This is a genomic window from Streptosporangium sp. OZ121, assembly GCF_051918885.1.
In the GTDB taxonomy this organism is placed as follows: Bacteria; Actinomycetota; Actinomycetes; order Streptosporangiales; family Streptosporangiaceae; genus Streptosporangium.
In genome coordinates, this window is sequence record NZ_JBPXMC010000025.1 from 55,284 (window position 1) to 136,319 (window position 81,036).

Consider the following 81,036-nt stretch of genomic DNA (forward strand, 5'->3'; position numbering starts at 1 on the left):
GACGCGGACAGCGGCACCAGGTAGGGCCGGTAGCCGAAGGGGAAGGACATGTCGAAGGAGTGCGCGTCGTAGACCGGGTCGAAGCCGCGTCGCGACAGGAACGCCAGATAGTCCCCCGCGAACGCGGGTGAGATGTCCACGAACCGGCCGTCGGTGACGTCGGTCACGCTGCGGTCCGCCACCCTGGCCAGCCTGATCCTGCGCAGCTGCGGGCCGTCCGGGTGCGACCAGGCCAGCCAGGCCGAGTCGGACGACCAGGTGAGGCCGTTGATCTCCCCGTCTGCCCTGGACAGCTCCACGGCCTCGCCCGAGGCCACGTCGACCAAGAGCAGCCGCCCGTTCCTGCTGGTCACCGCGATCGTGTTCCCGTCGGGCGCGACGGCGAGGTCCCCGACCTCGCCCAGCGCGCCCACGGCGATCCTGCGGCTCTCCCCGCCCCCCGCCGGGGCGATCTCCAGTCCCTGCGTCTCGCCGTCGTCGAAGACCCACACCACGCGGTCGTCACCGAGGATGCGGGGCCGCCCCGCCGACAGACCGTCGCTGAGCTGCCGCGCCGGGCCGTCCCGGTGGGTCACCCAGTGCACCGATCCCTGGACCTCCACCGCGCTGGCCCGCCCGGTCGCGTCCACGGCCAGGTCGTGCAGCCGCCTGCTCGCGTTGACCTGGTACGGTTGCCGCCCGCGCAGCGGGGAGCCCAGGGTGACGTCGAGCTTGCGGGCCTCGGCGTCGAGACCTTCCAGGAGATAGAGGTCTCCGGCGTTCTGGTAGACGATCCGGGTCCCGTCGGTGGTGGCGTGCCGGGCGTAGAAGACGTCGTGGTCGGTGTGGCGGCGCAGGCCGCCGCCGTCCGGCTCGCAGGAGTAGAGGTTGCCGACGCCCTCGTGGTCGGAGACGAAGACGAGCCGCCCCCCGACGAGCATCGGGTTGGCGAGGTGGCCGTTGAGGTCGGCCAGGATCCGGGTGAAGTCACCGTCACCGCGCCGCACCCACAGCCGGCCCGCCGTACCGCCCCGGTAGCGCTTCCAGGTCGCCGGATCGCGGGGAAGCCCCCCGGTGAGCAGCGCCACTGCGTCTTCCGGGTCCCCCGCGACCGACAGGTCGTTGACCGGGCCGTACGGCAACCGCTCGACGCGTCCCTCCCCGAGCACGTAGGCCCAGGTCTGCGAGACGAACGGCCGGCCGGTCGCGCTGATCGCGAGAATCCCGCCGTCCGGCGTCCAGCCGCGGGTACGGGTCCGCGCGTCTCCCCAGTAGGTCAGCCGCTCCGCCGAACCGGATTCCAGATCCGCCAGGTGAATCTCGGGAGCGCCGTCGCGGACGCTGGTCCAGGCGACCTTGGTGCCGTCGGGTGAGAGGCGGGGATGACCCGCGGGAGCCCGGTCCGAGGAGAGGCGCCACGCCCGGCCGCCGTCCGCCGGGGCCGCCCAGACGTCGTCGTCGGCGACGAAGGTCAGCGTCTCGTGGGAGATGTGAGGGAATCGCAGGTAGAAACCAGAAACCATCGACAAATCATATTGTCCACTATCGGGTTGATCGGGATAGTTTTTTGGCCGATACGCTGAGCCACATGACGCGAGCTGACAGAGACAAACCGGTGGTGCTCTCGAAGATCTACACCCGTACCGGGGACGACGGCACGACCGCGCTCGGCGACATGAGCCGCACCCGCAAGACCGATCCGCGCCTGGCCGCCTACGCGGACGTCGAGGAGGCCAACGCGGCGATCGGCGTGGCCCTCGCCGCGGGGACCCTGGAGGCGGACGTCACCGCCGTCCTCAGCCGGATCCAGAACGAGCTGTTCGACGTCGGGGCCGACCTGTGCGCCCCGCTCGTGGAGAACCCCGAGTTCCCGCCGCTGCGGGTCGAGCCCTCCTACGTCGACTGGCTGGAGGCCCGGTGCGACGAGTTCAACGAGCGCCTCACGCCGCTGCGCAGCTTCATCCTGCCCGGCGGCACCCCGGCCGTGGCCGCGCTCCACGTCGCCAGGACCGTGGTCCGGCGGGCCGAGCGGACCGTCTGGTCGGCGCTGGAGGCCCACGACGACGTCAACCCGCTGACCGCGAGGTATCTCAACCGGCTGAGCGACCTGATGTTCATCCTCTGCCGGGTGGCCGCGGACGGCGACGAGATCCTCTGGAAGCCCGGCGGCACCCGCTGAGGACGAGACTCCGAGGCCCGGCGGCACCCGCCGAGGACACGCTCCGGAACCGCGGCGGCACCCGCTGAGAGCCCCCGTGGAAGCCCGGCGGCACCCGCTGAGGAAAATCCCCAAGGCCCTGTGCGCCCGCCGGGAAGGTGAGGAGGGCTCAGGCGACGTCGAGGTAGGCGCTGGGCGGGGCGGACTCCAGCCAGGCGACGAAACCGGTCAGGGCGCGGTATCCCATGGCGAGCTCGAAGGCGTCCTGCCCGTTGCGGCACTCGATCGCCGTCACACCCTCGATGAACCCGAAGAACTCACCGGACCCGACCCTGCGACGCCCGGAAACGACAAGGCCGCGCCTCACGATGACGTGGCGCGGCCTTGGAAGCAGACCTATGAGCGGGATCCAGTTGAGGTGGCCGTCGGCGTAGCGGGCCACCCCTACCCGCCAGCCTCGCTCCTTCGACAGGGAGCGCAGGCAACAGAGCACCGATCCCCGGGAGCGGGTCAGTATCAGAACCCGGAGTCCCAGGAGGGCGACGAGCAGCCCCAGCACGATGAGAACATCCACCACCATGTCTGCTCGCCCCCCAAAAGCGCGTACAGCCTAAGAAGCAGAATTTATCCGACTTCTTCCCCGGCCGCGCGCAACCGGGCCCTGGCACGCTTGGCCTCCGCGACCGCGTCCGCGTTCTCCTGGTCGGACTCGACCGAGGCCTGAGCCCGCTCCAGCGCGTTCTTCGCGCGGGCGACGTCGACCTCGGAGCCCAGCTCGGCCAGCTCGGCCAGGATCGACACCTCGTCGTCGGCCACCGAGAGGAATCCTCCGTGGACGGCGGCGACGAGGTCGGCTTCGCCGTCGCCTCGCTTGATCGTCAGCAGGCCGCCCTCGACGAGAACGCCGAGCACGGGCGCATGCTTAGGCATGATACCGATCTCGCCGTCGACGGTCTTGGCAATCACCATGTCGGCCTCACCGGACCAGATCTCACGCTCCGGGGAGACGACGCCTACTCGCAGCTTCGCCACTTTCTCTCCAGTTCCTTATCGAACCAGGCGCCGGTACGGCCGCGTGACCGTACCGGCGCCGAAGGCGACTAGCGGGCGAGTTCCTTGGCCTTGGCCACGGCCTGGTCGATGCCGCCGACCATGAAGAACGCCTGCTCGGGCAGGTGGTCGTAGTCGCCGGCGCACAGGCCCTTGAACGAGGCGATGGTCTCGTCCAGCGGGACGTTCTCACCGGGCTGGCCGGTGAACGCCTCGGCGGCGTACATCGGGTGCGACAGGAAGCGCTCGATGCGACGGGCCCGGTTGACGGTGACCTTGTCCTCTTCCGAGAGCTCGTCGATACCGAGGATCGCGATGATGTCCTGCAGCTCCTTGTACTTCTGCAGGATCCGCTTGGTCTCCTGGGCCACGCGGTAGTGCTCCTCGCCCACGATCAGCGGGTCGAGGATCCGCGAGGTGGAGTCGAGCGGGTCCACCGCGGGGTAGATGCCCTTCTCCGAGATCGGCCGCGACAGAACGGTCTGCGCGTCGAGGTGCGCGAACGCGTTGTGCGGGGCCGGGTCGGTGATGTCGTCCGCGGGGACGTAGATCGCCTGCATGGAGGTGATCGAGTGACCGCGGGTCGAGGTGATGCGCTCCTGGAGGACACCCATCTCGTCGGCCAGGGTCGGCTGGTAACCCACCGCGGACGGCATGCGGCCGAGCAGGGTGGACACCTCGGAACCGGCCTGGGTGAACCGGAAGATGTTGTCGATGAACAGCAGCACGTCCTGCTTCTGGACGTCACGGAAGTACTCCGCCATGGTCAGGGCGGAGAGCGCGACGCGCAGACGGGTGCCCGGGGGCTCGTCCATCTGGCCGAAGACGAGGGCGGTGTCCTTGAGGACGTTCGCCTCCTCCATCTCCAGCCAGAGGTCGTTGCCCTCACGGGTGCGCTCGCCGACGCCGGCGAACACCGAGGTGCCACCGAAGTTGCGGGCGACCCGGCGGATCATCTCCTGGATCAGAACGGTCTTGCCCACGCCCGCGCCGCCGAACAGGCCGATCTTGCCACCCTGCACGTACGGGGTGAGCAGGTCGATGACCTTGATGCCGGTGGTCAGCATCTCGGTGCGCGACTCGAGGGTGTCGAAGGCGGGCGAAGGGCGGTGGATGCCCCAGCGCTCGGTGATCTGGAGCGAGGAGGTCTCGACGTCCAGCGACTCGCCGAGGGTGCTCCACACGTGGCCCTTGACGACGTCGCCGACGGGGACCGAGATGGCCGCGCCGGTGTCGGTCACCGGGGCGCCACGGGTGAGGCCGTCGGTGGGCTGCATGGAGATCGCGCGGACGAGGTTGTCACCCAGGTGCTGGGCGACCTCCAGGGTGAGGACCTTGGCCTCGCCCTGCAGCTCGACGTCCACCTTGAGGGCGTTGTAGATCTCGGGCATCGCCTCGACGGGGAACTCCACGTCGACGACGGGACCGGTGACCCGCGCGACGCGGCCCACGCCGGTCTCAACAGTCTGTGCAGTCATTTCACTCTTTCCCCGCTGCGGAGTCGGCCAGCGCGTTCGCGCCACCGACGATCTCGCTGATTTCCTGGGTGATCTCGGCCTGGCGGACCTGGTTCATCTGCTGGGTGAACACGCGGATGAGCTCGTTGGCGTTGTCGGTGGCCGACTTCATGGCCCGGCGGCGCGAGGCCTCCTCCGAGGCCGCCGACTGGAGCAGCGCGGTGAAGATGCGCGACTCCACGTAACGCGGCAGCAGCGTGTCGAGGACCTCGCCCGCGGTGGGCTCGAACTCGAAGTACGGCAGCGGCGTGTCGGACGGGTCCTCGGCGGTCTCCTCGACCTCCAGCGGAAGGATCCGCTTGACCACGACCTCCTGCGTCAGCATCGAGACGAACTCGGTGGAGACGATGTGGATCTCGTCCACCCCGTTGTCGGCCGAGAAGGCCTCGATCAGCGTGCCGGCGACCTCCTTGGCATCGGAGTAGGCGGGCTTACGGGAGAATCCCGTCCACTGCCCGCCCATCTCACGGTTGCGGAAGGTGTGCCAGGCGACGCCCTTGCGACCCGTCACGAAGGGCACGGGCTCGACGCCCCTGTCTCGCAGCAGGTTGCCGAGCGCCTCCGCCTCGCGAAGGATGTTGGCGTTGAAGCCGCCGCAGAAACCGCTGTCGCTGGTGACGATCAGGACGGCGGCCTTGACGGGCTGCTCCTTGGCCACCGTCAGCGGGTGGTCGGTGCTGGAGGTGTTGCTGACCACGCCCGTGACGGCGCGGGTGATCTCGCGCTCGTACGGCACGGCGGCCTGCATCCGCTGCTGAGCCTTGACGATGCGGGACGAGGCGATGAGCTCCTGGGCGCGGGTGATCTTCGCCGTGGACTTGACCGACTTGATCCGCCGCCGCAGCAGTCTTAGCTGGGCACCCATCGGCTACTTCTTCTCTGCCGTGCGGACTCGCTTCGTGATCTTCTCCTGGCCGACCTCGCCCTCGCCGAGCGCGGCGACCGGCTCGTCGTTGACCAGGTACTCACCGGAGGAGGTCTCGAAGCTCTTCTTGAACTCGGTGATGGCGTCCTTGAGGGCGGTCATCGTGTCGTCGGGCAGGTCGCGGGTCTCGCGGATGCCGTCGAAGATGCCCTTGTTCTCGCGGCCCAGGTAGTCGAGGAACTCCGTCTCGAAGCGGCGGATGTCCTCGACCGGGACGTCGTCGAGCTCGCCGGTCGTGCCGGCCCAGACCGAGACGACCTGCTTCTCGACCGGGAACGGGCTGTACTGGGCCTGCTTGAGCAGCTCGACCAGGCGCTGGCCACGCTCCAGCTGGGCGCGGGAGGCCGCGTCCAGGTCGGAGGCGAAGGAGGCGAACGCCTCCAGGTCACGGAACTGCGACAGCGACAGGCGCAGCGTGCCGGCGACCTTCTTCATCGCCTTGATCTGCGCGGAGCCGCCGACTCGGGAGACGGAGACACCGACGTTGATGGCCGGACGCACACCCGCGTTGAACAGGTCGGTCTCGAGGAAGCACTGGCCGTCGGTGATGGAGATGACGTTGGTGGGGATGAACGCCGAGACGTCGTTGCCCTTCGTCTCGATGATCGGCAGACCGGTCATCGAGCCGGAACCCATGTCCTTGGACAGCTTCGCGCAACGCTCAAGGAGGCGGGAGTGCAAGTAGAAGACGTCGCCGGGGAACGCCTCGCGGCCCGGCGGGCGGCGCAGCAGCAGGGAGACGGCGCGGTAGGCGTCGGCCTGCTTGGTCAGGTCGTCGAAGACGATGAGGACGTGCTTGCCCTGGTACATCCAGTGCTGGCCGATGGCCGAACCGGTGTAGGGCGCGAGGTACTTGTAACCGGCCGGGTCGGACGCCGGAGCGGCGACGATGGTGGTGTACTCCATCGCGCCCGCCTCCTCGAGGCGGCCCTTGACCTGGGCGATCGTGGAGCCCTTCTGGCCGACCGCGACGTAGACGCAGAGAACCTGCTTGTCGGGGTCGCCGGAGAGCCAGTTCTCCCGCTGGTTGAGGATGGTGTCCACGGCGACGGCGGTCTTGCCCGTGCCACGGTCACCGATGATCAGCTGGCGCTGGCCGCGGCCGATCGGCGTCATGGCGTCGACCGCCTTGAGACCGGTCTGCAGCGGCTCCTTCACCGGCTGGCGCTGGACCACCGAGGGGGCCTGGAGTTCGAGGGCGCGCAGGCTCTCGGACTCGATGGGGCCCTTGCCGTCCAGGGGGACGCCCAGCGGGTCGACCACTCGGCCGAGGAAGCCGTCGCCGACCGGCACGGACAGGACCTCGCCCGTCCGGCGGACCGACTGGCCCTCCTCGATCTTGCTGAAGTCGCCCAGAACAACGACACCGATCTCCCGGACGTCCAGGTTCAGTGCCAGGCCACGCGTGCCGTCCTCGAACTCAAGCAGCTCGTTCGCCATCGCCGAGGGAAGGCCGGAGACATGGGCGATACCGTCGCCGCAGTCGACGACGGTCCCGATCTCCTCGCGCGCGGCACCTTCCGGCTCGTACGCCTGGACGAAGCGCTCAAGTGCGTCCCGGATCTCGTCCGGCCGGATCGTAAGCTCCGCCATCTCTCTTCAGTCTCCCTATTCGCCTAGCCGGCCAACCGGCGGCGGACTTCTTCGATTCGTCCCGCGATGGTGGTGTCGATGAGGTCGTCCCCGATGTGAACCGAGAACCCTCCCAGCACCCGCGGATCCACCTCGACGTTCAGATGAACGTCGCGGCCGTACGAGGTGCGCAGCCACGTGGCGAGACGCTGCTTCTGCCCCTCTGAAAGCACGACGGCGCTGCGCACCACCGCGACGAGGCGCTGCCGCTGGGCGGCGACCAGCTTGCCGAACTCCTCAAGCCCACCATCCAGGCTACGTCCTCTCGGATGCAGCACGAGCTGGGTGACCAGCCGCAGGGTGGTGGGGGCGACCTTCGCGGCCAGGAGGGAGCCCAGGAGCTCCCGCTTGGCGGACTCGGGGGCCGCCGGCGCCGTCAGGGTCCGGTGAAGCTCCAGGTTCGAGGCGGCGATGCGCCCGAACCGGAACAGCTCGTCCTCGACGTCGTCGAGCCTGCCCTGCGCCTCCGCCTCGGCCGAGGCCGCGATGACGCCGAGCCGCTCCAGGGAGTCGGCCAGGTCACCCGAGCGCGCCCATCTGGCGGACACGGCCGCGGCGACCGTCTCCAGGGCGGCGTCGCTGATCTTGCCCTCCAGCAGCACCCGGACGATCTGCGCCTTCTGGGCCGCGGGACTGGCCGGGTCGGAGAGGTTGCGGCGGAGCCCGTGTTCGCGGTCGAACAGGGCGGCGACCGAGAAAAGCTCGTCGGCCAGCGTGCCGAGGTCCGCGCTTCCCGCGACGGCGTTGAAGCGCTCTTCGACCTCGGCCAGCGAGGCCCTGCTGAGGCCCCTCATCAGCCGCTCACCGACACTCGCGCGTCACGCCTGGTTCGCCGTGTCATCAGCGGACCGCCGCGTTGCTCGACTCGAGCTCCTCGAGGAACCTGTCGACGGTACGGCGCTGGCGCGCCTCGTCCTCCAGGGACTCCCCGACGATACGACCGGCCAGCTCGATCGACAGGCGGCCGAGCTCCGTACGGAGCTGGGCGAACGCCTGCTGGCGGTCGGCCTCGATCTGCAGATGGGCGGCCTCGACCAGGCGGCGGGCCTCGGCCTGAGCCTCCTCGCGGAGCTCGGCCTTGATCTGCGCACCCTGCTCACGGGCCTCCTCACGCAGCCGCGAGGCTTCGTGACGGGCTTCGGAGAGCTGGTCCTTGTACTGCTTGAGCAGCGCCTGGGCCTCGGCCTGCGCGTCCTCGGCTCGCTTGATGCCGCCTTCGATCGCATCGGTCCGCTCGACCAGGGTCTTCTGGATGCGCGGGGTGAGGATCTTGCCGACGACGAAGAGGACGACGAAGAAGGCGAAGCCGCCGACGACAAGCTCGTAGGTGTGCGGGAGAAGGGGGTTAGCCCCCTCCTCCGCCGCCAGGAGCGAAGCTGCCTGAATCATTTGTGCAGCCTTCCGTCAGAGGTTTTCCTGCGTCTTACTGACCGAACATGAACGGCGCGACAAGGCCGATGAGGGCCAGCGCCTCGGTAAGGACGAAGCCGAGCAGCATGTTCTGGCGGATCAGGCCGTAGGCCTCGGGCTGGCGGGCGATGGCCTGCACACCCTGACCGAAGATGATGCCGACGCCGATGCCGGGGCCGATGGCGGCGAGGCCGTAGCCGATGGAACCGAGGGAGCCGGTGACCTCAGCGAGGATTCCCATTGCCATGGTGTTGTGTTTCCTTTACAGGTCGGCCGGTGAAGGCTCACCGGTCTGGATATTCGAGGGAGGTCTGTGCGTCTAGTGGTCGGCGTGGAGCGAGTTGCCGATGTACATCGCGGCGAGCATCGCGAAGAGGAACGCCTGCAGGAACTGGATGAACATCTCGAAGCCCGTCATCGCGATCGTCATGATCACGCCGACCACGCCGAGCGGTGCGCCCAGCGGGCTGAGCTTCTCGAAGAGGAACCAGAAGCCGACGAGGCTGAAGAAGGCCAGGATGATGTGGCCGGCGAACATGTTGGCGAACAGTCGCACCGCGTGCGTGAAGGGCGCGATGATCATGTTGGACAGGAGCTCGATCGGGGCCAGCAGCACGTAGATCGGCTTGGGCAACCCCGGGGGGAACATCATGTTCTTGAAGTAGCCGATCGCGCCCTGGTGCTTGACACCCAGGTAGATCTTCAAGATGTAGACGCTGAGGGCGAGCACGATCGGGAAGGCGATGTGCGAGGCGACCGGGAACTGCAGGAACGGGATGACGCCCATCAGGTTCCAGATCCAGACCAGGAAGAACATGCTGAGCAGCAGGCCCATCCACCGGTCGGCGTCCTTGCCGAGGAACGGCCGGGCGACCTGGTCGCGGACGAACATGTAGCCCATCTCGCCGATGTTCTGCACGCCCCGCGGCACCAGCTTCGGGTTGCCGAAGGCCGACCAGCAGAAGCCGATGACGATGATCGAGCTCAGCAGGGCCAGCAGCACCGGCTTCGTGAACCAGGCGACGCCCGAGACGAGCGGGGCGGCGTCGAAGAGTTCGAGTCCCGGAGGCGTGAACTCGTCCCCGGGAGCGAGGAGCGTCAGCGTGCTCACGCGGCGTTCCCTTCAGCGTGGTAGTTGATCGAAATGGCTTCGTCAGCGAAGCGACCGCCGCCGAAGGCTAGCGACCGTACTTCCGGTAGACCAGGTAGACGGATAGAGCGACCCCGAGAATCAATCCGATCGGGGTGAAGGCGACCACGCCAGTCCACTTGGACAGCAACCAGCCCGCACCGCCGTACAGGATCATCCCGGAGAGGAGATAGCTGGGGATCGACCAGGCGGCGTTGGCGAAGTCGCGGCCGTCGTCTTCGGGCCGGATTTTCTTTTCGCTCATCGCGGGCATGACGATAGCAGTCGCGGTGAGGACTAGTCATATCGGGCAGGGTCCAGTCCGCCAGCGAGATGATACGCCTCATCGCGGATCGCCCTGACCTGGAACCCGGCCATCGGGGTCGACATAGAGCATCTTGAGCTTCATGAAGCCGCGCATCTCGCCGACCGTCCAGGCGATCGTGCACGCGATGGCCGCCCAGCCGAAGGCCTTGGGCTCGAACGCGGTGGCGTCCTCGAAGGTCTTGAGCAGAGCCATGATCACGAGAATCTTCACCGCGTAGCTCAGCACCGCGGCGGTCATCATCATCATGGGCGACACGCGGCTCGCGTACGAGACCGCCATGATGCCGAGGGTGAAGAAGACGCCGACGACCACGGTCCCGATCGCGGCGCCGAGCGCTCCCTTGGCTCCGGCCAGCAACGCCGCGACGAGGATCACGACCAGCCCCACCAGCACCGTGGGTATCGCAGCCCCCTTCAGAAGGCGCACGTCGTTGGCCAGCATCGGCACTCCAAGTGACTGTTATCAAGCGAGCGATTGCTACCTTGCAGGTCTGGGCAGGTTCACCATCTGCTAGTGAAAGCTATCACAAGCTCATGGAAGAGCGCCTTTACCTGCCGTTTCAAGTGAACGATCAAGGAGCCGGGGAAAGCGGCTCAAAGCGGCGTCTCAGGGTTTGAGAAACCGTGCCGGGGAGCGCTGAGTGACAGGTCGGGCCGCACCGGCAGGGTGGCCGTGTCGTCGCCGGCGGCGGCCGGACGGTGCCCCGGCGCCTCCGTGGGATACGGATGGGGCCTGACCCGGCCCGGCTGCTGCTCACCGGGGTGCGCGTGCCGCCCGGACCCCTCCGCGGGACCGCCGGGACCCGCGGGACCGGCGGGATCGAGCGGGCCGCGCCCGTCGCCGCGCCCGTCGCCGCGCCCGTCGCCGCGTCCATCGCCCTGACCCTCGGCCCCGCCGAGGTCACGGCGGGCGCGCAGGCGGGGCAGCGCCATCATCACCAGCACGCCGATGGCGAGCAGCACGGTCAGCGGGAACAGGATGAGCGGGACGCCCTCGATGGACAGCGCCACGACCGCGAAGGCGAACAGGAAGGTCCATGCGTACATGATCATGACGCTGCGGCGGTGCGAGTGGCCGATGTCCAACAGCCGGTGGTGCAGGTGCCCCCGGTCGGGCGAGAACGGCGACAGGCCGTTGGACGTGCGCCGGATCACCGCCATGATCAGGTCCAGCAGCGGGAGCACCAGGATCGCGACCGGCACCAGGAGCGGGAGGATGACGGGGAAACGGTTGATGCTGCTGGAGTCGAGCGGTGTGACCAGAATCATCGTGGAGGCGAGGACCAGGCCGATCAGCATCGCCCCCGTGTCGCCCATGAAGATCTTCGCCGGGTGGAAGTTGTGCGGCAGGAAGCCCAGGCAGACCCCGATCAGCACCGAGGCGATGACCGCCGTCGCGTTGATGCTGGTGTCGCCGTAGTCTTTCGACAGGGCCACCGAGTACGTCCACGTGGCCATCGCGGCGATGCCGACGATCCCCGCGGCCAGCCCGTCGAGCCCGTCGACGAAGTTGACGGCGTTGATCATGACGACCACGATCAGGATCGTGATCAGCGGGCTCAGCGTCGAATCGAGGATGGTCTGCCCGCCCAGCGCGGTCGGCAGCGGGAGCCACGGCAGGCTGACACCGAAGGTGACGAGCACCCCCGCGGCGCCGATCTGCCCGGCGAGCTTGACGAGGGCGTCCATCCCCAGCCAGTCGTCCAGGAAGCCGGTCAGCGTGATCAGGCCGCCCGCGGCGATCAGCGCGATCACGATCTTTCCCTGGCCCTCGGCCAGCTTGCCTCCGGCGTAGGGAAGCTCGGCGGCGATCAGCAGGCCGGCGACGAGACCGCCGTACATGGCCAGACCACCCAGCCTGGGCGTCGGCGTGGTGTGCACGTCACGATCGCGGACCTCGGGCATGGCGCCGATGCGGACGGCGAAAACGCGGATCAGCGGAACCAGCAGATACGTCACCGCGGCCGCGACGAGCGCCATGAGTAGATATTCGCGCACGGAACCAGTTTCGCGGATAGTCCGGCCACCTGTGACCGGAAAACGACACAGAACAGCTCATAGTTCGCTGGGATATATCCGGTGGGTCCTCGTCAGCACCGCGACGCGCTCCCGTATCTCACCCGTCGCGTCGGGGTTGCGGATGACCTGCGCCACCATGGAGGCCACCTCCTTCATCTCCTCGGGCCCCATCCCCTGGGTCGTGACGCAGGGGGTGCCGACCCGGATCCCGGACGTCACCGTGGGCGGCTCGGGATCATAGGGGATCGCGTTGCGGTTCAGCGTGATCCCGGCCGCTTGACACCGCTGCTCGGCCACCGCGCCGGAGATACCGACGTCGCGCAGGTCGATCAGCGCCAGGTGGCTGTCGGTGCCCCCGGAGACGGGGCGCATGCCCTCGGCGGCCAGCGCGTCGGCCAGCACCTGGGCGTTGGCCACCACCCGCCGCGCGTACTCCGCGAACTCCGGCCGCAGCGCCTCGCCGAACGCCACCGCCTTGGCCGCCACCGCGTGCATGAGCGGGCCGCCCTGCACGAAAGGGAAGACCGCCCGGTCGATCCTGGGGCCCAGCTCCCGCGTGCACATGATCCCGCCGCCCCTCGGACCGCGCAGCGCCTTGTGCGTGGTGAAGGTCACCACGTCCGCGTACGGCACGGCGGAGGGCAGCGCCCGCCCGGCCATCAGGCCGACGGTGTGCGCGACGTCGGCGAGCAGCCAGGCGCCCACCTCGTCCGCGATCCCCCGGAAGGCGGCGAAGTCGATCTCGCGGGGGTAGGCGGTGGCACCACAAATGATCATCTTGGGCTGGTGCCGCAGCGCCAGCTCCCTGACCTCGTCGTAGTCGATCAGCTCGGTGTCCCTGCGCACGCCGTACGCCACGACGTCGAACCAGCGTCCCGAGAAGTTGACCTTGGAACCGTGCGTGAGGTGGCCGCCGTGCGACAGCTCCATCGCCAGCATGGTGTCGCCCGGCTGGAGCAGGGCCGCGTAGGCCGCCAGGTTCGCCGAGGCGCCGGAATGGGGCTGCACGTTGACGTGCTCGGCGCCGAACAGCCGCTTGGCCCGGTCGATCGCGAGCCGCTCGGCCCGGTCGACGACCTCGCACCCGGCGTAGTAACGCCTGCCGGGGTAGCCCTCGGCGTACTTGTTGGTGAGCGTCGAGCCGAGCGCGGCGAGCACGGCGGGCGAGGTGAAGTTCTCACTCGCGATCAGCTGGACGCCCCCGCGGAGCCGGTCGAGCTCGTCGAGCAGCACGCTCGCGATCTCCGGGTCCTCGCGCTGCAGGAGACCGAAATCCGGCCCGTAGTACGGTTCTGCGCCCATGGCTCACACCCCGAAGACGACGACTCACCCCCACTGTAAGCCCGCCGTCCCCGGTTATCCCACGTCAGGGACGCGCCGCCCCGGGACAGCGTGTCGCGGAGGACCGCCGCCGCCGGGAGGCCGCCTCACGAGAACGCGTGCGGAGCTCCGGCCTTGACCGGCACCCATCTCGGCGTGTCGGCCGCCTGGTCGCTGATCGACGTCAGGATCGCCTGCCGGTAGAGGCTCAGGCGGGTGCGCCACTCCGTCATGTCCTCGACGTAGCGGCCGGAGACGGGGGCGTCCCAGACGTCCCTGCTCCTGGCGAGCTGGTAGGCCTTGTCCAGGCTGGCGGTCAGCGTGTCGAGCACGGGGAGCACCTGCCTCCACATCATGACCAGCCGCTGGTAGTCGGGGTTGAACTCCCACGACGTGACGGCGTCCGGGGACGGCAGCCCGTTGTTGGCCGAGGCCGGCGGGGTCTCCCCCGGCTGCAGCGGCTGCGGTGCGGGTGGATCCACGAACATCACAGGCTCCTCACCCTCGCTGACACGCTCCCTGCCTCCTGCTCACTCACCGCTACCCGGTGTCTCGTGCTCATCCGCCCGCCGCTTCGCGCTCACGGCGCTCACGGCGCTCACGACCTCGCGCCCGCGTTCCGGCGATCACCGGCCGCCGCCCGGAGGCGGGATCGGCCGCAGCGGGTCTCCCGGTTCCACGTCGCCGGCCGGGCCGTCGGGCCGGATGTCCATGGGCGCCCAGGCCCCCTCACCCCAGGTCTCCCCGTCGGGCACGCTCACGCCCGGCATCTCCAGCGGTTCGATCTCGCGGGCGTTGTCCGCGAGCGTCCTGAGCGCGTCGAGATCGAGCGGGCCCGCCTCGGCGGTGACGACGTCGCTGCCGTCGTTCGCCCACCGGGCGGCCGAACCCTCGCCCGGCTGCGCGGCCACCCCGCCGGGCGCCGCCCCCGCCGCCTGCCCGGACGTGCCCTCGGCACCGCGCGCCTCACCGGAGACCGCGTCGCCGATGGACGGCGCCGGTCCTCCGGCGGGCCGGGTGGCCGCCTCGCCCGAGGTCGTGCCCGCCGTCTGGATCGCGGGCTCACCCGAGGCCGTACCGGCGGGCCGGGGCGCGGCGTCACCGGTGGACGTCGAGTCTCCCGCGGGCCGGGGCGCGGCGGGCTCACCGGAGGTCGTACCGGTGGACTGGGGGCCCTGGGAAATGGTGTCGCCGCCGGTGCCCGGCGGCTGGACGGTCTGGTCCGTGGCCGGCCCCGCGGTGTCGAGGAGCGGGTACGCGGGCTTGGCGGAATCGAGCGGGCCGTGCGGCTCGACCCAGCCGGGCTGCCCGGTGGTGCCGGAGACATTGTCGATCGTGGGCATCTCCAGCGGCGGGATGTCCTCGATGTTCTTCAGCAGCTCGTCGACCTCGGCCGCCGTGGGCGCGTCGAGCGGGATCTGGAGCACCTTCACCCCGTCGACCTCCACGACCTTCGCCTTGGAGTCGCTCTGGTCGATGTCGTCGGGGTGGTCCTTCCTGGGGGTGTCGAGGACGGTGTCGCCGGAGGAGCCGCCCTCCTGCCTCGGCGAGCGCTCGTCGCCCTTGGAACCGGCGTCGCCCTTGGCGTCGGGATCGTTCGCGGGCGCGTCGCCGGTGGAGTCCCCGCGCGGGGTCGTCTCGTCGCCCTTCGAGCCCGTGTCGCCCTTGGCGTCGGAGTCGTTCGCGGGCGCGTCTCCGGTCGGATCCTGCCCGCGCGGCGTCGTGTCGTCCGCGTTGACGATCTCCGGCCGGGTGCCGTCGGCCCTGGGCGGCTCCGGCGCGGGCGTGGACTCTCCCTGCGGCGTCCCGGGCCCAGGGTTCTGGGTGGCGGTCTCGGGCGTACGCGGGACGTCGGGCGCCTCGCGCGGCGCGGCGTCGACCGGCTGCCCCCCGCCCTGCGGGTTCTCCCCCGGTCCGGGGACCGCGGGCTTGAGGTCCTCGACCCTCGGCGTCTCCGGCCGCGCGTCGTCGGCCCTCGGGGCGTCCGGCGCGGGCGCGGAATCCTGCCTGGGCGCCTCCGGCGCGGGCGCGCCCTCGGCGTTCGGTGTCCCCGGCACGGGCGCGCCCTGGGCGTTCGGCACCTCAGGGACGCGATCCGGCGCGGGCGCCTCGGGCCGGGTGTCCTCGGCCCTCGGCGCGTCCGGCAGGGACGGGGAATCCGGGGTGCGGGCCTCCGGCGGGGGCGCGGAATCGCCTTCCGGGACCTCCGGTACGGGATCCGGGGCAGGAGGCTCGGGACGGGGCTCCTCGGCTCTCGGGGGCTCCGGCGCGGGATCGGGCTTGGGAGGCTCGGGACGGGGCTCCTCGGCTCTCGGGGGCTCCGGCGCGGGATCGGGCTTGGGAGGCTCGGGACGGGGCTCCTCGGCTCTCGGGGGCTCCGGCGCGGGATCGGGCTTGGGAGGCTCGGGACGGGGCTCCTCGGCCCTCGGGGGCTCCGGCGCGGGATCGGGCTTGGGAACCTCGCGCGGCGCGCTGTCCGTCGGCTTGCCGCTCTCCTTGGACGTCTCCCCCTCCCGCGGGGAGGTCTCGTCGGCTTTCGACCCCGTTTCCGGCTTCCGGTCGTCGGCTCCGGACGCCTCGGGTTTCGGCGTCTCCTTCCGATCGTCGCGATCGTCGCGCGGGGAGGTCTCGTCACCCTTCGAACCCGCCTCGGGCTTGGCCTCGTCGCCCTTCGGGGCGTCGGCCTTCGGGGTGTCGGGCTTGGTGTCCGGCTCGGTGTCGGGCTTGGAGGAGTCCTTCGGATCGTCACGCTGGGTGCTCTCGGCCGACTGGTCGCCGACGCGGGGCCTGTCGTCCGACCCGACGGCCGGCTTGAGGTCCTCGGCCTTCGGGGTGTCGGGCTTGGCACCGTTCTGGGAACCGGTCTCCGGCTTGGCGCCGTTCTGGGAGTCCGTCTGCGGCTTCGCCCCCTCACCCTGGGAGCCCGTCTCGGGCTTCGGGTCCCCGGCCTTCGGCTCGGTGGGGGGCGCCGTCGCGTTCTGGCTGACCTTCTTCTCCAGTAACGTCACGCGGGCGGAGACGTCGCGGACCATCACATCGCACGCGTCGGCGATCTGGACGGGTCGGTGGGTCGACTGCGAGGACAGGCCGGCCCCGCTCATCATCTGCGAGACCTTGCCCTCGACGTTCCGCATCTGCTCGGCGGCCCGCTGCACCTCGGACAACAGGTCGCGGACCAGCTTGGGGTCCATTCCTTCGAACTTGCCCATGGACGTCTCCCAGGAAGTGTCGGCCCACTTCAAGGTACCGGGGAGACAGCCCGGCGTCACGGTGATAATCAGATGGCATGGAACACGGCATATGCCGTGGATGCGCTGGTCAGTTGTCGGGCTCCGGGCCCGTGTCCGTCGCGACGTAGCCGATCACACCGCGCAGCTTCTCCACGCTGATCGCCCCGCGCCGCAGCAGCCTGGGCACCGCGGTGGTCAGGTCGAGGATCGTCGAGGGGATGTCGCTCTCGCACGGCCCCGCGTCGAGATAGACCGACACCGAGTCGCCGAGCTGCTTCTCCGCGTCGGCGGCGGTGGTGGCGGCCGGGGCACCGGAGCGGTTGGCGCTGGAGACGGCCAGCGGGCCGGTCTCCTTGAGCAGGTCGAGGGCGACCGCGTGCAGCGGCATCCGGATGGCGACGGTGCCCTTGGCGTCACCGAGATCCCACGACAGCGACCGGTTCGCGCGGCAGATCAACGTGAGCGGGCCCGGCCAGAAGGCGTCGACGAGATCCTGGCCGTACGGGCCGAGGTTCTCCACCAGGGCGTTGGCGGCCCGGACGGTCCCAACCAGCACGGGCACCGGCATGTCACGGCCGCGCCCCTTGGCCGCCAGCAGGGCGGTGACCGCGGCGGGCGTGAAGGCGTCGGCGCCGACACCGTAGACGGTGTCGGTCGGGAGCACCACGAGCTCCCCCCGCTGGAAGGCGGAGGCGGCCTCGAGCAGGCCGGTGGCTCGCTGCTCGGCATCCATACAGTCATAACGTCGGCTCACGGCGTGCATCCTATTCCTGGCCGAATCGAGCGGTGACGAAGCGGTCCCTGCGCGTCAGATCCTGGCGGCTGCGCACGTCGCGCCAGCCGTTCTCCTCGGAGAAGATCAGATATACCGGAGTGCCCTGCTGGTCGGCGTGCTCCACGGCGACGAACCCGCCGGGACGGAGCAGCCTCCTGGCGGTCCGCTCGACCGCCCTGACCTCGTCGAGGCCGTCGCTGCCCGATCCGTACAGCGCGCGGTGCGGGTCGTAGTCGCGGACCTCGGGGTCGCGGGGGATCGCGCCCGGCGGGATGTAGGGCGGGTTGGAGATCACCAGGTCGACCTGGCCGTCCAGCTCGGAGAGGGCGTCGGCCAGATCCTCCGGGTGCAGGTGGACGCGGCCCTGGCCGTACTCGATGATGTTGCGCTTGGCCCAGGTGTAGGCGCCCGGGTCGACCTCGACCGCGTGCACGGTGGCCAGCGCGACCTCCTGGGCGATCGACAGCGCGATGGCGGCCGAGCCCGTCCCGAGATCCACGACCACCGGCGAGGCGACGTCCATCTCCCGCAGCCGGTCGATCGCCCAGCCCGCCACGACCTCGGTCTCCGGGCGCGGTACGAACACGCCGGGCCCGACCTCCAGGGACAGGTAGCGGAAGTAGGCCCGCCCGGTGATGTGCTGGAGCGGCTCGCGGGACTCCCTGCGGGCGACGCCCTCCCAGAACAGGGCGTCGAAGTCGGAGTCCTTCACCATGTGCAGCTCGCTGCGGCGCACGCCGTGCACACACGCGGCGATCTCCTCGGCGTCGGTGCGCGGCGACGGCACACCTGCCTCGGCGAGCCGGGCGGTGGCGAGGGCGATCTCGTCCAGCAGAAAGGTCATGGGCGCGTTCTATGAATGGGCGAGCTACGAATGGGCGGCGAGCTTCTCCGCCATCTCGGCGTCGAGCAGGGACTGGATGACGGCCGAGAGGTCTCCGTCGAGCACCTGGTCGAGGTTGTAGGCCTTGAAGCCGACGCGGTGATCGGAGATGCGGTTCTCGGGGAAGTTGTAGGTGCGGATGCGCTCGGAGCGGTCGACCGTGCGGATCTGGGACTTGCGCTCGGCCATGGCGGCGGCGTTGGCCTCCTCCTCGGCGATCGCCTGCAGGCGGGCCCGCAGGATGCGCATCGCCGACTCCTTGTTCTGGAGCTGGCTCTTCTCGTTCTGGCAGGAGGCGACGACGCCCGTCGGGACGTGCGTGATCCGCACGGCCGAGTCGGTGGTGTTGACGCTCTGGCCGCCGGGGCCGCTGGAGCGGTAGACGTCGATGCGCAGGTCGTTCGGGTCGATCTGGACGTCGACATCCTCGGCCTCCGGGTAGACGAGCACCCCGGCGGCACTGGTGTGGATGCGCCCCTGCGACTCGGTGACCGGGACCCGCTGGACGCGGTGCACGCCGCCCTCGAACTTGAGCCTCGACCAGACGCCCTCGTCGCCCCTGGCCTTCAGGGCGATCGTGACGTCCTTGTAACCGCCGAGGTCGGAGTGGGTGGCGTCGATCAGCTCGGTCTTCCAGCCGATCCGCTCCGCGTAGCGCAGATACATCCGCAGGAGGTCCCCGGCGAACAGGGCGGACTCCTCGCCGCCCTCGCCCGCCTTGATCTCCATGATGATGTCCTTGTCATCGTTGGGATCGCGCGGGACGAGCAGATGCCTGAGCTTCTCCTCCAGCTCGGGAATCCGGGCCTCCAGCTCCTTGGCCTCCTCGGCGAACCCCTCGTCCTCCGAGGCCAGCTCCCGCGCCGTGCCGAGGTCGGACTGGACGCCCTCGAGCTCGCGGTAGGTGGCGATGATCGGGGTCAGCTCGGCGTAGCGCCTGCCGAAGGTGCGCGCCTGCTTCTGGTCGGCGTGCACGGAGGGGTCGGCGAGCTTGAGTTCCAGCTCGGCGTACTCACTGAGCAGCTCGTCGAGATTCACCGTGCGTCCTTCCTTGAAAGCCCTGGTCAGCCTGCCTCATCACCACGAACGCCGACCCGGGCCCCCACGAGGGGGGTTCTCCGAGCCGGCGCCGGGATGAGAGCTACTGGCCCGCGGGCTTCTTGCCGAAGCGCTTCTCGAAGCGCGCCACCCGGCCGCCGGTGTCCAGGATCTTCTGCTTGCCCGTGTAGAAGGGGTGGCAGGCGGAGCACACGTCGGCGTGGATCACGCCGTTCTTGGCGGTGCTGCGGGTGGTGAAGGAGTTACCACAGGTGCAGGTCACCTGGGTCTCGTTGTACTCCGGGTGAATGTCGGGCTTCATATCGCCTTTTCCTCTCCAAAACGCGGTCGCCGGGTCGCCACTGTCTCTCGCCTGTGGGGCTTGCGCGCTGAGCACACCGAGGTGCGCGCGGGCGGGAACCGGAACCGCTACGGTTCGGCTACCAGTGTGCCAGATCCTCCAACCATCCCAGGCCACAAGACATTCCCCCGCCCCGTGACCCGCGGCCCCGGAACGGGCACGGCGTGCTCACGGCCCCCCGGCGAGCGCGATATCCGTGAGGGAACCGGAACCCCGGACCCCGCGGGGAAACCAGGGGCTCCAGGCCCTCACCTTCCCAGGTACGCGAGCACGGCGAGGACCCGGCGATGATCGTCGGCGGCGGGCTCCAGCCCGAGCTTGCCGAAGATGCTGGAGATGTGCTTCTCGACGGCACCCTCGGTGACGAGCATCCGCCCGGCGACCGCGGTGTTGGAGCGCCCCTCCGCCATCAGGGCCAGGACCTCGCTCTCCCTGGCGGTCAGGGACTCCAGGGGGTCGCCCTTGCGCTGTCGGCTCAGGAGCTGTCCGATCACCTCGGGGTCGATGACCGTCCCCCCGGCCGCCACCCGGCGTACGGCGTCGAGGAACTCGGCCACGTCCGCTATCCGCTCCTTGAGCAGGTAGCCGACCGCCGCGGCGCCGCCGCCGATGAGCTCCGTGGCGTACTGTTCCTCGACGTACTGCGACAGGACGAGGATCGGCAGCCCCGGCCGCCGGGACCTGGCCTCCAGAGCGGCGCGCAGCCCCTCGTCGGTGTGGGTCGGCGGCATCCGCACGTCGACGACGGCCAGGTCCGGATCGTGCTCGTCGACCACCGTCACCAGGCCGGGGCCGTCTCCCGCCACCCCGACGGTCTCGATGCCCCCGTCGGCCAGCAGTCTGGCCAGTCCCTCGCGCAACAGCACCGAGTCCTCGGCGATCACCACCCGCATGGGTCTCACGTTCTCACCATTCGCAGGGCAACTCCGCCCTGATCATCGTGGGGCCGCCCAGCGGGCTGTCGACGGTCAGGGTACCGTCGATGGTCGCGGCCCGGTCGGCCAGTCCGGCGAGGCCGCTGCCCGGCCGCGGCACGGCGGCGCCGACCCCGTTGTCGTAGACCTCGACGATCACCCGCTGCTCCTGGCGGCTCACCCGGATGAACGCCTCGGTGGCCTCGGAGTGCTTGGCGAGGTTGCTCAGGCACTCGGCCACCACGAAGTACGCGATGCTCTCCACCGCGGGCGGCGGCCGGTGGGAGACCTCCACCGACAGGTCCACCCGTACAGGCGCGCGGGCGGCGAGCGACGACAGGGCCGCGCTCAGCCCCCTGTCGGTGAGGATCGCCGGGTAGATGCCCCTGGCGAGGTCGCGCAACTCGGCGATGGCGGCCTTGGTACCCCGGTGTGCCTGAGCCAGGAGCTCCCTGGCCGCGTCGGGGTCGGAGTCCAGCTTGGCCTGGGCCCGGCCCAGGTCCATGGCCACGGACAGCAGCCGCTGCTGGGCGCCGTCGTGCAGGTCCCGCTCGATCCGGCGCCGCTCGGCCTCGGCCGCGTCCACCCCGCGGGCCCGGCTGGCCCGCAGGTGGGCGGCACGGGCGGCCAGCCGGTTCTTCTCGCTCGTACCCAGCAGGGCGACGCCGAGCAGACCGTGCAGCCAGGCCATGCCCCGGGTCGCGTAGAGGGCCGCGAGCAGGAAGCCGACCCCGATCAGCGTGCACAGCAGCGCCCTCGGCAGGCTGTCGATCGGCAGCTCGTCGATGGGCGTCATCGGCTGCCCGGCCAGCAGCAGGGGCAGTGGCGCGACCGTCAGGCCCAGTCCGAGGATCCACAGGACCGCCGTGACGGTGAACTCCGCGATCCCGATCGGCAGCAGCAGCAGGAGATAGAGCAGGTCCTTCCAGGTCGCGGGGTCGACGAACATGTCCTTCCAGCGCAGGAACAGGTTGTCGCCCTCGGAGGGCCGGTACGGGCTGGGGATGTCGACGCCGAAGGCCAGCCGCAGGAACCGGCGCTCCAGTATCGCGGCGCCCCGCCAGGCCAGCATGGTCAGGGCGAGCAGCGGCAGCCCGACCCACACGAGCACCATCACCAGGGAGGCCGGGATCACGGACGCGAGGAACGCGAAGCAGGCGAGGCCGTAGAACATGCTGACCAGCAGGTAGGGGACGGCCCGCCAGGTCATCGGGTCGACGAGCATGCCCAGGGGACCGTTGGGACCGAGCGGCACGCGCCGCCTGAGCGGCGTCCTGACCGCGGTCGTGCTCGCCAGCGTCTCGGCCGTCATGCGCCTCCCCTGTCCCCGGTCAGCCCGTCGTACGCCGTCCTTGTCGCGTCCCGCCGTCCCTCGCGCGTCGGGCGTCTCCTCGCACCGCCCGCCTTCGCGCGACCGCCCCTCCCCCTCCTCGCGTGCCGTCCACACGCCGCGATCATCGCGGGCGCGGACCCGGGAGCCGCGCGGGAAAAAGCGTCCTGAAGTAGGGATATCCCGAAGTACGGGGTCACACAAGGGCTTTGGAAAACGCGAACGCCCCGGCCGGAGGGGCCGGGGCGTTCGACGTACGGCGGATGATCAGTCGCGCTCGGAGCTGACCGTCGTCTTCTGCACCTGGAGCAGGAACTCCGCGTTGGACTTGGTCTCCCTCATCTTCTCCAGGAGAAGCTCGAGGGCCTGCTGCATGTCCAGGGCGTGCAGCACGCGGCGGAGCTTCCAGGTGATCTGGAGCTCGTCCTTGCCCATGAGGATCTCTTCCTTACGGGTGCCGGACGCGTCGACGTCCACCGCGGGGAAGATCCGCTTGTCGGCGAGCTGCCGGTTGAGCTTGAGCTCCAGGTTGCCCGTGCCCTTGAACTCCTCGAAGATGACCTCGTCCATCTTGGAGCCGGTCTCGACCAGCGCGGTGGCGAGGATCGTCAGCGAGCCGCCGTTCTCGATGTTGCGGGCGGCGCCGAAGAAACGCTTCGGCGGGTAGAGCGCGGTGGAGTCGACACCACCGGACAGGATGCGGCCGGAGGCCGGGGCCGCCAGGTTGTAGGCGCGGCCCAGACGGGTGATCGAGTCGAGTAGCACGACCACGTCGTGGCCGAGCTCCACCAGACGCTTGGCGCGCTCGATGGCGAGCTCGGCGACCGTGGTGTGGTCCTCGGCCGGGCGGTCGAAGGTCGAGTGGATGACCTCGCCCTTCACCGACCGCTGCATGTCGGTGACCTCTTCCGGACGCTCGTCCACCAGGACGACCATCAGGTGGCACTCGGGGTTGTTGCGGGTGATCGCGTTGGCGATCGACTGGAGGACCATCGTCTTGCCCGCCTTGGGCGGGGAGACGATGAGACCGCGCTGGCCCTTGCCGATCGGCGCCACCATGTCGATGATCCTGGTGGTCAGGATGTTCGGCTCGGTCTCCAGGCGCAGGCGCTCCTGCGGGTAGAGGGGGACGAGCTTGTTGAAGTCGGGCCGCTGCCGCGCCTGCTCCGGGTCCATGCCGTTGACCGTGTCGAGGCGGACGAGCGCGTTGAACTTCTCGCGGCGCTCACCGTCGCGGGGCTGGCGGACGGCGCCGGTGACGACGTCACCCTTGCGCAGGCCGTTGCGGCGGATCTGGGCCAGCGAGACGTAGACGTCGTTGGAGCCCGGCAGGTAACCGCTGGTCCTGACGAACGCGTAGTTGTCGAGGATGTCCAGGATTCCGGCGATCGGGATCAGGACGTCGTCGTCGCCCACCACGGGCTCGTTGCTGTCGAAGCGCTCGCGGCCACGGCGGTTGCGCTCGCGGAACCGGCCGCGACGGCCACGGCGGTCGTCGTCGTCGCCCACGCCGTGCTGGTCGTTGCGGTCCTGCGGGCCCCGGTTCTGCGGGCCGCGGTCGCCGCGCTCGCCCCTGTCACCGCGGTCGCCGCGGTCGTTGAGACGATCGCCGCGCTCGCCGCGGTCGTTGGACCGCTCGCCGCGCTCACCGCGGTCGTTGAGCCGGTCGCCGCGGTCGTTGAGCCGCTCCCCGCGGTTCTGGCCGGCGTCGGCGGCGCGCTGGTCGGCGCGGCCGTCATTGCGGTTGTCGTTGCGGTTGTCGGGACGGTTGTCGCCGCGCTCACGACGATCGTTGCCCCGCTCGCCGCGCTCGCTGTTGCGGCCACGGCGCTCGCCGCGCTCGCGACGGCTCTCGCCACGCTCGCCACGGCCCTCGGCCGGGGCCGTGTCGATGGTCTGCTGCTCCACGACGGGCTCGGGCGCGACGACGGCGGCCACGGGCTCGGGGGCGGGGGGCGCCTGCTCCACGACGGGCTCGGCGGCCACGACGGGGCGGGAACGTTCCCTGCGGGTGCGCGCCGGACGCTCGGCGACCGGCTCGGCCACGACGGCCGAGGCGGCCACGGCAGGAGTCTCCTTGACGGCGGCGGGAGCCTGGGCGCTCTCGGTGGAGACGCCCTGCTTCTCCTGGATGGCCGCGATCAGCTGGCTCTTGCGCATCCGCCCGGTCCCGCTGATGCCGAGGCCGGAAGCCATGGCCTGCAGCTCAGGCAGCACCATGGCGGAAAGGCCTGTGCCGGAGCGACGGCGCGGCTTGGCCGCGGGGCGGGTGGGGGTGTCGCCGGACGCCGGCGCCGTGCCGGTGACGTCGGAGAGGAGTTCGGTGGTGTCGCTCACTAATGGGTCCTTCCCAGGGGTCGGGCGTGGCCATGATCAGCCAATCGTCCCGGTGGTGCGATCGACCCGGTGGGACAGACCGGGTCGGGTTGCACGTCGCGATCCCCGGCGGCCCATGGAGAGCCGCCGCCACTGTCGGAGAAGGGCGGATCCAGGCCGTCACCATCGAGAATCGCCGACGGTGGGACTTGGAGGACACCCCCCCGGATTGCTACCGGCAACCAGATGTCGAGGTAGATCGAACGCGCATGTCCCCTAAAACGCCGCTTCTCGTTGCCCCAACCGAAATCTGGAGCATTCGGAGGCGACGGATTCGGGGAGGCCACTGCGGCGCTCATGTCTCACCAGGTGAGACATGATGCAGCGATGTGTGGCTGACAAGCACGCACCCAACGCGGGGCACCTGGTGCGGCTATCAGCCTAACATCACCAGCGCACACAGCTATTCCCTGAAGGTCGAAGAGTCGTCAGCGTGTCTCAAGAGAAACAACGCGGGCGCCCCTGGTTTCGACTTCCAGTGGCTGGATGTGCCAGTCATTACCCACTTCCGGTGCGATCAAATCCTGCGTATTCATCGTTGACAACGCAAGAACCGTGGGCCCCGCACCCGAGACGACCGCGGCCACTCCCGCCCTCCGCAGCCGTCGTACCAGGTCGGCGGTGTGCGGCATCGCGGGCGCGCGGTATTCCTGGTGGAGGCGGTCCTCCGTGGCGGCCAGCAGCAGGCCGGGCTCGGGCCTGGCGGTCAGCGCCGCGACCAGCAGCGCGGCCCGGCCGGCGTTCGCGGCGGCGTCGGCGTGCGGGACCTCCTTGGGCAGCAGCCCGCGGGCGGTCTCGGTCGACAGCCGGTGCGCGGGGACGAGGACCACGGGCCTGACGGCCTCGTGCGGGAGGAGCCGCACCAGGTGCGGCACGCCCCCGGCGTCCGTCCACGCGACGGTGAGCCCGCCCGCCAGGCACGGCGCCACGTTGTCGGGATGGCCCTCGATCTCGGTGGCCAGCGCGAGGACGCCGTCGTCGGTCAGCCCGGGCGGATGATCCCGGCCGGGCTGGGAGCCGTGCTCGGACGAGGGCGCGTACGGGGTCGTGGCCAGCGCCCGGGCGGCGAGGATCCCGGCGCAGATCGCCGCGGAGGAGGACCCGAGGCCTCGGGCGTGCGGGATCCGGTTGAGACAGCGCAGCCGGATGCCGCGCGGCTGCGGGAGACCCATCCTATCGAAGGTCGCGCGCATCGTGGTGACGATGAGGTGCCCCTCGCCCAGGTCGAGCTCTCCGGCCCCCTCGCCCTCGACCGCGATGTCGATGCCGGGGGACTCGAGGATCTCGGCCTCGATCTCGTCGTGCAGGCCGAGGGCGAGCCCCAGCGTGTCGAACCCGGGGCCGAGGTTGGCCGACGTCGCGGGGACCCGGACGGTCGCCTTCGCCCCGCCGGTCATCGGGGTCCCGTGGGGACCGTGGGAACCGTGGGGGCCATGGGGGGCACGTCGCTTCTCCTGAGGTCCACTAGGCGAGTTCGAGGGCGGTGGCCGCGGCGTGCGCGTCGATCGGGATCGTCACCGGGGTGGGCGCGCCCGAGATGGCCCAGTCGGGGTCCTTGAGACCGTTTCCGGTCACCGTGCACACGATGCGCTGCCCGGGCTCGACCAGCCCCTGCGCGTGGGCCTGCAGGAGGCCCGCCACGCCGGCGGCGGAGGCGAGCTCGACGAACACGCCCTCCTCCTGGGCGAGCAGCTTGTACGCGGCGGCGATCTGGCGGTCGGTGACGGACTGGATGACACCGCCGGACTCGTCGCGGGCGGCCTCGGCGAGCTGCCACGAGGCCGGGTTGCCGATGCGGATCGCGGTGGCGATCGTGTGCGGGTGGGTCACCGGCGCGCCGTTGACGATCGGCGCGGCGCCGCTGGCCTGGAAGCCGAACATGCGCGGCGTCCTCGTCGCGACGCCGTCCCGGGCGTACTCGGTGTAGCCCATCCAGTACGCCGAGATGTTGCCCGCGTTGCCGACCGGGATGCAGTGGATGTCGGGGGCGTCCCCGAGCGTGTCGACGATCTCGAAGGCGGCGGTCTTCTGGCCCTGGAGCCGGAACGGGTTCACCGAGTTGACCAGCGCGATCGGGTAGTTCTCCGACAGCTTCCTGGTCATCTCCAGGCAGTCGTCGAAGGACCCCTCGACCTGGAGCAGCCTGGCCCCGTGGACCAGCGCCTGGGCCAGCTTGCCCATCGCGATCTTGCCCCGGGGCACCAGCACGGCGCAGGTCAGGCCCGCGCGGACCGCGTAGGCGGCGGCGGAGGCGCTGGTGTTGCCGGTCGAGGCGCAGATGACGGCCTTCGCCCCGTCCTCGACGGCCTTGCTGATGGCCATGGTCATGCCACGGTCCTTGAAGCTTCCGGTCGGGTTGAGGCCCTCGACCTTCAGGTAGACCTCGCAGCCGGTCAGCGCCGACACCCGGTTCGCCGGGACGAGCGGGGTGCCGCCCTCCAGGAGCGTGACGACGGGCGTCGCCGTGGTCACCGGCAGTCGGTCACGGTACTCCTCGATGAGGCCACGCCACGCCCTGGTCATGATTGCTCCTCACCGCGCGCGGCCGGTCCGCGCGCGTGCTACCTGCGGTATTGGGAAACGAGTCTACGGGCAACACGTTCGGCTCTGGGATGCGTTGTCCACCAAATGGACAAGCCGGGCGTCCTGTCTCCAGGGAACTCTAAGGATCGGCCGGTATGGTCTGCGGGGCTTGACAGAGCTTGACAGACGGGGAACACGACAAGGGGTGTCACATCATGACGGGCGGCACGGCGGCGGACCTGCCACCGATCCGGCACAACGACTACTCGCCCCTGGACCCGCCCGTGCTCGGCGAGTGGGATCCGGAGCTTCCGGTGAGCGTGATCATTCCGGCCCACGGCGGGCAGCACAGGCTCGACCTCACCCTCGCCGCACTGGCCGCGCAGACCTACCCGGACCACCTCATGGAGGTGATCGTGGTCGACGACGGCAGCGAACCGCCGCTGCGGCTGCCGGAGATCGCCCCGGGTGGCGCCAGGATCGTGACCGCCGGCTCCTCCGGCTGGGGCATCGCCCACGCGGTGAACACCGGCGCCGCCCTCGCCGAGGGGCGGATCATCCAGCGTCTCGACGCCGACATGGTCGTCTGCCGCGAGCACATCGAGGCGCTGGCCCGATGGCACCACCTGGCCGGGTACCTGGTCACGATCGGCGCGAAGAAGTTCGTCGAGGAGCCGTCGCTGACGGCCGCGCAGGTGCACGAGGGCGTGCGGGCGGGGTCGCTGGGCTCCCTCTTCGACCTGTCGGGCGCCCTGCCCAGCTCCACCGAGCAGACGATCTCCCGCACCGACGGCCTGCGGGCGAGCCGCAACCCCTACCACGTGTGCACGGGGCCGACGGTGTCGATGCGGCGCGAGATCTTCCACGCCGTGGGCGGGGTGGATCCCCGGGTGCTGCGGGGCGAGGACACCGAGTTCGCCTACCGGCTGGCCGCGCACGGCGTGGTCTTCGTCCCCGACATGGCCGCCCAGGCCGTCCATCTGGGGCTTCCCGCCCAGCGCCGCGACCCGCAGCGGGCGGTGCGCGTCGTCGCCCCCTACCTGGCCCACCGGGTGCCGCTCCGCCGTGACCTGCGCAGGGACCGGGGACGCCACTGGCTGGTTCCGTACGTGGAGGTGGTGCTCCACGTCGACGGGCCCGAGGAGCGGGTACGCGAGGCGGTGGGCGCCGCGCTCGACGGGTCGTTCGGCGACGTGATCGTCACCCTGGTCGCCCCGTGGTCGAAGCTGTCAGGGGACCGCCGGCCGGTGCTGGACGACCCCCTGTTCGACCTGCGGCTGCTGCGCGAGCACTTCGCCCACGACGAGCGGGTGCGGTTCGCCGACGAGGTCTCCGCCACCCCCGCCCCGATCCCGTTCCGCTACACGGGCCCGGTCTCGGTCCCGCTGGGACGCGACACGCTGGAACGGATGATCCGCGTGATGCAGGACGACCGCACGGGCATGCTCGTCGTCGAGCTCGGCGGCGACGGCGAGGCGACGCTGGAGCGGACCGAGGCACTGGGCCGGGCGAGGCTGCTCGGCGCGGACGACGTCGCCGCGTCGATCGAGGCCACCCACGGCGTGCGGCGCGGCGACCGGCCGGAGTTCTGGCCGGCCGGGCCCACGTCCTCGGCCTCCGCTCCGCCCCCCGCCCGGGTTCCGGCTTCGCCCGGGGCCGAGGCCCGGGGGCGAAAGGCCGCGAGGCCCGCGGCGGAGCGGGTCCCCGGACAGGAGCAGCGGCGCCAGGAGGAGAAAAGCCGGGAGGGGAAGCGCGGGGAGGGGAGGCGCCAGGAAGGGCGCGACTCCCTCCTGGGCAGGCTCCGCACAGCCCTCAGGAACTGATCGGCGGCCCGGTGGCGGCCGGGTGATCGGGGACGGTCAGGACCGGCCGGCGCCGTCGGCGAGCCGGAGGCCGGGCGCAGGGCGCGAGCCGGGGCCGGGCGCACGCTCCGCGAGAAGGAGGCCGGGCGCACGCCGCCGGCCGGGACCGGACGCGTGCCGCGCGAGGGAGGCCGGAGGACGCGCGCGAGGGGAGGCCGGTCATGGCGCGATCTCGTTCGTCCGTTAAAGGCTTTCCCGATGTCATAAGTGGCTATGATCTACGCAATTCTGGAAATTTCATTACCTGGGAGCGGCGCGTGGCCGACCAGATGCCCAAGGGTGTCCAGACGCATATTCCCAACGTCGCGCGCATGTACGACTACTACCTGGGAGGCAAGGACAACTTTCCGGCGGACCGGCAGGCCGCGGAGAGGGCCCTGGAGATCGTCCCCGAGATGCGGCAGGGTGCCCGCGCCAATCGCGCGTTCCTGGGCCGGACGGTCGGTTTCCTCGCCGAGTCGGGGATCGACCAGTTCCTCGACATCGGCGCCGGACTGCCCACCCGGAACAACGTGCACCAGGTCGCTCCCGGCGCCCGGGTCGTCTACGTCGACAACGACCCGACCGTCCTGGTCCACGGCAGGGCGATCCTCGGCAAGAACGAGAACGTGACCATCGTCGAGGGGGACGTCCGCCGGCCCGGGGAGATCCTGGAGCACCCGGACGTGCGCGCGGCGATCGACTTCGACCGGCCTGTCGGGATCCTCCTGGTGGCGATCATGCATTTCGTCCCCGACGCGGACGACCCCCTGGGCATCATCGCCACCCTGCGCCGGGCCATGGCACCCGGCAGCCACCTCGTGCTGTCCCACGTCGCGACCGACGTCCGCCCGCGGGCCGCGGACGAGGTGGCCCAGGTCTACGACCGGGCCTCCGCCCCCTTCGTCACACGTACCGGCAAGGAGATCGTCCGCCTGTTCGACGGTTTCGACATGGTCGAGCCCGGCATCGTCAACCTGCCGGAATGGCGGCCGGCGCCCGGTACCGCCGTGCCCTACCGAGGCATCGGCTCCTACTTCCTGGGGGGCGTCGGCGTCGTCAGCGACGGCGGGTGATGGCCCGCCTCACCGAGGACAGCAGCCCGTACTGGACGACCTTCCTGGCGGCGGCCAGTTCCCTTCGCAGGGTGCCGACCTCGCGCCGCAGCTCGACCGTGCTCCTGCGCCAGCGACCCGCCTCGTCGCGCCACTTGGCCACCTGCTCGCGGAGCCGCTCCGCCTCCTTGGTGAGACGGGCCACCTCGGCCGCCGCCTCGGCCCTGGCGCGGTAGGCGCCGCGCCGGCCGGTGAGGACACCGGCCTCGGGCGCGAACCCGTAGGTCTCGCCGTCCACCCAGATCACGCCGAAGGTGTCGTCCACGGCGTCGTCGAGGTCCTCCCCCTCCTCCAGCACGATCGCGGCGCGCGCGAACGCGGCGGCACGTTCCAGCCGCGCCCTGACGACCGTCCTCCCCGAGACCGCGCCCACCGTGCCCACCGTGCCCGCCGCGCCGCCGTCACCACCGGCCGCGTCGTCATCCTCGGCCAGCAGCACCGAGACCAGGCCGTACCCCTCGTCCCTCGCCAGGTCGAGCAGGCGGGCCAGGGTGTCCTCGCCGGGCACCCATCCGGCGGGCAGCCGCAGACGGTAAGGAACCGCCCAGGCGGGGCCCGGCGCGGCGGAGCCGTCGGGCCGGCCGGAGGGGAGGGCCGGGACGGCGGAGGTCGCGGAGACCTCGTCGGCGAAGCGGACCCTGGGCTCGTGGGCGTAGTGGCCGCGGATCAGCACCAGGTCCAGGTCGGGGTTCTTCAGGGGAGCGCGCCCCTCGGCGCCGACGCGGTCCCACGGCCCCGTGAGGGTGACCGCGACGTCGGGCAGGGTGCCGGCGAGCACGGCGTCGACGGTGGCGCGGACCTCGTCGTAGGTGTAGCCCTTCCCGGGCCGCCCCGCGGGCTCGACGACCACCTCCACGTACGGCACCTTCCACTGCCGGGCCGGGTGGGAGCGGAGCCAGCGGTAGGACGGGATCCGGTCGGCCACGAAGGCGTGGCTGACCCGGTCGATCGGGGCCTTGTCGCGCATGCGCATCGTCGGGCCCAGGTGGAAGGCGCGCGACAGCGGCTCGGGTACGAAGACGGCGCCCGCCTGGGCGAGCCGGTAGCCCATCTCGGTGTCCTGGCCGAGGATCAGGTCGGTGTCCATCGGCCCCGCGACGGCGAGCAGCGCGGCGTTGACCGAGGTCGCGCCGCCGACGTGCAGGCTGAACGCGCGGTGCGGGTTGGCGGTGAGACCGTCGGTGCGCTCGACCAGGTCGACCAGCCAGGCGTGCGGCTCGGCGGGCTCGAAGAGCTTGGCCAGGTCGTCGGCGGCGGCGACCACCTCGGGGGCCGGCAGCCCGGCCGGGGTGAAACGCAGGTAACCGGTCACCACGAGGTACGGGGCGGCGTGGTGCCAGCGCATGTGCGCCTCGACCGACCTGCGGTCCAGGACCACGTCGGAGTCGAGCCAGTGGATCACGTCGCCGGTGACGGCCGCCAGCCCGGCGTTGCGGGCGTGGGCGCGGCCGGGGACCGGGCAGACGATCAGGCGGGTGTCCTCGGGGCACAGGGCAGGCAGGCGCAGCGGCGGGCTGCTGCCGTTGTCGACCACGACGACCTCGGTCAGCGCGGCCGGGTAGGTCTGCACGGCCAGCCCGGCGAGCGCCAGGTCGAGTTTCTCCTGGTCGCCGTACGCGGGAACGACGACGCTGACCCGGAGCGAGGGGGTCCAGGAGCCCAGGGCGGGCGGCGTGAGGCTCCGGTAGTCGTTACCGGCGATCCGTGCTGTCATGGCGCTTCCAGGGTCGGGCTCGGGCGGGGACCGCGCCACCGGTTCGGCGCGACGCGCGGGAAACGGGCCGGGGAGAGCCGCCGGGCGTGCTCGGTGCCGGCCGGGCGGTGAGAACCGTGGGCGCCGCGGCCCCCATGGACCTCGCGGACCCCGTGGAACTCGCGGACCCCACGGACCCTGTGGAAGCGGACCCCGTGGAACTCGTGGACCACGGGGGCGCGCGCCCCCGGCACCGGCCGCGGGAGGCTCACCGGGGTGGCGGGAGGGGGCGGGGGAAGGGCGGTCGGCTGCGCGGGCACGAGCGAAGGATAGCGAGGTGAGAAGATCCCTTCTCGCCGCATATCACACTTGACATCGAGGATCACCGCCAAACACTCTCAGCTGTCACACAGGTCACAGGAACCTTCGAATTTCCTATTTATCGCCGTATCTGCACTTGAGAAGCCGATAACCTCATTTACCACCCACAAGGACAGGTAAAGACAGAGCGGCACGGAAGGTAAGCGCGGATGCCCACGCCCCGAAAACTGACGCTTCTGGCGGCGATCCTCGGCCCGGTGTTCCTGATCGCGCTGACACTGCTCGCGAGCACCGGGATCATCTCGGTCACGGCGGCCATCGTGCTCGGCGCGATCGCGACGGTGCTCGCCGTCCAGGTGCTGGCGGTCGCGACCGTACGCAGGGTCGACGGCAAGGCCCAGCGGATCGACGCCCGGGTCAAGCGCTACGAGGCGGAGCTGGCCACGGTCAAGACGGCCACCCAGCGGCTGGACCGGCGGCTGGACGAGATCGTCGAGCTGCTCAAGGATCACGAGCGCAAGCGGGACGAGGACCTGCAGGCGATCCTGGTCTCCCTGGGCGAGGACCGCCTGGCCTCCGTACCCCGGCGCCAGGAGATCGAGGAGATCGTCTACGACCTGCTGCCGCGCCTGGCCGCGGAGGAGGCCGGGGCCGAACGGGCCGCGGAGGAGAGAGCGTGACCGAAACCGGCCTCGCCACCTCCGGCGCCGCCCCGTCCGCCCGCCCGCGCGACGACCGGGCCGGTTGCGACGACCGCGCCGACAGGGGTGAGCGGGCCGGCCGGGCCGCTGTTCCGCGCGCCAGGATCAGGCACAACGACTACGGGTCGCTGCTCCCGCCCGACCTGGGCGAATGGGAGCCCTGGCTCAGGGTGAGCGTGGTGGTCCCGGCGCACGACTGCCAGGAGGCCCTGGAGCGCACGCTCGCCGGGCTGGCCGCGCAGACCTACCCCGCGCACCTCATGGAGGTGGTCGTCGCCGACGACGGCAGCGACCCGCCGTTGCGCGTCCCCGAGATCACCCCGGCCAACACCAGGCTCGTCCGGGTGCCCGACGGCCGATGGGGGCGCGGCTGGGCCCGCCAGACCGGCGCCGCCGCGGCGGCGGGCGACATCCTGCACTGGGTCGACTCCGACATGATCCTCGACAGGGAGCACGTCGAGGCGCACATGCGCTGGCACCATCTCGCCCCCTACGCCGTCGTGATGGGCGACGTCCGCTTCACCCCCGACGGGACCGGCCCCTCCGCCAGGGAGGTCTTCTCCGCGGTGGAGGCCGGGGACGCGGAGAAGCTGTTCGACGAGTCCGCGCCGCACGAGTGGCGGGCCGGGGTGCTGGAGGAGACCCGGTGGCTGCGGGACGCGGGCGCCGGGGCCTACCGGCTCCACTCGGGCGCCACCACCTCGGTCCCCGTGGCCCTGCTGCGCTCGGTCGGCGGGGTGAACACCACGCTGAACATGGGTGAGGACACCGATCTCGGCTTCCGCCTCGCGCAGGCGGGCGCGGTCTTCGTCCCCGACCCGCGGGCCCGCGCCTGGCACCTCGGGCCGTCCACGGTCATGATCCGGGAGAAGGAGGTGCACCGGCACAACTGGTCGGTGCTGCCCGACCTCATCCCCGACCTGCGCTGGCTGCGCACCCACCCGCGCAGGGCCTGGCTGGTGCCGTACGTGCACGTCGTCGTCGACGCCCGCGGCGCCTCCTACGAGGACGTGCGGGCGAGTGTGGACTCCGCGCTCGCGGGCACCCTCGTCGACGTCGCCGTCACCGTGGTCGGGCCATGGTCGGATCTTCCCGCCGGACGCCGTCCCTCCCTCGACGAGCCGCTGCTCGACCTGCGCCTGGTGCGCAACCTGTACGTCCACGAGCCGCGCGTCTCCTTCACCGAGGAGGTGCCCGCGGGCTCCGCTCCCGCGCCGTTCAGGCTCACCTTCCCCGCCGGGTGGGCGCTCGGCGCCGACAGCCTGGCCGAGCTGGTCAAACTCGCCGAGCGTGAGGAGTACGGGCTGCTGAGCGTGGCGCTCGACGAGGGGGCCTCCGGGGTCAGGGCGGCCAGGTTCGAGCGCACCGCCGCCTTCGCCAGGGCGGCGCTGGTGAGCGAGGGACCCGACGGGGACGACGACGGGCTCGACGACGCCGTCCACGAGATGTTCGGCTCGCTCTGGGTGAGCGCCGCCGAGGCCGGCGTGACGACCGCCGACGAGGCGGAGCCCGTCGCCGGGGACACCGCGAAGTGGCGGGCCGACTCCGCGCGCTGGAAGCGCGAGGCGGAGGGCCTGAAGGACGAGGTGGAGAGCCTGCGCGCCGAGACGGAACGGCTGCGCGCCGAGGCCGGGCGCCTGGCGGCCGAGCGGCGGCGCGGCCCGCTGGGAAGGATCACTTCCATGGCCAGGCGTCGGGGGAAGACCGGCTGATGTCCTTTCTGATCGAACTGGTCCGCGCCGCCCTGGAGCGGAGCGGCAAGCGACGCGTCCTCGTCTACTGCGCGGGCTTCGAGACCCTCGGCGAGCTGGAGACGTACGGGGCGATGGACCTCGACGGCGACCTCGACGGCATCCCGCGCGCCGAGGAGGGCGCCGCGGAGATCCTGGTGCTCGCCCGCACGGCGACCGACGTCCGCAGGGCCGCGAGCCTGCAGTCGCTGCTGCCCATGGCCCCCCGGGTCGTCGTCGCCGTGCGGGAGACGCCGCACTGGTACACCGCGCCGGTGATCTCCCCCACCCCCGCCCACCGCTGGCGCGCTCTCGTGGAACTCCGCGTCCACCAGCCGAAACAGCACGCCTGGGTGGTCGAGGCGAGCTTCTCCAAGCCGGTGCCGGCGGGACGGACGCTCGCCGCGACCGCGAGGGCGTTCGGCGGGCACCGGATGGACGCCGTCGCCGGGCCCGTCGCCGGTCTGGCGGGGCCGGGAGCGGCCCACTGGCGCCCCGGCGACCCGAACGCGGCCCCGGCCCCCCTGACAGGGCCCGTCCCCGACAGGTTCGGCGCCCGCGGCGCCGACCTGGTCGTGCGCGCGGTCGGCGAGGAGCCGCCGCCCTGGACCGGCGCCGAGTCCCCTGGCAGGACCACGGTGGATCGCCCGGTCGCCGGGCTGATGACCTGGGAGAGGCTCGGCCGTCCCGGTGGCGGCAGGATCCTGGAGGACGGCCTGGGCGACCTGTCCGAGCCCTGGACCATCCCCCCCGTCGACGACCGTTCGGTCAACCCCATGAACTTCGTCACCGTGCCGTCCCTCGGCACGGCCGACCTGTCCTCCGAGTCCGGCCGCTGGACGATCACCTGCGAGGGCAGGACGCTCACCTCCTTCGACGCCTCCGGCCGCGTCACGGACGTGGACGTCAACCGGATCAGGCAGGTCAGGGGCGTACGGGTGGACTGGCGGCGCAGCCACACCGGCCCGGCGGCCGCGCTGCGGGTCGTCACGGGACTGGCGGCGGCCGGGGTGCCCCTGGTCTCCGAGGCCGTGCCGCGCTGGGCGGGCGCCCTCGGCCCCGAGCTGGCCAGGCTGATCACCTCGGTCGACGGACCCGCGCTCAAGGACGACCTGGAGCGCGAGGAGCACAGCATCCGGCTGCGCCGCGAGGCGCTGCGCCTCCACGGGGTCCGTGCCCGCTGGGAGCAGCTGGGCGCCTCCGCGGCGCCCGTGCCGACGGTCTCGGTGCTGCTCGTCACCCGCCGCCCGGACATGGTGGGCTTCGCGCTGGAGCAGCTGTCCAGGCAGCGCGGCGCCGAGTTCGAGGTGATCCTCGCCCTGCACGGCGTCCCCGCGACGCATCCCGGCGTGGCCGGGGCCCTGGCGTCCTTCGAGCGGCCGGTCACCGTGGTCGAGGCCGACGGCGGGACCGTTTTCGGAACCGTGCTGAACCAGGCCGCGGCCAGGGCGTCGGGATCGTTCCTGCTGAAGATGGACGACGACGACTGGTACGGGCCCGACTTCATCTCCGATCTGCTGCTGGCCCACTCCTACTCGGGCGCCCAGGTCGTGGGCATGGTCCCCGAGTTCGTCTATCTCGCCTCGATCGGGGTGACCGTCCACCGCGAGCAGATCACCGAGCAGATCACCAACTTCATCGCCGGGGGCACCATCTTCTCCGAACGCTCCGCCTTCGAGGCCGTGGGCGGCTTCCGTCCGATGCCCGGCACGATCGACGCCCAGTTCCAGCACGCCGTGCAGGCCGCGGGCGGGCAGATCTACCGCACCCAGGGTCTGGGCTACATCCTGCGGCGCGGGAACGTCGCCAACCACACCTGGCGCGAGCCGATCGGCACGTTCCTGCGGCGTAACAAGCGCCAGTGGCGCGGCTTCCGGCCCAGCGCGCTCATGGAACTCCCCCGGGAGGCACAGTGAGCACGTCGCGGATCCCCCCTGACGCGCCGTACGTCCCCGACGCGCCGTACGCGACGCCGGTCCCGGCCGGAGACGGCGCGAACGTCCCGCCGGTCCCGGCCGGAGGCGACGCCGCGAACGCGCCGCGAGTCCTCGCCGGCGCCCCCGCCGGCACGCCGCGGATCCCGGGCAACGACTACGGGGTGCTGGCCGTGCCCGCCCCCGGCACGTGGGAGCCGCACCTGACGGTGAGCGTGGTGATCCCCGCCAAGGGGCGGCAGGACAGGCTCGACCTCACCCTGGCCGCGCTCGCCGCCCAGACCTACCCCTCTCACCTCCTTGAGGTGATCGTCGTGGACGACGGCAGCTCGCCCCCGCTGCGGCTCCCCGAGATCGCCCCGGAACGCACCCGGATCGTCGGCGACGCCTCCGGCCGCCGGGGCATCGCCCGGGCCCTGGAGACCGGTACGGCCGTCGCGGACGGCCAGGTGATCCACCGGATGGACGCCGACATCGTCTCCTACCGGGAGCACGTCGAGGCGCACATGCGCTGGCACCACCTGGCCGGCTACCTGGTGGTGATGGGGACGCTGCGCTTCACCGCGATGGCCGGCATCCCGCCCTCCCCCGCCGAGGTCCAGATCGCCGTCGCCAAGGACAGGGCGGGTCTCCTCTTCGAGGAGGATCCCGAGCACGGGCACGACTGGATCGGCGAGCTCGTCGCCGCCCACCGCGGCTTCCGCGACGCGCCCAGCTCCTTGCTGCACCGCGTCCACGTGGGCGCGACGGTCTCGCTGCCGGCCGCCCTGCTGAGGGAGACGGGAGGGCTGGACACCTCCCTGGCCCTCGGCGAGGACACCGAGCTGGGCTACCGGCTCACCCAGACGGGCGCGGTGTTCGTCCCCGACGCCGAGGCGCTGAGCTGGCACCTGGGCACGACGACGGCCATGCGCAGGCCCGCGGACGTCAGGCGGCACAACGACCCGTTCATCGCCGACCGGATCCCGTACCGTCGCCACCTGCGCACCGACGCGGGCCGGCAGTGGCTGGTCCCCTACGTCGACGTCGTGGTGGACGCCGGGGGCGCCTCCTTCGAGGACGTCAGGGCGAGCGTCGACGGGGCGCTGGCCAGCACCCTGCCCGACGTGCACGTCACCCTGAAGGGGCCGTGGGCGTCACTGGACGGCGAGCGCCCGGCACCGCTGGACGACCCGCTGCTCGACCTGCGGCTGCTGCGCGGCCAGTACGCCCACGACGGCCGCGTCTCCTTCGCCGAGCGGGTCCCCGCGACCTCGGCGCCCGCGCCTTTCCGCCTGGTCTGCCCGGCCGGGTGGGTACCGGGGGCGGACTCGCTGGCCAAACTGATCGAGCACGCGGAGAAGGACGACGAGGGCCTGCTGCTCGTGGCGCTGGACGAGGACGAGTCGGGAGTGCTGGCCGCCCGCCTGGAGCGGACCTCCGCCGTCGCGAGGGCGACGCGCGTGGCCCGCGAGGGCGAGCGGCTCGACGACGTGATCGCCGACCTGCACGGGGCGACCTGGCTGGACGCGGAGTCGTGGAAGCTGCGGCCCGCCGCCCGCGCCTACCCCTACTGGGCCGTGAACCGCAACCGGGAGGCCGCGCGCTGGAAGGCCGCGGCCGAGTCGCGCGCGCGGGAGGCCGAGCGGGCCCAGCGGCAGGTCGCCGCCCTCAAGGCCGAGCTGAAGGAACTGCGTGCCAAGGCCGCCAAGGGCAGCCGCGACACCGTCAGGTGGAAGGAGAAGGCCGAGCAGCGCCGCCTGGAGGCCGTCGCCCTGCGCCAGGCCCAGCAGCGCTCCCTGCTCGCCCGCGCCGCCCGCCGCCTCCGCAGGCTCACCGAGGGCTCCTGACGCCCTGCCGCCACGCCCTGCCGCCACGCCCTGCCGCCACGCCCTACCGCCACGCCCTGCCGCCGAGGACGCCCCGGACACCGGGCGTCCTCGGCGGCCCGGTCACTCCTGCCTGGGCAGGGGGCGGTATCGGGCGCCGACGGCGCTCTGCAGGGTCCGCACGACCGTGCCGTGGGCCTTGCGGCTCACCAGCCAGTCGAGAAACTGGCCCATGAGCTTGGGAGTCGTCGAGTAGAGGCCGCAGTCGTCGCAGACGCGGTGGAACACCATCGGGACCAGCCCGCCACCGCCCTTCTCGGCGTTGAGGACCTGCTGCTTCATGTGCCGCAGCAGGGTGTCCTCGCGGATGGAGCCCGGCGTGCGGATGTCGTAGCGGTTCTTCGGGCGGAGAGTCTCACCGGCCGGGCAGCCGGGGCACCCCCACTCCTTGAGCCCGCCGACCCCGCGGGCCGCGTCGTAACCGCACCGCCGCGCCACAGCCATGGCGTCGGCGTCGACCGCGCCGAACGGGTAGGCGAGGGTGGCGGGCCGGTACCCCCACGCCACCAGCGTCCTGCGGTCGTCGCAGATCTGGCCCTCCTGCTCGCTCTGGGTCAGCTCGGTGAGACGCACGTGGGTCAGCGTGTGACCGCCGATCTCGTGACCCTTCCTGGCGATCTCGGCGAGCCCGCGGCGGGTCAGCTTCTGCTCACCGCCGACGGTCTCGGTGTTGACGTAGAACGTTCCACGCATGCCGCGTTTCTCCAGCATGCGGGCCACGGCGGGGTGGGAGGAGTCGCCGTCGTCGAAGGTGAGCGCGACGACCGTCCTGACCTTCTTCGCGGGCCGTTCGGCCGCCGCGTGGGCGGCCGGGCCCAGCGCCACCACGACGGTCAGCGCCGTGGCGAACGCCGCCGCCCGGCGAAAGACCTTCACGGGGAACTCTCTTTCGCGGAACGGCAAACAAAGCATGAAAGCACCTTATAAGCCGATAGAGACCACCAAATAATCTGTTATCAAATGCCCAGGAACCCGATGCCGAGCCGGCATGGCACGATCGCCGCGAGGGCCGGGACCGAGTCCCCCTGACGGTGCCGGCGACGGCGGGACGCGCCCGCGCCGAACCGGCGCGGGCCGAGCAGGCCGAGCAGGCCGAGCAGGCCGAGCAGGCCGACGCCCGCAGGCGAGCAGGCCGGCACGGGCCGGGTGGGCAGACGCCGAACCGGCGCGGACCAGGCAGATCGACGCCGAACCGGCACCGGCCGAGCGGTCCGGCCACCGCGGACCGGCCCGGCCGGGCAGCGCTAGGGGGTGTCCTCGCCCTCGACGCGCATGACGCTCACCACGTCGCGGACGATGTCCAGCTCGCGCAGGCCCTCGATCGTGGCGGAGAGCGCGGCGTCACTGGCCCGGTGGGTGACCAGCACCAGCTGGGCGTCCGCGCCGTGCCCCTCCTGCCGGACGGTCTGGATGGAGACGTCCTGCTTGGCGAACATGTCGGCGACCCTGGCGAGCACGCCGGGCTTGTCGGCGACGTCCAGGGAGACGTGGTAGCGGGTGACGGTCTCGCCCATCGGGTGCACGACCAGGTCGGCGTACGTGGACTCCTCCGGCCCCCGGGTGCCCGCCAGCACGTTGCGCGCCACGGCCACGATGTCGCCCAGCACGGCGCTCGCGGTCGGGGCGCCGCCCGCGCCCGCGCCGTAGAACATGAGCTGCCCGGCGGAGCGCGCCTCGACGAACACCGCGTTGTAGGCCTCGCGGACCCCCGCCAGCGGGTGCGTCCTGGGGATCATGGCCGGATGCACCCGTACGCCGAAGGACCTGCCGTCGTCGGAACGGGCGCAGATCGCGAGCAGCTTGATGACGTATCCCATGGCCTTGGCGCTGGCCACGTCCGTCGCGGTGATCTCGGTGATGCCCTCGCGGTGCACGTCGGCGGCCGTCACCCGGCTGTGGAAGGCGATCCCGGCGAGGATCGCCGCCTTGGCCGCGGCGTCGAAGCCCTCCACGTCGGCGGTGGGGTCGGCCTCGGCGTAGCCCAGCGCCTGCGCCTCCCCGAGCGCGTCGGAGAACGAGGCCCCGCTGGAGTCCATCTGGTCGAGGATGTAGTTGGTGGTGCCGTTGACGATGCCGAGCACCCGGTGCACGTGATCCCCGGCGAGCGACTCGCGCAGCGGCCTGATCAGCGGGATGGCGCCCGCGACGGCCGCCTCGAAGTAGAGGTCGGCGTCGCCTGCCCTGGCCGCGGCGTGGACGGTCGCGCCGTCCTCGGCGAGCAGCGCCTTGTTGGCCGTGACGACCGACTTGCCGTTGTTCAGCGCGGCCAGGATGAGCGACCTGGCGGGCTCGATGCCGCCGATCACCTCGACGACGATGTCGATGTCGTCCCGGGTGACCAGGGCCTCGGCGTCCGTGGTGAGCAGGGCGGGGTCCACGTCGGCGTCCCGCCTGCGGCCCAGGCGCCGCACGGCGACCCCGGCGAGCTCCAGCGGCGCCCCGATGCGGGCGGCGAGGTCGTCGGCCTGCTCGTGCATGAGCCTGACCACCTGGGAGCCGACGACGCCGCATCCCAGCAGTGCGACTTTCAGTGCCATGCGGTCACGCCCCCTTGTCGCTCACGCCGCGGACGGGTTTCTCCGCCTTGCGGGATTTTCCCGCCGCTCCGGGTCGTTTCACAGCTGTCCTCTCAGGAGGTCGTCCTCGGTCTCCCGGCGGACGATCACGCGGGACACCCCGTCCTTGACCGCGACCACGGCGGGCTTGGGGAGGTAGTTGTAGTTGTTGGCGAGCGAGCGGCAGTAGGCGCCGGTGCCCGCGACGGCGATCAGGTCGCCGGTGGCCAGGTCGGCGGGGAACCACAGGTCGCGCACGACCATGTCGCCGCTCTCGCAGTGCTTGCCGACCAGGCGGGAGAGCATCGGCCTCGCGGCGCTCTCGCGGGAGGCCAGGCGCGCGGTGTAGTCGGCCCCGTACAGGGCGGTGCGGATGTTGTCGCTCATGCCGCCGTCGACGCTGACGTAGGTGCGCAGGCCCTCGACGTCCTTGATCGTGCCGACCTCGTAGAGCGTCACCCCGGCCAGCCCTGCGATGGCCCTGCCCGGCTCGACGGTGAGCTTGGGCACCGGCAGGCCCGCGGACCTGGCCACCTTGCTGACGATCTCCCGCAGGTTGTCGGCGATCTCCTTGACGTCGGGCGCGGTGTCGCCCTCGACGTAGGGGATGCCGTAGCCGCCGCCGAGGTCCAGCTCGGGCAGCACGACGTCGTGCTCGTCCTTGATCTTGACCAGGAGGGTGGCCAGGCGGGACGCGGCCACCTCGAACCCGGCGGTGTCGGTGATCTGGGAGCCGATGTGGGAGTGCAGGCCGACGAGCTCCAGCTGGGGCAGGGCGAGGATCCGCCTGGCCGCCTCGGCCGCCGCGCCGCTGCTCAGCGAGAAGCCGAACTTCTGGTCGTCGTGGGCGGTCGCGATGAACTCGTGGGTGTGGGCCTCGACGCCCACGGTGACGCGGATCATCACCTTGGGCCGCCTGCCGTGCTTGTCGGCGAGGAAGCCCAGGCGGGCGATCTCCTCGAAGGAGTCGGCCACGATGTGCCCGACCCCGGCCTCGACGGCCTTCTCCAGCTCGGCGAGCGACTTGTTGTTGCCGTGCATGGTGATCCGCTCGGGCGGGAACCCGACGCTGAGCGCGACGGCGAGCTCGCCGGCGCTGCAGACGTCGAGGCCGAGGCCCTCCTGCATGATCCAGCGGGCGACCTCGCGGCACAGGAACGCCTTGCCCGCGTAGTGGACCTCTCCCCCGGAGAACGCGCTCGCGTAGTCGCGGCAGCGGGAGCGGAAGTCTTCCTCGTCCACCACGTAGAGCGGGGTGCCGTGCTCCTCGACGAGGTCCCTGACGTCCGCGCCGCCGATCGTGATCGAGCCGTCGGCGCGGCTCGACGTTCGCGGCCAGATGGCGGGGTCGAGCGTGTTCAGATCGGCAGGTGCGTGCGGAGGGCGCTCCTCGGGCAGCACTTCTGCATGCCGGTCACCGGCGGGGTGGGCGAATCGACTCACCCGATCGAGGCTATCGGACCCGGTGATCCCCCTGAGACGATTGCCCACCTATCGAGACGCGATCCACCTCGAACACGCGAACTTTTTACGTTATGTGCCACTTTGGCGACATATTTTAACGTCGTACGGCGACACGATCTTCGGGAGAGACCGGAGCGAGACCGTTCCGGGGAGACCCGGGCGAGCCTAGGAGACCGAATCGGCGGGAGCCGCCCAGGTGTTGCAGGACCCCACGGTGCCGCCCTCCTGGCCGCGCCGCATCCACTCGGCGCTGCTGGCCCCCGAGCCGTGCGACTGCCGGTAGCCCGCCTCGACGCCCTCGTCGGCGCCGGAACCGCGCCCGGCGAGGAGGCGCAGGCTCTCCAGCCGGCGCGGCGCGGCGGCGCGCAGCGTCACCGCGGCCAGGCAGTCCGCCTGCAGTTCGAGCCGCCGCGACCACGCCTCGTCGAAGGCCTCCGAGCCTCTGCGGTCGGCGATCCCGCTGACCTCCTGGACGTGGTGGGCGTACTCGTGCGCGAGCGTGAACATCATCGGGAAGGCCCGCTCGCCCTCGACCAGCACGTTGACGACGCGCGGCTCGGGACAGTAGATCCCGGCCCAGTCGTAGTCGTCGATCCCGCACGCGGCCTCCTCGGGGGCGTCGACCAGCCGCACCTCCTCCGGCGGCTCGTAGTCGATGCCCGCCCGCGCCAGGGTGTCGGCCCACATCCGGTCCAGGCACCCGCCGAGGGCCTCCAGCGACGTGGTGAGGTCGGCGTCGAGGTCCCGGGGAAGCGTGCCGCAACGGCCGTCGACCGGCCGGGTCTCCTGGTAGAGGCGATGCGTCGCCGCGGCCGAGCGGGCCGAGCCCGGGGCGGTCCCGAGGAGTTCCCTGAGGTCTCCGCCCAGATAGGCGAGCCCGCCGAGGATGACGGCGAAGGCGAGCAGGGTCGGCAGCACCCGCCGGACCATCCCGGATCGGCGCGGCTCGCGCGCCTCCCAGTCCCGGGGCCCGGCCATTCACCTCTCCCCTGATCTCTTTAAGCTCCTTTGGGAGGGTCTATCACAATCTGTCGGGCGCCGTCTCGCCAAGCGCCGCCAGCGCCTCGGCCAGCACGTCCCGCACGGCCCGCGCCAGGCGCACCCGGGCGGCGTGCAGCTCCGACGGCTCCTCGTCCCCCGAGGGAAGCGCGGGGGCCCCCTCGAACGCGTCGTGGTAGGCCAGGGCCAGCTGCTCGGCGTAGGCGGCCCACCCGGGGTCCCGGCTCACCCGCCTGCCGTGCACCTCGGCCAGCAGCCTGAGCACCGCCCGGTCCCTGCGGCCCTCCAGCAGCTCGGGCCTGAAGTCCCCGCCGACGCCGAGTTCCGCGGCCCAGCGCTGTACGGCGACCGCCCGCGCGTGCGCGTACCTGACGACGAACCCGGGGTTGGCCCACGTCCTGGGCAGGTCCTCCCACGGGGACCCGCCCGCGCCCGCCACCCCGCCCTCGCCCGTGCCCGTGATCCCGGCCGCGCCCGTGATCCCGCCCGTGGCGGCGGGCGCGTCCGCGCCGATCTCCGTGACCAGCTCGCCGGGCACCGCCACCACGATCTCCAGGAAACCGCCGGGCCGCACCCGGACGGCCGTGATCCCCGGCAGCGCGCGGAGCCGGCCGGCCGTCTCCTCGGGGTCCTCGCCCCGGCGCAGCGCGGCCGGGGAGACGTAGAGCGCCTCCCCGGCCCACGTCCCCCTGGGGATCGGTGGCAGGCCGAGAACCTCGCCGAGCGCGCCGGGCGTCATCCCGGCAGCCTAACGACCCCCGGACGGCCCGCGCCCGGACCAGGGCGTGCGGGCCGTGCGGGCCGTGCGGGCCGTCCGCCGCCGTCGCGGCGAGGAACGCGCACCCGGGGACGCGCTCAGATCAGGGCGTGCGGGTCGGCCGGGCCGTAGTCGACGAGCTGGGCCGAGCCGAGCAGCCAGCGGTCACGGTCGCGGAGGCAGACGTACCCGAAGCGGTCGGCGGAGAAGACCTTGATCCCGTCCGCGCGGCACTGGCGCATCAGCACGTCGGCCCAGTTGTCCGAGACGTCGGCGAAGCCGATGCCCCGCAGGACCGCGCGGCGGGCCAGCAGGGTGGCCCCCGCCACGTCGGGCAGGTAGGAGTACTCCGCCGAGGGCTGGCGCAGCACGGTCGCCGCGACGTCGCGCAGGTGGGCGTAGTAGGCCGCCTTGCCCACGATGTCGGCGTTGGCGAACAGGAAGGCCCGGCTGAGATCGGTCAGGTAGTGCTCGCCGTACCGGTCGCGGGCGTCCATCACCGCCACCAGGTCGCCCTGGCACAGGTCGAGGGCGCGGTTGAGCAGGCCGCCCGTGGTCAGCTCGGTGTCGGAGCGGCGCACCGCGACGTCCACCCCGTCGGGCATCGCCTCGCGGGCCCGGCCGACGGCGTCAGGGGCGTCCGACAGCAGCACCAGCTGGACGACGCCCTTCTGCGGCGCGACCTGGGCCAGCGCGTGGTCGAGGTCGCCCCGGTCGATCATGATCACCGAGATGTTCAGGGTGGCCCTGCCGCTGGGCAGGCCGATCGCGTCCAGCAGGTCGTCGACCTTGTTGGTCATCGTGCCCGAGGCGTACGCCTGGCGGAGCGCCAGGTGGGCGCGGCGCGGGTCGGGCTCGGTGCCGATGGGGGTGCCGCAGGCGGCCAGTTCGGCCATCCGCCAGGGTTCCGTGCCCGGCGGGCAGTCGACCGCGACGGGCCAGCGGTAGGAGGTGAGCACGTCCGGGTACGACAGGTGCCCGGGGAGCAGCTCCTCCAGCGAGAGCACCCGCTCGAACCGGTCCCCGGCCAGCGGCAGCGGGTTGTGCACGCGCGGCTGGACGGCGAAGGGCAGGATTCCCAGGGAGGGCGCCCGGCGTCCCTGCTCGGGCTCCTGGGCCGCCAGCGCGGCGCCCCACGGTCCCACGAACCTGGGCAGCGCGGTCACGACGTGCTCGAACAACCTGGCCGCGGCGACGAACTCGCCGGGCTCACCCTCGGTGTGCCAGAAGACGGTGCGGATGCCCCGCTCCGCGCACCAGGCCAGCAGGGACCGCAGTCCCTGGTCTGGACTGCGCAGCTCCGCGGCCCACGGCCCCTCGGTCACCGACTCGACCAGCAGCAGGTGCGGGACCTCGGCGGCCAGCACCCGGGCGAAGTCCCTCGGCGTGAAGCCGGTGGTCTGGCGCCACTCGTAGCGCAGCAGCGCCTCGCCGTGCGGCGCGGCGATCACGGCCGCGGTCAGGTGCGGGCGGGTGTTCGGGCCGGTCGGCACGCGATACGGCTTGAGCTTCACCGACCTGCCGCCGACGGTCCTGACGGAGCTGGTGGCCTGGAAGGACGCCCCGGGGGCGGGCGCCTTGTCCCCCGCCTTGCGCGGCACCGGCTGGCGCTTGGGGGCGGTCGGGCGCTTGGCCGGCTTGGCCGCCCCGCGCAGGCCGCGCGCCAGCCGCACCGGGTTGCTCTTACCCGTCTTGATCGCGTCGCCCAGCCGCGACCAGCGGGCCACCTGCACCGAGGAGAGCTTCCACCTGGCGACCTCGGCCTGGTAGCGCTGCTCCGCCAGGTCCTTGCGGAGCTTCTCCTCGGCCGCGTTCGCGGCCTCCAGCCGCTCCTCGGTCTCGCTCAGGAGTTCCTTCACCCCGCGCAGTTCCTCGGCCGCACGCTCCGCATCGGCGATCTTTGCCTGTGCCGCTTCCAGCAGGCGGGCCAGCTCGGCGGCCCTCTCCGCGTGCGCCACCGCCTCCCGCAACGCCTGTCGTGTGCTTTCGAGTTGGTCGCCCGCCACGCCGTCCTCCGTTTCGTGAGCCGGGCGAAAGGATACCCTTTGGTCAATCGCGACACAGAGGAGTCAGCACGGTGCAGTGGCCGACGTTCAATGTGAGGCCGTACGTCTGCGGCGGCATCGGGCACCTCGACGAGGCCGTCCTGGAGACGCTGCGCGGGGCCGGGCCGCGGGTCAGGCCCGCCGTCCAGGCCGGGAACGCGGCCCTGTTCAGCTCCTCCCCGCTGCCTCCCTACCAGCGGGACGAGCGCACCTGGGCCTTCGCCTGGGGGGAGCGCAAGCCCGGCGGGGCGGCCCCGTGGATCACCGTGGCGGAGACCTACGAGACGCCCGGCCTGATCGACGACGGCGAGCGGATCACGCTGCACGCCGGAGGTCTCGGCCTCGTCGACGTCTACTACCTGTCCCACGGCGGGGCGGTCTACTTCTCCTCGCTGCTGGAACCGCTGCTCTCCCTGGCGCGCACGCCGTACGAGATCAACTGGGACGCCTGGGCCTCGATCATCCAGATGACCTTCCCGCTGCGCGACGACACCCCGTACACGCAGGTGAAACGGATGTCGGGGGCGAGCGCGCTGGTCTTCGACCGGGCGGCGGGCCGGATCGGCGTCGAGCGGATGCTGCCCAGGTGGCTGCGCGAGGAGCCCTACGAGGCGGGCCGGACCGCCGGGGAGATCCTGGAGATCCTGCACGAGGTCTACAAGGAGTTCGACGGGCGCCCGCTGCTGGTGCCGGTCAGCGGCGGCTACGACTCGCGGCTGCTGTGCTCGGTGGCGGTGGCGCGCGGGGCCGACGTGGAGTCGTGGACGACCAGCCCCGACGACGGCACCGACACCGACATCGTCTTCGCCAAGGCGATCACCCGCGAGCTGGGCGTGCGCCACCGGGTGATCCCCCAGGACGCCGCCGCCTACCCCGACGACGCGCTGGCCGCGGCGCGGCGGCTGGAGTTCCTCACCCCGCACCACGCCTGGTACACCCCGTTCGCCCGCGAGGTGCACCGGGCGGGACGCACCCTGGTCGACGGGCTGGCCGGGGGTCCGCTGCTGAAGAACTTCATGGTCAGCGGGGCCGCGCTGGACGCCTCCACGCAGGCCGAGCGCAAGGCGGCGCTGCTCGGCTCGCTGGCGCTGGGCTCCCCGTCCGTGCCGTTCCTGTCGGAGGAGGCCGAGGCCTGGATCACCGACAGCGTCGGGCACGCCTTCACCCAGTCGACCGCCATGCTCAACGGCCACCGGGCGGAGCTGCCGCTGTCGGTCCTGCACACCAGGACCGCGCGGGGCATCGCCCGCTCGCCGGTCAACCTGGTCGGCCCCGAGGCCTCGTTCGCGGCGCCGTTCATCCACCCCGCCTTCTTCGACGCGGCGCTCTCGGTCGGCGTGCACCGCAAGGACCAGGGGCGCTTCTACCGCGAGATCCTGTACGCGGCCAACCCGCGCGTGGCCGCGCTGCCCTCCACCAACGTGGTCAAGCAGCCGCTCCAGCGGGTCCCGCTCCGCTCGGCCGCCGCGCCCGCCAGGGAGTACGGGCACCGGATGCTCACCCGGGTCGCCGACACCGTGCCCTCGCTGCTGTCGGAGCAGCTCCACGTCGTGATCGCCGAGGGTCCCGACGGGCTGGCGCGGTTCAACGGCTGGAACGACCGCTTCTGGGTACGCGGCCTGGTGCTGTTCGGCGCCTGGCTCGGCGACTACCGGGACGACCTCCCCGACCTCACCCCGCCCTGGGCCTGACCTACCCCCTTTCCCCTTTTCCAGGCCCGGTCACCCCGCTCCGGACCCACCCCTCTCCGGGCCCGGCCCACCCCGCCCCGGGCCCGGCCCGGCCCCTGTGACCCACCCGCCGGACCCCTATGACGTGGTCCGGCGGAGCCTCGCCGCGCCTTTGGGGACCGGGTCTGGAACCCCTGATTCGGGGGCCGGCCCGTACTCTCTCCGTCCGCCACGCGTACGGGCCTGACCTGCGGGCACAGGGCGAGACCGCTCTCCCGGGGCGTCCAATGTTTCGCCCGGGAAAACGGTGAGCGACGCCACGATTACGCGGCCTCGGCGCGATGCGCGCAGCGATTCCGTGGGACGGTGGCGACGTCCCACGCCAAGGGGGGTTCCACGGCGGCGGACGGCTGGTAGTGTTCGGCCCAGAAAGCGCCACAAGGGACGGCACAGAATCACAAATTCGGTCCGCCCGAGAGCACGGAGCTCGTGGGGATGACGGCTCCCGCCGGCGCGGTCACCAAACATCATCAGCCGGAGCATCCGGTGACTTCGTCCTGCCCTTCATCACCGTGAGCGAGAACACGATGACCCCATCCCCCCTCCCCTCCCCTTCCCAGGAGTCCGTGGCCGAGGACTTCGTCTCGGCGGACCCCCAGTGGTACAAGCGCGCCGTCTTCTACGAGGTCCTGGTCCGCGGGTTCAAGGACTCCAACGGCGACGGCACCGGTGACCTGCGCGGTCTCATCGAGAAGCTGGACTACGTCGAGTGGCTCGGCGTCGACTGCCTGTGGCTGCTCCCGCTGTACGAGTCTCCCCTGCGTGACGGCGGATACGACATCTCCGACTACATGAAGATCCTGCCGGACTTCGGCGACCTCGGGGACTTCGTGGAGCTGATCGAGTCGGCGCACAAGCGGGGCCTGCGCATCATCACCGACCTGGTGATGAACCACACCAGCGACAAACACCCCTGGTTCCAGGCGTCCCGGCACGATCCCGAGGGTCCGTACGGCGACTTCTACGTCTGGTCCGACGACCCGGCGGGGTACCCCGACGCGCCGATCATCTTCGTCGGCGCCGAGGAGTCCAACTGGACCTACGACCCGGTCCGCAAGCAGTACTACTGGCACCGCTTCTTCCACCACCAGCCCGACCTGAACTACGAGAACCCGGCGGTCCAGGAGGCCATGCTGGAGGTCCTGCGGTTCTGGCTGGACCTGGGCATCGACGGCTTCAGGCTCGACGCGGTGCCCTACCTCTTCGAGCGCGAGGGCACCGACTGCTCCGGCCTGCCGGAGACCCACGCGTACCTGAAGAAGGTCCGCGCCGAGGTCGACCGCCTCTACCCGGACCGGGTGCTGCTCGCCGAGGCCAACGGCTGGCCCGAGGACGTGGTCGAGTACTTCGGCGACCCCTCGGTCGGCGGCGACGAGTGCCACATGGCCTTCCACTTCCCGCTCATGCCGCGCATCTTCATGGGGGTGCGGCAGGGCAGCCGCGAGCCGATCTCCGAGATCATGTCGCGGACGCCGAAGCTCCCCGACAGCGGCCAGTGGGGCATCTTCCTGCGCAACCACGACGAGCTGACGCTCGAGACGGTCACCGAGGAGGAGCGCGACTACATGCACGCCGAGTACGCCAAGGACCCGCGCATGCGGGCCTACCTCGGCATCCGGCGCCGTCTCGCCCCGCTGCTGGAGAACGACCGCGACCAGATCGAGCTGTTCACCGCTCTGCTGCTGTCGCTGCCCGGCTCCCCGGTCATGTACTACGGCGACGAGATCGGCATGGGCGACAACATCTGGCTGGAGGACCGCGACGCGGTCCGCACCCCGATGCAGTGGAGCCCCGACCGCAACGCGGGCTTCTCCAAGGCCGACCCCGGGCGCCTGTACCTGCCCGTCGTCATGGACCCGATCCACGGCTACCAGGCGATCAACGTGGAGGCGCAGCAGAAGAACCCCGCGTCGCTGCTGCACTTCACCAGGAACATGCTGGCGATCCGCCGTGACCACCAGGTCTTCGGCACCGGCATCTACAACGAGCTGTGGTCCAGCAACCAGGCGGTGCTCAGCTTCGTCCGCGAGGACGGCGACGACCTGATGCTGTGCGTCAACAACCTGTCGAAGTATCCGCAGCCGGTCGAGCTCGACCTGCGCCGCTTCGCGGGCATGATCCCGGTCGAGGCCAGGGGCGGGGTGCGGTTCCCCCCCGTGGGCACCCTGCCGTACCTGCTGACCCTGCCCGGCCACGGCTTCTACTGGTTCTCGCTCAAGAACGCCGACATCCCCGGCTTCGAGGGCTGAGCCCTTCCCGAGAGGAGCCCCGGGACGGTCACCGTCCCGGGGCTGTCTCTATCGCCTCCACCGCCTCCACCGCCTCTATCGCGCGGTGACCGGGACCTGGGCGCGGGCCGCGCGCCCGGCCGGGATCAGCGTCACCAGCAGGGCGGTCCCGATCGCGACGAGCATCGCGACGGCGAGCGTCAGGGCCGAGGGCGTACGGCCGATGCCCGCCCCGACGCCACTGGTGTGCCCCTGCAGGTCGATCAGCCCGCCGGCCAGCGAGGCACCGGCCGCGGCGCCCGCGACCACGCCCAGCACGATCAGCAGGCCGGTCCCGGTGACCAGGGTGGCGGCCACCTGCCGGGGCGTGAGGCCCATGGCCTTGAGCACCGCCAGGTCGAGGGCGTGGTCCCGCAGGCCCAGCGCGCTCGCCGTCAGGAGGTTGGCCAGGCCGAGCAGGGCGAGCACGACGATCAACGCCACGATCACCACGCGGATGATCGCGAGCCGTTCCGCCGGGTTGACCACCCGCTGCACCTCCAGGGCCTCGCCCGAGGCGATCAGCAGCCGCGCCCTGACCTCCGCCGGGTCGGCGCCCGGCCTGAGCACCAGGCTGTAGAACTGCGGCGGCACCGCGTCCTTGGCCGCGAGGCTGTCGATGCCGAAGGAGAGCACCTCGCCGTCCTGGTCGGGCTCCACCACCCGGCCCACGAGGTGCACGATCAGCGGGGTGCCGCCGACGGTGAGCCGGACCCGGTCCCCGATCTTCACGTCGAGCAGGTCGAGCAGCCCCTGCCCGGCGACGGCCTCGCCCCTGGCGGCGTACATCCGCCCCTCGACGACCGAGAAGGGGTACGGCTCGGCGGAGGTTCCGGCGGCGCGGGCCAGCACGCTCCTGGTCTGCTCGGGCTCCAGCGCGGGCACCTCGGTGCCGGGGTAGACGGTGAGCACCCCGGGGTCGGCCCTCGCGATCCGCAGGGCGTCGTCCGCCGGGAGCTTGTCCGGGCGCACGATGAGCGCCGCCGCCTGGCCGACCCGCTCCGGATGGCGCAGGAAGTCGTCCAGGGTGGCCCAGCAGCCGAGCCCGATGGTGATCATCATCATCGGGACCGCGACGCCGAAGATGCTCAGGAACGCCGGGACGCGCCGGGTGAAGGCGTCGCGGGTGCCCAGGACCAGGGCCGGAGGCAGCCGTACGAGCAGCGCCAGGCGCGCCAGCCGCGACAGGTGCCCCCTGGGCGGCGCCGCGGGGGCCGCGGGGACGGGCGGGGTGCGCCCGCCCCGCCAGGCGGGCAGGGCCACCGCCACCAGGACCACGGCGGCGGTGCCGCCGGCGATGGCGAGCAGCGGGACCGGGGAGAGCGGCAGGATCGGCACCCCGTCCAGGACGAACGAGGCGGCGAACTGGCCGCAGACCAGCCCGATGACGATGCCGAGCAGCCCGAGCGCCCCGTGCTCGGCCATGAGCACGCCGAAGACCTGGCCCCGGGTGTAGCCGAGGGACTTGAGGGTGGCGATGTCGCGCGTCTGGCTCAGCACCCGGCCGCCCACCGCGTTGGCGATGGCGAGCGCGGCGGCGACCAGCCCGGTGACCCCGAACAGCGCGAGCAGCAGGCCGAGCAGCCGGTTGTCCAGTTCCATCGAGGCGCGGACCTCACGCCAGGTGGACATCCGCTGGATCTGCCCCTCCAGGAGGGTGACGGCGCCGTGGACGGCGGGCAGCGTGGCCTCGCCGTCGGACAGGCGCAGCCCGGTGACCGACTCGCTGCGGCCCAGCGCGGGCTCGACCCTGGCCAGGACGGGCGCGAGCGTCCAGGCCAGGCCGGGCGTCCACTCGGGGTAGAAGCCCTGGTCGGCGGTGTCGGCCAGGCCGACCACGACGAGCGGGTGGGTGGCGCCGTTGAGCGCGGTCACCGGGAAGGTGCCGCCCACCCGCAGGCTGAGCGCTTTGGCGAAGGAGCGCTCGACGATCACGCCGTCGGTGTCGCCGGGGCGCAGCGGGCGCCCCTCGCGGATCAGGGGGACGGCGACCCGCGGCGGCGTCGCGGACATCTCCCTCAGCGCCACCGGTGACTTCTTCCCGTCCAGCGTGAGGGTGACCGGGGCCGACCGGTAGGGTCCGGCGACCTGGACCACGCCGGGGAGTCTCGACAGCGCGGCCGGGTCGGGGGCGTCCTTGGTGTGTATCCACACGTGCGCGCCCCTGGACTCGGCGAACAGCCCGCGCCACGGGTTGGTGCCGTCCTCCAGCAGGGTCGCGGAGGTGATCAGCGCGGTGACGATCCCGGCCACGGCCAGCACCGTCAGCAGCGCCTGGACCCTGCGGGCCCGCAGGTCGGCCCGGATCCACCTGACGGAGGCGCGTACGGTGCTCACCGCGACACCCCCCGCACGGACCGGGGAGCCCGCGCGGTCGCGGGCCGGGAGGGCATGGGCCGGGGAGCCCGCACGGCCGCGGGCGGGGAGGGCCGGAGGCGCACCGTCAGCCTCTCAGCTCGACGACGTCGCCCGCGCTGCCCTTGGGGCGGCGGCGGGCCAGCCCGGCGCCGCCGTCGTCGACGATCTGGCCGTCCAGGAGGGAGACCACCCGGTCGGCCAGGCTGGCCACCCTGGCGTCGTGGGTGACCAGGATGACGGCCTGGCCATCGCGGTGGACCTCGCCGAGCAGGCGCAGGACGTCGCGGGTGTTGCGGCTGTCGAGGTTTCCGGTGGGCTCGTCGGCGAGCAGCAGGCTCGGTTCGTTGGCCAGCGCGCGGGCCAGCGCGACCCGCTGCTGCTCGCCCCCGGCGAGCTGGGAGGGGGCGGCGTCGGCGCGGGCGGTCAGGCCGAGCTCGCCTAGGAGATACTCGCGGCGCCGGCGGGCCTCGCGCGTGGAGGCGCCGGCCAGCAGCGCGGGCAGCTCGACGTTGTCGGCCACCGTCATGTTGGCGACGAGGTTGAAGAACTGGAAGACGAAGCCGATCCTCCGGCGGCGCAGCAGCGCCCAGGCGCTCTCGTTGAGCGTGTCGGCCCGCTGCCCGTCGAGCCAGATCTCGCCGCTGGTCCTGGCCTCGAGGCCGCCGATCATGTGGACCAGGGTGGACTTGCCGGAGCCGGACGGGCCCATGACCGCCACGAACTCCCCGGGGCTCACCCGCAGGTCGACCCCCCGCACCGCGGGCACCGGAACCCCGCCGTCCTGGTAGATCTTGACGAGGTTGACGGTTTCGACCACGGGGACCACGGGGGACGTCAACTCAGCTCCTCCTGGCAGCGTTCGAGCCAGTCGAGGTCGGCCTGGAGGTGCAGCATGGCCCCCTCGACCAGCAGGAGCGCGACGCGGTTGTCCGGGTCGGTCCGCTCGGCGAGCTCGTTGAGGTCACGCATGAGTCCGAGGTAGTGACGGCGCTGGCGGTTGATCATCGCCATTCTGTCGGCGATGCCGGTCATCGGGGCCAGCACGAGCTTCATGAAGAACTCGTCCCGGACCCTGGGCCCCTCGGTGGGCTCGTCCACCCACGTGTCGAGGATCTCGCGGCCGGCGGCCGTCAGATAGTAGACCTTCTTGTTCGGCCGGTTGGACTGCTCGACGTCCACGGCACGCACCAGGCCGTCCTTCTCCAGACGGCCGAGCGTGACGTAGATCTGCCCGATGTTCGGTGAAGGGTAGGCGCTGCCGAAGATCTGTTCAAGTGCCTGTTTGAGCTCGTAGCCGTGGGCAGGTTCCTTCGCGAGGAGCGCCAGCAGCATCAGCCGCACGCCCCACCTCCTCGGAGAGCTCGTTACGTGAGCGTTACGGGGTTATCCGTTGACGGTGATGTTATCGCTATGCATAACATGAATGCATCTACCTAACACGTATGTAACCAACTGGAAACCGGGAGGTCATGGTGCGCCGACTCATCCCCGTCGCGCTCACCGTGCTTCTCGTGGCGGGATGTTCGGCGACCGGCGCGCGGGAGACGGAACGGTTCGGCGGGACCGGTCCGTTCACCCTGGTGATCGGACGTCCCGCGACCGCCTACCTGCAGCCGCTGCTCGACCGATGGAACCAGACCCACCCCGGGGAGCGGGCGACCCTGCTCGAGCTCCCCGAGGCGGCCGACGAGCAGCGTGCCCAGATGGTCGCCAACCTCCAGGCCAGAAGCGACCGGTACGACGTGATCGGGCTGGACGTGATCTGGACCGCCGAGTTCGCCGAGGCCGGCTGGATCCTGCCGCTGGAGCGCGCGATGTTCCCGCTCGGCCGGTTCCTGCCGCCGGTCGTCGACACGGCGGTCTACCGGGGCAAGCTCTGGGCGGTCCCGTACACCAGCAACGCCGGCCTCCTCTACTACCGCAAGGACCTGCTGGCCAAGGAGGGCTTCAAGCCGCCGAGGACCTGGGAGGAGCTGCGCGCCCAGGCGCGAGTCCTGCACGACAAGTACGGCATCGGCGGCTACGCGGGGCAGTTCCTCGCCTACGAGGGCCTGACCGTGAACTTCGCCGAGGCCGTGCAGTCGGCGGGCGGGCAGATCCTCAGCCCGGACGGCACCAAGGTGACCATGGACGTGGCCAGGGCGAAGGCCGGCCTGGACTTCCTGGTGGACGGGTTCCGGGAGGGGTGGATCCCGCAGGAGGCGCTCTCCTTCAAGGAGGACGAGGCACAGCTCGCCTTCGAGGAGGGGCGGCTGGCCTTCGCCCGCAACTGGCCGCACGCCTACGGACCGGCCACCACCTCGGCGGTCGCCCGCAAGTTCGGGGTGACCCGGCTGCCAGGTCTCGACGGCCCCGGCACCGGCTCGCTCGGCGGCTACAACCTCGCGGTGAGCGCCTTCTCCAAACGGCAGAAGTCGGCCACCGAGTTCATCCGCTACTTCACCGATCTGGAGAACCAGCGGCGGGTGCTCGCCGACGGCTCGTTCCCGCCCGTGTGGGCCGAGCTGTACGACGACCCCGGCCTGATCAAGCGTTTTCCCTACCTGCCGGTCCTGAAGCAGAGCATCCTCTCCGCCCGGCCCAGGCCCGCCAGCGCCAACTACGACCAGGTGAGTCTGGTGATCGCCAGCGCGGTCTCCAACGCCCTCACACCGCCCTTCACCGAGCACGACAGCGAGGACGTCGTCTCCTCCATGAAGGGCCAACTCGAAGAGATCATCCGGGCTCAATGACGCCGGGCCGACCCCCGGCACAAGCCGTCATCCCCATTTCGGCTGCTTGTTCGTCCCATATATCGCTCCATTGTCAGCCTCAACGTCTCAGGAGGTCTGTTCAGCATGCGCAGAACCATTGCCGCGGTCACGACGGCGGGACTCGCTCTGGCACTCGCCGCGTGCGGCGGCGGCGAGTCGGCCGCCCCGGCACCGGCCACGAGCGGCGGCGCGTCCGCGTCGGCGCCGGCCGCCGCCAAGACCCTCGAAGGGGTGACCGTCGAGGTCGCCGCCAAGTGGACCGGAGCCGAGCAGGCCAACTTCGAGGCGGTGCTCAAGGCGTTCCAGGAGAAGACCGGCGCCAAGGTCACCTACGCCTCCACCGGCGAGGACACCGGCGCCTACCTCGGCCCGCGCATCGAGGGCGGCAACCCGCCGGACGTCGCGATCCTGCCCCAGCCCGGCCTGGTCCAGCAGTACGCGGACCAGAAGGCGCTCAAGCCGCTCACCGCCGAGGTCCAGAAGCAGATCGACGACAACTACACCCCGTACTGGAAGGAACTCGGCTCCGCCGACGGCCAGTCCTACGGCGTGCTGGTGAAGGCGGCCCACAAGTCGCTCATCTGGTACCGCGACCAGGCCTTCCAGGACGCCGGCGCGACGCCGCCGGCCACCTGGGACGACCTGATCAAGACCGCCCAGACGATCGCCGACTCCGGCACCCCGCCGTTCTCCCTCTGCGGCGCCTCCGGCTGGACGCTGACCGACCTGTTCGAGAACGTCTACCTGTCCACCGCGGGCCCGGAGAACTACACCAAGCTCTCCAAGCACGAGATCCCGTGGACCGACCCCAGCGTGACCACCGCGCTGGAGAAGATCGCGCAGCTCGTCGGCAAGAAGGAGTTCCTGCTCGGCGGCTCCGCCGGCGCCCTGCAGACCGACTTCCCGACCTGCGTGACCCAGGTCTACGGCCAGGACAAGTCGGCGATGGTCATCGAGGCCGACTTCGTGGGCGTCACGGCCGAGCAGTCGGGCGCGAAGCTCGGCGAGGAGGCCAAGTACTTCCCGTTCCCCAAGGCCGGTGAGACCGAGCCGGTCGTGCTGGGCGGCGACATCGCGGTGGCGCTGAAGGACTCCAAGGGCGCGATGGCGCTGCTGGAGTTCCTCGCCTCCAAGGAGGGCGGCGAGGTCTGGGCGAAGCTCCCCGGCTACCTCTCTCCCAACCGCAACGTCTCGCCCGACAACTACCCGGACGAGCTGACCAAGAAGCTCGCCGAGACGATCATCGCCGCCGGCGACGCCGTCCGCTATGACATGTCCGACCTCGCGCCCAGCGCCTTCGGCGGGACCGACGGCAAGGCCGAGTGGAAGTACCTGCAGGACTTCGTCCGCGACCCCTCGGACGTCAAGGGCATCCAGGCCAAGCTTGAGGCCGAGGCCAAGAAAGCCTGGAAGTAAGGGAGAGCGGCCGTGACCGATCGGTTAGACGGCCCGCAGGGCTCGCGTGGCGGCGACGCCGCCCGCGACCCCTCCTCCGGACCGGACGACACCCGGCGGCCGGCGCAGGACGCCGGCCCCGCCCGCACCACGGAAACCGCCCCGGCCGAGCCGGTCGCCGAGCCCGTCGCCGAGCCGGAGCTCGCGACGGCAGGGGCCGCGGCGCCCGCGGCGGCACCGGCGGTGATACCCGCCGGGGCCTCCCGGCTGGGGCCGCCGCCGACGCTGGCACTCTGGTTCCTGCTGCCGGGCGCGCTCGTGCTCGGCGTGATGGTGATCTACCCGATCATCTACTCGATCTACCGGAGCCTCTACGACGCCGGCGGCCGCACCTTCGTCGGGGCGGACAACTACGCGACGATCTTCAGCGACTCCTCCACCCTGACCACGATCAGGAACAACCTGATCTGGGTCGCGGTGGCTCCCGCCCTGGTCACCGTGATCGGCCTCATCTTCGCGGTGCTGACCGAGCGGATCCGCTGGGCGACCGCGTTCAAGCTGGTCGTGTTCATGCCGATGGCCGTCTCGCTGATGGCCTCCGGCGTCATCTTCCGCCTGGTCTACGAGCAGGCCCCCGACCGGGGCGTGGCCAACGCCGTGATCACCTCGGTGACCGGTCTCTTCGGCTCGGACCAGGGCTATCCGGACGCCCGTCCCAGGGAGAACGACCAGTCCCCGGTCGCCCCCGGGCAGGGCGGCGGGGTGGTGGCCAAGCAGCCCGCGCAGCCGGGGCAGGCGGTGCTCCTGCCGCTCGTGGGCGTGAAGCCCGCCACCCTCGCCTCGGCCTCGACGGCGAAGGCGGCCCAGCCGGGCCCCGGCGAGCTGGCCGGGACCGTCTGGTTCGACTTCACCCAGGGCGGCGGCGGCGCGCCCAACCAGGTGGACGGCACCGAGAAGGCCCTGGCCGGGATGACGGTCGAGGCGGTGCAGAACGGCACCGTCAAGGCCACCGCCACCAGCGAGGCCGACGGCACCTTCCGCTTCACCGGGCTCGCTCCCGGCGAGTACCAGGTGCGGTTGCCGCAGTCGAACTTCGACGCGGCCTTCGGCGGCATCCCCTGGCTGGGCCCGACGCTGATCACCCCGGCGATCATCGGCGCGTTCGTCTGGGTGTGGGCCGGGTTCGCCATGGTGCTGATCGCGGCCGGGCTCGCGGCCATCCCGCGTGACGCGCTGGAGGCGGCCCGCATCGACGGCGCCACCGAGTGGCAGGTGTTCCGGAAGATCACCGTTCCGCTGCTCGCCCCGGTGCTGCTCGTCGTGTTCGTCACGATGATCATCAACACCCTGAAGGTCTTCGACCTGGTCTTCGTCATCGCGCCGGGATCGGTGCAGCCGCAGGCCAACGTGATCGCGCTGGAGATGTGGCGGGTCTCGTTCGGCGGAGGCAGCAACCAGGGGCTGGGCAGCGCGCTCGCCATCTTCCTACTGGTCCTCGTCCTGCCCTTCATGATCATCAACATCCGCCGGTTCAGGAGGGACAACCAGTGACGACCTCCACCCTTGGCGCCCCGCCCCGCGGTACCCTCGGCAGGATCGTGGACCGGCTGGGCGGCGGCCTGGTCCAGGCGGTACTGGTGGTGATCGGCCTGTTCTGGCTGGTTCCCACCCTGGGCCTGTTCGTGGTCTCGATCCGCGACGAGACGGCCAACAACTCCACCGGCTGGTGGACGGTCCTCACCAAGCCGGCCGAGCTGACCTTCGAGAACTACTCCGACCTGCTGGCCACCGGGTTCACCGCGTCGTTCTGGAACACCGTGTTCATCACGGTGCCCTCGACCGTCCTGGTGATCGGCATCGCCGCCATGGCGGCGTACGCGTTCGCCTGGATGGAGTTTCCCGGCAGGGACGCGCTGTTCCTGGTGGTGGTCGGCCTGCTGGTGGTGCCGACCCAGATCGCGCTCATCCCGATCGCGAAGCTGTACGGCTCCGCCGGGATCTTCGGCTCCATCGTGAGCGTGGTGCTCTTCCACGTCGCCTTCGGACTTCCCTTCGCCATCTTCCTGCTCCGCAACTTCTTCGCGGGCATCTCACGCTCGCTGCTGGAGGCGGCGCGGATGGACGGCGCGGGGGAATGGAAGATCTTCTCCACCGTGGTGTTCCCGCTGGCCAAGCCGGCGGTCGCCTCACTCGGGATCTTCCAGTTCCTCTGGGTCTGGAACGACCTGCTCGTCTCGCTGGTCTTCGCCAACACCGAGAACCAGCCGATGACCAAGGCCCTGCAGTCCCAGATGCGGCAGTTTGGGACCAACGTGGACATTCTTGCGCCAGGAGCTTTCCTGTCGCTGATCATCCCGTTGATCCTCTTCTTCGCCTTCCAGCGGTATTTCGTCCAGGGGATGATGGCCGGTTCGGTGAAGTGATCCACAGGGGCAGGCCCGGTGCGACGCGCGCTGATTTCCAGCACTTTCCAGCACGCGCCGTACCGGGCCTAAAACCTCGATAGGGTCCTGCACATGGCCGCACGCCCCTTGAACGAAGTCGTGGAAGCCGGGTGGGCCAAGGCCCTCGAACCCGTCGCCGAGAAGATCGCCGAGATGGGCGAGTTCCTCCGGAAGGAGGTGGCGGAAGGCCGGCAGTACCTCCCCGCGGGCGCCAACGTGCTCCGGGCCTTCCAGCAGCCCTTCGACCAGGTCAAAGTGCTGATCGTGGGCCAGGACCCGTACCCCACGCCGGGGCACCCGATCGGCCTGAGCTTCTCCGTGGCCGCGGACGTGCGCCCGATCCCGGGCAGCCTGCGCAACATCTACAAGGAGCTCACCGAGGACCTCGGGCTGCCGATGCCGGGCAACGGCGACCTGACCCCCTGGACCGAGCAGGGCGTGCTCCTGCTCAACAGGGTGCTCACCGTCATGCCGGGCAAGCCCGCCTCGCACCGGGGCAAGGGCTGGGAAGAGGTCACCGAGCAGGCCATCAAGGCCCTCGTCGCCCGCGACAAGCCGATGGTGGCGATCCTGTGGGGGCGCGACGCCCGCAACCTGCGCCCGATGCTCGGGTCCACCCCGGCCATCGAGTCGGCCCACCCCAGCCCCCTTTCTGCCCGCAGCGGTTTCTTCGGCTCCCGCCCGTTCAGCAGGACGAACGAGCTTCTCGAGCAGCAGGGCGCGGGCCCCGTGGAGTGGAAGCTCCCCTAGGCAGTTCTCACCCCACCCAGGCACTAGGATTTCCACCATGAGTGATGTATCGGGCACCGAACGCTATCTGCGTCTGACCGTTGAGCTGACCGTGGAGGTGCAGGACCTCGCCGCCCTGCAAACCGCCGCGCTGAAGGAGATCAACCACCCTGACGCCGATCTGGACGACGACGAGCGTAAGGAGCAGGCAGAGCTGGTCTCGGCCGACGACACCGGCGCCAGCGCGCTGCAGTGGCTGATCGAGCCGGACCACGTCCTGGGCCTGATCGAGCACGTCGACCAGATCGAGCCCCGTGAGGCCGTGCTGGGCGTCGAGCCCTCCGACGGCCCCTCGGACGAGGACGAGGACGACGACCACGCGGGCCACGACCACGCGGGCCACGACCACAGGCACTGAGACCACCGCACTGAGACGATCACCGCCACCCCGGCGGTGGTGGGCCTTCCCGGCCAGGCGCCCCGCCGGGAAGGCCCACCACCGCCGGGGCTTTTCACTGCCCGGGCTCTTCACCGCCGGATCTCTTCCCCGCCGGGGTTTTTCACCGCCCGGGCTCTTCACCGCCCGGGCTCTTCACCGCCGGGGTTTTTCACTGCCGGGGTTTTTCACTGCCGGGGGCCTGCCGGGAAGGCCCCCGCCTCAGCCGGTGACGATGACCTTCTCGCGGCGGGCCACCAGGGCGTCCCGCTGCCGGGCCAGCTCTTCGAGGCGAAGGTCCAGGCCGTCGACCGTGCGCCTCACCCACTCGGCGACGTCCGCGACGGCCGCGCCGGTCTCCGCGATCCGGTGGTGCTTGATCGCGTCGGTGATGATGTTGTCGAAGAACATGTCGGCGAACCAGCGGGTGTCCACCTTGGGAAGCTTCGGGGTGACGTGCACGCCGATGTCGACGAGCTCCCTGGAGAAGGTGTCCAGCAGCTGCTGGGCGTGCCAGGCGGCCTCGTCCGCGTTGCGCAGGTGGCCGTGCTCCACCATGTCCGCGAAGCCGCCCCCGGCCAGCATGTCCCACCTGGAGGCGCCACGGGCGCCGCCGAGGCAGCGCAGGACCTCGCCGACCCCGTGGAGCGCGTCCACCCCGGCCTGGTGGGCCTCCTGATGCTCCACGAGGCCTGCGCGGGTGTCGGCGAGGCGGTGGCCGATCTCGACCAGCTCGCGCCCCTCGGGGGCGCCGGAGGCGACCAGCCGGCGCTCCTCCCGCTCCAGCAGCGCGTCGTACTCCTCCCGCGCCGTCCCCAGCCCGGCGAGCCCCTCGTCGACGGCCGCCCGGTCGGCGTTCAGCCATTCGAGGCGGTTGCGCTGGCCGTCCAGGCGTTGCCGTACGGCCAGCGCCTCGGCGCGCTCCCTGGCGAGCCGCTCCTCCCTGGACCCGGTGAGCCCGGACAGGAGGGCCGCGAAGCCGCCGCCCTCCAGTTTGGAGACGTCCCGCTCCTCCTTGGCGAGCTGCTCCTCGAGGTCGCCCAGGAGCGCCCCGACCTCGTCGAGCTGCACGGCCACCGCCTCGCGCCTGCTGGTCAGTTGTTCGAGCCGGCGCACCCGTTCGCGGGCGGCGAGCAGGGCGTCGGCGGCGTTGTCATAGGGGGTCACACCTGTGCGACGCGTGGGGAGGAAGATTCGTTCCGAACCTCCCCGCGTCATCGCTCACGGCCCCTGTCCGGCCGGGCTCAGCCCATGGACACCAGGGGCGCCGGATAGCCCGGTACGCCCGAGGGGAGCCTCCAGGGCTCGTGGATCATCCGCGTGGGCACGGCGTCGAGTTCGGGGACGTGACGGCGGACGTACTCGCCGTCCGGGTCGTACCGTTTGGCCTGCCGGATGTGGTTGACGGGCCGGTTGGGCCGGGTGTCGTTGCCGGTCCCCGCCACCCACTGCCAGTTGCCGTAGTTGTTGGCGACGTCGCCGTCGAGCAGCAGGTCGAAGAAGTGGTCGGCACCGACGCGCCAGTCGACGCCCAGCCGCCGGACGAAGAACGAGCCCGCGATCAGGCGCGCCCGGTTGTGCATCCAGCCCTCGGTGAGCAACTGCCGCATCCCGGCGTCCACGATCGGAACCCCGGTCATGCCGGCCTTCCACGCCTGCGCCGCGTGGTCGTCGTCGCGCCACTCGTGCCCGCGCGGCCGGTAGTCGTCCCGGTTGACGCGCGGGAAGGCCCGTGTCACCTGGTAGAAGAAGTCACGCCAGCACAGCTGCCTGACGAACTCGTCGGCCCCCCTGCGGTCCTCGCCCTCTTCCTCCATCTCCCCTACGTCCCTCGCGTCACCCGCGCCCCCCGCGTCCCTGGCGAGCGCCTCCAGCTCCAGAGGCGAGACGCAGCCGAAGCGCAGGTAGGGGCTGAGCCTGGAGGTGCGGTTGCCCGCCATGTCGTCGTGGCCGTCGGCGTAGTCCTCCACGCAGTGCTTCAGCCACTGCTCCATCCTCCGCCGCCCGGCCTTCTCGCCGCCCCTGAACAGCTCGTACGGCTCACGCCCCGGCTCGGGCAGCTTTCCGGCCCTCAGGCCGCCGGGGACGTGCACGATGTCGGGGGCCTTGAGCACCTCCCTGCGCGGCTGCCGGGCCCAGGCCCGCAGGTAGGGTGTGAAGACCCGGTAATGGTCACCTCCGCCCGTCGGTCTCAGGGCGTCGGGGGGCACGATCGTCAGGCCGGGGAACACGCGGAACGCCATCCTGAGGCGCTCGCACTCCTCGGCCAGGCGCCGTTGCCTGCGTCGCGCGAGGGTGCTGACGTCCAGGCTGGTGTGGACGGCCTGGGCCTTCGTCTCCTCCGCCAGGCGCATCGTCTCGGCGACCGGGTCGCCGTGGCGCACGACCAGCTCACCACCCCGCTCGCGGAGCGATCCACGCAGGTCGGCGAGACATTCGGCGAGGAACCCCCCGCGGTTTCCCGAGGGGATGGCGGGGTCCGCGACGAAGAGCGGTATGACATGACGTGCGCGCTCGCACGCCGCGGCGAGCGCCGGGTGGTCGTGCACCCGGAGGTCGCGGCTGAACAAAACGATCACAGTATCGGTCACGTTTTTCCTTCGCCCGGTAACGCTCCGTCGGTTGCGTCCGCCAGGGGCCCGGAACTCGAAAGAACGTTCAGGGAGCGACCGCTCCCCTCGCCTGTCACGCTGGTACCGCACATAGCAGGCTCGAAATGGGATGAGATGAACGAGCAGCGTCACGTGGTAGCCGACGAGGAGCCCGGATACGGCATCGGAGCCGTCGCACGGCGCCTCGGAGTACCCGCCCCCACGCTGCGGACCTGGAACCTACGCTACGGCGTGGGCCCGAGCCGCCGGAGCCCGGGGGGGCACCGACGCTACGACGCCCGTGACCTGTGGCGTCTGGAGGAGATGAACCGGCTCATCAGGAGCGGGATCCCGGCCTCCGACGCGGCACGGAGGGTCCTGAGGATCGAGGTCGTCCCCCCCGCGCCTCCGGCGGAGCAGGAGCAGGAGCGGGAGCAGGAGCCCGAGTGGCCGGCCCCGAAGGGGATCCCGTCCCTCACGGCCGATCGGCTGCCGGACGTGCCGACGGTGGCGATGCTGACGCGGGCGGCGATGATGCTGGACAGCGGGACCGTGCACGACTGGATCGGCGCGGCGCTGGCCAGGCACGGCGTGCTGTGGACCTGGGAGCGCCTGGTGATGCCGGTCTTCGAGACGATCTGCAGGCGCCAGTCCGAGAGCGGGGCGAGCATCGAGGTCGAGCACCTGTTCTCCGACCGGCTGATGGCCGCGCTGATCGGGCTCACCGAACGCCCCGCCCGGCCGGCCGGCCCGCGTCCCGTGCTGCTCGCCTGCGCCGAGAACGACCTGCACAGTCTGCCGATCTACGCGCTCGCCGCCGCGCTGACCACCGAGCATCAGGTGGAGACCCGGGTGCTGGGCGCCCGGACCCCGTACCCGGCGCTGGCGGACGCGATGCGGCGGCTGGGGCCCTCGGTGGTCTTCGTCTGGTCCCAGCTGCCCGAGACCGGGGACCCCGCCCCGCTCGCGTCGCTGCCCGTGCTCCGCCCGCCGAGCCTGATCGTCGCCGGCGGCACGGGCTGGTGGGAGGGCCTGCCCGCCTCCATCCCGCGCGTCGCGTCGTTCCAGGACGCGATCACCCGCGTCGCCGCCGCCGCCCTGGCCTGATCCCTTCCCGGCACGCCTCCGACCCTCCCGGCACGCCTCCGACCTTCCCGGCACGCCTCCGACCCGCTTTCTCCCGGCCGGTCAGGCGCGTCCGCCCTCCCTGACGAGCGCCTCCGCCTCTCCCGATCGGCCGGGCGCGCCACCGCCTCCCGGGTCCGCTCTCCCCGTCGTTCCGCCTGCCCGGCCCCCGCGGCCTCAGGCCGTCCCAGGCCGTCCCAGGCCGCCTCTCCCCGCCCCGGCCTGCGGGCATCTCCGTGCCGCTCACTTGCGATCACGGCCGTTGAGCGAGTATGAATAAGTTTTGAGTAGCTTTTCTCGGTAAGAGGAGGCATCATGACAGACCCCCTGAACACCCGGTTCGCCGCGGGCGAGGAGGCGGCGCTGGTCGAGTGCTTCCAGGTCCACGGGCCCCTCGTCCGCTCCTACCTGCGACGATTCGTTCGCCCGCAGGATGTCGACGATCTTCAGCAGATCGTGTTCGTGGAGGTCTGGCGTTCCAGGCACCGCTTCGACCCGGCGCGCAGCCTTCCCGCCTGGATGCTCGGCATCGCCCACAAGCGGGCGGTCGACCAGCTGCGGATCCGCACCCTGCAAACGGTGCCGCTGGATGTCATCGCGGACCGCACCGGTGCCGACGGCCGGACCGACGGTGACGGCCTGGCGGAGCGCGACCAGGTGCAGCGGGCGCTGGCCAAACTGCCCGCACCGCAGCGCCAGGCGATCGAGCTCGCCTACTACGGAGACCTGACCCAGCGGGAGATCGCCGAGAGACTGAGCGTCCCGCTCGGCACGATCAAGGCACGTACGGCACGCGGCCTGCGCCGCCTGTCCGGCATCCTCGGCACGGCCGCGACGGGCGTCCGGCATGCCGAACCCCGCCGGGACGAAGTGGCCGCCGCGCGTGGCGCGGACGGTACGGGCGCGACGAGCGCGATGGACAAGGTGGACACGATGCACGGAACCGGCCGGACCGACGAGACGGGCGGGCAGGTCGTCAGACCGAGAGTCGCGGTGTCCAGCTGCCTGATGGGCGAGCCGGTCCGGTTCGACGGCGGGCACAGCCGCAACCGGTTTCTCAACGGCGAGCTCGACAAGCACGTCGAGTGGGTGCACATCTGCCCGGAGATGGAGATCGGCCTCGGCAGCCCGCGCGATACCCTCCGCCTGGAGTTCTCACCGGACGGGACGCGGCTGGTCTCCAGGAAGAGCCGGGTGGACCTCACCGACAGGATGACCGCCCTCGCCGAAGAACGGGCTCCGGCCCTGCGCGAGGTGGACGGCTACGTCCTCAAGTCCAGGAGCCCCAGCTGCGGGGTGCACGGCATCCCCGTCCACGCCGGGGGCACGACCGTGGATCACAAGGGCACGGGGGTGTTCGCGGCCGCGGTCCTCGGCGCCCATCCGCTGCTGCCCGTCGAGGACGAGGGACGGCTCAACGACGCCCTCCTCCGCGAGACCTTCGTGGAACGGGTCTTCGCCCGTGCCCGGCTCCGCGCGCTGCTGGAGAGCGACTGGCGCCCCCGTGACCTGGTGTCCTTCCACGCCCGGCACAAGATGCAGCTGCTGGCCCACAACCCCGCGGCCTTCAGGGAGGCGGGCAGGGTGGTGGCCCAGGCGGGCACGAGGCCCCGCGAGGAGCTGGCCGCCGACTACGCCCGAGTCTTCGGCACGGCGCTCGCCGCCAAGGCCAGCATCGGCCGGCACGTCAACGTCCTGCAGCACTGCGTGGGCATGGTGGGCGACGCGCTCGACCCGGTGCGCCGGGCCGACCTGGCCGAGGTCATCGCCTCCTACCAGGCCGGACGGGTGGCGCTGAGCGTCCCGGCGACCCTGATCCGCCACCACGCCCAGGGCCTGGCCGCCGACTACGTACGGGACCAGACGTACTTCTCCCCGTACCCCGAGGACCTCCGGCTGCGCAACCACGTGCCGGCCTGAGCCCGCGGCCGTTCCCTCGCCACCGCGAGGGAACGGCGATCTCACCACCCCGAAGGAGCGGCGAGGCAACGGCTCAGAGGGCAGGATCCAGCCTCACCACCGCGAGCGAGCGAGGAGGCAGGAACAGCTCCTCCCCCTCCGCGGTCGCCGACGGGTCGGAGGCGAGCAGGATGTGGCCGGGCGCGAACCGGCCCGTCCCCAGCTTGACCGTGAGCGCGACCGGGCCGAGGTTGGCCGCCACCCTGAGCCCTCCCCGGTGCACGACCAGCCAGGACTCGCCGTGGTCGACCCGTACCCGATCCAGCCTCGGGTCCGTCAGCTCGGGGTGGGCGCGGCGCAGCGCGATCAGGGCGCGGTACCAGTCGAGGTGGGCCCGGTGGGCGTCGTCGTCCAGCTCGCTCCAGTCGAGCTTGGAGCGCAGGAACGTCAGCTCCTCGCCCGGATCGGGAGCCTTGTCCGCCCAGTCGTCGTAGCCGAAGCCGACGAACTCCCGCCGCCGCCGCTCGCCCTCGCCCTCGCGCAGCTGCGGCTCGACGTGGTCGGTGAAGAACAGGAACGGCGCCCGCGTCCCCCACTCCTCCCCCATGAACAGCATGGGCGTGAACGGCGAGGTCAGCAGGAGCCCCGCGGCCAGCCGCAGCGCCTCGGGCGCCATCCGGTCGCCCTCGGCCCGGTTGCCGATCTGGTCGTGGTTCTGCGCGCAGCAGACGAAGCGGTAGCCGGGCACGTGGGACGCCGGGCGGCCGTGCGAACGCCCGCGGAAGGACGAGTAGGTCCCGTCGTGGTAGTAGGCGCGGGTCAGCACCTTGGGCAGGGCGCCGTAGAAGTCGTCGTAGTAGCCGTGCCGCTCACCGGTCGCCGCCACGTGCAGGGCGTGGTGGACGTCGTCGTTCCAGGCCGCCGCGAGACCGAACCCGCCGGCCTCGCGCGGGGTCATCAGCCGGGGGTCGTTGAGGTCGGACTCGGCGATGAGCGTGAGCGGCCTGCCCACCGCCGCCGACAGCGCCTCCGTCTCGACGGCGATCTCCTCCAGCAGGTGCACGGCCCGGTCGTCGTGCAGCGCGTGCACGGCGTCCAGCCGCAGGCCGTCGATGTGGTAGTCGCGCAGCCACTGCAGCGCGTTGCCGACGAAGTAGGCGCGCACCTCGTCGGAGCCGGGGCCGTCCAGGTTGACGGCCTGCCCCCAGAAGGAGGAGGCGCTGGAGTGGAAGTACGGGCCGAAGGGGGCGAGGAAGTTGCCCGAGGGGCCGAGGTGGTTGTAGACGACGTCGAGGATCACGCCGAGCCCGCGCCGGTGGCAGGCGTTCACCAGGCGTTTGAGCCCGTCGGGGCCGCCGTAGTTCTCGGTGACGGCCCACAGGTCCACGCCGTCGTAGCCCCAGTTGCGCCCGCCGGGCACCGGCGGCACCGGCATGATCTCCACGAAGTCGACGCCGAGCTCCACCAGGTGCTCCAGCTTGCCGATCGCCGCGTCGAAGGTGCCCTCGGGGGTGAAGGTGCCGATGTGCAGCTCGTAGATGACCGAACCCGGCAGGTCACGGCCCTTCCACAGGGCGTCGCCCCACTCGAAGCGGTCGTGCTCGTAGACCCGGCTCGGCCCGAAGATCCCCTCGGGCTGCCAGCGGGTCCTGGGGTCGGGCAGCGCCTCGCCCCCGTCCAGCCGGAACCGGTAGTCGGTCCCGTGCCCGGCGCCGGACACCTCCGCCGTCCACCAGCCGCCCCCGGCGGACGACATCGGGTAGCGGACCTCGCCGATCTCCACGTCCACCGCCGTCGCCCGCGGCGCCCATACCTCGAACATCGGTCAGTCCCTTTCCAGCAGCGCGACAGGGTGGATGGACAGCAGGTGGGCCAGCGGGATCCGGCCGGTGTACTCGGCGCCCGACAGCAGGTCCCGCCACGTGCCGTGCGGCAGGGTGAGCGTGGTGCTCCCCCAGCCGCCGCGCCGCTCCAGGCCGACGGGCAGCCGGGTGGCCACCGTCACGGCCCGCTCCCCCCTGGCGAAGGCGATCGCGTGCTCCCCGGCCTCGATCGGGACGTACGGCGCCTCGGGGTCCAGCCTCCGCCGCAGGTCCAGGGCCTGGGCGGTGACCGCCAGCTTGGCCTCGTCCCACGACAGGCTGCCGGTGGCGGCGGGGCTCGGGTGAGGCTCGTCCGGGTGGGCCTGGCTCGCGTGGGCCTGGGCCGACGAGAGCATCCGGCGGCGCAGCGGGAAGTCGACCGGTCGCCGGTTGTCCGGGTCGACCAGGGAGAAGTCGGTGATCTCGTTGCCCCAGTACAGGTCGGGCACGCCGGGCAGCATGAGCTGGACGAGCTTCTGGCTCAGCGAGTTGGACCTGGCGTACGGCTCGATCCTCGCGGCGAACTCCGCGACCGAGGCGCCGCACTCCTCGACGGCCCGGCCGACGAAGTCGCGGATGCCGCGCTCGTAGGCCGGGTCGGGGGTGGCCCAGGAGATCGAGGTCTTGGCCTCGCGGGCCGCCTTGAACAGGTAGTCGAAGAACCTGTCGGGCCCGATCGGCCAGGAGGCCATCAGGTTCTGCCAGGCCAGGTAGTCGAGGGCCGGGTCGAAGGAGACCTTCGAGGACCACTCGCCGACCGCCGCCGCCCACTCCCCCGGCAGCTCGGACAGCACGGCGAGCCGGGCCCGTACGTCCTCTGAGCGCTTGGTGTCGTGCGTGGAGAGCGTCGTCATCGTGCCCGGCGACATCTCCCGGCAGAACGCGTGGAACTCCTCGACCGACCCGCCGAACCGGTCGGGCTCGCCGCCCACCTCGTTGAGGCAGGACAGGGGGTACCAGCGGTAGAGGGCGGTGTCCTCGACGCCCTTGGCCATCACCGGGCCGCAGGTCTGCTGGAAGCGGGTGACCGCCTCGGCGGGCCCGTTCAGGACCCGTTCGACGACCTCCGCCACCGGGGCGCCCTCGGGCAGCCGCCCTGCGGCGACCCGCCCGGCCTCCTCGACGATCCTGACCGAGGTCTCGGGCACCGGCTCGCCCGGCACCGCGTAGGCCCGGTAGACCGGCATCGCGGCGAGCAGTTCCACCAGCGTCTGCCGGTCGGAGCCGACGACGGCGTGCAGCCGGTCGATCTCCGAGCCGAAGAACAGGTTCAGCACCTCCGCCTTGGACTCGCGGACCACGGCGGCGTAGTCGTCCCGCACCCCGGTCTGCTGGGCGAACAGCTCGACCAGCGGCTCCTTGCCCGCCGGGTCGACGAACAGCCCGGTGATCCGGTTGAGCGTCTCGTAGCCGGTGGTGCCGTCGCACTCCCAGTCGGCGGGCAGCCGCTCGGAGCCGACCAGGATCTTCTCCGCCACGGTCCACACGCCCGCGCTCTCGCGCAGCCGCGACAGGTAGCCGCGCGGCTCGGCGAGCCCGTCGGGGTGGTCCACCCGCAGCCCCTGGATGACCCCCTCCTCGACGAGCGAGAGGATGACGGCGTGCGTGGCGTCGAACACCTCCGGGTCCTCCACGCGCACCCCGATCAGCGAGGACACGTCGAAGAACCGGCGGTAGCCGGGCCCGCGCCGCCAGTCGACGAGCCGGTAGTGCGTGTCGGGCAGCGGGAACTCGTGGTCGTGGTAGCGCAGCACGTCGCCGTCGGCCACCACCTCGCCCGAGTCGCCGAGCACCGGCATGTTCACCTTGCCGACACCGACACCGACACCGACACCGACACCGCCGTTCTCGCCGTCCTCGACGGACCAGTCGATGTCGAACCACGACGCGTACGGCGAGTCCGGCCCGTCCTTGAGCACCGACCACAGCTGCGCGTTGCCCGACTCGGGCACCGGGATCGTCATGTGGTTGGGCACGATGTCGACGACGACGCCGATCCCGTGCTGGGTCAGCGTCGCCGACAGCTCCCGCAGCCCCTCGACGCCGCCGAACTCCTCGCGGACGCGCGAGTGGTCGGTCACGTCGTAGCCGTGCCGCGACTCCGGCACGGCCTGCAGGATCGGTGACAGATAGACGTGGCTGACGCCCAGGTCCCGCAGGTAAGGGGCCAGCTCGGCCACCTTCTCGAACCCGAAGTCGGGAGTGAGCTGGAAGCGGTAGGTCGAGATCGGCACCCCGTACGAACCCGGCGGCGGCGGGGGCGCGGGCACCTCCTCGGGAAGCGACAGGGGGTCGGGGACGTCCACGCCGGTCCTGGTCCCGGGAACGGACTCCGGCAGGAGCTCGTCATGGGCGACCTGCGGCGGGACGGCACCGGGCGGGGTCTCGGGCGAGATCTCCGGCAGCGGGTCCGGCGGCATGCCGGGCCCGGGTTCCGGCACGGGTTCCGGCACGGGGCCCGGCTCGGGCACCGACTCCGGGGGGACGATCCCGGGCGCGGGCTCCAGCGGAACGGGCTCGGGGACGGGCTGGATCACGGGCTCAGACACGGCGCAGCACCCTCACCGAGCGGCCGACGACCGGCACGCTCTCTCCGGCCCGGCAGACCCGGGTGTCGACCGTGATCGGCATGGCCGTGTCGATCTCCGTCAACCACATCTCACCGTAATCCTTGGGCAGCGTGAACTTGATGACGTCGTGGTGGGCGTTGAACAGCAGCAGGAACGAGTCGTCGACGATCTGCCGGCCCCGGCGGTCGGGCTCGGTGATGGCCTCACCGTTCAGGAAGACGGCGAGCGACTTGGCGTACCCCACGTTCCAGTCGGCGTCGGTCATCTTCTCCCCTCTCGGAGTGAGCCAGGCGATGTCGCTGAGGTTCTCCTCCGAGCCGCGTACCGGCCGTCCGTAGAAGAACCGGCGCCGCCGGAAGACCGGATGGTCGGCGCGGAGCTTGGCCAGCCGCCGGGTGAACTCCAGCAGCAGCCAGTTCTCCCTGATGTCGGACCAGTCGACCCAGCTCAGCTCGTTGTCCTGGCAGTACACGTTGTTGTTGCCCCGCTGGGTACGGCCCAACTCGTCGCCGTGGGAGATCATCGGAACGCCCTGGGACAGGAACAGCGTGGTCAGGAAGTTGCGTTTCTGCTGCTCGCGCAGGGACTCGATCGCCAGCGAGGCGGGCCCCTCCTCGCCGCAGTTCCAGGAGCGGTTGTCGTCGGCGCCGTCCCGGTTGTCCTCGCCGTTGGCCTCGTTGTGCTTGTGGTTGTACGAGACGAGGTCCTGCAGGCTGAAGCCGTCGTGGCAGGTGACGAAGTTGATGGAGGCGGCGGGGCGGCGGCTGTCGTCCTGGTAGAGGTCGCTGGAGCCGGTCAGCCTGGACGCGAACTCGGGCAGCGAGGCGGGCTCGCCCCGCCACAGGTCGCGGATCGTGTCGCGGTACATGCCGTTCCACTCGGTCCACCTGGCGGGGAAGTTGCCCACCTGGTAGCCGCCGGGACCGACGTCCCACGGCTCGGCGATCAGCTTGACCTGCGACAGCACCGGGTCCTGCTGGACCAGGTCGAAGAAGGCGCTCAGCCGGTCGACCTCGTGCAGCTCGCGCGCCAGCGTCGAGGCCAGGTCGAACCTGAAGCCGTCGACGTGCATCTCGATGACCCAGTAGCGGAGCGAGTCCATGATCATCTGAAGTACGTGCGGGGAGCGCATGAACAGGCTGTTGCCGGTGCCGGTGGTGTCCATGTAGTACCGCTTGTCGCTGTCGACCAGGCGGTAGTAGTCGGCGTTGTCGATGCCGCGCATGCTCAGCGTCGGGCCCAGGTGGTTGCCCTCGGCCGTGTGGTTGTAGACCACGTCGAGGATGACCTCGATGTTCGCCTCGTGCAGGGCCTTGACCATGGCCTTGAACTCCAGCACCTGCCCGCCGCGCTGCCCCGTGCTGGAGTAGGCGTTGTGCGGCGCGAAGAACCCGATGCTGTTGTAGCCCCAGTAGTTGGTCAGCCCCCGCTCGGCGAGGACGTGGTCGGTGACGAACTGGTGCACCGGCATGAGCTCGATCGCCGTCACCCCGAGGGCGGTCAGGTGATCGATGATCTCCGGGTGGCCGATCGCGGCGTACGTGCCGCGGATCCGCTCGGGGATCTTCGGGTGGTTGATCGTCAGGCCCTTGACGTGCGCCTCGTAGATCACCGTGTTGTGGTACGGCGTGCTCGGCGGCCGGTCGTGCCCCCACCCGAAGAACGGGTTGATCACGATGGAGCGCGGCACGAACTCGGCGGAGTCGGCGTCGTTGCGGCTGTCCGGATGGCCGAAGCGGTAGCCGTACACCGCCTCGTCCCACTTCACGTCCCCCTCGACCGCCTTGGCGTACGGGTCGAGCAGGAGCTTGGCGGGATTGCACCGCTGACCTCTCGGCGGGTCGTACGGGCCGTGCACGCGGTAGCCGTACCGCTGCCCCGGGCCGACGCCCGGCAGGTATCCGTGCCAGACGAAGCCCTCACACTCGGTGAAGGTGACCCTGGTCTCCTTGTTCTCCTCGTCGAACAGGCACAGCTCGACGCGTTCCGCGGCCTCGGTGAAAAGCGCGAAGTTGGTTCCCGCGCCGTCGTAAGTGGCCCCGAGAGGATAGGGGTCACCCGGCCAAATCTCGATCATCAGTCCCTCTTGAACGTGGAGACCTCCGCCTTGAGGCGGAGGAGAGAACACGGCACGACGCCGCGCTGCGGATTTCCCTCGAAAGTCTGAGCGAGCTCGGCCGATGGGGGGAGGACGTCAACGCGCCGCCTTCCAGCGGTGCAGGAATATGCCCCGTGTTCGCCTGGCCATGCGCACATTCCCACTCCTGTGACGGTGATCTCAGATCCTGGCGATGACGCGCGTCGACCGAGCGTAGATCAGACCGGGGTGGAGATGTCCACCACCGCCCCGCCGGGGTCGAGCGGCGGGCGGCCGCACCGACCGCGGAACCGGTCGCGCGGGGGCGCGACGACCGTGGTCCCGGCCGGACGGCCGGACGGGATGTCGGTCACCACACGGTTGACGGCCATGCACGCTCCTCGCTCCTCCTGGCCCCCGGCCACGGACACCCTCAGGCCTTTACCACCTAACCCTCTCGTCGCAGGCGAAACGTACCGGCCGGCGCGCGGACCGCGGGGCGTCGCGGCCGATCACGCCCCCGGCGGGCGGAGCGTCTCGCCCAGCGCGCGGAGCGCGGGCCCGTAGACGCGCAGCCCCGCCCCGGCGGCGAACGCCTCGGCCGCCCGCAGATGGGCCCGCGCCCGGTCCGCGTCGCCGCCGAGCAGGGCCAGCCTGGCCAGGCACAGGTCGGTCAGCGACCAGCCCAGCAACCGGCCCGCGTGCGGGGCGAGCCTGCCGTACAGGACCCTCCCCGCCGCCTCGTCGCCGAGCGCCGCGCAGATCTCGCTGACGGCGTCCGGGACGAACCGGTAGGCCAGCTCGGGGCCTATCGCCGCGAAGCCGTCGCGGGCGAGTTCGGCGAAGGCGTCGCGCGCCTCGGCCGTCCTGCCCAGGTCGACCAGGGCGAGGCAGCGCAGGATCCGCCAGGGCTTCTGCCCCGGACGGCGGGCCAGCATCTCGTCGGCCAGCGCGAGCGCCTCCCCCGCCCTGCCCGGCTCGGGAACCCTGCCCGGCTCGGGAACCCTGCCCGGCTCGGGAACCCTGCCCGGCTCATGGACCTTGCCTGACTCATGGCCCCTGCCCGGCTCGTGCGGATCATCCAGCTCGTGGCCCCTGCCCGCCGCCCGCAGGGACAGGAAGCGGAACACCTCCCGCCGCAGCGACGCGTCGTCCCTGCCCAGCGCCCCCTCGGGATGGGCCGCGCCGGACGCGTCGGCCGCGGCGAGCGCGTCGGCGAAGCGCCCTGACAGGTAGGCCCGGACCGCGACCTGCCAGGCGGCCAGGCTCACCATCGAGGGAAGCCTGAGCCGCTCCGCGGTCTCCCTCAGCCGGTCCAGCAGTTCCGCGGCCCGCCCGGCGGCCCCCCTGGCGGTCAGCTCGACGTACTCGTTCTCCCTGCCGATCCACTCGACGGCCAGGTCACCGGTGCGGCGGCCGATCTCCGCGATCTCGCCGGCGATCGCCTCTCGGCGCTCGTGGTCATGGCCGGAGCGCAGCAGGATCTCCAGGACGATCAGCGTCCTGGCCAGGGTGGGCTCGTCACCGGCGAGGCGGGCCAGCCGCACCGCCTCCCCCGCCATCTCCACGCTCCGCTCGACGGGCCGTACGGTGGAGCCGGTCAGCGCGGCGGCGGCGAGCAACCGGGCCCGCCACGGCGAGTCCGCGGCCAGATCCGAGGCGAGGACCCGGTCGACGCGCCCGGCGAGCCGGTCGATGCCGGTCATCTCCTCGTACATGGCCACAGAGATCGGGTCGGAGAACCCCAGCACCGCCCTGGCCAGCCGGTTGTCGTCGCCGAGCCGTTCGGCGATCTCCGCGGTGGCCTCCAGCGAGGCGTGGGCCGCGGCGCTCATCCCCGCCGCGGTCTGCGCCTCGGCCAGGTCGAGCAGGAGGTCGCAGCGGAGCGCGTCGTCGGGCTCCGGCAGCCGGTCGATCATCGCGATCGCCCTCTCCAGGCCCTCCACCGCGTCCTCGTGGGCGAACTGCGCGCTCGCCTGGGCCGCCGCGCGCCGGGTGTAGCCGATGGCCCTGCCCGCCATCCGGGAGTTCAGCAGCCCCTCGCGACAGTGATGGGCGATCTCGGTCAGGCGCGTCCCGCTCCGCTCCTCCAGCACCTCCGCGATCCGCGCGTGCAGCCTCCTGCGCCGCAGCGGCGGCAGCGCCTCGCGCAGCACGTCGCGGACGATGTCATGGACGAAGCGGCAGCTCGGCCCGTCCCCCTCCACCAGCAGCCGGGCCCCCACGGCGGCGTCGACGATGTCGAGGACCCGCTCCTCGGGCAGCCCGGCCACGCGCGTGAGGATGTCGGTCGCCGCCTCCCTGCCGAGCAGCGCCGCGACGGTCAGCACCTCCTCGGTGCCGGGCGGCAGACCGGCCATCCGGCCGCGCACGACGTCCGACAGCGCCTCGGGGGTCTCCCCCAGCCGCAGCACCTCCCCCAGGAAGAACGGGTTGCCCGCGGTCAGCCTGCCCATCTCCGCGGCCAGCTCGGGGTCGGCGCCCGCACGTCCCAGATACTCGCGGATCTCCTCCTCCGCCAGGCCGCGCAGCAGGAGCCGCCGCACGTGCGGCAGCCGCAGCAGCGCGCCGAGAGCGTGCTCCAGCGGTTCGCCGGGGCGTACGTCGGTGTCGCGGTACGTGGCCACGACGGTCAGCTCGGGGCAGAGCCGGGCGGAGGCCAGGAACTCCAGCAGGCGCAGCGACGAGGTGTCCGCCCACTGGAGGTCGTCGAGGACCACCAGGACCCGGCCGTGCTCGTTCAGCAGCCGGGCGAACGCCTCGTACAACGCGAACTGCCCGAGCTGCCCGGCCTGCCCGGCCTGCCCGGCCTGCCCGGCGGGTCCGGCTCCGGCCAGCCGCGCCAGCTCACCGTCCCTGCCGACCAGGTCCCGCGCGGCCTGCGTCCAGGGCCAGAAGGGCGGCGCGCCGGTGCCGCCCCAGCAGCGGCCCCACACCACCCGGTGGCCGCGCGCCCGCGCGACCCCGGCGGCGTGCTCGGCCAGGCTGGTCTTGCCGATGCCGGGCTCCCCGGCGAGCAGCACCACCCGGTGCCCGTCACCGGCGACCGCCCGTTCCAGCACCTCCGCCTCGGCGTCCCTGCCCACCAGCCCGGTGACCTTCTCCTCCTCTTCCTCCCGCGCCGCCGTCCGCCCCACCCCCACCGCGAGGCGGGGCGCCAGCGCGGGATCCTGGCCGAGGATGCGCCGTTCCATCTCCCTCGACCGGGGATCGGGGTCCAGCCCCATGTCCTCCATCAGCAGCCGGCGCCCCTCGGCGAGCACGCCGAGCGCGTCGGCCTGCCGTCCCGCCTGGTAGAGCGCGTGGGCGGCGAGCACGCGCAGCCGCTCCCTGAACGGGTGGGCGCCGACCAGGTGGACCAGCCCGCCCGTCAGCGCCGCCCCCCGGCCGAGCGCGAGTTCCGCCTCGGCCAGGTCCTCCTCGATCGTCAGCCGCAGCTCGGCCAGGTGCGCGCTCTCCTCCACCGCCCAGGAGGTGCCCGACAGGTCCGCGAGCGGCTCCCCGCGCCACTCCCCCAGCGCCAGCCGCAGCTCCCTGACCGCTCCCTCGTGGTCGCCCCCGGCTCCCAGGCTCCTGCCCCCGGCCGCGTGCCCCCGCGCCCTGCCCAGGTCGATCGCACCGCCCGGAACGTCCAGCGCGTAGCCCCCCGGCCTGCTGACCAGCACCACCGGGGGCACGTTCCTCGTCCTGCCCGGCTCGAAGACGCGGCGGAGCTTGGAGACGTACGCCTGCACGGTGTTGAGCGCCCCCGGCGGAGGGTCGCCCTCCCAGAGCGCGTCGATCATCCGGCTCGGGCCGACCGGCCGCGGGGCGGCGAGGACGCACATGGCCAGCACCAGCCGCTGCTGGTAGGGGCCGATGTCCAGCGCCACCCCTCCGTCGGCGAACACCTCGACGGGGCCCAGCACACGAAAGTCCATCCGACCGCCTCGCTCACGAACTGCGCCGATCGTAGCCTTCCGCGCCCACCACCCCGCGCGGCGACGTCCCGGCACTGTCTCTTTTCCGCGGAATGCCCGGAAAATACGGAAGTTTGGCCGTCGACAGGGGGGTAGTCCGACCGTCCTCACGAGTGGAGGACATGAGTGATGGGCGGATTCAAGAAGTTCCTGCTGAGGGGCAACCTCGTCGAGCTCGCCGTGGCCGTCGTGGTCGGGGCGACCTTCAGCGGGCTGGTGCAGGCACTGGTCAAGGACCTCATCACACCGTTGATCGGAGCGATCACGGGCGGCAGGAATCCGGACTTCTCGCAGTACGTGTTCACGATCAACGGCTCCCGGTTCATGTACGGCGACTTCATCAACCACCTGCTGAGCTTCCTGATCATCGCCGCGGTCATCTACTGGCTGGTCGTGATGCCGATGACCCGGCTGATCGGCTTCTTCGACAGGAACAAGAAGGCCACCGAGAAGGAATGCCCGGAGTGCCTGAGCGACATCCCGATCGACGCCAAGCGCTGCGCGTTCTGCACCGTGGAGCTGTCGCGGGTCGCCGCCGCCGACAGGCCGCCCGCCTAACGCCGGCTCGGCGGGATCCCCCTGGACTCCCGGGTTCCGTGGCCCGTTCCAACCCCCGGGAATCGTTAACGATCATTGACGGTCGGGGGGAGGTCGGGCAAACTTGGCCACTGCGAAACCTTCCAGGGGAGTGGTATGGACTTCTCCGTCCTGGGGCCGGTCGAAGTGAGAGCCGACCACCAGCCGCTTCCCCTGGGCGGACGCAAGCAGCGGGCCCTGCTCGCGATGCTGCTCCACCACGCCAACAGGTCCGTGGCCGACGACCTGCTCGTGGACGCGCTCTGGCGCGAGCACCCGCCGAAGACGGCCGACAACAACCTGCGCCTGTACGCCTCCCGCCTCCGCCAGTCCCTGGGCCACGAGCGGGTCCTGCGCCGGCACGGCGGCTACCTGCTGGTCGTGCACCCCGGTGAGCTGGACATCCATCGATTCCAGTCACTGGCGAAGAACGGCCGCGACGCGTTCCTGCACGGTGACCACCACGAGGCCGCGGACTTCCTCCACCAGGCCCTGCGGCTGTGGCGCGGCCCCGCGTACGGCGATCTGCGGTTCGTCGAGGACCTGTCGGGCGAGGCGGCGCGTCTGGAGGAGCTGCGGCTCACCACGCTGGAGAACCGCGTCGAGGCCGACCTCGCGGTGAGGTTCCAGCCGGAACTCGTCGCCGAGCTCACCGGGCACGTGAACGCGCACCCGCTCCGCGAGCGCCTGCGGGCGCACCTGATGGTGGCGCTCACCCGCGCCGGCCGGAGTTCCGAGGCGCTGACGGTGTACGCCGACACCCGGCGCCTGCTGAACGAGGAGCTGGGCGTCGAACCCGGGGACCGGCTGCGCGACCTGCACCGGCTGATCCTGGCCGGGGAGCGGGCGAACCCCGAGCAGGTCGCGAGCGTGCTCGCCGAGGACGACCGGGACGAGCAGCCGAGAACGAAACGGGGGCCGGCCGAGCCGCGCGAGCCTCCCGCGGAACTGCCGATGAACATCGCCGACTTCGCGGGGCGCGAGCAGCACGTCAGGGAACTCGTCGCGCGACTGGACGACCGTTCCACGACGACCGTCTCGGTCATCACCGGAATGGGCGGCATCGGCAAGACGGCCCTGGCGGTGCGCGTGGCGCACCAGCTGGCCGACAGGTTTCCCGGGGGGCAGCTCTACGTCGACCTGCACGGCGCGCACGAAGAGGAGCAGGAGCACCCCGGCGACGTGCTCGGGCGGTTCCTCGTCGCGCTGGGCGTGCCCGGGTCGAGCGTCCCGGAGTCGGTCGAGGCCCGTGCCGCGCTGTACCGCAGCCGCCTGGCCCGCGCGAACGTCCTGATCGTCCTCGACAACGCCGCGTCCGAGCAGCAGGTGAGACCCCTGCTCCCGGGCGCCTCCGGCTGCGCGGTGATCGTCACGAGCCGCGCGAGGCTCTCCGGCCTGGAGGGCGTGCGAGCCGTCGAGCTGGACGTCCTGAGCACCCAGGAGGCCGTGGAGCTGCTCTCGCGGCTGATCGGGCACGACCGCGTCGCCGCGCAGCTCTCCGCCGCCACCGAACTCGTCTGGCTGTGTGACCGCATCCCGCTCGCCGTGCGCGTCGCGGGCGCGCGACTGGCCGCCCGCCCCCGGCAGAGCATCGCCTGGCTCGTCGGGCGGCTCGGCGACGAGCGCGGGCGCCTCGACCAGCTGGTCGTCGGCGACCGCGCGGTCAGGGCGAGCCTGGCCCTGAGCTACGTCGGTCTCCCCGCGAACGCGCGGCGCGCCTTCCGGCTGCTCGGCCTTCTCGACGTCCCCGGCTTCGCGAGCTGGGTCCCCGCCACGCTGCTCGACTGCCCGCACGAGGAGGGGGAGACATACCTGGAGTCTCTGGTGGACGCGCAGCTCGTCACCATCTCCGGGGTCGACGCCACCGGGCAGGCCCGCTACCGCTTCCACGACCTCGTCCGGCTGTACGCCCGCGAGCGCGCGGAGGCCGAGGAGGAACCGGCCGAACTCCTGCTCGCGACGACCAGGGCGTTCGGCGCGTGGCTCTGGCTGGCTGAACAGGCCATGGAGCACGTCCACGGCGCCTGCTACGCCGTGCTCCACGGCCCGGCGCCGCGTCGGGCACTGCCCGGCGACGTCGCCGCGTCCCTCCTGCGCGACCCCCTCGCCTGGTTCAACGCCGAGCGGACCGCGCTGGCCGGTCTCGTCGAGCAGGCCTGCGTCCTGGAGCTCGACGACTTCGCCTGGGACCTCGCCGGATGCCTCGAACGCTACTTCGACTCCCACGGGTTCTTCTCCGAGTGCCGGCGCCTCAACGAGCGGGCCATGCTGGCCTGCCGTACGGCCGGGAACCTCCTCGGCGAGGCCGTCATGCTGCGCGGGCTGCTCGACGTGACCACCTGGACCGGTGTCGAGCACGAGGGCGGCGCCATGGTGGCGCTGCACACCAACGCCGTCCGGCTCGCGGAGATGTTCACCGAGGCCGGCGAGTTGCGCGGGCTGTCGGACGCCCACGTGATGTGCGCCTGGGGCCTGGCCGCGCAGGGATTCGTCGAACCGGCCGTGGAGTCGGCGGGGACGGCGCTGCGCCTCGCGGAGGAGACCGGCCACCTCGGCGGCCGGGCGCGCGCCCACCTGGCGCTCGGCATCACGCACGGCCAGCGGGACGTCCTCTCGGCGATCCCGCACCTGGTGAGCGCGCTGGAGGTGGCGGAGACCCTGGGAAACCCGCGCTTCGAGGCGACGTCCCTGCAGTTCCTCGGCCTCGCGTACGTCGAGACCGGCCAGCCGGAACCCGCGGAGCGGTGTCTCAACCGCTCCCTCGTCATGTCCCGGGTGGCGCGGGACCCGGCGTCCGAGACGATGACCCTGGTCACGCTGGCGAAGCTCTACAGCGGCGAGGGCGACGAGCGGGCGCGCCCCACGGCCGTCACCGTGGAGGAGCTCAGCCGCCGCTACAACCTCACCCACCACCTGGCCGACGCCCTCTGGATCCTGGGCGACCTCGACCGCGCCGACGGCGACCACGCGCGGGCGGTCGAGCGCCTGACGGAGTCCGTGGCGCTGTGGCGGACCCGCAGCTGGACGACGTACCTGGCCGGCGCGCTCCGCAGCCTCGGCCTCGCCCACGCGGCGGCCGGCGACAGGGAGAGGGCCGTCAGGTGCTGGCGTGAGGCCCACGAGCTCTTCACCGTCATCGGGGACGGGACGAAGGCGGACGACCTGGCCGGGCTCCTCGGGTCATCGATCACCGGCTGCCCCTGATCGGTTTGTTCGGTATATGCGGAAAATATGCAGCGGCTCCGTAGCGTCCGGGTGGCAGGAAATCACGTGGTCGTTCGAGGCTTCACGATCCGTACGAGGATGAGCGGGTACGGCGGGCTCATCTCTGGCAGGGTCACACAGGGGCTGACCCTTCCCGCGCATCGTGAGCGCTCAGGCCACCGGCGCGTCCTCCGGGTCGATCACCCGATCGGTCCGGCCCTTTCCACCGGGAAAGGCACCCGGAGGACAATGGAGCCGTGAGTTTCGAACTGGCCGTCTGGTACGAGCCCAAACCGATCACCAGGGAACACGCGGAGCAGGTCTTCCTGTCCCTCCACCGTGGGGCCTCAAAGGACCCTGGAACGCCTCCCCCCGGGGAGCCGGAGGCGACGCTCCCGCATGGCGAGGACCCCCGCCCCGAAGAGCGGGAGGACGCCGAGGCGTACCCGGGGGTGACGGCGTTCGCCGATCGGCTGCCCGGGGCCGAGTGGCTCTCCCCTGACCACGTCCTGGTCAGCATGGACCCGGAGCGGGCCGACGAGGTGTCCGCCGAGGTCTTCGCCCTGGCCGCCGAGTGCGGGCTGGTCTGCTACGACCCGCAGCGCGGCCTGGTGCACAACCTGTCTCCGCGAGGCGTCTACCCGACCATGGAGATGCGGACGGGCGACGGGATGATCGTGGTCGGGCCCGACCTCCAGCTCATCTCCGACGCGCTCGCCACCATGTCCCCGCAGAACCCGTTCACGGCCCTGGTCGTCTTCGGCGAGCACTTCGTCCAGAGCTCCCCGGAGATCTCGGGCTACGAGCTGGAGTACAAGGACAGCGTCAGGAACCGGATGTTCCGCACGCACGTCCCGGACCTGGGGGCGGTCCAGGAGGCCTTCACCGAGTACGCCACCGGCGAGCGCGCCTTCCTGGAACGCCACGACTGGAAGCTCGTCTGACTTCCTCTCGGTGGGGTGTTTCCCTTCCCGTGCATCCGGGGCGCTTCCCTTTCCGGGTGTGTGGGGCGCTTCCCTTCCCGTGTTCCTGGGGTGTTTTCCTTCCCGCGTGCTTTGGGGTCTTCCGGGGGTGCGGGTGGGGCGTTTTCCGGGTGTGCTCGGTGTGGTTGTTGTCGGTGCTCGCTGCGGTGGGCGGGTGTT

General features: G+C 71.6%; 63 protein-coding genes and 1 pseudogene (1 of these 64 cut by a window edge). 21 read left to right on the plus strand and 43 right to left on the minus strand.

Annotated features, from left to right (window positions below):
• Positions 1-1,502, minus strand: the beginning of a protein-coding gene (locus ACTOQ1_RS32700) for a S41 family peptidase (protein WP_440071829.1). The gene continues 1,681 nt to the left of window position 1, outside the view; 1,502 of the gene's 3,183 nt are visible here — the first part of the coding sequence; the start codon lies at positions 1,500-1,502; its stop codon lies off the left edge, out of view.
• A gap of 65 nt (positions 1,503-1,567) precedes the next feature.
• On the opposite strand from ACTOQ1_RS32700, the gene ACTOQ1_RS32705 reads away from it, so the two are divergent.
• Positions 1,568-2,158 (plus strand): cob(I)yrinic acid a,c-diamide adenosyltransferase, encoded by a 591-nt coding sequence (locus tag ACTOQ1_RS32705; protein ID WP_440071830.1) that lies wholly within the window; start codon positions 1,568-1,570, stop codon positions 2,156-2,158.
• Between the two features lie 148 nt (positions 2,159-2,306).
• Here the strand turns inward: ACTOQ1_RS32705 and ACTOQ1_RS32710 are convergent, their stop codons facing one another.
• The 24 genes from ACTOQ1_RS32710 to thrC all read right to left on the minus strand — a co-directional run bounded on the left by ACTOQ1_RS32710 (position 2,307) and on the right by thrC (position 26,896).
• Complete coding sequence (locus tag ACTOQ1_RS32710; RefSeq protein WP_344744681.1) at positions 2,307-2,717, minus strand: DUF2550 domain-containing protein; 411 nt, start codon at positions 2,715-2,717, stop codon at positions 2,307-2,309.
• Between the two features lie 44 nt (positions 2,718-2,761).
• A complete protein-coding gene (locus tag ACTOQ1_RS32715; protein WP_440071831.1) occupies positions 2,762-3,169 on the minus strand; it encodes a F0F1 ATP synthase subunit epsilon in 408 nt (135 codons plus the stop codon).
• Between the two features lie 68 nt (positions 3,170-3,237).
• Entirely contained in the window at positions 3,238-4,665 is a 1,428-nt protein-coding gene (atpD, locus tag ACTOQ1_RS32720; protein WP_440071832.1) for a F0F1 ATP synthase subunit beta, read from the minus strand.
• Position 4,666: 1 nt separating this feature from the next.
• Positions 4,667-5,569, minus strand: a complete 903-nt coding sequence (locus tag ACTOQ1_RS32725; protein WP_440071833.1) for a F0F1 ATP synthase subunit gamma — start codon at positions 5,567-5,569, stop codon at positions 4,667-4,669.
• 3 nt (positions 5,570-5,572) lie between these two features.
• On the minus strand, positions 5,573-7,222 hold the full coding sequence (atpA, locus tag ACTOQ1_RS32730) for a F0F1 ATP synthase subunit alpha (protein WP_440071834.1): 1,650 nt from the start codon (positions 7,220-7,222) through the stop codon (positions 5,573-5,575).
• Between the two features lie 23 nt (positions 7,223-7,245).
• Positions 7,246-8,055, minus strand: a complete 810-nt coding sequence (locus tag ACTOQ1_RS32735; RefSeq protein WP_440071835.1) for a F0F1 ATP synthase subunit delta — start codon at positions 8,053-8,055, stop codon at positions 7,246-7,248.
• Positions 8,056-8,101: 46 nt separating this feature from the next.
• Positions 8,102-8,650, minus strand: a complete 549-nt coding sequence (locus ACTOQ1_RS32740) for a F0F1 ATP synthase subunit B (protein WP_362679906.1) — start codon at positions 8,648-8,650, stop codon at positions 8,102-8,104.
• Positions 8,651-8,684: 34 nt separating this feature from the next.
• Complete coding sequence (atpE, locus tag ACTOQ1_RS32745; protein WP_030906562.1) at positions 8,685-8,912, minus strand: ATP synthase F0 subunit C; 228 nt, start codon at positions 8,910-8,912, stop codon at positions 8,685-8,687.
• A gap of 78 nt (positions 8,913-8,990) precedes the next feature.
• Positions 8,991-9,782 carry a F0F1 ATP synthase subunit A gene (gene atpB / locus ACTOQ1_RS32750; RefSeq protein ID WP_440071836.1) on the minus strand — a complete coding sequence of 264 codons (792 nt, stop codon included), beginning with the start codon at positions 9,780-9,782 and terminating at the stop codon, positions 8,991-8,993.
• A gap of 67 nt (positions 9,783-9,849) precedes the next feature.
• Positions 9,850-10,065, minus strand: a complete 216-nt coding sequence (locus ACTOQ1_RS32755) for an AtpZ/AtpI family protein (protein ID WP_344744671.1) — start codon at positions 10,063-10,065, stop codon at positions 9,850-9,852.
• Between the two features lie 78 nt (positions 10,066-10,143).
• Complete coding sequence (locus ACTOQ1_RS32760; RefSeq protein ID WP_440071837.1) at positions 10,144-10,569, minus strand: hypothetical protein; 426 nt, start codon at positions 10,567-10,569, stop codon at positions 10,144-10,146.
• A gap of 152 nt (positions 10,570-10,721) precedes the next feature.
• Entirely contained in the window at positions 10,722-12,125 is a 1,404-nt protein-coding gene (locus ACTOQ1_RS32765; protein WP_440071838.1) for a glycosyltransferase family 4 protein, read from the minus strand.
• Positions 12,126-12,182: 57 nt separating this feature from the next.
• A complete protein-coding gene (glyA, locus tag ACTOQ1_RS32770) occupies positions 12,183-13,448 on the minus strand; it encodes a serine hydroxymethyltransferase (protein ID WP_440071839.1) in 1,266 nt (421 codons plus the stop codon).
• 125 nt (positions 13,449-13,573) lie between these two features.
• Positions 13,574-13,954 (minus strand): hypothetical protein, encoded by a 381-nt coding sequence (locus ACTOQ1_RS32775; protein ID WP_362679889.1) that lies wholly within the window; start codon positions 13,952-13,954, stop codon positions 13,574-13,576.
• 138 nt (positions 13,955-14,092) lie between these two features.
• A complete protein-coding gene (locus ACTOQ1_RS32780) occupies positions 14,093-16,675 on the minus strand; it encodes a hypothetical protein (protein WP_440071840.1) in 2,583 nt (860 codons plus the stop codon).
• A 109-nt stretch (positions 16,676-16,784) separates the two neighbouring features.
• Complete coding sequence (locus ACTOQ1_RS32785) at positions 16,785-17,450, minus strand: L-threonylcarbamoyladenylate synthase (RefSeq protein WP_440071841.1); 666 nt, start codon at positions 17,448-17,450, stop codon at positions 16,785-16,787.
• Positions 17,451-17,460: 10 nt separating this feature from the next.
• Positions 17,461-18,315, minus strand: a complete 855-nt coding sequence (prmC, locus tag ACTOQ1_RS32790) for a peptide chain release factor N(5)-glutamine methyltransferase (RefSeq protein WP_440071842.1) — start codon at positions 18,313-18,315, stop codon at positions 17,461-17,463.
• A gap of 24 nt (positions 18,316-18,339) precedes the next feature.
• Entirely contained in the window at positions 18,340-19,392 is a 1,053-nt protein-coding gene (gene prfA / locus ACTOQ1_RS32795; RefSeq protein ID WP_440071843.1) for a peptide chain release factor 1, read from the minus strand.
• Positions 19,393-19,495: 103 nt separating this feature from the next.
• Entirely contained in the window at positions 19,496-19,714 is a 219-nt protein-coding gene (gene rpmE / locus ACTOQ1_RS32800) for a 50S ribosomal protein L31 (RefSeq protein WP_362679879.1), read from the minus strand.
• 287 nt (positions 19,715-20,001) lie between these two features.
• A complete protein-coding gene (locus tag ACTOQ1_RS32805; RefSeq protein ID WP_440071884.1) occupies positions 20,002-20,646 on the minus strand; it encodes a response regulator transcription factor in 645 nt (214 codons plus the stop codon).
• A 13-nt stretch (positions 20,647-20,659) separates the two neighbouring features.
• Positions 20,660-21,979, minus strand: coding sequence for a sensor histidine kinase (locus ACTOQ1_RS32810; protein ID WP_440071844.1), 1,320 nt, complete (start codon positions 21,977-21,979; stop codon positions 20,660-20,662).
• 285 nt (positions 21,980-22,264) lie between these two features.
• Entirely contained in the window at positions 22,265-24,334 is a 2,070-nt protein-coding gene (rho, locus tag ACTOQ1_RS32815) for a transcription termination factor Rho (RefSeq protein ID WP_440071845.1), read from the minus strand.
• 467 nt (positions 24,335-24,801) lie between these two features.
• Positions 24,802-25,770 (minus strand): homoserine kinase, encoded by a 969-nt coding sequence (locus ACTOQ1_RS32820; protein WP_440071846.1) that lies wholly within the window; start codon positions 25,768-25,770, stop codon positions 24,802-24,804.
• Between the two features lie 67 nt (positions 25,771-25,837).
• On the minus strand, positions 25,838-26,896 hold the full coding sequence (gene thrC, locus ACTOQ1_RS32825; protein ID WP_440071847.1) for a threonine synthase: 1,059 nt from the start codon (positions 26,894-26,896) through the stop codon (positions 25,838-25,840).
• Positions 26,897-27,111: 215 nt separating this feature from the next.
• Here thrC and ACTOQ1_RS32830 point away from each other — a divergent pair, with 215 nt between their 5' ends.
• Both ACTOQ1_RS32830 and ACTOQ1_RS32835 read left to right on the plus strand, forming a co-directional pair.
• Positions 27,112-28,719: a glycosyltransferase gene (locus tag ACTOQ1_RS32830; RefSeq protein ID WP_440071848.1), complete on the plus strand. Its 1,608-nt coding sequence runs from the start codon at positions 27,112-27,114 to the stop codon at positions 28,717-28,719.
• 296 nt (positions 28,720-29,015) lie between these two features.
• Positions 29,016-29,813 (plus strand): SAM-dependent methyltransferase, encoded by a 798-nt coding sequence (locus ACTOQ1_RS32835; protein ID WP_440071849.1) that lies wholly within the window; start codon positions 29,016-29,018, stop codon positions 29,811-29,813.
• On the opposite strand, the gene ACTOQ1_RS32840 is transcribed toward ACTOQ1_RS32835, so the two are convergent.
• Entirely contained in the window at positions 29,797-31,566 is a 1,770-nt protein-coding gene (locus ACTOQ1_RS32840) for a glycosyltransferase (RefSeq protein ID WP_440071850.1), read from the minus strand. The two genes, ACTOQ1_RS32835 and ACTOQ1_RS32840, sit on opposite strands and share 17 nt — an antisense overlap.
• A 509-nt stretch (positions 31,567-32,075) precedes the next feature.
• Here ACTOQ1_RS32840 and ACTOQ1_RS32845 point away from each other — a divergent pair.
• The 4 genes from ACTOQ1_RS32845 to ACTOQ1_RS32860 are packed head-to-tail and all read left to right on the plus strand — an operon-like array spanning position 32,076 to position 38,060.
• Positions 32,076-32,546: a hypothetical protein gene (locus tag ACTOQ1_RS32845; RefSeq protein WP_440071851.1), complete on the plus strand. Its 471-nt coding sequence runs from the start codon at positions 32,076-32,078 to the stop codon at positions 32,544-32,546.
• Positions 32,543-34,279: a glycosyltransferase gene (locus tag ACTOQ1_RS32850; RefSeq protein WP_440071852.1), complete on the plus strand. Its 1,737-nt coding sequence runs from the start codon at positions 32,543-32,545 to the stop codon at positions 34,277-34,279. Before ACTOQ1_RS32845 ends, ACTOQ1_RS32850 begins: the two co-directional genes overlap by 4 nt.
• Positions 34,279-36,213 carry a glycosyltransferase gene (locus tag ACTOQ1_RS32855; protein WP_440071853.1) on the plus strand — a complete coding sequence of 645 codons (1,935 nt, stop codon included), beginning with the start codon at positions 34,279-34,281 and terminating at the stop codon, positions 36,211-36,213. Before ACTOQ1_RS32850 ends, ACTOQ1_RS32855 begins: the two co-directional genes overlap by 1 nt.
• Positions 36,210-38,060 (plus strand): glycosyltransferase, encoded by a 1,851-nt coding sequence (locus tag ACTOQ1_RS32860; protein ID WP_440071854.1) that lies wholly within the window; start codon positions 36,210-36,212, stop codon positions 38,058-38,060. Before ACTOQ1_RS32855 ends, ACTOQ1_RS32860 begins: the two co-directional genes overlap by 4 nt.
• Before the next feature lie 102 nt (positions 38,061-38,162).
• Here the strand turns inward: ACTOQ1_RS32860 and ACTOQ1_RS32865 are convergent, their stop codons facing one another.
• From ACTOQ1_RS32865 to ACTOQ1_RS32895, 7 genes are all read right to left on the minus strand, one after another.
• Positions 38,163-38,975, minus strand: a complete 813-nt coding sequence (locus tag ACTOQ1_RS32865) for a polysaccharide deacetylase family protein (RefSeq protein ID WP_440071855.1) — start codon at positions 38,973-38,975, stop codon at positions 38,163-38,165.
• Positions 38,976-39,055: 80 nt separating this feature from the next.
• On the minus strand, positions 39,056-39,238 hold the full coding sequence (locus ACTOQ1_RS32870) for a hypothetical protein (protein WP_440071856.1): 183 nt from the start codon (positions 39,236-39,238) through the stop codon (positions 39,056-39,058).
• Between the two features lie 105 nt (positions 39,239-39,343).
• On the minus strand, positions 39,344-40,636 hold the full coding sequence (locus tag ACTOQ1_RS32875) for a homoserine dehydrogenase (protein ID WP_362679840.1): 1,293 nt from the start codon (positions 40,634-40,636) through the stop codon (positions 39,344-39,346).
• A gap of 78 nt (positions 40,637-40,714) precedes the next feature.
• Positions 40,715-42,097 (minus strand): diaminopimelate decarboxylase, encoded by a 1,383-nt coding sequence (gene lysA, locus ACTOQ1_RS32880; RefSeq protein WP_440071857.1) that lies wholly within the window; start codon positions 42,095-42,097, stop codon positions 40,715-40,717.
• A 186-nt stretch (positions 42,098-42,283) separates the two neighbouring features.
• Positions 42,284-43,096 carry a neutral zinc metallopeptidase gene (locus ACTOQ1_RS32885; protein ID WP_440071858.1) on the minus strand — a complete coding sequence of 271 codons (813 nt, stop codon included), beginning with the start codon at positions 43,094-43,096 and terminating at the stop codon, positions 42,284-42,286.
• A 43-nt stretch (positions 43,097-43,139) separates the two neighbouring features.
• On the minus strand, positions 43,140-43,856 hold the full coding sequence (locus ACTOQ1_RS32890; protein ID WP_440071859.1) for a DALR anticodon-binding domain-containing protein: 717 nt from the start codon (positions 43,854-43,856) through the stop codon (positions 43,140-43,142).
• Positions 43,857-43,972: 116 nt separating this feature from the next.
• Positions 43,973-45,880, minus strand: a complete 1,908-nt coding sequence (locus ACTOQ1_RS32895) for a hypothetical protein (protein WP_440071860.1) — start codon at positions 45,878-45,880, stop codon at positions 43,973-43,975.
• Between the two features lie 71 nt (positions 45,881-45,951).
• Here ACTOQ1_RS32895 and ACTOQ1_RS32900 point away from each other — a divergent pair, with 71 nt between their 5' ends.
• Together ACTOQ1_RS32900 and treS are read left to right on the plus strand one after the other, a co-directional pair.
• Positions 45,952-47,610: an asparagine synthetase B family protein gene (locus ACTOQ1_RS32900; protein WP_440071861.1), complete on the plus strand. Its 1,659-nt coding sequence runs from the start codon at positions 45,952-45,954 to the stop codon at positions 47,608-47,610.
• A 566-nt stretch (positions 47,611-48,176) separates the two neighbouring features.
• Complete coding sequence (treS, locus tag ACTOQ1_RS32905) at positions 48,177-49,898, plus strand: maltose alpha-D-glucosyltransferase (protein ID WP_440071862.1); 1,722 nt, start codon at positions 48,177-48,179, stop codon at positions 49,896-49,898.
• A 75-nt stretch (positions 49,899-49,973) separates the two neighbouring features.
• Here treS and ACTOQ1_RS32910 read toward each other — a convergent pair whose 3' ends face one another.
• The 3 genes from ACTOQ1_RS32910 to ACTOQ1_RS32920 form a co-directional block, all read right to left on the minus strand.
• Positions 49,974-52,253, minus strand: a complete 2,280-nt coding sequence (locus ACTOQ1_RS32910; RefSeq protein ID WP_440071863.1) for an FtsX-like permease family protein — start codon at positions 52,251-52,253, stop codon at positions 49,974-49,976.
• A 106-nt stretch (positions 52,254-52,359) separates the two neighbouring features.
• The gene (locus tag ACTOQ1_RS32915) at positions 52,360-53,112 is read right to left on the minus strand and encodes an ABC transporter ATP-binding protein (RefSeq protein ID WP_440071864.1); all 753 of its coding nucleotides are present in this window, start codon (positions 53,110-53,112) and stop codon (positions 52,360-52,362) included.
• Positions 53,109-53,606: a PadR family transcriptional regulator gene (locus tag ACTOQ1_RS32920; RefSeq protein WP_440071885.1), complete on the minus strand. Its 498-nt coding sequence runs from the start codon at positions 53,604-53,606 to the stop codon at positions 53,109-53,111. The genes ACTOQ1_RS32915 and ACTOQ1_RS32920 overlap by 4 nt, the downstream gene beginning before the upstream one ends.
• 137 nt (positions 53,607-53,743) lie before the next feature.
• On the opposite strand from ACTOQ1_RS32920, the gene ACTOQ1_RS32925 reads away from it, so the two are divergent.
• The 6 genes from ACTOQ1_RS32925 (at position 53,744) to ACTOQ1_RS32950 (ending at position 60,013) form a co-directional block, all read left to right on the plus strand.
• Positions 53,744-55,006 carry an ABC transporter substrate-binding protein gene (locus ACTOQ1_RS32925; protein ID WP_440071865.1) on the plus strand — a complete coding sequence of 421 codons (1,263 nt, stop codon included), beginning with the start codon at positions 53,744-53,746 and terminating at the stop codon, positions 55,004-55,006.
• 105 nt (positions 55,007-55,111) lie between these two features.
• On the plus strand, positions 55,112-56,443 hold the full coding sequence (locus ACTOQ1_RS32930; RefSeq protein WP_440071866.1) for an ABC transporter substrate-binding protein: 1,332 nt from the start codon (positions 55,112-55,114) through the stop codon (positions 56,441-56,443).
• A 12-nt stretch (positions 56,444-56,455) separates the two neighbouring features.
• Positions 56,456-57,973, plus strand: coding sequence for an ABC transporter permease subunit (locus ACTOQ1_RS32935; RefSeq protein ID WP_440071867.1), 1,518 nt, complete (start codon positions 56,456-56,458; stop codon positions 57,971-57,973).
• On the plus strand, positions 57,970-58,845 hold the full coding sequence (locus tag ACTOQ1_RS32940; RefSeq protein WP_440071868.1) for a carbohydrate ABC transporter permease: 876 nt from the start codon (positions 57,970-57,972) through the stop codon (positions 58,843-58,845). The genes ACTOQ1_RS32935 and ACTOQ1_RS32940 overlap by 4 nt, the downstream gene beginning before the upstream one ends.
• Positions 58,846-58,938: 93 nt before the next feature.
• Positions 58,939-59,616 (plus strand): uracil-DNA glycosylase, encoded by a 678-nt coding sequence (locus ACTOQ1_RS32945; protein WP_440071869.1) that lies wholly within the window; start codon positions 58,939-58,941, stop codon positions 59,614-59,616.
• Between the two features lie 37 nt (positions 59,617-59,653).
• A complete protein-coding gene (locus tag ACTOQ1_RS32950) occupies positions 59,654-60,013 on the plus strand; it encodes a hypothetical protein (RefSeq protein ID WP_362863939.1) in 360 nt (119 codons plus the stop codon).
• A 240-nt stretch (positions 60,014-60,253) separates the two neighbouring features.
• On the opposite strand, the gene ACTOQ1_RS32955 is transcribed toward ACTOQ1_RS32950, so the two are convergent.
• Both ACTOQ1_RS32955 and ACTOQ1_RS32960 read right to left on the minus strand, forming a co-directional pair.
• A complete protein-coding gene (locus tag ACTOQ1_RS32955; RefSeq protein WP_440071870.1) occupies positions 60,254-61,198 on the minus strand; it encodes a hypothetical protein in 945 nt (314 codons plus the stop codon).
• Between the two features lie 77 nt (positions 61,199-61,275).
• A complete protein-coding gene (locus ACTOQ1_RS32960) occupies positions 61,276-62,622 on the minus strand; it encodes a cryptochrome/photolyase family protein (RefSeq protein WP_440071871.1) in 1,347 nt (448 codons plus the stop codon).
• Positions 62,623-62,757: 135 nt separating this feature from the next.
• Between ACTOQ1_RS32960 and ACTOQ1_RS32965 the strand changes: the two genes are divergently transcribed.
• From ACTOQ1_RS32965 to ACTOQ1_RS32975, 3 genes and pseudogenes are all read left to right on the plus strand, one after another.
• Positions 62,758-63,729, plus strand: coding sequence for a MerR family transcriptional regulator (locus ACTOQ1_RS32965; protein WP_440071872.1), 972 nt, complete (start codon positions 62,758-62,760; stop codon positions 63,727-63,729).
• Positions 63,730-64,062: 333 nt separating this feature from the next.
• Positions 64,063-64,548 (plus strand): annotated as a pseudogene (locus tag ACTOQ1_RS32970) (RNA polymerase sigma factor); the annotation flags it as partial.
• A 132-nt stretch (positions 64,549-64,680) separates the two neighbouring features.
• Positions 64,681-65,667 (plus strand): YbgA family protein, encoded by a 987-nt coding sequence (locus ACTOQ1_RS32975; protein ID WP_440071886.1) that lies wholly within the window; start codon positions 64,681-64,683, stop codon positions 65,665-65,667.
• Positions 65,668-65,740: 73 nt separating this feature from the next.
• Here the strand turns inward: ACTOQ1_RS32975 and treZ are convergent, their stop codons facing one another.
• From treZ to ACTOQ1_RS33000, 5 genes are all read right to left on the minus strand, one after another.
• A complete protein-coding gene (gene treZ, locus ACTOQ1_RS32980) occupies positions 65,741-67,468 on the minus strand; it encodes a malto-oligosyltrehalose trehalohydrolase (RefSeq protein WP_440071873.1) in 1,728 nt (575 codons plus the stop codon).
• A 3-nt stretch (positions 67,469-67,471) separates the two neighbouring features.
• On the minus strand, positions 67,472-70,057 hold the full coding sequence (gene treY / locus ACTOQ1_RS32985) for a malto-oligosyltrehalose synthase (protein ID WP_440071874.1): 2,586 nt from the start codon (positions 70,055-70,057) through the stop codon (positions 67,472-67,474).
• Positions 70,050-72,155 carry a glycogen debranching protein GlgX gene (gene glgX, locus ACTOQ1_RS32990; RefSeq protein WP_440071875.1) on the minus strand — a complete coding sequence of 702 codons (2,106 nt, stop codon included), beginning with the start codon at positions 72,153-72,155 and terminating at the stop codon, positions 70,050-70,052. Before glgX ends, treY begins: the two co-directional genes overlap by 8 nt.
• Positions 72,156-72,394: 239 nt before the next feature.
• Complete coding sequence (locus ACTOQ1_RS32995; protein ID WP_440071876.1) at positions 72,395-72,547, minus strand: hypothetical protein; 153 nt, start codon at positions 72,545-72,547, stop codon at positions 72,395-72,397.
• Between the two features lie 120 nt (positions 72,548-72,667).
• Complete coding sequence (locus ACTOQ1_RS33000; protein WP_440071877.1) at positions 72,668-76,075, minus strand: BTAD domain-containing putative transcriptional regulator; 3,408 nt, start codon at positions 76,073-76,075, stop codon at positions 72,668-72,670.
• Between the two features lie 168 nt (positions 76,076-76,243).
• Here ACTOQ1_RS33000 and mscL point away from each other — a divergent pair, with 168 nt between their 5' ends.
• From mscL to ACTOQ1_RS33015, 3 genes are all read left to right on the plus strand, one after another.
• Complete coding sequence (gene mscL, locus ACTOQ1_RS33005; protein WP_440071879.1) at positions 76,244-76,672, plus strand: large conductance mechanosensitive channel protein MscL; 429 nt, start codon at positions 76,244-76,246, stop codon at positions 76,670-76,672.
• 135 nt (positions 76,673-76,807) lie between these two features.
• The gene (locus ACTOQ1_RS33010) at positions 76,808-79,894 is read left to right on the plus strand and encodes an AfsR/SARP family transcriptional regulator (protein WP_440071880.1); all 3,087 of its coding nucleotides are present in this window, start codon (positions 76,808-76,810) and stop codon (positions 79,892-79,894) included.
• Between the two features lie 257 nt (positions 79,895-80,151).
• The gene (locus ACTOQ1_RS33015; protein ID WP_440071881.1) at positions 80,152-80,838 is read left to right on the plus strand and encodes a hypothetical protein; all 687 of its coding nucleotides are present in this window, start codon (positions 80,152-80,154) and stop codon (positions 80,836-80,838) included.
• The last annotated feature ends 198 nt before the right edge of the window (positions 80,839-81,036 follow it).

Excerpts from the sequence above, each read along its gene's own strand:
- ACTOQ1_RS32705 (WP_440071830.1), top strand. The coding sequence starts at position 1,568 with ATGACGCGAGCTGACAGAGACAAACCGGTGGTGCTCTCGAAGATCTAC.
- ACTOQ1_RS32710 (WP_344744681.1), bottom strand. The coding sequence starts at position 2,717 with ATGGTGGTGGATGTTCTCATCGTGCTGGGGCTGCTCGTCGCCCTCCTG.
- atpD (WP_440071832.1), bottom strand. The coding sequence starts at position 4,665 with ATGACTGCACAGACTGTTGAGACCGGCGTGGGCCGCGTCGCGCGGGTC.
- ACTOQ1_RS32725 (WP_440071833.1), bottom strand. The coding sequence starts at position 5,569 with ATGGGTGCCCAGCTAAGACTGCTGCGGCGGCGGATCAAGTCGGTCAAG.
- atpA (WP_440071834.1), bottom strand. The coding sequence starts at position 7,222 with ATGGCGGAGCTTACGATCCGGCCGGACGAGATCCGGGACGCACTTGAG.
- ACTOQ1_RS32735 (WP_440071835.1), bottom strand. The coding sequence starts at position 8,055 with ATGAGGGGCCTCAGCAGGGCCTCGCTGGCCGAGGTCGAAGAGCGCTTC.
- ACTOQ1_RS32740 (WP_362679906.1), bottom strand. The coding sequence starts at position 8,650 with ATGATTCAGGCAGCTTCGCTCCTGGCGGCGGAGGAGGGGGCTAACCCC.
- atpE (WP_030906562.1), bottom strand. The coding sequence starts at position 8,912 with ATGGGAATCCTCGCTGAGGTCACCGGCTCCCTCGGTTCCATCGGCTAC.
- ACTOQ1_RS32755 (WP_344744671.1), bottom strand. The coding sequence starts at position 10,065 with ATGAGCGAAAAGAAAATCCGGCCCGAAGACGACGGCCGCGACTTCGCC.
- ACTOQ1_RS32760 (WP_440071837.1), bottom strand. The coding sequence starts at position 10,569 with ATGCTGGCCAACGACGTGCGCCTTCTGAAGGGGGCTGCGATACCCACG.
- glyA (WP_440071839.1), bottom strand. The coding sequence starts at position 13,448 with ATGGGCGCAGAACCGTACTACGGGCCGGATTTCGGTCTCCTGCAGCGC.
- ACTOQ1_RS32775 (WP_362679889.1), bottom strand. The coding sequence starts at position 13,954 with ATGTTCGTGGATCCACCCGCACCGCAGCCGCTGCAGCCGGGGGAGACC.
- ACTOQ1_RS32780 (WP_440071840.1), bottom strand. The coding sequence starts at position 16,675 with ATGGGCAAGTTCGAAGGAATGGACCCCAAGCTGGTCCGCGACCTGTTG.
- prmC (WP_440071842.1), bottom strand. The coding sequence starts at position 18,315 with ATGACCTTTCTGCTGGACGAGATCGCCCTCGCCACCGCCCGGCTCGCC.
- rpmE (WP_362679879.1), bottom strand. The coding sequence starts at position 19,714 with ATGAAGCCCGACATTCACCCGGAGTACAACGAGACCCAGGTGACCTGC.
- ACTOQ1_RS32805 (WP_440071884.1), bottom strand. The coding sequence starts at position 20,646 with ATGCGGGTGGTGATCGCCGAGGACTCGGTGCTGTTGCGCGAGGGACTG.
- ACTOQ1_RS32810 (WP_440071844.1), bottom strand. The coding sequence starts at position 21,979 with ATGACGGCCGAGACGCTGGCGAGCACGACCGCGGTCAGGACGCCGCTC.
- ACTOQ1_RS32820 (WP_440071846.1), bottom strand. The coding sequence starts at position 25,770 with ATGACCGGCGGGGCGAAGGCGACCGTCCGGGTCCCCGCGACGTCGGCC.
- thrC (WP_440071847.1), bottom strand. The coding sequence starts at position 26,896 with ATGACCAGGGCGTGGCGTGGCCTCATCGAGGAGTACCGTGACCGACTG.
- ACTOQ1_RS32830 (WP_440071848.1), top strand. The coding sequence starts at position 27,112 with ATGACGGGCGGCACGGCGGCGGACCTGCCACCGATCCGGCACAACGAC.
- ACTOQ1_RS32840 (WP_440071850.1), bottom strand. The coding sequence starts at position 31,566 with ATGACAGCACGGATCGCCGGTAACGACTACCGGAGCCTCACGCCGCCC.
- ACTOQ1_RS32845 (WP_440071851.1), top strand. The coding sequence starts at position 32,076 with ATGCCCACGCCCCGAAAACTGACGCTTCTGGCGGCGATCCTCGGCCCG.
- ACTOQ1_RS32855 (WP_440071853.1), top strand. The coding sequence starts at position 34,279 with ATGTCCTTTCTGATCGAACTGGTCCGCGCCGCCCTGGAGCGGAGCGGC.
- ACTOQ1_RS32875 (WP_362679840.1), bottom strand. The coding sequence starts at position 40,636 with ATGGCACTGAAAGTCGCACTGCTGGGATGCGGCGTCGTCGGCTCCCAG.
- ACTOQ1_RS32885 (WP_440071858.1), bottom strand. The coding sequence starts at position 43,096 with ATGGCCGGGCCCCGGGACTGGGAGGCGCGCGAGCCGCGCCGATCCGGG.
- ACTOQ1_RS32890 (WP_440071859.1), bottom strand. The coding sequence starts at position 43,856 with ATGACGCCCGGCGCGCTCGGCGAGGTTCTCGGCCTGCCACCGATCCCC.
- treS (WP_440071862.1), top strand. The coding sequence starts at position 48,177 with ATGACCCCATCCCCCCTCCCCTCCCCTTCCCAGGAGTCCGTGGCCGAG.
- ACTOQ1_RS32920 (WP_440071885.1), bottom strand. The coding sequence starts at position 53,606 with ATGCTGCTGGCGCTCCTCGCGAAGGAACCTGCCCACGGCTACGAGCTC.
- ACTOQ1_RS32925 (WP_440071865.1), top strand. The coding sequence starts at position 53,744 with ATGGTGCGCCGACTCATCCCCGTCGCGCTCACCGTGCTTCTCGTGGCG.
- ACTOQ1_RS32930 (WP_440071866.1), top strand. The coding sequence starts at position 55,112 with ATGCGCAGAACCATTGCCGCGGTCACGACGGCGGGACTCGCTCTGGCA.
- ACTOQ1_RS32945 (WP_440071869.1), top strand. The coding sequence starts at position 58,939 with ATGGCCGCACGCCCCTTGAACGAAGTCGTGGAAGCCGGGTGGGCCAAG.
- ACTOQ1_RS32950 (WP_362863939.1), top strand. The coding sequence starts at position 59,654 with ATGAGTGATGTATCGGGCACCGAACGCTATCTGCGTCTGACCGTTGAG.
- ACTOQ1_RS32965 (WP_440071872.1), top strand. The coding sequence starts at position 62,758 with ATGAACGAGCAGCGTCACGTGGTAGCCGACGAGGAGCCCGGATACGGC.
- ACTOQ1_RS32975 (WP_440071886.1), top strand. The coding sequence starts at position 64,681 with ATGCACGGAACCGGCCGGACCGACGAGACGGGCGGGCAGGTCGTCAGA.
- treZ (WP_440071873.1), bottom strand. The coding sequence starts at position 67,468 with ATGTTCGAGGTATGGGCGCCGCGGGCGACGGCGGTGGACGTGGAGATC.
- glgX (WP_440071875.1), bottom strand. The coding sequence starts at position 72,155 with ATGATCGAGATTTGGCCGGGTGACCCCTATCCTCTCGGGGCCACTTAC.
- ACTOQ1_RS32995 (WP_440071876.1), bottom strand. The coding sequence starts at position 72,547 with ATGGCCGTCAACCGTGTGGTGACCGACATCCCGTCCGGCCGTCCGGCC.
- ACTOQ1_RS33000 (WP_440071877.1), bottom strand. The coding sequence starts at position 76,075 with ATGGACTTTCGTGTGCTGGGCCCCGTCGAGGTGTTCGCCGACGGAGGG.
- mscL (WP_440071879.1), top strand. The coding sequence starts at position 76,244 with ATGGGCGGATTCAAGAAGTTCCTGCTGAGGGGCAACCTCGTCGAGCTC.
- ACTOQ1_RS33010 (WP_440071880.1), top strand. The coding sequence starts at position 76,808 with ATGGACTTCTCCGTCCTGGGGCCGGTCGAAGTGAGAGCCGACCACCAG.